This is a genomic window from Dyella sp. AtDHG13, from assembly GCF_003201105.1.
Classification (GTDB): Bacteria; Pseudomonadota; Gammaproteobacteria; order Xanthomonadales; family Rhodanobacteraceae; genus Dyella; species Dyella jiangningensis_B.
On the sequence record NZ_QICJ01000001.1, the window covers coordinates 1 to 115,343 of the forward strand.

The 115,343-nt window shown below is 65.8% G+C and carries 99 protein-coding genes and 1 tRNA gene (1 of these 100 running past the window's edge); 43 read left to right on the plus strand and 57 right to left on the minus strand.

Going from position 1 to position 115,343, the window contains the following annotated elements; all coding sequences use genetic code 11:
* The 8 genes from BDW41_RS00005 to BDW41_RS00040 all read left to right on the plus strand — a co-directional run.
* On the plus strand, window positions 1-278 hold a 278-nt coding region (locus BDW41_RS00005; RefSeq protein WP_146217271.1), incomplete at its 5' end, for an FCD domain-containing protein.
* Window positions 275-1,198: a 2-dehydro-3-deoxygalactonokinase gene (locus BDW41_RS00010; RefSeq protein WP_074547656.1), complete on the plus strand. Its 924-nt coding sequence runs from the start codon at window positions 275-277 to the stop codon at window positions 1,196-1,198. The genes BDW41_RS00005 and BDW41_RS00010, both read left to right, overlap by 4 nt.
* Window positions 1,199-1,202: 4 nt before the next feature.
* Window positions 1,203-1,841, plus strand: a complete 639-nt coding sequence (locus tag BDW41_RS00015; RefSeq protein WP_074547655.1) for a 2-dehydro-3-deoxy-6-phosphogalactonate aldolase — start codon at window positions 1,203-1,205, stop codon at window positions 1,839-1,841.
* Complete coding sequence (dgoD, locus tag BDW41_RS00020; RefSeq protein ID WP_074547654.1) at window positions 1,838-2,986, plus strand: galactonate dehydratase; 1,149 nt, start codon at window positions 1,838-1,840, stop codon at window positions 2,984-2,986. Before BDW41_RS00015 ends, dgoD begins: the two co-directional genes overlap by 4 nt.
* A gap of 2 nt (window positions 2,987-2,988) precedes the next feature.
* Window positions 2,989-3,750, plus strand: a complete 762-nt coding sequence (locus BDW41_RS00025; protein WP_074547653.1) for an SDR family oxidoreductase — start codon at window positions 2,989-2,991, stop codon at window positions 3,748-3,750.
* Window positions 3,747-4,652 carry an SMP-30/gluconolactonase/LRE family protein gene (locus BDW41_RS00030; protein ID WP_074547652.1) on the plus strand — a complete coding sequence of 302 codons (906 nt, stop codon included), beginning with the start codon at window positions 3,747-3,749 and terminating at the stop codon, window positions 4,650-4,652. The genes BDW41_RS00025 and BDW41_RS00030 overlap by 4 nt, the downstream gene beginning before the upstream one ends.
* 66 nt (window positions 4,653-4,718) lie before the next feature.
* Window positions 4,719-6,110: a sugar porter family MFS transporter gene (locus BDW41_RS00035; protein ID WP_074547651.1), complete on the plus strand. Its 1,392-nt coding sequence runs from the start codon at window positions 4,719-4,721 to the stop codon at window positions 6,108-6,110.
* A 76-nt stretch (window positions 6,111-6,186) separates the two neighbouring features.
* Window positions 6,187-7,740: an RICIN domain-containing protein gene (locus tag BDW41_RS00040; protein WP_074547650.1), complete on the plus strand. Its 1,554-nt coding sequence runs from the start codon at window positions 6,187-6,189 to the stop codon at window positions 7,738-7,740.
* Window positions 7,741-7,931: 191 nt separating this feature from the next.
* On the opposite strand, the gene BDW41_RS00045 is transcribed toward BDW41_RS00040, so the two are convergent.
* The 4 genes from BDW41_RS00045 to BDW41_RS00060 form a co-directional block, all read right to left on the minus strand.
* Window positions 7,932-8,825, minus strand: a complete 894-nt coding sequence (locus BDW41_RS00045; RefSeq protein WP_074547649.1) for a hypothetical protein — start codon at window positions 8,823-8,825, stop codon at window positions 7,932-7,934.
* Between the two features lie 311 nt (window positions 8,826-9,136).
* Window positions 9,137-10,426 (minus strand): c-type cytochrome, encoded by a 1,290-nt coding sequence (locus tag BDW41_RS00050; RefSeq protein ID WP_083337584.1) that lies wholly within the window; start codon window positions 10,424-10,426, stop codon window positions 9,137-9,139.
* Window positions 10,423-12,681: a xanthine dehydrogenase family protein molybdopterin-binding subunit gene (locus BDW41_RS00055; RefSeq protein ID WP_074547648.1), complete on the minus strand. Its 2,259-nt coding sequence runs from the start codon at window positions 12,679-12,681 to the stop codon at window positions 10,423-10,425. Before BDW41_RS00055 ends, BDW41_RS00050 begins: the two co-directional genes overlap by 4 nt.
* A 42-nt stretch (window positions 12,682-12,723) precedes the next feature.
* Window positions 12,724-13,203: a (2Fe-2S)-binding protein gene (locus BDW41_RS00060; RefSeq protein ID WP_074547647.1), complete on the minus strand. Its 480-nt coding sequence runs from the start codon at window positions 13,201-13,203 to the stop codon at window positions 12,724-12,726.
* Between the two features lie 211 nt (window positions 13,204-13,414).
* On the opposite strand from BDW41_RS00060, the gene BDW41_RS00065 reads away from it, so the two are divergent.
* Together BDW41_RS00065 and BDW41_RS00070 are read left to right on the plus strand one after the other, a co-directional pair.
* On the plus strand, window positions 13,415-14,506 hold the full coding sequence (locus BDW41_RS00065; protein WP_074547646.1) for an XdhC family protein: 1,092 nt from the start codon (window positions 13,415-13,417) through the stop codon (window positions 14,504-14,506).
* Window positions 14,503-15,135: a nucleotidyltransferase family protein gene (locus BDW41_RS00070; RefSeq protein WP_074547645.1), complete on the plus strand. Its 633-nt coding sequence runs from the start codon at window positions 14,503-14,505 to the stop codon at window positions 15,133-15,135. The genes BDW41_RS00065 and BDW41_RS00070 overlap by 4 nt, the downstream gene beginning before the upstream one ends.
* Window positions 15,136-15,196: 61 nt before the next feature.
* On the opposite strand, the gene BDW41_RS00075 is transcribed toward BDW41_RS00070, so the two are convergent.
* From BDW41_RS00075 to BDW41_RS00085, 3 genes are all read right to left on the minus strand, one after another.
* Window positions 15,197-15,388, minus strand: a complete 192-nt coding sequence (locus tag BDW41_RS00075; RefSeq protein ID WP_074547644.1) for a DUF1737 domain-containing protein — start codon at window positions 15,386-15,388, stop codon at window positions 15,197-15,199.
* Window positions 15,389-15,518: 130 nt separating this feature from the next.
* Window positions 15,519-15,815, minus strand: a complete 297-nt coding sequence (locus tag BDW41_RS00080) for a BON domain-containing protein (RefSeq protein ID WP_074547643.1) — start codon at window positions 15,813-15,815, stop codon at window positions 15,519-15,521.
* A 176-nt stretch (window positions 15,816-15,991) separates the two neighbouring features.
* Window positions 15,992-19,906: a transporter substrate-binding domain-containing protein gene (locus tag BDW41_RS00085; RefSeq protein ID WP_158536955.1), complete on the minus strand. Its 3,915-nt coding sequence runs from the start codon at window positions 19,904-19,906 to the stop codon at window positions 15,992-15,994.
* A 173-nt stretch (window positions 19,907-20,079) separates the two neighbouring features.
* On the opposite strand from BDW41_RS00085, the gene BDW41_RS00090 reads away from it, so the two are divergent.
* Entirely contained in the window at window positions 20,080-20,718 is a 639-nt protein-coding gene (locus tag BDW41_RS00090) for a response regulator transcription factor (RefSeq protein ID WP_074547641.1), read from the plus strand.
* Window positions 20,719-21,110: 392 nt separating this feature from the next.
* Here BDW41_RS00090 and BDW41_RS00095 read toward each other — a convergent pair whose 3' ends face one another.
* The 4 genes from BDW41_RS00095 to BDW41_RS00110 form a co-directional block, all read right to left on the minus strand.
* Window positions 21,111-23,870: a fimbria/pilus outer membrane usher protein gene (locus BDW41_RS00095; RefSeq protein ID WP_233496720.1), complete on the minus strand. Its 2,760-nt coding sequence runs from the start codon at window positions 23,868-23,870 to the stop codon at window positions 21,111-21,113.
* A gap of 251 nt (window positions 23,871-24,121) precedes the next feature.
* Window positions 24,122-24,898 (minus strand): fimbria/pilus periplasmic chaperone, encoded by a 777-nt coding sequence (locus tag BDW41_RS00100; protein WP_233496721.1) that lies wholly within the window; start codon window positions 24,896-24,898, stop codon window positions 24,122-24,124.
* 45 nt (window positions 24,899-24,943) lie between these two features.
* Window positions 24,944-25,537 (minus strand): fimbrial protein, encoded by a 594-nt coding sequence (locus BDW41_RS00105; RefSeq protein WP_074547638.1) that lies wholly within the window; start codon window positions 25,535-25,537, stop codon window positions 24,944-24,946.
* 748 nt (window positions 25,538-26,285) lie between these two features.
* Entirely contained in the window at window positions 26,286-29,597 is a 3,312-nt protein-coding gene (locus BDW41_RS00110) for a GH92 family glycosyl hydrolase (RefSeq protein ID WP_233496722.1), read from the minus strand.
* Window positions 29,598-30,024: 427 nt separating this feature from the next.
* Here BDW41_RS00110 and BDW41_RS00115 point away from each other — a divergent pair, with 427 nt between their 5' ends.
* From BDW41_RS00115 to BDW41_RS00130, 4 genes are all read left to right on the plus strand, one after another.
* Entirely contained in the window at window positions 30,025-30,390 is a 366-nt protein-coding gene (locus BDW41_RS00115) for a hypothetical protein (RefSeq protein ID WP_110301501.1), read from the plus strand.
* Entirely contained in the window at window positions 30,387-30,749 is a 363-nt protein-coding gene (locus tag BDW41_RS00120; protein WP_074547636.1) for a DUF2239 family protein, read from the plus strand. Before BDW41_RS00115 ends, BDW41_RS00120 begins: the two co-directional genes overlap by 4 nt.
* Window positions 30,746-31,099: a GIY-YIG nuclease family protein gene (locus BDW41_RS00125; RefSeq protein WP_074547635.1), complete on the plus strand. Its 354-nt coding sequence runs from the start codon at window positions 30,746-30,748 to the stop codon at window positions 31,097-31,099. Before BDW41_RS00120 ends, BDW41_RS00125 begins: the two co-directional genes overlap by 4 nt.
* A gap of 150 nt (window positions 31,100-31,249) precedes the next feature.
* Entirely contained in the window at window positions 31,250-32,275 is a 1,026-nt protein-coding gene (locus BDW41_RS00130) for an aldo/keto reductase (protein ID WP_074547634.1), read from the plus strand.
* Window positions 32,276-32,585: 310 nt separating this feature from the next.
* On the opposite strand, the gene pgm is transcribed toward BDW41_RS00130, so the two are convergent.
* From pgm to BDW41_RS00150, 4 genes are all read right to left on the minus strand, one after another.
* Entirely contained in the window at window positions 32,586-34,238 is a 1,653-nt protein-coding gene (gene pgm / locus BDW41_RS00135) for a phosphoglucomutase (alpha-D-glucose-1,6-bisphosphate-dependent) (protein WP_074547633.1), read from the minus strand.
* 187 nt (window positions 34,239-34,425) lie between these two features.
* Entirely contained in the window at window positions 34,426-34,689 is a 264-nt protein-coding gene (locus tag BDW41_RS00140) for a DksA/TraR family C4-type zinc finger protein (protein ID WP_074547632.1), read from the minus strand.
* A 107-nt stretch (window positions 34,690-34,796) separates the two neighbouring features.
* Window positions 34,797-35,219 carry a GNAT family N-acetyltransferase gene (locus BDW41_RS00145; protein WP_083337580.1) on the minus strand — a complete coding sequence of 141 codons (423 nt, stop codon included), beginning with the start codon at window positions 35,217-35,219 and terminating at the stop codon, window positions 34,797-34,799.
* Window positions 35,216-36,715 (minus strand): efflux transporter outer membrane subunit, encoded by a 1,500-nt coding sequence (locus BDW41_RS00150; protein ID WP_083337579.1) that lies wholly within the window; start codon window positions 36,713-36,715, stop codon window positions 35,216-35,218. Before BDW41_RS00150 ends, BDW41_RS00145 begins: the two co-directional genes overlap by 4 nt.
* Window positions 36,716-37,034: 319 nt before the next feature.
* Between BDW41_RS00150 and BDW41_RS00155 the strand changes: the two genes are divergently transcribed.
* Both BDW41_RS00155 and BDW41_RS00160 read left to right on the plus strand, forming a co-directional pair.
* Window positions 37,035-37,442, plus strand: coding sequence for an OsmC family protein (locus BDW41_RS00155; protein ID WP_074547684.1), 408 nt, complete (start codon window positions 37,035-37,037; stop codon window positions 37,440-37,442).
* A 319-nt stretch (window positions 37,443-37,761) separates the two neighbouring features.
* Window positions 37,762-39,408 (plus strand): MASE1 domain-containing protein, encoded by a 1,647-nt coding sequence (locus tag BDW41_RS00160; RefSeq protein ID WP_158536956.1) that lies wholly within the window; start codon window positions 37,762-37,764, stop codon window positions 39,406-39,408.
* A gap of 30 nt (window positions 39,409-39,438) precedes the next feature.
* Here the strand turns inward: BDW41_RS00160 and BDW41_RS00165 are convergent, their stop codons facing one another.
* Window positions 39,439-39,852, minus strand: coding sequence for a hypothetical protein (locus BDW41_RS00165; protein ID WP_074547683.1), 414 nt, complete (start codon window positions 39,850-39,852; stop codon window positions 39,439-39,441).
* A 434-nt stretch (window positions 39,853-40,286) separates the two neighbouring features.
* Here BDW41_RS00165 and BDW41_RS00170 point away from each other — a divergent pair, with 434 nt between their 5' ends.
* Window positions 40,287-41,276 (plus strand): MBL fold metallo-hydrolase, encoded by a 990-nt coding sequence (locus tag BDW41_RS00170; protein WP_083337576.1) that lies wholly within the window; start codon window positions 40,287-40,289, stop codon window positions 41,274-41,276.
* A 22-nt stretch (window positions 41,277-41,298) separates the two neighbouring features.
* Entirely contained in the window at window positions 41,299-42,300 is a 1,002-nt protein-coding gene (locus tag BDW41_RS00175; protein ID WP_074547629.1) for an NAD(P)H-quinone oxidoreductase, read from the plus strand.
* Window positions 42,301-42,315: 15 nt separating this feature from the next.
* Here the strand turns inward: BDW41_RS00175 and BDW41_RS00180 are convergent, their stop codons facing one another.
* Window positions 42,316-42,543, minus strand: a complete 228-nt coding sequence (locus tag BDW41_RS00180) for a hypothetical protein (protein WP_074547628.1) — start codon at window positions 42,541-42,543, stop codon at window positions 42,316-42,318.
* Window positions 42,544-42,662: 119 nt separating this feature from the next.
* On the opposite strand from BDW41_RS00180, the gene BDW41_RS00185 reads away from it, so the two are divergent.
* Window positions 42,663-42,890 carry a hypothetical protein gene (locus tag BDW41_RS00185; RefSeq protein WP_146217272.1) on the plus strand — a complete coding sequence of 76 codons (228 nt, stop codon included), beginning with the start codon at window positions 42,663-42,665 and terminating at the stop codon, window positions 42,888-42,890.
* Between the two features lie 6 nt (window positions 42,891-42,896).
* Here the strand turns inward: BDW41_RS00185 and BDW41_RS00190 are convergent, their stop codons facing one another.
* Entirely contained in the window at window positions 42,897-43,331 is a 435-nt protein-coding gene (locus BDW41_RS00190; protein ID WP_074547626.1) for a universal stress protein, read from the minus strand.
* A 234-nt stretch (window positions 43,332-43,565) separates the two neighbouring features.
* On the opposite strand from BDW41_RS00190, the gene BDW41_RS00195 reads away from it, so the two are divergent.
* Complete coding sequence (locus tag BDW41_RS00195; RefSeq protein WP_074547625.1) at window positions 43,566-44,003, plus strand: universal stress protein; 438 nt, start codon at window positions 43,566-43,568, stop codon at window positions 44,001-44,003.
* 51 nt (window positions 44,004-44,054) lie between these two features.
* Here BDW41_RS00195 and BDW41_RS00200 read toward each other — a convergent pair whose 3' ends face one another.
* The 3 genes from BDW41_RS00200 to BDW41_RS00210 form a co-directional block, all read right to left on the minus strand.
* Window positions 44,055-46,349, minus strand: coding sequence for a TonB-dependent receptor (locus BDW41_RS00200; RefSeq protein WP_083337575.1), 2,295 nt, complete (start codon window positions 46,347-46,349; stop codon window positions 44,055-44,057).
* Window positions 46,350-46,513: 164 nt separating this feature from the next.
* Window positions 46,514-46,930: a DUF2946 domain-containing protein gene (locus BDW41_RS00205; protein WP_233496723.1), complete on the minus strand. Its 417-nt coding sequence runs from the start codon at window positions 46,928-46,930 to the stop codon at window positions 46,514-46,516.
* Between the two features lie 128 nt (window positions 46,931-47,058).
* The gene (locus BDW41_RS00210; RefSeq protein WP_233496724.1) at window positions 47,059-47,529 is read right to left on the minus strand and encodes a DUF1801 domain-containing protein; all 471 of its coding nucleotides are present in this window, start codon (window positions 47,527-47,529) and stop codon (window positions 47,059-47,061) included.
* Between the two features lie 386 nt (window positions 47,530-47,915).
* Between BDW41_RS00210 and BDW41_RS00215 the strand changes: the two genes are divergently transcribed.
* Complete coding sequence (locus BDW41_RS00215) at window positions 47,916-48,335, plus strand: DUF3592 domain-containing protein (protein ID WP_074547621.1); 420 nt, start codon at window positions 47,916-47,918, stop codon at window positions 48,333-48,335.
* Between the two features lie 89 nt (window positions 48,336-48,424).
* Here the strand turns inward: BDW41_RS00215 and BDW41_RS00220 are convergent, their stop codons facing one another.
* Window positions 48,425-49,177, minus strand: coding sequence for a DNA/RNA non-specific endonuclease (locus BDW41_RS00220; protein ID WP_074547620.1), 753 nt, complete (start codon window positions 49,175-49,177; stop codon window positions 48,425-48,427).
* A 1,008-nt stretch (window positions 49,178-50,185) separates the two neighbouring features.
* Between BDW41_RS00220 and BDW41_RS00225 the strand changes: the two genes are divergently transcribed.
* Together BDW41_RS00225 and BDW41_RS00230 are read left to right on the plus strand one after the other, a co-directional pair.
* The gene (locus BDW41_RS00225; protein WP_146217273.1) at window positions 50,186-50,734 is read left to right on the plus strand and encodes a hypothetical protein; all 549 of its coding nucleotides are present in this window, start codon (window positions 50,186-50,188) and stop codon (window positions 50,732-50,734) included.
* Between the two features lie 10 nt (window positions 50,735-50,744).
* Window positions 50,745-51,767 (plus strand): XVIPCD domain-containing protein, encoded by a 1,023-nt coding sequence (locus BDW41_RS00230; RefSeq protein WP_074547618.1) that lies wholly within the window; start codon window positions 50,745-50,747, stop codon window positions 51,765-51,767.
* Window positions 51,768-51,835: 68 nt separating this feature from the next.
* Here the strand turns inward: BDW41_RS00230 and BDW41_RS00235 are convergent.
* The 4 genes from BDW41_RS00235 to BDW41_RS00250 form a co-directional block, all read right to left on the minus strand.
* Window positions 51,836-51,925: transfer RNA gene (locus BDW41_RS00235), tRNA-Ser, on the minus strand.
* Window positions 51,926-52,155: 230 nt separating this feature from the next.
* On the minus strand, window positions 52,156-52,518 hold the full coding sequence (locus BDW41_RS00240) for an LrgA (RefSeq protein ID WP_074547682.1): 363 nt from the start codon (window positions 52,516-52,518) through the stop codon (window positions 52,156-52,158).
* Window positions 52,519-52,528: 10 nt separating this feature from the next.
* Complete coding sequence (gene serS, locus BDW41_RS00245; protein WP_074547617.1) at window positions 52,529-53,809, minus strand: serine--tRNA ligase; 1,281 nt, start codon at window positions 53,807-53,809, stop codon at window positions 52,529-52,531.
* 134 nt (window positions 53,810-53,943) lie between these two features.
* Window positions 53,944-54,687 carry an SDR family oxidoreductase gene (locus BDW41_RS00250; protein ID WP_074547616.1) on the minus strand — a complete coding sequence of 248 codons (744 nt, stop codon included), beginning with the start codon at window positions 54,685-54,687 and terminating at the stop codon, window positions 53,944-53,946.
* Between the two features lie 104 nt (window positions 54,688-54,791).
* Between BDW41_RS00250 and BDW41_RS00255 the strand changes: the two genes are divergently transcribed.
* Complete coding sequence (locus tag BDW41_RS00255) at window positions 54,792-55,700, plus strand: AraC family transcriptional regulator (RefSeq protein WP_074547615.1); 909 nt, start codon at window positions 54,792-54,794, stop codon at window positions 55,698-55,700.
* Window positions 55,701-55,713: 13 nt separating this feature from the next.
* On the opposite strand, the gene BDW41_RS00260 is transcribed toward BDW41_RS00255, so the two are convergent.
* The 8 genes from BDW41_RS00260 to BDW41_RS00295 form a co-directional block, all read right to left on the minus strand.
* Entirely contained in the window at window positions 55,714-56,289 is a 576-nt protein-coding gene (locus BDW41_RS00260) for a hypothetical protein (RefSeq protein ID WP_074547614.1), read from the minus strand.
* Between the two features lie 63 nt (window positions 56,290-56,352).
* Window positions 56,353-57,702: a replication-associated recombination protein A gene (locus tag BDW41_RS00265; RefSeq protein WP_074547613.1), complete on the minus strand. Its 1,350-nt coding sequence runs from the start codon at window positions 57,700-57,702 to the stop codon at window positions 56,353-56,355.
* Between the two features lie 137 nt (window positions 57,703-57,839).
* Window positions 57,840-59,204: a DUF3999 family protein gene (locus BDW41_RS00270; protein WP_074547612.1), complete on the minus strand. Its 1,365-nt coding sequence runs from the start codon at window positions 59,202-59,204 to the stop codon at window positions 57,840-57,842.
* On the minus strand, window positions 59,194-61,929 hold the full coding sequence (locus tag BDW41_RS00275; protein WP_074547611.1) for a DUF2339 domain-containing protein: 2,736 nt from the start codon (window positions 61,927-61,929) through the stop codon (window positions 59,194-59,196). The genes BDW41_RS00270 and BDW41_RS00275 overlap by 11 nt, the downstream gene beginning before the upstream one ends.
* A gap of 107 nt (window positions 61,930-62,036) precedes the next feature.
* Window positions 62,037-65,153 (minus strand): CusA/CzcA family heavy metal efflux RND transporter, encoded by a 3,117-nt coding sequence (locus tag BDW41_RS00280; protein WP_074547610.1) that lies wholly within the window; start codon window positions 65,151-65,153, stop codon window positions 62,037-62,039.
* Complete coding sequence (locus tag BDW41_RS00285) at window positions 65,153-66,235, minus strand: efflux RND transporter periplasmic adaptor subunit (protein WP_074547609.1); 1,083 nt, start codon at window positions 66,233-66,235, stop codon at window positions 65,153-65,155. The genes BDW41_RS00280 and BDW41_RS00285 overlap by 1 nt, the downstream gene beginning before the upstream one ends.
* Window positions 66,232-67,500 (minus strand): TolC family protein, encoded by a 1,269-nt coding sequence (locus BDW41_RS00290; RefSeq protein ID WP_083337573.1) that lies wholly within the window; start codon window positions 67,498-67,500, stop codon window positions 66,232-66,234. The genes BDW41_RS00285 and BDW41_RS00290 overlap by 4 nt, the downstream gene beginning before the upstream one ends.
* Window positions 67,501-67,565: 65 nt before the next feature.
* Window positions 67,566-67,946, minus strand: a complete 381-nt coding sequence (locus tag BDW41_RS00295; protein ID WP_074547608.1) for a hypothetical protein — start codon at window positions 67,944-67,946, stop codon at window positions 67,566-67,568.
* Between the two features lie 246 nt (window positions 67,947-68,192).
* On the opposite strand from BDW41_RS00295, the gene BDW41_RS00300 reads away from it, so the two are divergent.
* The gene (locus BDW41_RS00300; RefSeq protein WP_233496725.1) at window positions 68,193-71,192 is read left to right on the plus strand and encodes a ligand-binding sensor domain-containing diguanylate cyclase; all 3,000 of its coding nucleotides are present in this window, start codon (window positions 68,193-68,195) and stop codon (window positions 71,190-71,192) included.
* A 185-nt stretch (window positions 71,193-71,377) separates the two neighbouring features.
* Here BDW41_RS00300 and BDW41_RS00305 read toward each other — a convergent pair whose 3' ends face one another.
* The 4 genes from BDW41_RS00305 to ald form a co-directional block, all read right to left on the minus strand.
* Window positions 71,378-72,040, minus strand: a complete 663-nt coding sequence (locus BDW41_RS00305; RefSeq protein WP_074547607.1) for a YoaK family protein — start codon at window positions 72,038-72,040, stop codon at window positions 71,378-71,380.
* Window positions 72,041-72,046: 6 nt separating this feature from the next.
* A complete protein-coding gene (gene lolA, locus BDW41_RS00310) occupies window positions 72,047-72,706 on the minus strand; it encodes an outer membrane lipoprotein chaperone LolA (protein WP_074547606.1) in 660 nt (219 codons plus the stop codon).
* A gap of 222 nt (window positions 72,707-72,928) precedes the next feature.
* Window positions 72,929-75,193 carry a DNA translocase FtsK gene (locus BDW41_RS00315; protein WP_233496746.1) on the minus strand — a complete coding sequence of 755 codons (2,265 nt, stop codon included), beginning with the start codon at window positions 75,191-75,193 and terminating at the stop codon, window positions 72,929-72,931.
* A 148-nt stretch (window positions 75,194-75,341) separates the two neighbouring features.
* On the minus strand, window positions 75,342-76,406 hold the full coding sequence (gene ald, locus BDW41_RS00320; RefSeq protein WP_074547604.1) for an alanine dehydrogenase: 1,065 nt from the start codon (window positions 76,404-76,406) through the stop codon (window positions 75,342-75,344).
* Window positions 76,407-76,852: 446 nt separating this feature from the next.
* On the opposite strand from ald, the gene trxB reads away from it, so the two are divergent.
* Both trxB and BDW41_RS00330 read left to right on the plus strand, forming a co-directional pair.
* Window positions 76,853-77,818 carry a thioredoxin-disulfide reductase gene (gene trxB / locus BDW41_RS00325; protein ID WP_074547679.1) on the plus strand — a complete coding sequence of 322 codons (966 nt, stop codon included), beginning with the start codon at window positions 76,853-76,855 and terminating at the stop codon, window positions 77,816-77,818.
* Window positions 77,819-78,040: 222 nt separating this feature from the next.
* Window positions 78,041-79,177 (plus strand): GNAT family N-acetyltransferase, encoded by a 1,137-nt coding sequence (locus BDW41_RS00330; protein ID WP_074547603.1) that lies wholly within the window; start codon window positions 78,041-78,043, stop codon window positions 79,175-79,177.
* A gap of 1 nt (window position 79,178) precedes the next feature.
* On the opposite strand, the gene BDW41_RS00335 is transcribed toward BDW41_RS00330, so the two are convergent.
* Window positions 79,179-80,576 carry a serine hydrolase domain-containing protein gene (locus BDW41_RS00335; RefSeq protein WP_083337572.1) on the minus strand — a complete coding sequence of 466 codons (1,398 nt, stop codon included), beginning with the start codon at window positions 80,574-80,576 and terminating at the stop codon, window positions 79,179-79,181.
* 90 nt (window positions 80,577-80,666) lie between these two features.
* Here BDW41_RS00335 and aat point away from each other — a divergent pair, with 90 nt between their 5' ends.
* Window positions 80,667-81,398 (plus strand): leucyl/phenylalanyl-tRNA--protein transferase, encoded by a 732-nt coding sequence (aat, locus tag BDW41_RS00340; RefSeq protein ID WP_074547601.1) that lies wholly within the window; start codon window positions 80,667-80,669, stop codon window positions 81,396-81,398.
* A 22-nt stretch (window positions 81,399-81,420) separates the two neighbouring features.
* Here aat and BDW41_RS00345 read toward each other — a convergent pair whose 3' ends face one another.
* The 6 genes from BDW41_RS00345 to ispG all read right to left on the minus strand — a co-directional run bounded on the left by BDW41_RS00345 (window position 81,421) and on the right by ispG (window position 85,748).
* The gene (locus BDW41_RS00345; protein ID WP_074547600.1) at window positions 81,421-82,524 is read right to left on the minus strand and encodes a glutathionylspermidine synthase family protein; all 1,104 of its coding nucleotides are present in this window, start codon (window positions 82,522-82,524) and stop codon (window positions 81,421-81,423) included.
* A 3-nt stretch (window positions 82,525-82,527) separates the two neighbouring features.
* Window positions 82,528-83,004, minus strand: coding sequence for a hypothetical protein (locus BDW41_RS00350; RefSeq protein ID WP_074547599.1), 477 nt, complete (start codon window positions 83,002-83,004; stop codon window positions 82,528-82,530).
* A gap of 6 nt (window positions 83,005-83,010) precedes the next feature.
* Window positions 83,011-83,412 (minus strand): DUF350 domain-containing protein, encoded by a 402-nt coding sequence (locus tag BDW41_RS00355; protein WP_074547598.1) that lies wholly within the window; start codon window positions 83,410-83,412, stop codon window positions 83,011-83,013.
* 96 nt (window positions 83,413-83,508) lie between these two features.
* Window positions 83,509-83,802: a DUF1905 domain-containing protein gene (locus BDW41_RS00360; protein ID WP_074547597.1), complete on the minus strand. Its 294-nt coding sequence runs from the start codon at window positions 83,800-83,802 to the stop codon at window positions 83,509-83,511.
* Window positions 83,759-84,484, minus strand: a complete 726-nt coding sequence (locus BDW41_RS00365; RefSeq protein ID WP_074547596.1) for a methyltransferase domain-containing protein — start codon at window positions 84,482-84,484, stop codon at window positions 83,759-83,761. The genes BDW41_RS00360 and BDW41_RS00365 overlap by 44 nt, the downstream gene beginning before the upstream one ends.
* A gap of 7 nt (window positions 84,485-84,491) precedes the next feature.
* A complete protein-coding gene (gene ispG / locus BDW41_RS00370; protein WP_074547595.1) occupies window positions 84,492-85,748 on the minus strand; it encodes a flavodoxin-dependent (E)-4-hydroxy-3-methylbut-2-enyl-diphosphate synthase in 1,257 nt (418 codons plus the stop codon).
* A gap of 179 nt (window positions 85,749-85,927) precedes the next feature.
* Between ispG and BDW41_RS00375 the strand changes: the two genes are divergently transcribed.
* Entirely contained in the window at window positions 85,928-86,665 is a 738-nt protein-coding gene (locus BDW41_RS00375) for a helix-turn-helix domain-containing protein (protein ID WP_074547594.1), read from the plus strand.
* A gap of 121 nt (window positions 86,666-86,786) precedes the next feature.
* Here BDW41_RS00375 and BDW41_RS00380 read toward each other — a convergent pair whose 3' ends face one another.
* Window positions 86,787-88,733 carry an acetyl-CoA hydrolase/transferase C-terminal domain-containing protein gene (locus tag BDW41_RS00380; RefSeq protein WP_074547593.1) on the minus strand — a complete coding sequence of 649 codons (1,947 nt, stop codon included), beginning with the start codon at window positions 88,731-88,733 and terminating at the stop codon, window positions 86,787-86,789.
* Window positions 88,734-88,828: 95 nt separating this feature from the next.
* Between BDW41_RS00380 and BDW41_RS00385 the strand changes: the two genes are divergently transcribed.
* The 7 genes from BDW41_RS00385 to BDW41_RS00410 all read left to right on the plus strand — a co-directional run bounded on the left by BDW41_RS00385 (window position 88,829) and on the right by BDW41_RS00410 (window position 97,614).
* Complete coding sequence (locus tag BDW41_RS00385) at window positions 88,829-90,283, plus strand: phospholipase D-like domain-containing protein (RefSeq protein WP_074547592.1); 1,455 nt, start codon at window positions 88,829-88,831, stop codon at window positions 90,281-90,283.
* Window positions 90,284-90,408: 125 nt separating this feature from the next.
* The gene (xseA, locus tag BDW41_RS00390) at window positions 90,409-91,782 is read left to right on the plus strand and encodes an exodeoxyribonuclease VII large subunit (protein WP_074547591.1); all 1,374 of its coding nucleotides are present in this window, start codon (window positions 90,409-90,411) and stop codon (window positions 91,780-91,782) included.
* Window positions 91,783-91,852: 70 nt separating this feature from the next.
* Window positions 91,853-93,496, plus strand: coding sequence for an acetolactate synthase large subunit (locus tag BDW41_RS00395; protein ID WP_074547590.1), 1,644 nt, complete (start codon window positions 91,853-91,855; stop codon window positions 93,494-93,496).
* A 21-nt stretch (window positions 93,497-93,517) separates the two neighbouring features.
* Window positions 93,518-94,948: an aldehyde dehydrogenase family protein gene (locus BDW41_RS00400; RefSeq protein ID WP_074547589.1), complete on the plus strand. Its 1,431-nt coding sequence runs from the start codon at window positions 93,518-93,520 to the stop codon at window positions 94,946-94,948.
* A 188-nt stretch (window positions 94,949-95,136) separates the two neighbouring features.
* Window positions 95,137-95,448 carry an inorganic phosphate transporter gene (locus BDW41_RS23470; protein WP_199535241.1) on the plus strand — a complete coding sequence of 104 codons (312 nt, stop codon included), beginning with the start codon at window positions 95,137-95,139 and terminating at the stop codon, window positions 95,446-95,448.
* Window positions 95,449-96,159 (plus strand): inorganic phosphate transporter, encoded by a 711-nt coding sequence (locus BDW41_RS00405; protein WP_074547587.1) that lies wholly within the window; start codon window positions 95,449-95,451, stop codon window positions 96,157-96,159. It abuts the gene before it with no gap.
* Between the two features lie 432 nt (window positions 96,160-96,591).
* The gene (locus BDW41_RS00410; RefSeq protein ID WP_158536957.1) at window positions 96,592-97,614 is read left to right on the plus strand and encodes a TraB/GumN family protein; all 1,023 of its coding nucleotides are present in this window, start codon (window positions 96,592-96,594) and stop codon (window positions 97,612-97,614) included.
* A 259-nt stretch (window positions 97,615-97,873) separates the two neighbouring features.
* Here BDW41_RS00410 and BDW41_RS00415 read toward each other — a convergent pair whose 3' ends face one another.
* The 5 genes from BDW41_RS00415 to BDW41_RS00435 form a co-directional block, all read right to left on the minus strand.
* Entirely contained in the window at window positions 97,874-99,433 is a 1,560-nt protein-coding gene (locus BDW41_RS00415; RefSeq protein WP_074547585.1) for a peptidase S10, read from the minus strand.
* Between the two features lie 130 nt (window positions 99,434-99,563).
* On the minus strand, window positions 99,564-100,271 hold the full coding sequence (locus BDW41_RS00420) for a DUF4386 domain-containing protein (protein WP_074547584.1): 708 nt from the start codon (window positions 100,269-100,271) through the stop codon (window positions 99,564-99,566).
* 60 nt (window positions 100,272-100,331) lie between these two features.
* Entirely contained in the window at window positions 100,332-101,075 is a 744-nt protein-coding gene (locus BDW41_RS00425; protein WP_199535242.1) for a CPBP family intramembrane glutamic endopeptidase, read from the minus strand.
* Window positions 101,076-101,262: 187 nt separating this feature from the next.
* Window positions 101,263-101,856 (minus strand): HAD family hydrolase, encoded by a 594-nt coding sequence (locus tag BDW41_RS00430; RefSeq protein WP_074547582.1) that lies wholly within the window; start codon window positions 101,854-101,856, stop codon window positions 101,263-101,265.
* Between the two features lie 62 nt (window positions 101,857-101,918).
* Window positions 101,919-102,857, minus strand: coding sequence for an AraC family transcriptional regulator (locus BDW41_RS00435; protein WP_074547581.1), 939 nt, complete (start codon window positions 102,855-102,857; stop codon window positions 101,919-101,921).
* Window positions 102,858-103,032: 175 nt separating this feature from the next.
* On the opposite strand from BDW41_RS00435, the gene BDW41_RS00440 reads away from it, so the two are divergent.
* Window positions 103,033-104,091, plus strand: coding sequence for an NAD(P)-dependent alcohol dehydrogenase (locus BDW41_RS00440; RefSeq protein ID WP_074547580.1), 1,059 nt, complete (start codon window positions 103,033-103,035; stop codon window positions 104,089-104,091).
* Between the two features lie 54 nt (window positions 104,092-104,145).
* Here BDW41_RS00440 and BDW41_RS00445 read toward each other — a convergent pair whose 3' ends face one another.
* Both BDW41_RS00445 and BDW41_RS00450 read right to left on the minus strand, forming a co-directional pair.
* On the minus strand, window positions 104,146-105,909 hold the full coding sequence (locus BDW41_RS00445; RefSeq protein WP_074547678.1) for a chloride channel protein: 1,764 nt from the start codon (window positions 105,907-105,909) through the stop codon (window positions 104,146-104,148).
* A gap of 174 nt (window positions 105,910-106,083) precedes the next feature.
* Window positions 106,084-106,839: a YdcF family protein gene (locus BDW41_RS00450; RefSeq protein ID WP_083337571.1), complete on the minus strand. Its 756-nt coding sequence runs from the start codon at window positions 106,837-106,839 to the stop codon at window positions 106,084-106,086.
* A gap of 145 nt (window positions 106,840-106,984) precedes the next feature.
* Here BDW41_RS00450 and BDW41_RS00455 point away from each other — a divergent pair, with 145 nt between their 5' ends.
* From BDW41_RS00455 to BDW41_RS00475, 5 genes are all read left to right on the plus strand, one after another.
* Window positions 106,985-108,418, plus strand: coding sequence for a phospholipase (locus tag BDW41_RS00455; RefSeq protein ID WP_074547579.1), 1,434 nt, complete (start codon window positions 106,985-106,987; stop codon window positions 108,416-108,418).
* A 177-nt stretch (window positions 108,419-108,595) separates the two neighbouring features.
* Complete coding sequence (locus BDW41_RS00460; RefSeq protein WP_074547578.1) at window positions 108,596-109,150, plus strand: RNA polymerase sigma factor; 555 nt, start codon at window positions 108,596-108,598, stop codon at window positions 109,148-109,150.
* Window positions 109,147-110,013 (plus strand): hypothetical protein, encoded by an 867-nt coding sequence (locus tag BDW41_RS00465; protein WP_074547577.1) that lies wholly within the window; start codon window positions 109,147-109,149, stop codon window positions 110,011-110,013. Before BDW41_RS00460 ends, BDW41_RS00465 begins: the two co-directional genes overlap by 4 nt.
* The gene (locus BDW41_RS00470) at window positions 110,006-110,602 is read left to right on the plus strand and encodes a YigZ family protein (RefSeq protein ID WP_074547576.1); all 597 of its coding nucleotides are present in this window, start codon (window positions 110,006-110,008) and stop codon (window positions 110,600-110,602) included. The genes BDW41_RS00465 and BDW41_RS00470 overlap by 8 nt, the downstream gene beginning before the upstream one ends.
* A gap of 105 nt (window positions 110,603-110,707) precedes the next feature.
* Window positions 110,708-112,477 (plus strand): ABC transporter transmembrane domain-containing protein, encoded by a 1,770-nt coding sequence (locus tag BDW41_RS00475; protein ID WP_074547575.1) that lies wholly within the window; start codon window positions 110,708-110,710, stop codon window positions 112,475-112,477.
* Window positions 112,478-112,504: 27 nt separating this feature from the next.
* On the opposite strand, the gene BDW41_RS00480 is transcribed toward BDW41_RS00475, so the two are convergent.
* The 4 genes from BDW41_RS00480 to BDW41_RS00495 form a co-directional block, all read right to left on the minus strand.
* Window positions 112,505-113,239 (minus strand): copper homeostasis protein CutC, encoded by a 735-nt coding sequence (locus BDW41_RS00480; protein WP_074547574.1) that lies wholly within the window; start codon window positions 113,237-113,239, stop codon window positions 112,505-112,507.
* Window positions 113,239-114,267: a N(4)-(beta-N-acetylglucosaminyl)-L-asparaginase gene (locus tag BDW41_RS00485; protein ID WP_074547573.1), complete on the minus strand. Its 1,029-nt coding sequence runs from the start codon at window positions 114,265-114,267 to the stop codon at window positions 113,239-113,241. The genes BDW41_RS00480 and BDW41_RS00485 overlap by 1 nt, the downstream gene beginning before the upstream one ends.
* A 90-nt stretch (window positions 114,268-114,357) precedes the next feature.
* On the minus strand, window positions 114,358-114,564 hold the full coding sequence (locus BDW41_RS00490) for a cold-shock protein (protein ID WP_019465945.1): 207 nt from the start codon (window positions 114,562-114,564) through the stop codon (window positions 114,358-114,360).
* A 161-nt stretch (window positions 114,565-114,725) separates the two neighbouring features.
* A protein-coding gene (locus BDW41_RS00495) for an S-methyl-5'-thioinosine phosphorylase (protein WP_074547572.1) crosses the window boundary here: on the minus strand, window positions 114,726-115,343 show its 3' portion. It continues 126 nt past the right edge of the window; 618 of the gene's 744 nt are visible here — the last part of the coding sequence; the start codon falls outside the window, past its right edge; the stop codon is at window positions 114,726-114,728.

Consider the following 115,343-nt stretch of genomic DNA (forward strand, 5'->3'; position numbering starts at 1 on the left):
TCGCCTTCCACGACGCCGTGCTGCAGGCCACCGGCAACGAACTGATGCAGTCGCTGTTCTCGGTGATCGAGACCGCGCTGGGCACGTTCTTCACCTTGTCCGCGCGCAGCGCCACCGATTTCCGCTATTCGCTGCCTTATCACCACAAGGTGTTCGAGGCGATCAAGCGCCAGCAGCCGGAGGTGGCGCGCAAGACCATGCTCGCGATGGTCGCCGACTCGCACGAGAACCTGCAGCGTACGCGTGCCCGCGGCGGCCGTCGGAAGGCCGGCACGTGAGCACCGGCCTTATCGGGCTCGACTGGGGCAGCACGCACCTGCGTGCGTACCGCTATGACGGCGAGGGCCGCGTGCTGGAAAAGCGCGCGCTGGGGCACGGCGTTCGCCAGTTGCCTGCGGGCGGCTTCGCCGAAGCCTTCGCGCAGGCGGTGGCCGATTGGCCCGCCGCGCCGGTGATCGCCTGCGGCATGGTCGGCAGCCGCAACGGCTGGCATGAAGTGCCATACCTGGACACCCCCAGCCATGTCGACCGACTCGCCAATGCGCTGACCGCGATGACGACGACGGACGGCCGCGCGGTGCACATCGTGCCCGGCCTGCGCGATCCGTCGCGTCCGGACGTGATGCGTGGCGAGGAAACCCAGGTGGCCGGCGTGGCGGCGTTGCTGCCGGAGGTCGCGCGCCGCGGTTGCCTGCTGCTGCCCGGCACGCACAGCAAATGGGTATCGCTGCGCGACGGCGCGGTGACCGGCTTCGCCACCGTGATGACGGGCGAGCTGTACGGCCTGCTGACACAGCATTCCGTGCTCGGCGCGCAACTGCCGCCGGCCATCGACGATGCGCAGGCTTTCCTGCGCGGCGTCGACACGGCACGCGACAGCGGCGCGGCCGGTGCGCTGTCGTGCGTGTTCCTGGCGCGCACGCTGATGCTGGACGGCGCGCTGCCGGCGTCATCCGTAGCGGACTTTCTCTCCGGCCTGCTGATCGGCGACGAGCTGCGCATCGCGCTCGCCAGCGGCTGGGCGAACGCACACGACAGCGTGCACATGGTGGGCGAAGGTCCGCTGTGCGATCGCTACCTGCGCGCGGCGGAACGCTTCGGCGTGGTGCTCCGCACGACGCCCGACACCACCACCTCGCACGGACTCTGGCGCATCGCCACGGCGGCCGGCCTGGTCTCCACGCAAGCAACGGCATGAACCCATGAAGGCATGGCTCGATCCCCTCCCCCTCGTCGCCATCCTGCGCGGCCTCACGCCCGATGAAGCCGTGGACATTAGCCGCGTGCTGGTCGATACCGGCTTCCGCATGCTGGAAGTACCGCTCAATTCGCCGCAGCCGTTCGAGAGCATCCGCCGCATGGTCGATGCGCTGGGCGACGGCATCCTGATCGGCGCGGGCACCGTGCTCGATCCCGCGCATGTGACGAACGTGGCGGATGCAGGCGGTCGCTTGGTCGTGATGCCGCATGCGGACGTCCACGTGATCCGCGCCGCCAAGCAGGCGGGACTCTATTGCGTGCCCGGCGTCGCCACGCCCACCGAAGCGTTCGCCGCGCTGGCTGCCGGCGCCGACGCGCTCAAGCTCTTTCCCGCCGAACAATCCAGCCCCGCCGTACTCAAGGCATGGCGCGCGGTGCTGCCGAAGGACACCGCCGTGCTGCCCGTGGGCGGTATCGCGCCGGACACCATGGCCCCGTGGCTCGCCGCGGGCGCCAACGGTTTCGGCATCGGCTCCGCCCTCTACGCTCCCGGCCGCACGGCCAGCGACGTCGCCGCGCGTGCCCGCGCGTTCGCCGACGCCTGGCGCAGCCACTCCGCATCCCAAGGAACGATTGCATGAAGATCACCCGCCTCACCACCTATCTCGTGCCGCCACGCTGGCTGTTCCTGCGCATCGACACCGATGCGGGCGTGGTCGGCTGGGGCGAGCCTATCGTGGAAGGCCGCGCGCACACCGTCGCCGCCGCCGTGGAGGAGCTGTCCGATTACCTGATCGGCAAGGATCCGCGCCATATCGAAGACCTGTGGAACGTGATGTATCGCGGCGGCTTCTATCGCGGCGGGCCCGTGCTGATGAGCGCCATCGCCGGCATCGACCAGGCGCTGTGGGACATCAAGGGCAAGGATCTGGGCCAGCCCGTGCACCAGTTGCTCGGCGGCCCGGTGCGCGAGCGCATCCGCGTGTATTCGTGGATCGGCGGCGACCGACCGGCCGACACCGCGCGCGCCGCGAAGGACGCGGTGGCGCGTGGCTTCACCGCGGTGAAGATGAACGCCACCGAGGAACTGCAATACGTCGACACGCACGACAAGGTCGAGCAGGTGATCGAGAACGTGCAGGCCATCCGCGACGCGGTGGGCCCGCACATCGGCATTGGTCTGGATTTCCACGGCCGCGTGCACAAGCCGATGGCCAAGGTGCTGATGCGCGAGCTGGCGCCGTTCAAGCTGATGTTCATCGAGGAGCCGGTGCTTTCCGATCACCTCGAAGCGCTGCCGGAATTGGCCGCCATCTCGCCCGCGCCCATCGCGCTGGGCGAGCGCCTGTACACTCGCTACGACTTCAAGCGCGTGCTGCAGATGGGCGGCGTGGACATCATCCAGCCCGATCCTTCGCACTCAGGCGGCATCACCGAAACGCGCAAGATCGCCGCGATGGCGGAAGCCTACGACGTGGCACTCGCCCTGCACTGCCCGCTCGGCCCCATCGCGCTGGCCGCCAACCTGCAGATCGACGCGGTGTGCCACAACGCCTTCATCCAGGAACAGAGCCTGGGCATCCATTACAACGCCGGCAACGACCTGCTCGATTACGTGAAGGATCGCAGCGTGTTCGCCTATAACGATGGCTTCGTCACCATCCCCAACGGCGCCGGTCTCGGCATCGCGGTGAACGAGGACTACGTGGCCGAGCGCGCCGCCATCGGCCACCGCTGGCGCAACCCGATCTGGCGCCATGCCGACGGCAGCGTGGCGGAGTGGTGAGCATGGCTTTCGCGACCTATCCCAGCCTCGTTGACCGCCATGTGTTCATTACCGGTGGCGCCACCGGCATCGGCGCTGCGTTCGTGGAGCATTTCGCGAAGCAAGGCGCGCGCGTGTCGTTCATCGACATCGATGAGGCCCATGGCGAGTCGTTGTCGGAAAACCTAGCCACCTGCACGCATCGCCCGCTGTTCATCCGCTGCGACGTCACCCAGTTGGCAGCGCTGCAGGCGGCCATCGCCACGGCGCGCGAGTTGAACGGCAACGTGTCCGTCCTGGTGAACAACGCCGCCAACGATGTGCGCCACGCGTTCGGCAGTACCACCGAGGCGGAGTTCGACCAGAACATCGCGATTAACCTGCGCCATCAGTACTTCGCCACGCAAGCCGTGCGCGAGGACATGCGCCAGCTCGGCGGCGGCTCTGTGATCTGCCTGGGCTCCACCGGCTGGATGAAAAAGAACGCCGGCTACCCGATGTACGCCATGGCCAAGGCTGCCGTGCACGGCTTGGTCAACGGCCTGGCGCGCGAACTCGGCCGCGACCGCATCCGCATCAACGCACTGGTGCCCGGCTGGGTGATCACGGAGAAACAGCAACGCCTGTGGCTGGACGATGCCGGCAAGGCCGAGATTGCGCGCGTGCAGTGCCTTCCCGGCTATCTGATGGCCGAGGATCTGGCGCGCGCCGCGCTGTTTCTCGCCGCCGACGACAGCCGCATGTGCACCGGGCAGGATTTCATCGTCGACGGAGGCTGGGTATGAACGCGCAGGCCGCTGTCGCCATGCAGGTGCACAACACCCTGGGCGAAGGCGTGACCTGGTGCGATCGCGCGCAGGTGCTGTACTGGACCGATATCCACGCCGCCACGCTGTGGCGTTATCGCCCGCACGACGGCGCGCTGCATCAATGGAGCCTGCCCGAGCGGCTCGCCTGCTTCGCGCTGTGCGAGGCGGACGGCTGGCTGCTGCTGGGACTGGCCTCGCGGCTGGCATTCTTCCATCCGGCCATGCAGGCGCTGATTCCGATCACCGACGTGGAAGCGGACCTGCCGACGCGGCTCAACGATGGCGCCTGCGACCGCCAGGGCCGCTTCGTGTTCGGCACGCTGCACGAACCGGCCAACGGCCCGAAGCAGGCCGTCGGCGGCTTCTGGCGGCTGCATCACGACCTGACGCTAGAACGCCTGCCGCTGCCTGGCGTGGCGATCAGCAACAGCGTGGCCTTCAGCCCGGACGGCGGCACGATGTACTTCTGCGATTCGCCCGCGCGACGCATCCAATGCTGCGATTACGGCGACCGTGTTTCCAACGTGCGCACGTTCGTGACGCTGGACGATGCGCGCGGCGAACCCGACGGTTCCGCCGTCGACCGCGACGGCGGCCTGTGGAATGCCCAGTGGGGACTGGGCCGCGTGGTGCGCTACACCGCCGAAGGCCACCTCGACCGCATCGTCGAGGTGCCGGCTTCGCAACCGACCCGTCCTGCATTTGGCGGATCGGACCTCGGCACGCTATACATCACCAGTGCGCGCGACGGCCTCGATGCCGCCGCGCTCGCGGCTCAGCCCTATGCCGGTGCGCTGTTCTTCGCCGAAACGGGCTTTCGCGGCTTGCCGGAACCACGTTTCGCCGGCCCGCCGCCGCACGTCATCGCCGCTGCGTAGGGACCGCGGCCCATCCATACCACGCCCATTGAGGCAAACCACAACGCCAGTGGGGGAGAGTCATCCATGAATGCCCAAGTCATCGCACCATCTTCGGTGCAATCGAAGGCCACCGTCGTTTTCGTCTGCGTGCTCGCCGCCCTGGCGGGTTTGATGTTCGGCCTCGACGTTGGCGTCATCTCCGGCGCCACGCAGTTCATCCAGGCCGAATACAAGGTCGGCGACCACGTCATCGAGTGGATCGTGAGCTCCATGATGTTCGGCGCGGCCATCGGCGCGGTCGGTGCCGGCTGGCTGTCGGCGCACCTGGGCCGCAAGCGCTCGCTGGTGCTCGGCGCCGTGCTCTTCGTGATCGGCTCGCTGCTGTCGGGCCTGGCATGGTCGCCGGAAACCTTGATTGCCGCGCGCGTGGTGCTCGGCGTCGCCATCGGCCTGGCCTCCTTCACGGCACCGCTGTATCTGGCCGAAGTGGCGCCGGAATACATTCGCGGCGCGATGATTTCCACCTATCAGCTGATGATCACCATCGGCATCTTCGTGGCGTTCCTCTCCGATACGGCCTTCAGCTACAGCGGCGCGTGGCGCTGGATGCTCGGCGTGATCGCCATTCCCGGCGTGCTGTTCCTGGTTGGCGTGCTGTTCCTGCCCGACAGCCCTCGCTGGCTGCTGATGCGCGGCCGCCGCCAGGAAGCGCTGGACGTGCTGCAGCGCCTGCGCGGCGACAGCGACGTGGTGGCGCGCGAAACCGCCGACATCGAGGAACAGCTCAAGACGCCCCAGCGCGGCTGGCACCTGTTCCAGGAAAACCGCAACTTCCGCCGCTCGGTGTGGCTGGGCGTGCTGCTGCAGGTGATGCAGCAGTTCACCGGCATGAACGTGGTGATGTACTACGCGCCGCGCATCTTCCAGGAAATGGGCTACGACACGGCCGCGCAGATGTGGTTCACCGCGCTGGTGGGCCTGACCAACGTGCTCGCCACCTTCATCGCCATCGCGCTGATCGACCGCTGGGGCCGCAAGCCCATCCTCTACACAGGCTTCACGGTGATGACCGTGGGCCTGGGCGTGGTGGGCGCGATGATGCACAACGGCATCCACGACCACGGCGCGCAGATCTTCACCGTGGCGATGCTGCTGATCTTCATCGTCGGCTTCGCCATGTCCGCCGGCCCGCTGATCTGGGCGCTGTGCTCGGAGATCCAGCCGCTCAAGGGCCGCGACTTCGGCATCGCCTGCTCCACCTTCACCAACTGGGCCTGCAACTGGGTGGTGGGCATCACCTTCCTCACCCTGCTCAACGGCATCGGCAACGCCAATACGTTCTGGCTCTACGCTGCGCTCAATGCGGTGTTCATCGTGCTCACCTACTGGCTGGTGCCGGAAACCAAGGGCGTCACGCTGGAGCAGATCGAACGCAACCTGATGAGCGGCAAGCGCCTTCGCGACATAGGCCGGTAAGCGCTAACCAGCCCACCAACCGCTGTACCCATTAACCCATGCTTGGCCGTCTCTGGACGGCCATGGAGGAGTGTTTATGTGGTGCTATCGATCCAACCCTGTTCTTGTACTGCTCGTCTTCCTGCTTGGCCTGCTGAACATCTCTGGCAGCGCTTACGCCGCCACCGGAACCGTACTGCAGGGAAGCACGCTCTACCCACGCGTGGTGAGGTTGCAACACGGGCCCGTCAACACCTATGGGCGGCTCATAGCCAGCACCAACGGCATCATCTTCCAGAGCAACGATAACGGCGCAACCTGGTCCAAACTGGGCGTTGTGCCGACGATCGGCGGTAGCACCGAGCGCTGCTGCGCCACGCTCTATGAACTGCCGCAACAGGTCGGCTCACTGCCGGCCGGTACGCTGATTTCCGCCGCCTCGTATTTCTCCGGCAGCACACCTGCGATCGAGGTCTACACCAGCTCCAACCAGGGCGCATCATGGACATACCACAGCACTCCGGTGATGCGCGGCGATAACAGCCACGGCTTGTGGGAGCCGGAGTTCGAAGTCGCCAACGATGGCGCGCTGGTCATGTTCTGGTCCGATGAGACCGACGCCTGCTGCAGCCAGAAGCTCGCGCAAATCCGCAGCTATAACGGCGCCAGCTGGCAGGACGAGACCAACACCGTACGCAGCACCATCCCGGGCGATCGCCCCGGCATGATCACGGTGAGCAAGCTGCCCAACGGCCACTTCTTCATGAGCTACGAGCTCTGCGGGCCAGCCGCTTGCACGGTATTCTCACGCACCTCCACGGATGGCTGGAACTTCGGGGACCCTGCCAACATGGGTGCGAAGGTGCAGACCACGGCAGGACAGTATCTGGAACATGCGCCATTGAATCGCTGGAGTCCATCGGTCCTTTCCAGCAACGGCGCCATCCTGCTGGTCGGACAAGTGATGTACGAATCCGACGGCAGCGTGTCCGCGTCGAACGGCAAGGTGCTGTTCGTCAACACCAATGCGGATGGCGCCGGCAACTGGTACACCATCAGTGCGCCGGTGCAGGTGCCCACCGCCTACGACAACTACTGCCCCAACTATTCGTCCGCGCTGCTGCCGGCGACGGATGGATCCAGCATCCTCGAGCTGGCCTCGGACTACCTCAACGGCGGCTGCATTGTGTACTTCGCGAGTGAGTCTTGGAACCGCCAGCCGGCCGACGGTTCCACCCATGTGTTCCAGAGCGTGCAAGCACCCGCCCTGTGCCTGGACAACACGGCCTGGTCCACCGCCAACAACACCAGCGCGGAACTTTGGGATTGCAATGCCGCACCGGTGCAGAACTGGACAGTGCACGCCAAGGGTGGCGGCTGGTTCAGCATCCAGAATCAGCAGACCGGGCTATGCGTGGACAACACGGGCGGCAGCACCACGCCCGGTAATCTCGTCACACTGTGGGGCTGCGCCAACAATGCCAACCAGAACTGGATGTTCATGGACCTGGGCAACGGCAGCTACAAGCTGATGAACCAGGCCTCCGGATCGCTGATGCTGGATGATCCTGCCGGCTCTACCACGCACGGTACGCAGTTGCAGATCTGGACCGATAACGGCCTGGCGCCGCAGCAGTGGATACTTAAGTAAAGGGCCCGGTACTTGCCAAGTTAAACGTCGGTCCGGTATCGAAGGATGCTGGGCCGACCTTATCGGATACCCAGGTCAAAGATCCGGACGCGAGGCTTAATGCCGGCTGGGAAATTGGCGATAGTTGGCCCGCCTCGGGAGGCAACCCAAACCCAACTTCGATAACTATCTGTTATTACGGTAGTTATTGCTCACCGGACCTCGTGGCCAGGTTGGCCGGCTGACGACAGCGGCGCAAGCCCGGTGACGGTTACCCAGCCGTGAACGCTGGCCCCGGCGCTTGAGCGATACGCCACCCTCGCCCACCGAAGATCTCCCGAGACGTCTTCCACCTCGACAGCGTCGCCGCGAACGAAGAAGCGCTTCGCCACGCCTACGCCCGGTTTGTCGTGCAGCGCCAGATGGTCCACGGCGACGCGTGCGTTGGCTCGGACAACCGACAAGCTGTCGCGATAAGCGAGCGCGCGGGCGGTGACGTGCCCCTTGTCGTCATAGGTGAGTAACCGGCCGATGGGTGCGCTGCCTTCCTTGATTCCGAACAATCGCTGGAGCGCCGGGTCTTCGGCCAGGCCGGTTTCTTCGGTCGACTGATAGAGATAGAGCTTGCCATCGGCGGTATAGCGATAGGCGTCCAAGATCCAGGTTGTGCCGCAGCATGCGCTGTACAGCGTGTGGCTCGTGGCGTCGACGGTCACTTCCGCGAGGCCGGCGCAGCTTCCGCCGGCCTTCACCTCAAGCGGCGCGAAATGCTGTGCCGTGGGATCGAACAGGAAGATCTGGTAACCCTCGGTGACGCCGTCGTGGGAGTCGACAACGGCGACATCCTTGTGGCCATCGAAGTTGAAATCGTCGGTGGCCAGACGGACATCGGCGCCGGTCGGCTCGATGTCGAACATCTGCGTCTTGCCGCTCAGCAGAAAATGGATCGCCAGATGCTTGGGCGACAACTCCACGCGGGCCTGCGTCCGTGGGTCGACCTGGACGATGGCTGTCTCCTGGGCGTGGACCTGAGTGGCCAATGCCACCAGCAGGAACGCGCCGGCCCAACGCGGCGATAGGTTCCTGCGGGTGTGAATCATCGGCATCAATTCATCCTCGGGAAGAACGTCCGGCCCTGGGTGCGGCGTAAGAGTGACGCCAGCGGGTGTCTTTCTGCCGTGATTGCGACCGCACTACTCCGTGCCGAGGGCAGAATGGAGCACCATCAGCTCACCGACTCTGCCAAACGGGGGAGGGAAAAGAAGCCGGTGAGCGTGATGGCGGCGCGCAGACTAGGTCGTTGCGGCAGCGCGCGCCATCAGACAGCACTGAAAAGTCTAGGCACGGACAGCAACTCGCGGCGTCGGCCTACTCGGCTGTAGGCTGAGTAGGCTTTATTTCCCGAACATGCCGCGTCTCATGGCTGTCGTCGGCTGGCGATGTCTGCCGCGCTGAGCTTCGCCGGCTGGCCGCCGAAGCGGTTCATTACATAGTTGGACAGTGCGGCGATCTCGGTGTCCGAATACGCGTGACCGAAGGACGGCATGAACACCCGCTGCCCGCCAACGTTCAAGGCAGAGCCACTGATGATGATCTGCGTGAGATTGGTGGCATGCGGGTCCCGTACCGAGCGCAGGCCCGTGAGTGTGGCGTAGTCGGTTTGTCTGCCCTGCCCGCTTTCCGTATGGCAGCCCGCGCAGGCGCCCGCGAACAGCTGCTCGCCCAGGCCCGGTGCCTGAGCCGATGCGGTGACTCCGGCAGTCGCCTGCACGGGCGTGCCGCTCTGTTGCGGTTTTACGTCACGCAGGTAGGTGACCAGCGCGGACAGGTCCGAGGGGGTCAGGTGCTGCAGGCTGTAGCCCACCACTTCGCCCATGGGCCCGGACGCCGTGCCGCGGCCAGCGGCGTGGCCCTTGGAGAAATAGTCGATAAGTTCCTGGTCGCTCCACGCGCCAATGCCATGATCCTTGTCGGACGTGATGTTGTAGGCCATCCAGCCCTGCAGTTCGGTGCCAGCCAGGGCTTCGCCCGTCTTCATGGCGAAGGCGACGTTGCGCGGAGTGTGGCATTCGCCGCAATGACCCAGCGCGGTTGCCAGGTAGGCGCCGCGATTCCACGCCGGCGATTTGCCTTGCTCTGGCTGGAAGCGCTCCTTCTTCAGGAACAGCGCGTTCCACAGGCTGAGCGCCCAGCGCTGGTTGAACGGGAACGACAGGTCATTGGGCTTCGCCGGTGCATGCGCCACCGGCAGGCTGAACAGATAGGCCTTGATCGCCAGGATGTCGTCGCGGCTGAGCGCAGTGTACGAGGTATAGGGAAACGCGGGATACAGCGGGTGGCCGTCCTTGTCGACGCCGGCATGCAGTGCGCGCACGAAGTCTTCGTCGCTCCAGTTGCCGATGCCGGTATCCTTGTCCGCCGTGATGTTGGACGAATAGATGGTGCCGAACGGCAGCTTGAACGCCACGCCACCCGCGAATGGCTGCCCTTCGGGCGCGGTATGGCAGGCCTCGCAATCCGCGGCACGCGCGAGATATTCGCCGTGCGCCACCTGCGCGGGCAGATCGGCCGGAACGCCGGTGCCGACTGGCTGCCCTGCCTGCTCGTTGCCGCCGTGCGTCACCGTGGCAAATGCGTAGATGGCGAAGACGATGCCTGCGAGGACGATCACGCCCACCAGCGTTGCGATCATGCGTCCGATCTTCATGCGAGCCTCCCCGTCGGCAAGGTCGACGATGCCGCCACCGCGGACTTCAGTGCCTCCTTGTCCTGCACGAGCATCGAGCGATCGATGGGCAGCGTGCGCAGCCTCACGCCCGTGGCCGCGAATATCGCATTCGTGAGGCTGGGCATGGCCATCACGGTGCCGGTTTCGCCGATGCCGCCGGGCGTCTCCTTGCTGGGCATCAGATGCACGTCGATCGGCGGCGTCTGGTTCAGGCGCATCACCCGGTAGTCATTGAAGTTGCGTTGTTCGACGGCGCCGTTCTTCAGCGTGATGCCGCTGTACATGGCCGCGCTCCAGCCGAATACCAGGCCGCCCTGGATCTGCGCCTCGACCGTGTTGGGGTTCACCACCGTGCCGCAATCGACCACCGCGACGGCACGGCGCAGCATCACTTCGCCCTGGGGCGATACTTCGACATCCGTCACCACGCACAGATAACTGCCGAAGGGCGCGGCCAGCGCGATACCGCGGCCATGACGCGCGGGCACCGCTTCCCTGCCCCAGCCGGACTTCTCCACGGCCAATTCCAGCACGGCCTTGGCACGCGGATTGTCGCCCAGGATCGCGCGCCGGTACTCCACCGGATCCTTGCCCGCGGCATGCGCGAGCTCGTCGATGAAGCTCTCCACCACGAACACGTTGTGCGTCGGCCCCACGCCGCGCCACCAGCCAATGGGCACGCCGTTGGGCATGTCGTGGCGCACCCATTCCACGCGCATGTTGGGTATTTCGTAAGGCAGTTCGGCGGCGCACTCCACCAGGTCCGGATCGAGTCCGTTCTTGCCCATGGCCGGCGGCGCGAACGTCGCCATCACGGAGGCACCGGTGGTGCGATCCGTCCACGCCACGGGCTTGCCCTGGTCGTCCAGCGTGGCGGAAATGCGGTCGAGATAGGCGGGGCGATAGCGGTCCTGCGCGATGTCCTCCTCGCGCGTCCAGATGATCTTGACCGGATACTCCACCTGCCTGGCGATGCCCACGGCCTGCCCAACGGAATCCTCGAACAGGCGCCTGCCGAAGCCGCCGCCCATGTACTGGTTATGCACCTGGATGCGCTCGGCCGGCAGGCCGGTCACCCGCATGGCGACATCCACGCAACGCGCCGGCACCTGCGTGCCGACCCAGATGTCGCAACCGTCCGGGCGCACATGCACCGTGGCGTTGATCGGTTCCATGGTGGCGTGCGCGAGCAAGGGCAGCTGATAGGTGGCGGAAACCACCTTGCCGGTGGCCTTGCCGACATCGCCGACGTTCTTCGCCTCGATGGGCGTGCCGTGCTCGGAGGCATCGGCCAGGTCCTTGAACAGCTGTTCCGTGGAGTAGTTGCCGCCAGCGCCCACGTTCCACCGGATGTCCAGCGCTTCCAGGCCCTTTTTCGCCGCCCAGAAGTGTTCACCGACCACAGCCACCGCGTTGTCCAGCTTCACCACCTTGAGCACGCCGGGTATGGCCCGGGCGCGCGAGTCATCCACGGCGCCAAGCGTTCCACCGAAGGTCGGGCAGGCGCGCACCGTCGCCACCTTCATGCCGGGAACACGGATGTCGATGCCGAACGGCAGCGTGCCATCCACCTTCCCTGGCGTGTCCACGCGCCGCATCGGCTTGCCGATCAACTGAAAATCCTTGGGGTCTTTCAGCGTGGGCTTGGCGGGCGGCGCGACACGGGCGGCCGCCTCGGCGAGTTCGCCGTAACGCAGCGTGCGTCCAGTGGCTGCATGGGTGACCACGCCGCGCGCCACGGTGCACTGCGCCGGGTCGACCTTCCAGCGCTGCGCCGCGGCCATTACCAGCATGGCGCGCGCGGCGGCGCCCGCATCGCGCAGGCTGGTCCAGCAAAAACGAATGGTGGTGGACCCGCCGGTGGCCTGATCGCCCAGCAGCGGATTGGAATAAAGCGCCCGGTTGGGTGGCGCGTGCTCGACGGTGATCTGGTCCAGGCCAACATCCAGCTCCTCGGCGAGCAGCGTTGCCTGGCCGGTATAGGCACCCTGCCCCATCTCAATGCACGGCATGACCAGTTGGATGCTGCCATCGCTGCCCACGCGTACGAATGCATTGGGCGCGAATTGCGGGTGATCCGCATCGAGCCGCGTGCCCTGGGCGAAACCCGACACCCGGCTGGCGCCGCCGAGCCACATGAAGGCCACCACCAGCCCGCCTCGCTTGATCAGCTCGCGGCGCGCGGGGTTCTGCAGCTCGATATCGTCCTTGGCTAGATCAACGCGTAGCATCATGGCAAACCCTCGGCAGTCGGCGATGGGCGGACAAAGGCAGGTTCAGGCGATGGTCTGGGGCAAGGTGGCCTGCCCCGTGGCGGCCTGCTTGATCGCCGCACGAATACGCACGTACGTGCCGCAGCGGCAGAGATTGCCGGACATGGCCGCGTCGATGTCCTCGTCGGTAGGCGTGGGCTTCTCGGCCAGCAGCGCCGCTGCGGACATGATCTGGCCCGTCTGGCAGTAACCGCACTGCGCCACCTCGATCCCCAGCCACGCTTGCTGCACGCGCTTGCCGAGGTCGGTGGCGTTGAGGCCTTCGATGGTGGTGATCTTCTTGCCGGCCGCCCCGGACACCGGAAGCACGCAGGAGCGCACGGCCTGGCCATCCAGATGCACGGTGCAGGCGCCGCATTGGGCTATGCCGCAGCCGAACTTGGTGCCGTTGAGGCCCAATACGTCACGCAGCACCCACAGCAAGGGCATGTCGTCGGGTACGTCGACCTGGGTGTCCTGGCCGTTGATGGATAGCACGATCATCGGTGTCTCCCTGGCAAGGCAAGTACGCGAGGGCCGAGAGCCGCTGGGGCGCCGAAGCGCCCGGCCACGTCGGGCCGCCGTCACGAATGGAAGCGATCTTCCTCCCGTCCAAAGAAAAGGCAAGTGAAGAGGCTTTCATGAGGCAAGCCACCCACTGGCGTGCGCCGCCGGCTTGACGGAACATCGACAGGCATCGTCGCTGAGTGTCGCCATGAATGTCGCCCAGGAATTCGACCCGCTTTACCGCGCCGCACAGGCGCTGGATCTGCACGGCGCCACAAGCGAGGCCGCACTGGTCACCATTACGCGCACCCACGGCTCGACCTTTCGCCGCGCCGGCGCCAGCATGCTGGTGCTCAGGGACGGACGCATAGTGTGCGAGTTGTCGGGCGGCTGTCCGCAGCGGGATATCGCGCTGCGCGCTCAACGGGCGATGGAGACTGGCGAGTGCGACGTGGTCGCGTATGGGCGCGACAGCAACTACGACGTGATGATCGAAACCGGTTGCGGTGGCGAACTCGAGGTACTGATCGAACCGTGGCGCGAGCCGGAGGACGTTCGCTTCCTTCACGCCATCGAGACACTGCGGGTGGCTCGCACGCCCGGCGTGATGGCCTCGGTATTCTCCACGGACGGCCATGCGCCAAGGGGGCGCCTGCTTCGCCTGGTAAAGAGCGATGACCATGCCTGGACAAACATCGACCATCCTCCGTTGCAGCGGCAGATTCTTGCTGCCCTGGAGCAGCAGTCCGGCGTGAATGGCGCGGCGGCCAGGCACGTGGATGACGCGGGTCGACATCACGAGATACTGCTGGAGACACTGCATCCACCGCACGCGCTGGTCGTTGTCGGCGATGGCATGGGCGCCACCCTGCTCTCCCGCCTTTCCACCCAACTGGGTTGGCGAACGACACTCGTGGGCACCCACCACCACGAGGTGCCCACGGAACCCGGCGTGCACCACGTGCTCGCGACGTCCCAGTCACTGGCGACCACGGTGACGCTGGACAGCCTGACCTCCGCAGTGGTCATGACGCATCGGCTGGAACGCGACCTTGCCTACGTCGCGGCGCTGATGGCCACGCCCGTGCGCTACATCGGCGTTATCGGTTCGCGGCGCCGCGCCGAAGAGATATGCGCCGCCTTTCCGAACGAGCCCAGGCTGCACGCGCCGGCCGGTCTCGACGTGGGTTCGGAAACACCCCAGGAGATCGCGCTGGCCATCGCCGCGGAAATCCTCGCCCTGCAGCATGGACGCAGCGGCGGCCCGCTCAATCGATCACGGGAGCCTATTCATCCATGACGCCATCGCATGCCTCCGTAGGCGCCGTCATCCTGGCGGCAGGGAGCTCCAGTCGCTACGGAGCGCTCAAGCAATTGATCGCCATTGACGGCGAACCCATGGCCCGCCGCATCGTCCGCGGCGCGTTGGCGGCTGGCCTGCATCCGGTCGTGGTCGTGGTCGGTGCGCAGAGTGATCGCGTGACCGACTGCCTCAACAACCTGGACGTGATCGCCGTCAGCAATCCGGCATGGGGTGACGGCATGGGCAGCTCGCTGGCTACCGGCGTGCAGGCACTGCTGGCGCAAGCGGCGCCGCTGCAATCGCTCATGGTACTGCTGGCCGATCAACCTGCCATCAAGGTGGACGACCTGGAACGCATGCTGGCAGCCCACGCACAACGACCCGACCGCATCCTTGCATGCCAGAAGAACGGTGATTTCGGGCCGCCCTGCCTTTTTCCCGTTGCCTACGCCGACGAACTGATGGCGGTGAGCGGTACACAAGGCGCGCGCGCCTTGATCGAGCGACACGCATCGTTGGTGGAGGGCTTCGACCTGCCTGCGGCCTTCCAGGACATCGATACGCCAGAGGACTACAACGCCTGGGAGGCAGCGCGGGACCGGCCGCTGGTTGACGGGCTAGATTAGGTCTATCCGTCACCGCGTATCGTGCATCTGCAACGAACTCGCCCACGGACGCCGGCGCGCTCTACCTTTCGACTTCAGGCCACAGGATGGCTTGCGCGACGACCACGTGCTCACCGTTGAAGGTCGCGGCTGGCGAGCCATAAAGCACATAACCCTGCGCAAGCGCTTCCGACACCCTGTGACAGAAGGTGGCATCGTCCTTGCCTGTGAGAAGGCGGTATCGCGGCAAGCCGTCGGGCGGTGTACTGGACATGAGCAGGATTCCTGGAAATGGCGCCAGGAGGCGCGATCGTCACAGCATGGCGGCAAACACCAGCCTCACGCAATCGTGCGCAGGGCGATCGGCTGCTCCGGACTTTGTCCCATCGGCAGGACGCCTGCCATTACTGCCTTACATCGAGCTCGTCGGTGACTTCCTTCACGCCGCTCACCTTTCGCACAAGGGCATCGATGCGGGATTTCTCGGCATCGTCCTTGACGGGTCCGCGGAGCACCACGGCACCATCCGAAACGATCACGAGCACCCGATGCCCGGCATCCGACAACGATGTGTCATCGGCGATGGCGCGGCGAACCGATGCCTGCAACTGCGCGTCCTGCGAGCTGTGAATCTGCGAAGCTGCCTGATGAGGCGGGGGTGTCGTGGTTTGAAGTGCGATGGCGTTGCCCGCCATCAGCATAGCCAATCCAGCGAGCATGGGTCGCCACATATCGTCACCTCGCCTCATGCGCATTCAATGCAGACGGCCCTATTAGTCCCTTCGGGCCGTGAACCGCATGTGCACTGTACTGCACGTCCTTCAGTGAAATGCGGGCCGGAGCCGCGCAAATACTGAACAATCCCGTGACGCTATTTTCAGGCGCGTAGGCGCAACTGCTCAACCAACGAGCGAATCTCCGCGAGCTCCCGAGCGATGGCATCGCGTCGCTGCGCGGAAGTTTCCCCATCACCGGCTTCCGCGGATTTGGGATCGATCAGCCGCAGCGAACCGACAAGACGATGGATGAGGTCGCGCTGCTGCTCCGTGTCGCCCTCTGCGATGGCGGCGTCGAGCTTGGCGATATCGGACCACCCGGCGTCCAGCAGGCCCTCGAGCAAGTGTTTTACCTGGGATGCCGAGCCGAATATGCCGACCAGATAGGCCAACCTGTCCTGGACGGGCGGGCCGTCGTTGGCCGCCACCTGGCCCGATATGCCGGCGATCTTCTGCCGTAGATCGTCCAGTTGCACGGGCTTGGCGAGAAAATCGTCCATGCCCGCATTGCGGCACTTCTCCACCTGCTCGGGCAGCGCGCTCGCAGACAGCGCGATGATCGGCAAATGCCTGTCGGTGCCCGCTTCGGACTGGCGGACGCGATGCGTCAGCGCGTAGCCATCGAGCACAGGCATATGGCAGTCGGTGATGAGCACATCGAAATGCTCCGTTATCAGCGCATCCCACGCCTGTTGACCGTCCTCGACAACGACATGCTCATATCCGAGCAACTGGAGCTGCCTGTCGATCACCGCACGGTTGATGGGGTGATCCTCGGCAACGAGCACGCGTACCGCGCCCGCTCCTTCAGTCGCGGCGATCGACGCAGGCCGCCGTGCATCGAGCAGACCCAACGCCATGCGACACGCATCCGTCGCCGAACGCCAGAGCAACGGGCTGCCGCATAGCATGATCCTGCCGGCATCGACGTAGAACCCGCGCGGATCGGTGTCTGGAAATACGTGGATAGTCGGCGCGCCGATGATCTTGATGCCCTCGCGGATGATCGACGCATCGGCGATATAGACGTCTACATCCTCCAGGGTAAATTCGGCCACATCCTCGGCGTCCACCTCCATGACGGCTAGGCCCATGGCGGAAAGCGCATTGGCCAGTTCGTGCTCGATGGTGGCGTCACGCGTGCAGACCAGCGCCCGCTTGCCATTCATGTCGGGCATCGTGGAAGCGCCGCGCAAGACAGGAAGCGTCACCTCGAAGACTGCGCAAGTACCACCACCCTCCTCGCTGCTCAGCTGAACATCGCCGCCCATCATGTGGGCCAGGCGGCGGCAGATGCTGAGGCCTAGCCCCGTGCCGCCAAAACGGCGTGTCGTGGAGGCTTCCGCCTGGGTAAAGGGCTGAAACAGCCGCGTCAGCTGATCCGGTGAAATGCCGATGCCCGTATCGGTGACAGTGAAGCGCAGCCGCTGTCCATCCTCCACTTCGCCCGCCATCTCCACGCGGAGTTTTACGTGTCCTTCCTGGGTGAACTTGAGTGCATTGCTTAGGAGATTGTTGATGATCTGCCGGATACGATTAGCGTCGCCGCGGTACTCGGACGCCAGGCGCCAATCCAGTACCAAATACAGCTGCAGGCTCTTTTGCTGCGCCCGCGCGGCAAAGGTGCCCACGGCGCTGTCCGCCAACAGGCGCACATCGAAGGGTTCCGGCTCAAGCTCCAGCTTCTCCGCCTCGATGCGCGAGAAGTCCAGGATATCGTCCAATATCTGCAGCAGGGCTCCCGAGGAATCCTGCACCATGCTGACCATGTGCGATTGCTCGGCATTCAATGGCGTTTTTGAGAGCAGCTCCACCAGGCCAAGCACGCCGGCCATGGGGGTGCGGATCTCGTGGCTCATCATGGCGAGAAAGGCGCTTTTGGCCGCCACGGCGGCTTCAGCCGTGGCCTTGGCCTCGATCAAGGCCTGTTCCTGCTCCTTCAGCGCGGTCACATCGGCGCAATAGACGCTCCAGAAATAGCCGCCATGACCGGCAGGCTTTGGCTCGCCGCCCAGTGCGCGTATCCAACGGGTTCGCCCGTTCACATGCAAGGGAAACTCGACCGCGTCCGCCTGGCTTGATTGATAGACCCGATCCACCAAGGCGCGTATCGCGTTGCGATCTGTCTCCCGCATGGCATCCAGCGGATTGGCTGCACCGGAAAGGATGTCTTCGCGGGACATGCCGAACAGCGATTGCGTCGGTCCACTGACGTACTCGTAAACGCGCTGGCCATGCGCGTCGATGTAGAGCCTTATGACCACGCCCGGCAGGTTCTCGTTGGTATCGACCAGGCGCTGCTCCGACGCGCGTGCCCGCGCTTCGGCATCACGCATGCGCTTGTATGCCAGGCCGATGGCGGTGACCACCGAAGCGCTGATCGCGAGGCCAAGCAGCACCCAGCCCCAAGGCACGCCATAGTTGTAATTGGCCCGCAGCCAGCGACTGCGCATGGCTTGGCGCTGGTTGTCCTTGAGGCCGCCGATGACCCGATCGATCAGCAAGGCAAGCCGCGCCTTGTCCCGGCTGACGCCAAAGGTGATGTCCTGATCGAGCCCCGCAGGCGCCACCACGCGGAGCGTGGCGGCATAGCGGTCGCGAATCAGGGCGTCGATGGCGGGCAGCGTTCCGATGTAGGCAGACACCTCGCCACGCTCCACCAGCTTGAGACCTGCCTCGTTGCTCGCCACCGGCACGAACTGGGTCTGCGGCATGAGCATCTTCAGGCTGTCGATGAGCCCGGCTTCCTCGCGAACGGCAGCCTTTTTCCCTCGCAAGTCTTCCGGCCCCGCGACGGCAGGCGAACCGATGCGGGCGACGATTACCTCCGGAAAGCGCTCATAGGGACGCGTGAAGGTCATCATCGCCGGGTCGTAGTCGGCCGGCATGGCGGCTGCCACCACGTCCACTTCCTTGGCGGCGACGCGGCGCTGCAGTTCATCCAGGTCACGCGTCGGTACGAACTCGAATCGCAGCCCAAGCTGGTTTTTCAGCAGCGCGAGATAGTCCGCGGCCAGCCCATCCAGCGCGCCGTCCTTATCCTTGAAGCTGTAGGGAAAACGATCCGACTCGTAGCCGACCCGGATAGATCCCAGGGTGGCGAGCCAGCGGCGGTCACCATCGGTCAGGTTGTGGCCATGCGGTATGACCGCCGAAAAATCCGCGTCCACTCCCCAACGCGAGCGGAGATTGGTCAGCTCGTCGCCGGTAATGGATGCTTCGGCTTTGCCCAGTATCGCGGCCAGCATCGGCTGCTCGCGGGAGACGGCCAGCGAGGCGCGCATGATGCCCATATCAGGAAGTGAAGTAAGGATGCTGAGATCATCCTGCTCCCGCTCGCTGAGCAGCCAGCGGGTCCGGGCCGATGTGCCGATAAAGGCATCCGCCTGTCCCCGCACCACCATATCCAGCGCCTGGCGGGCATCGTCAGCGAACACCATGGTGGCGCCGGGGAAGCGGTCCCTCACACGCTGGGTGAAGTATTTGCCGAAGCGCTCCGTGGCGATGCGAGCGTGCGCAAGGCTGCTTTCGTCCAGAATCTGAAGGTCGCCCTTGCGCGCCACCATGACGAAACTGCCTTCCGCATACGGCTTGAGGTAGATCAGTTGCGCGTTCCGCCCGACGGGCTGGCCCACCAATAGATCAAACGGCATGGGTTGATCGGCTTCATTGAAGGCGATGCCATCCCAATCGGTAAACGGCCTGAACTGGAGGCGCAGACCGACGCGGCTCGCCAGCCGCTTCGCGTAGTCGACGCCCATGCCATCGGGTGCGCCCGCCACCCAGGCCTCGAGCGGAAAATGGTTACCCGCATAGACACCCACCTGTATCACGGGGTGCGCGGCAATCCACGCCGATTCCTCGGGCGTCAGCTCGACGGCGGGCGAAGTGGACGCATGAACACCGGAAGCCAATGCCAGTACGACAAGGAACACCATGAGCCGAACAAGCGCCCGCGACATGGCGCGCCCGGTGCCCTTCCATCCATGCAAGGCAATCGATATGGAACGACTCATCGCCCGACGTCGATGCATAGGCTCCCCGGGTATCACGATTCTAAGAATCGAGAATAAGAGTCGCATGCAAAACCCATCCATGAGACTTATCCGAATTACCTCAAACGAAAGAAAGCGCGACGCTTTGGACGGCTATCCTTTACGTTCCTGGATCTTCCCGACTTCCCTTCGTTATGCCTCTCCAAATCTTCGTCGCTGACGACCACCCCATTGTGCGCGCAAGCGTGCGCATGGAAATCCTCCGCATGGCGGATGCACAGGTCGTTGGTGAAGCATCCAATGCCGACGAGCTTCTTGCCTTTCTTCGAAACGATACGTGCGATCTGCTGGTTACCGACTTCAACATGCCAGGCCACACCGAGGAAGACGGCCTGGCCATGCTCGACCTTATCCGGCAACTCAAGCCAAAGCTGCCCATTGTCGTACTGACGATGCTCACCAACCCTGCCCTGCTTCGGGCCATCCACGATCGTGGCGTGACCGCGCTCGTCATCAAGTCCGATGGCATGGGCGAACTATCGAACGCCCTGCGCTCAGTGGCTGCTGGTGACCGCTACGTTAGCGCAAATGCCAGGCAGCTGTTCCAGATGTCGCCTCGACGTGATGCCGCAGCACCGGGCGTGCCGCTGACCGCCCGTGAAGCCGAAGTGCTTCGCCTGTTTGCCTCTGGACGCACCGTGTCTGAAATTGCCGCCCAGCGTGGGCGCAGCGTGAAGACCATCAGTCACCAGAAGATCAGCGCCATGAACAAGCTCGGGCTACGCAACGACCCCGAACTGTATACGTACGCGCACGAACATGGCCTCTGCTGAGGCTGGGTGAATTGCTTAAGTAATTCGGACGAGGCATCTCCGTCCTCGCCAAGGCATCCACATCCCAGCCGGTGTGGATTTGCTATTTATGTGGCAGCTGGCGACGTTCTGCCCAACCCTCTCGCCTGTAATACCCTGATCGAAGTGCGGTAAGCACGCACCGTTTGTAGCGCTGTCGAATCCTCTGATTCGATTCGGCATGAGGAGCGGTGCCGCGCTCGCCAATTCGGGATACCTGGGCACCCGTCACAAAGGTCTCGCCCCCGGGCGCGGAAAGAACAAGGGAGCTGCGCGAGGCACCAAAGGCGGCCCCACGCTCTCGATGTTCTTCATGGAACTTAGGGCGCCCCTCATGCAGAGGATGCGGCGCCCTGCCCCTCTCGCTACGCAGCCTATCGGCAAACAGCCGTCGTGGCGTCCATGCTGTATGCGCTGCCCTTGATGCGCGGCGGCAGCTGATAGTTGACCTTGCATTGCTCCTGATCAGAGTCGCCCCAGCGCACGGTGAGTGCACCGCCCTCTTCCGCTCCGCGAACAAACATCTGTCCGCCCTGGCCAACGGTGCCCACGCTGTTTCCGCTGGCATCGATCACCTCGGCACCGAACGGCAGCACATCGCCATTGGGCTGCTTGGCACGGATGAGCGCTGCGCGTCCGCTGACGGTGGAGAACTTCAACGGCACGACGGCGCCGGCACGGGGCGCGGTCTGCACACGCGTGGTCTGCAGTTCCACGTCCATCGACGTGCTGGCGGGGTCCAGCGTGACGTCGTTCATGCGATAAGGCATCAAGCTGGTGGCCACCGCGTAGCCACGACCGTCGATCCGGGTCTGGCCACTGCTGGAGACGCGGGCACCCTTGGCGTCCGGCGCCTCGATGATCGCGATGGGGCTGTTGAGATCGATCTGCGGCGCTAGAGTGATGCCACCGCCGTGCACGACCACACCGCCAGACGCGCCCACCGAACCCTGCTGGTAGTGGCTGGAGTAAGAGTAGCCGGCATTGAGATTGCCATACGCCGCCTGCCAGCCCAGGTTGCCGCTGGCCGTGGTATTGCTGTTCCCCTGGTCGGTGTAATTGACGTTGGCGTTGTAGTTGTACTGGCTGCGTTCGCCGAACGTGCCGTTGATGCCCACCCGGTCGTTGTTGCCCATGGTGTCGTCGTGCGAAACCATGGCCGAAAGCATGGGCGAGTTGCGGGACGAAGGACCGCCCAGCGGGATAGACACGTTGAGCCCAAATTGGTTGTCGTAATGCCCACCATTGAACGCAGGGCTGGAGGTATAGGTGCGGCTGGCGGTAATGCCAAAATTCACGCGCCGATAGCTGTTGCTGTAGCCCAGCTGGTAGGTGGTGGCGTCGGGCATGCCGTTCCAGTAGGTATTGCGGCTGCCGTTGAAGTAAAGCTGGCCGTACTTGCCACCGAAGTCCTGGTTCAGCGTGACCTGGATGCGCTGCTTGGCACGAAGCACGACGGGCGCGGCCCAATTGGTGCTGTGCAGGGAGGTCAGCTGGTCCTGCGTCTGTACGGCGTCGCTCAGCGTCAGGAAGTTATCGTTGGAATAGCGGTACGAGGCCACCGCCAACGTGGTGCCCGAGGTCGGAATGGCCTTGGAGTATGACAGGCGAGAACTGTAACCCGACAGCGAGCCGCCAGCTCCCTTGAAGGTCGTGTGCGAGTTGGTCACGTCCAATGCGAACGCGCCAATGGGCGTATTGACGGCCGCGCCGCCCAGATAGGAGTGATACAGGTCCCGATAGGTGGACTGCACACCGCCGTACAAGGTCAGCCAGTTGTTGATGCCGCGCTGGTAGGTACCTTCCACGAAGTACGGCATGCCATTGCGCAGCGTGGTGTCGCGCACCTGGCCATCGGTGATGGCCCAGCGGCTGACACCGGGACGCAGCAGCATCGGTACGGCCGAATACGGCACCGTGAAGGTGTGCATGGTGCCGTCGGCTTCAAAGACGGTCACGGTCAGGTCGCCACCATAGCCGGTGGAATACAGGTCGTTGATGACGAACGGACCAGGCGCCACCGTGGTTTCAAGCAGCAGGTTGCCGTTCTGGCGTACTTCCACGCGGGCCTGCGTATTGGCAACGCCACGCACCACGGGTGCAAAGCCCTGCTGCGAGTCCGGCAACATGCGATCGTCGCTATAGATCGTGATGCCTCGGAACGGCGTGGTATCGAACACGATGCCCTGGGTGTAGCTGTCGCCCACCGTGAACTGCGCCTTCCACTGGGTAATGTCGTGGGTGGCCGTGGTATTGAAGTTGTGCCAGTTGGTGCGACCGGTCTTCTGGTCCCACTGCGCGGTTTCCACACTGCGCACACGCCAGCCGGCAATATTGAAACCCAGGTTGAGGCCAAGGTAGGCGTTGATGTCGTTGTAGCTGTAACCGCCGGCCTGCGCGGGCGTGTAGCTGCCGATCTGCACCGGCACGTAAGTGCCATTGTTGCTCAGCATGTAGTTGCCGGTGGCACTGGGCACATAGGCGCCACCTGGCCCCAGCGTATAGAGCGTGCTCCCCTGCACCTGCACCGGCGTCCCGTCCGTACCGATGGCGTTGCCGCCGCTCGCACGCGGCCCGCTGTAGCTCTGGTTGATGGAGTACGCGTTGAAGTTGTAGCCAAGCAGGAAAGCGGTTTCACCCTGGTCCCACAACGCCGGGCTGACATAGCCGCGCGCGTGCTTGAGCAGCGATGCCTGCGGGATGGAGACATTCAGGCGCAGCTCGCCCATATCCATCGTGGCGGTGGCATCAGGGCTGACATCGCCGATGGCGATGCAGGTGTTCTGCGCATTGATCCGTGCCGGATCGAGCTTGCCAACGTCCACGCCCATCTGGAGCAGTTCGGCGTAGGTGAAGCACGGCTGGGCGTTCTTCATGCCTTCGACGGCACGAAACTCCATGTTCTGCCGGCTTACCCGTCCTTCGTTGACGAAAATGTCAACGTTGTAGGTACCGGGCAATACGCTGACGCCATTCTCGAACCGGGAAATGTCGACGTTCTTCGCGGAGCCGGTGAATGCGTTGCTGAACTCCGCGTAGCCGGAACCTGCCGCCGGATCCAGTGCTCCGCCAGCGGCAGCGGAAGATGCGGCAGCCCAAAGCACCGTGGGGACAGCGCCAAGCGCGGCAACCACGGAACTGGCCAGCAACCGCGGCCGCATCCCGCCATGGGCCGGGATGCACGGAGGGAGGACGTATTCGACCCTTAAAGGGGCTGCGTATAAGCGAAGCGTACGGCTATTGGAGTTCATATCGCCTGGCTACTCGAAGAGGTTGCGCAACACATCTCCGAGAGAGGCACCAGGGTGCCTCTCGGGCGTAAGATGCGGGTGAGTTCGATACGTGGCTACCGCGATGAAGGCCTGCGGTTCGCGCCAAAGGTAGATCAGCGGCTGAAGCTGACTTCGTGCTCGTTGAAACCGCCGTAGTCGTTGATGACGGTGATCACCAACTTGTTGCTGGCATCAGGCTCGCCTGCCACCGGAAGGGTTGCTTTGCCCATGGCGGGACACATGCCACCCTTGGAAACGGCCTGCAATTGCGGCGAGCCCTTGAAGGTAAGGTCGCTGAAGGAAATGTTGAACGGCGTATTGTTGGTGCACTCCGCCTGATAGCCCTTGCCCTCCTGCGTAACGTGCCAGCTCAGCTGGTCGGCGGCCGCATCCGGAGAGCCCTTCAGCCCCTTCGGGCGATAGAACAGCTTCATGCGCGAACGCACGGCGAGCTGCATATAGTTCTCTGCCGCGTCACTGCCCGCCTTGGGCTTGGGTGGAATTTCCAGAATGTTTAGCCAGAAAACCGTTTCGCGATCCTGCGGAAGATCCGCGCCGGTAAACATGATGCGCAAGGTCTGACCCTTACCAGGGTCGACGCGCGCCATCGGCGGCGTAATCAGGAACGGCGCCTTGCTGGTATCCGGTCGCTCGGTGGCATCGCCGCTGTCGATCCACGCCTGAACGAGGCGAGTCTCCTTGCCATCGTTGACCATGCTGAGCGATACCTCGCGCTGGTCAGCGGGATACACCACGCGAGTGCCGTTGATGGTGATGCCTGCCTGCGCCGTACCCAAGGTGGCGAAGGCCAGGGCAAACGCGCAAAGAGTGCGACGCAAAACGATCATGGAGGTTCTCTTGCTAATTAAAGATGAGATGCGGTTGAACAACGGGGCCGAATACGCCGGCCCCGTTGTGGTCAACTGACTAATTGATCAGTTGTACTGCATCGAATAGGTCAATTGAGTGTTGACGGCACCCGCGGTCGCGGCACCGCCCTTGGCCAAATACTGGCCGAGGTAGTTCAGCGTCGCAGTGGTGCCAACGATGGTTGCGGCCGGCTGATTGTTGGCGGCAATCACGGTTGCGCCATTGGTAACAGCGCTGTTGATGCTCAGATCAATGCGCTGATTATTGGCCGGATTCACCATGCGGACTTCCACGTTCGAGGCGCCGCCAGCGGCCTGGTTCTTCAGAGCGCCGGTGGCAGTGTCAAGAGCAGGCGTCTGCGATGTTTCAATCCATAGTGCTGCGGTCTTGCCAGCCGGCGAGCCACCGGAGCAATTGAGGATCAGAGAGAACGCAGTATCGCCCGCAGTCTGACCGTCCTTTGCCAAAGAAGTGGTGCTAACGGTGGGCAGCTTCACGGTGATATTGCCCTGACCGGAAGCAGCGCCACCGCCCGTGACAGTACACGTGGTATCGGTAATCGTGCCGTTGAAGGTAATGGTGCCGTCAGAGGCCGAAGCCTGCATGGCGACAAGGCCAAACGTGGCAGCCAGAACAGCAGAGATAAGAGTCTTCTTCATGGATGTCTTCCTTCGTTAGAAAAGCCCGCTCTCCAAGGGTCGGCTGGAACGTCGGCTTGCTCGTTCCGTCATCCGGTGCTCCATGGTGGGTAAGGCATCATGTCGATCACGGGACCACCGTTCGACTTAGTAATGATCTGTTAAGTGCGGCAGTCATCGAAATCAGATCGAACTGATTAAGGGGTAGCCGTAAATCCCTGACCTTGTAAGGTAAAACTCAGCCATCCAACTTTGATCGCGAGTCCACTCACGAGCAGGATCGTTCCCAAGGCACTTCTCCACAGCATGGACGACTCGATCCATGCGCATCGGGCCACATGCAAATCAACGTCGCGCCCATTTGGCCTCGGACGACTTTCATTGGGTCAGGATGGCTGCACGCATCCAGTCGGCGCGATCGTTACTGCCAATATCGCCACGACGTCTGTCAATCAAGTTAGACGGTTCCCTTTAAAAAAAAGCCGGCCAAAGGCCGGCTTGTAGTGACGCTTAAGATTCAAATCCGTCTATAGAAATCTGATCGCGACGAAGACGCGCTGAACATTAACCCGCGCGCAAATAACCGATAACTGTCGAACGCCATCGCATCTGCGCGCGCAAAAGCATCAGGAATGCCGTAGATCGTTGCGCATCGCACGCCGGCACCTTGCATGCCGAAAGCCCATCGTTGCGTACTGTGCGCACGACGACACAGCGCATTTAACGCCTGTGTTGTCGTGCAGCAATGAGAACGAGTGTGAGGTCTTGCTTAGTGGTCTCTCACCACTCCCAACCATTCCACCTCCGACAACATCGCTCCACCCGAACCCTCGCCCTTCTCCACGCGCCAGCGATAGTGCGCATAGGCACCCGGGTGCGCCACGCCGAACGCGCGCGTCTGGCGACGCCAGGGGAAAGCTTCCGCGCGTCGCTCGTCCAGCGCTACCCAGTGAGTGCCGTCGCTGGAGCCTTCGAGCTTCCATGCCTTCGGGTCGTGGCCGGGTTTGGCGGATGAGGTGAGTGTGTACATGGTGACCTGCTGTGGTTGCTGCAGGTCGAGTTGCACGGTGGGCTCGGAACCGCGAAGTGTGGCTTCTGTGTCGGAGGTGTTGTCGCTCAATGCGCGTGCGGCCGTTGCGTCGCTGGCCACGGTTACGCGTGCGCCTTCGCTGTCAGCCAGATCGACCAGTGGCGCGGGTGCGGCATGGCCAGTGGTGATCGAAGGCAAACGCGCTTCGCCCTCGGCGCTGCCCCACTGCGAAGGCTGTGCGCCCATGCGGAAGTCGAGCACCGCGCCGTTGGCAAGGTCGGCATGTGCCAGCCAACTGCGGTCGTACGGTTTGCCGTTGAGGGTCATGCCCTGGATGTAACGGTTGCGGTCGCTCACGTCCGGCGCGCGGATGTCGATGATCTTGCCGTTGTCCAGGTGGATGATCATGTGCGGGAAGTACGGCGCGCCGATCGCATAGGTGGGCGTGCCCATGCGCAAGGGGTAGAAGCCGGCGGCGCTGAACACCCACCAGGCGGACATCTCGCCGTTGTCTTCGTCGCCCGGATAGCCTTGCCCGATTTCGCTGCCAACGTAGAGGCGCGACAGGGCATCACGCACTTTGTCCTGCGTTTTCCAGGGTTGGCCGACCAGGTCGTACATGTAGAGGATGTGGTGCGAGGGCTGGTTGCTGTGGCCGTACTGGCCCATGCGCACGTCGCGCGCCTCCAGCATCTCGTGGATGATGCCGCCGTAGGCGTCGGTGTGGAATTGATTGCCCGCGTCGAAGAACGCGTCGAGCTTCTTTGCCAGGCCGTCGACGCCGCCGTAGAGATTGGCCAGCCCCTGCCCGTCGTGCACGCCGTCGAAGGTCATGTTCCAGGCGTTGGTTTCGGTGTAGTCACCACCCCAGGCAAACGGATCGAACTGCGCTGCATCGATGCGCCATGAACCATCGGGCTTGCGGCCCATGAAGAAGCCCGCCGCCGCGTTGAACAGGTTCACGTAGTTGAGCGAGCGGCTGCGGAAATAGCGGGCGTCGTCCGCATAGTGCGCTGCATATGGATCGGCAGCGTCATGGTCGCTGGACAAGGTCTGCGCCAGTTCGGCAATGCCGAAGTCGTTGAGATAGCCGGCCATCGACCACGACAGGCCTTCGTCGGTGCTGTTGTCGACGTAGCCCTTGAACACCGAGCGCGCGATGCCCTTGCGGCCCGCACCGGGCACGTCGCTGACCACGGTCGCGTCTTTCAGCGCGGCCTGATAGAACGAGCGCACATCGAAGTTGCGGATGCCCTTGTTCCATGCATCGGCAAAGGCGACATCGGCACTGGTGCCCACCATGAGATCCGCATAGCCGGGCGACGACCAGCGGGCGATCCAGCCGCCATCGCGATACTGCTGCACGAAGCCGTCGATCATCTCGCCCGCCTGGTGTGGCGTCAGCAGCACATAGGCCGGCCACGCGGTGCGATAGGTATCCCACAGGCCGTTGTTGACGTAAGGCTTGCCGGGCAGCACGCGCGCACCGGTCTGCGTGGGCGTGCTGGCGCCGACGGCGGCGGAGAACGGGCTGGCGTAGCGGTAATCCGGGTGCTGCGCCGTGCCCACGTTCTCGAAGGCTTCGTTGGGATACAGGAACAGGCGATAGAGGTTGGAGTACAGCGTGACCTTGTCGCCGACACTGGCGCCTGGAATCTCGATGCGGCCGAGCATCTTGTCCCAGCTCTGCGCGGCGCGGGCCTGGACGCTGTCGAAGCTGTCGTCCGCGGCTATTTCCTGATCGAGATTGCGCTTGGCCTGCTCCAGGCTGATTAGCGATGTGGCGATGCGCATGGTCACGGTCTTGTCGGCATGCGTGTCGAAACCGAACCATGTGGCAACATGATCGCGCCCCTGCCCGCTCAGGCGCCCGCTTTCCGTCACCGGACGATCAAACGTGGCGTAGAAGAACAGCCGCGTCGCGCCCGTCGACAGGTGGCTTGCCACATCCGAGTAGCCGCTGATGCTGCCGTGCCCGGCATCGAGCTCGATACCGCCCTTGTCATTGCGATTGTCGAACACCAGCTGCGAGCGGTCGCCGGTAAAGGTGAAGCGCATCATCGCTGCATGATCGGTCGGCGTCATCGCGGCCGTGATGCCGTTGTCGAAGGTCACCTGATACAGGTCGGCGCGGGCGATTTCGTGATCATGCGTGAAGCTCAGCGAGCGGGCGTCACGATCGAGCGGCGGCGCACCGGCCGGCACGGCCGCGGGCATGACCTGAAATGTCTGCCGATCACCCATCCACGGGCTGGGCTCGTGGCTCAACGCAAACGCCTGGATGCGCGGATGGTTATCGGATCCGTTGCGATCCTGGTATTGGTAGATCCAGTCGGAGCCGGCCTGCGTGGTCGGCGTCCAGAAATTGAAGCCGTGCGGCAACGCTACAGCCGGGAAATTATTGCCGCGTGAGAAATGCGCGTTCGCGTTGGTTCCGCGGCGCGTGTCCACATAGGTATGGGGCTCGGCATTCGCGTTGGCGACGGGCGCATCGACCAGCCTCAGATCATCGACGTAGCCGTGAAAGGCTTCGGTTCCCTTGGGGGCGTTCTCCACCAGTTCGATGGCGGTCACTGTCTTGCCGGCGGCCACCGCACCGACATCGATGTCCAGCGCATTCCACTGGTTGTCGTGCAGCACGCGGGACTTGCCTTGCGCGGCGGCGTTGGCCGGCACGCGATGCTGATCCACGGCGTTGAGCGATGAGAGCCGCGTGCCATCGGCGAACACCAGATCGACAGCCACGTACTGCGCATAGCCGCGCGCCTGGCCTGCGGCGTCCGCGGGTAGCACCACGTAGGACAGATGCGTGGCGGCCGTCACCGGCTGCTTCAGCCGATACAGCGTGGCGCGGCGTTCGCGCGCGTCGGTGACGGCATCGGCTTCGTAGCGAAGGGTGCGAACACCGGTAAAGCCGGCGCCCGGCCGGGAGGTGAGGGATTCCTCCTTGCCGGGGCCGGGTACCACGCTCATGCGCCAGCCTGAAACGCTGGCCGATACCGGTTGGGCGTCACCCGCCTCGAACGAGGTGGCGAAGCCCGAAGCGACCATGGCGCCTTGCGAAACCGTCGCAAGGCCCAGGGATATGGAGACACCCAACACGCAACGAGCCAAGTCCTTACGCACTATCCGTATCTCCCCTTCCCCGTGTTCGCCCGCGATCCCATCATAGAAATTGGATCGATCCAAATTCAAGACCCGAAAAAGGGCCACGCGACGGTGACCCTGGCTTCGGACGCCGGTCGACTCTAGCGCGGCTGCCATCCAGAAGCTTGCTGCGGCGCAGAAGGCAGACAGATATTTTGCCCGGGTGTTATTGCCAGGCAAATTATACCCGGGTATATTTAGGCGCCTGCCGTCAACCCCGCCGCCAACAAGGATTCGCTCCATGGCATCCCTCCCACCTACCCGATACCTGCAACCCACCGAAACGGCGGGACGTGCCTTTGTCTCCCGCCAGCTGCGCGGAAGCCTCGTCATGCTCAATCTGCTGCGCTTTCGCGATATCGCCGACTACACCGCAACACCGGACCTGGCGCCGCCCGCGCCCATCACCGGGGAAGCCGCCTTTCGTCGCTACATCGCCCATACGCTGCCGTTCCTGCGCGAATCCGGCGGGGACATTCAATTCCTGGGCAGTGGCGGCCCCTTTCTTATCGGGCCCGCTGACGAGCGATGGGACATGGCCATGCTGATCCGGCAGCACAGCGTGGAGGCATTCCTGGGTTTTGCACAGCACGAGGCCTATCTGGCCGGGCTCGGCCATCGCACCGCGGCCATCGAGGATTCGCGCCTGCTGCCACTGCAGGACATGCCTTTGCCACTTGGGGAGAAAACGCCATGAACGCACCCAACCTGCCACGGCACGACGAAAGGAGCGTCCGCCTGTTGCCGCGTCATTGGGCATGGCTGGAAGCGCAACCGCGCGGCATCGACGCCAGCCTGCGCATGCTGGTGCAGAACGCCAGCCGCGATGCGGACGGCCGATACCGCGCCACGCGCATCAAGGAGGAGTGCTATTGGTACATGCGCGACATGGCTGGCGACCGACCGCATTTCGAGGACGCCGTGCGCGCCCTCTTTGCCGATGACGCAGCGAGCCTGCAACGCCACACTGTTTTGTGGCCGCAACCGATCCGTGAACATATCAACGGGCTTATGGACGCCATGCGCACCCACAGCACGTCCGAAGGCATCGCATGATGGACCGCAGCAGACGCAAGGCACTCATGCAGGCGTACAAGTTGGCGCTGCGGCCGATGGGCGTCTTCGCGATCAGGAACCTCGTCAGCGGGAGGATGCTCATCGACCAGAGCGCCAGCCTCACGGGCGCCATCAATCGCCACCGCACCGAGCTGACGCTGGGCACGCATCGCAACAAGGCGCTGATGGACGACTGGCGCGCGCTGGGTGAGGCGAATTTCGTATTCGAGGTGCTCGCCCAGGTCGATGAGCGCCCCGAGCCTGACTTCGACTACAAGGCGGAAGTGGCGCGCCTGCTTGCCCATTGGCGAGCCCGCGTTCCGGTGGGGTCCGAACAGTCCTACCTCTAGCGGCGGTCGGGAGGCTGGACCGCGCGAACACATAACGCTTGCGCCGCCCGCGCGAGGATGGCCCCGGCATGTTTGCCTAGTTCGCGATAGTTCCGTATCTTGGAACTATAGAACATCACCCTCCTCCCCACTCACGCACAGAGGTTTCCCATGGAATATCGGCATTTGGGTGCATCGGGCTTCAAGGTGCCCGTGCTCAGCTTCGGCACGGGCACGTTCGGCGGCAAGGGCGAGTTTTTCGGCGCCTGGGGCAATACGGACGTCGCGGAAGCCAAGCGGCTGGTGGATGTATGCCTGGACGCCGGGCTCACCATGTTCGACAGCGCGGACATCTATTCCAACGGCGTGGCCGAATCCGTGCTCGGCGAAGCCATCAAGGGCCGGCGCGATCGCGTACTCATTTCCACCAAGGCCACGTTCCGTTTCAGCGACGAGCCCAACGACGTGGGTTCCTCGCGCTTCCATTTGCTCAAGGCCTGCGACGCCGCGCTCAAGCGCCTGGGCACCGATTACATCGACCTCTTCCAGTTGCACGGTTTCGACGCCAAGACGCCGGTGGAAGAAACCTTGTCCACGCTCGATGACCTGGTGCGCGCCGGCAAGATCCGCTACGTGGGCGCGTCGAATTTCTCCGGCTGGCACCTGATGAAGTCGTTGGCCGTGGCCGACCGTTACGGCTATCCGCGTTACGTCGCCAACCAGGCGTACTACTCGCTGATCGGCCGCGATTACGAGTGGGAACAGATGCCGCTGGGCCTCGACCAGGGCGTGGGCGCCGTGGTGTGGAGCCCACTGGGCTGGGGCCGCCTGACCGGCAAGATTCGCCGCGGCGCTCCGCTGCCCGAGACGAGCCGACTGCACAAGACGGGCGACATGGGCCCGCAGGTGAGCGACGACTATCTCTATCGCGTGGTGGATGCGCTGGACGAAGTGGCCGCCGAAACCGGCAAGACCGTGCCGCAGATCGCGCTGAACTGGCTGCTGCAGCGTCCCACGGTATCGACCGTGGTGATCGGCGCGCGCAACGAGGAGCAGCTGAAGCAGAACCTCGGCGCCGTGGGCTGGAACCTCACCAAGGAACAGGTGGCGAAGCTGGATGCGGCGAGTGCGGTGACGCCGGCTTATCCGTACTGGCACCAGATGGGGTTCCAGGAGCGCAATCCGTCGCCGGTTTAAGGGCCGGCTGGGGATATTAACCACGGCGCTCGTTTCTCCCTCACCGTCATTCCGGCGAAGGCCGGAATCCAGTGACGAGAGTGGTCGGTCATCGCGCAACATCAAGGTCAAGCTCTTGGCTTTTCAGCGAAAACCGCGCCACGAGGCCACTGGATTCCGGCCTGCGCCGGAATGACGAGAGGGAAAATGTGCGCTCGCGCTAGATTTTGAACCGGCTATAAAAAGTCCGCAGCCGAGCTATCGCATCGAAAACAAAAGCGCGCGCCCTTCCGGACGCGCGCTTTTTTCGACACCCGCTTATCGCGCCCGCTTACCCCTGAGCAAGCGCCTGATCCACCATGGCCTGCGCTTCTTCCAGCAGGCGCTGCAGATGCGCTTCGTCCTTGAAGCTTTCCGCGTAGATCTTGTAGATGTCCTCGGTGCCGGACGGGCGCGCGGCGAACCAGCCGTTGGCCGAAGCCACCTTGATGCCGCCGATGGGCGCGCCGTTGCCCGGTGCGCGATCCAGCACCGCTTCGATCTTCTCGCCGGCCAGCTGCGTGCTCTTCACCTGGTCGGGCGACAGCTTGGAAAGCCGCGCCTTCTGCTCGGTGTTGGCCGGCGCATCGACACGCTCGGATACAGGGCGGCCCAGTTCGTCGGTCATCTTGTGATACAGCTCGCCCGGGTCCTTGCCGCTGCGCGCGGCGATTTCCGCCGACATCAGCGCGGCGGCGATGCCGTCTTTGTCGGTGCTCCACACGCTGCCATCGCGGCGCAGGAAGGACGCGCCGGCGCTTTCCTCGCCGCCGAAACCCAGCGAGCCATCGAACAGGCCATCGACGAACCATTTGAAGCCCACCGGCACTTCGTAAAGCCGGCGGCCCAGCCGCTTGGCCACGCGGTCGATCAGCGCGCTGCTCACCAGCGTCTTGCCCACGGCGGCGTCGCTGCGCCACTGCGGGCGATGGCGGAACAGGTAATCCACCAGCACGGAAAGATAGTGATTGGGCAGCAGCAAGCCGGTGCTGCGCGTGACGATGCCGTGGCGATCGTGGTCGGTGTCGCAGGCAAAAGCCACGTCGTAGCTGTCCTTCAGCCCGATCAGTCGCTGCATGGCATGCGACGAGGAAGGATCCATGCGGATCTTGCCGTCCCAGTCGACGCTCATGAAACGGAAGGTCGGGTCCACCGCTTCGCTGACCACGGTCAGGTCGATGCCGTAACGCTCGGCAATCGGCGCCCAGTAGTGCACGCCAGAACCGCCGAGCGGATCGACGCCCAGATGCACGCCGCTGCCGCGAATCGCATCGAAGTCGATCACGTTCGCCAGGTCGGACACATAGGCATCGAGATAATCGTGCTCGTGCGTGGTTGGTGCGCGCAGCGCCTCGGCCAGCGGCACGCGACGCACTTCGCGCAGGCCGCCCTCGATCAGTGCGTTCGCGCGCTTCTGCACCCAGCCGGTGATGTCGGTATCCGCGGGGCCGCCATTGGGCGGGTTGTACTTGAAGCCCCCGCCGTCGGGTGGATTGTGCGAGGGCGTAACCACGATGCCGTCGGCCAAGCCGCTGGTGCGGCCGCGGTTGTAGGTCAGGATGGCATGCGAAATCGCGGGCGTCGGCGTGTATTCGCCACCCTTGGAAACCATGGTTTGCACGCCATTGGCAGCGAGCACTTCCAGCGCGCTTTCCAGCGCCGGCTGAGACAGCGCATGCGTGTCGATGCCGATGAACAGCGGGCCGTCGATGCCCTTCCCCGCGCGGTATTCGCAAATGGCCTGGGTGATGGCCAGCACATGCCACTCGTTGAAACTGTGCTCGAACGAACTGCCACGGTGGCCCGACGTGCCGAAGGCCACGCGCTGGCTGGGCACGCCCACGTCCGGGCGCAGGTCCGCATAAGCGCCGCGCAGGCGGGCGACGTCCACCAGTTGGCCCTCGGGGGCGAGCTTGCCGGCCAGCGGGCTGAGCCGGCCGCTCATCGGCGCACCTCGCCGAAGGCGGCAAAAACAGGCTGGCTCAAGCGGTAAGGCGTGGTCATTCGAAAACACATCCCTGGGTCAACGGAAAGACTTGCATTGACCCTCGCCGCGGCGCCACGTGTCAATACGCCCACGCGCCGCAGGCGTGCATATCGGATGAAATCCCCGGCCGCAGGTCGGCCGCCGTTCAGCGCAACTGGCTGTCCTTGCTGCCGCGGCGGTTGTAGCCGCTGAAAGCGGCTTCCTTGTCCTGCGCCGCCTGGCAATTCACACATAGCCGCACGCCGGGCACCGCCTTGCGCCGCGCCTCGGGAATCGGGGCGTCGCACTCCTCGCAATGGGTGAGCCCGGGGCCCTTCTGCAAACGGGCGCGAGCACGCTTCACCGCGTCTTCCACGGTGGCGTCGATCTGATCTTGTACGGCGCCGTCGCCAGCCCAGCCTGTCGCCATGGTTGCCACCTCTTCCACGTGCCTGTGGGCATTGCTGCGCCACAGGCTAAAGGTAGGGCTTCAAAGGCTTTTTTCCAGCCCCGGGAGCCTTGGGACGTTGCGGCGGTTCAGAAGCGCTTGCGCAGAAAGTAGCGGGCGCCACCGATCGGATGATCGGGGATCTCACCAAACACGGTGTATCCCAGCTTTTCGTAGAACCCCCGGGCCTGGAAGGCGAAGGTGTCGAGCCATGCGCCCACGCAGCCGCGCTCCCGGGCAACCTGCTCGGCGCGTTGCATCAGCGCCGTGCCGACGTCCTGGCCACGCATGGATTCGGGAACCGCGAGCAGATCCACGTGCAGCCAGTCGAGTGCGGTTTCGCCCCACAACCCACCCACTGTCTGGCCATGCTCATCGCGCAGTGCGATCACCAAAGGTTGGATATCGAGCGTCGGCACCTTGCTCCGATTGTAGGCGAGCAAGGGCGCCGCGATGGCCGCGCGATCGGCGCCATCGGGCTCGTCGATGCTGTGCAGTTGCCAGGCGCTCAACGCACGGCCGCCGGCGCGCTCGATGCCTGCGGCGGCGCGTCCGCGGCGCCGTTGATTTCCGCCACATCGCTCGTGCCATCGAACCCGCCGCCCAAAGCTTCGATCAGGCGAATGGAGATGTCGGCCTGCTGGCTTTCCAGCAAGGCAAGGCGCTGCTGCGCCACCAGCAGTTGCTGGCGACTGGTGAGTGGCGTAAGCGGGCCGCGCAGGCCGCCCTGGTAAGCCTTCAGCGCATCGTCCCAGCTCTTCTGCGCATCATCCACCGAGCGCTTTTCCAGCGCGATCTGCTGACGCACCGAGGTCAGCGCGGATACCTGGTCGGAGACATCGTTCAACGCGCTGATCAGCAGGCCGTTGTAGCGCGCCACCATGGCGTCATAGCCGGCATCGGCGGCGGCCAGGTTCGCGCGGCGGCGGCCGCCATCGAAGATCGGCAGGCTCAGCGCCGGGCCGAAGGCGTATTGGCGCGCCTGCAGCGAAAGCACGTTGGTGCTGGCGCCCACGGCGACCAGTCCGGCCGCCGCGGAGATGCTGATGTTCGGCAGGAACTCCTTCTTGGCCGCCTTGATCTGCTTGCTGGAGGCCTCGATCTCCCAGCGCGCCGCCACCAGGTCGGCGCGGCGGCCGAGCAGATCCACCGGCAACTTCTCTGGCAGCACGGCGGGGCCGTGATCGATCAGGTGCGGACGCTCGATGGCCAGGCCACGGTCCGGCCCCTGCCCCAGCAGCACCGACAGGCTGCTGCGCGACGCATCGATGGCGCGATCGGCCGCCACCTTCTGCTGCTCGGCGCCAGCCACCTGCGAATCGGCCAGATGCTCCTGCTGCGGCGTGCCGAGCCCGCCCTTCACCAGCTTGCGGGTGACCTCCAGCGTGCGGCTGGCGCGCTCGAACTCGGCATCGGCCACGTCCTTTTCGGCGAACGCATGGCTCAGCTGCACGTAGGCGCGCGCCACGTTCACCGACAACTCGATGCGCGCGGCATAGGCGTCGATCTCCGCCGCGCGGCTGCGGCCCAGCGCGGCTTCCCAGGCGGCGCGCTTGCCGCCCCACAGGTCGAGGTCCCACGAGAAATCCGCGGTGAGCGACTTGCTCCAGGCGAACTTGCCCAGCACGTATTCGGGATAGATCGGGTTCTTCTTCGAGAGGTCCGCGCCGGTGATCGACGCGTCGAATCCGGCCTGCGGCTTGCGCGCGGCGTTGACGCTGTCGGCGATGGCCTGCGCCTGGCGGGCGCGCGCCTGTGCCTGGTCGAGGCTGGGGTTGTTCTTCAGCGCTTCTTCGATGAGCGCCGTGAGCTGCGGGTCGCCATAGCTCACCCACCAATCCTGCTTGGGCCATGCCGTGGGGCTGAGCTGCACGTCGGCTAGGCTGCGCTCGGACTTCAGGCTGCCGGGGTCGGTAAGGGTGCCAGTGGTATGCAGGCCCCGGCTGGTCGCGCAGCCCGCAAGGGCGACACTGAGCGCAATGGCGGCAGGAAGAACGATGGAACGCATGGCGGATATCCGGAAAAGAAAACGCGAAGGTGCGCTGCGTCGCTTCGCGGCATCGCAGCCGCGATGGCCAGGCAGGAATGCGTCGTGCGACGTGCGCGATTGCGCACCGATATGCCGATTATATCCCTGCGTCTCAAGGGTGCGTAGCGTGAAAAGAGCCGCCGCCGGGCGCGACCTTTGTCCAATTGCCAGCACCATATCCACGCGCCCTCGCACTTGGCGGTGCAATGTCCAGCGCATAACCTCGTCCGTTATTCACGCCGGCCGCCCGGCCGCGCGTCGCCACATGCCACGCAAGGAACCCACGCGCATGCCCAAGATTTCATCTGCCAGCATCGTCTCCACGGACAGCGATTATCTCCACCGCATCGAGGCTGGCCATTACGCGCTGGTCACCGACGAGCCCGTGAAGCTCGGCGGCAAGGGCGCGGGCCCCGCGCCGTTCGACTACTACCTGGCATCGCTCGCCGCCTGCACGGCCATCACCTTGCGCATGTATGCCGAACGCAAGGGCTGGGACCTCGGCGAATTCCGCGCGGAGCTTCAGCTGGATCGCGACGACGATGGCCGCCTGCACGTGCTGCGCACCTTGCACGCCACCGGCCCGCTCACGGATGAGCAATGGAACCGCCTGCTGGAAATCGTCGCCAACACGCCGGTGACCAAGGCAATGCGCGAAGGTGCCGAGATCACTAGCCGTCGCGGCGAAGCAACGTCGGGCGCGTAAGGCGTCGGCGCGGCACCTGCGGCGAGTGCGGACGCAAGTATTTGCTGCATCTCACAATGCGACGCCCTTCACCGGAACGTCACTCGCTTTTATGAGAGAGTCCCATCACTGGAAGCCAAGGCCGCGCCCGAATGCAGGCTTGACCAAGGGTGCAGCCCAACCGCTTTTCGGGGTGCGAGGAAGGTCCGGAAGTGCACAGGCAGGCAAGCCGATGCCCGCGCCGGAACGAGGGACGGCGATGCGCGAAGACACCGCATCGCTCGTACGACCTCAGGCCACATGAGCCCGAGGAGTTACGGTCATCATGGGGAAGAGCATCATGGGGGAAGTTTTAGCGCCACGCGCCTGGGGCCGCCATGTGGCTGTCTGCCTGGGCTACGCGCTCAGTTATGTACTGCTGCGGCATGTATCGGTCTCGCACTGGAACCTTCCCGCCGGCCTGCGCGTGACCTGCCTGTTGCTGCTGCCGTATCGCTACTGGCCCGCGCTGCTGATCGGCGAATGCATCCCGGTGGATTACCACGCCTGGCATTGCATGGACGATTTCGGCTGGCGCTGGTCGGCGCTCGCCGCCATCCCACCGCTGCTGCCCTTGATGGCCGTGGTGGCCTGGGCGCGACGCCATGCGCGGCTGCTGCAGGATCGATACCGGATCAACATGCCAATGCTGCTCGGCGTGATTCTCGCGGGCGCCGTGGTGACCGCCATCGACGACGTTTTCGTGGTCATGGCCGTGCAGATGCCGGTCGGACAGCCTGCTCCCATGCTCGATGCACAGGTGATCTTCGGCTACTTCATGGGCAACTACCTCGGTGCGTTGGCGATCGCGCCGACGGTGATCGCCATCCATCTCGCCCGGTCCGGCAAGCACGATGGCGAGCCGCTGTGGCGCAGCCGCCTCGCCAAGGACACGGTCATCGGCGTGCTCACGCCACTGCTGGTGCTGATGGGGCTGGTCTTCAGCAGCCAGGGCGACAGCATGCAGGTGTTCCGCATCGCCATGTTCCTGCCGGTGGTGTGGCTTACCTCGCGCCACGGCTGGCAAGGCGCGGCCCTGGGCGGCACGCTGGCCAGCATCGCGGTCACCATGACCTCATCCATCGTGCGCGATCCGGCGGTAATCCAGGCGCAGGCGCTCATCGCCTTCGCCATCACCACCCTGCTCATGCTCGGCTCGCGCATCGCGCATCAGTCGCAGGCAAGCCAGGCCAGGCACATGGACACGCTGCGTGGCTTCCAGCTCGCGCAGCAAGGGTTGTATCTGGAGGAACTTCGCCTGCGGCAGGCTGCCGACACGCTGGAGCACATTGGCCACACCATCCGCGAGAACCACAACCGCCTGCTGGATCGCCTTCGACATGTGCTGCCCTCCAACGAAGAGCGCACGTATTCACGACAGGTCGCCCTGGCGCAACATGAAATGCACCGCCTGGCCAATGCGTTGTATCCGCGCGGCTGGCGCGAGCGCGGCGTGCCCGCCACCTTGCGCGAAGGCCCCTTCGCGCAGGCGATCCACATGGCGGGCGCCACGTATGCATGCGAGCTTTCGGGCCGCGGGCTGAGCCAGCTCGCACCCGACGTGCACATGGCGCTGTATCGCCTCGCCTGCGAGGTGCTGGTGCACGTGCTGTCGCGCGGCCCCATGCAGGACATCCACCTGCAACTGCGCGGCGGCCATACACATGGGCGGCGCTGGGTGGTCATGCGGCTCACCGGGCGGCGCGCGCAGGTGCAGTCGTCGACGCCCGAGTCGGATCGTCTCCATGCCGTGGACGAAGCGCACTGGAAGCAGGCCATGACCCTGCTTGGCGCGAGCGGGCTGGGCATTTCGTCGATCCGCGACCGCACGCATATCTACGGCGGTGATGTGCATCTGCGCGAAACCGCTCAGCAGGTGAGTGTCACCCTGCTGCTGCACGACTCGCTGCGGGCTTCGTCGGTCAACCACCGGAGCGCTTCACGCTAGAAGCGCCCCGGCGGCCTTTTCAGTCCGGCATCAGTTGATGCGCGAGCTGCACTCGATCGGATCGTGGCAGTCGCCAGCCGCCACGTAGGTCGCCGCCGTGCCGTTGCACTGCGGCGCGACCAGCACCTTCACCGCGCTGTCCTGATAGACGATCTCGCCCTGCGTGCTGCCGGTAGCGGCCTGCGGCTCGTCCGGCGTCGCCACGCGGGCGGCGTCCGAACCGATCGGCAACGCGAGGAAATGGCCCGATGCCGAGGCCACCGCCGCGCGCACCTTGCCGTTGAGATCGTTGACCTGCACGTACTGCACGCCATTGCGCTGGAACACGTACACGTGCCAGTGCGGACTGGCGCTGACGTCGGTGGCGTTGGGCCACGATTGCCCCAGTCCCGTGGATGGCAAGGCGTTGCCCGCCATGGCGCTCATCGAGGTCACGGAAGCCATCAGCAGTCCTGCGGTCAGCCACTGACGAAAACGACGGCCCGAAGCGTGGTGCATGTGTTTTCCCTCCATAGTTGGTCCCCTGGTCCGAGGTGTCCGATGACACCGTGCGAAGTCGATCATCACTGGCCCGCGCCGTAGCGGCACGCGACCAGACCCAGCACTCTGCCCTACTCGCTTCATCGCAGTAAGTGCCGGCAACGCGTCATGCGACACGCTTTGCTCGTCGCGGTACGGCATCGTTCACGGCTTTCACGGATCCATCACGCGCACGCTCGGGTTCGCCCATCCGCAAACGCTTCGCACGGAAGACCTTCCTTGCTTTCTGAATGGACACCCTGCGGGTAGGTCAACCTGGCTAAACCCTTGCGCAGCCGTCCGCATCGGACCCGCTGCATGCGCGGCCGCCGGTCGCGCCCCGACCTGTCGAGGCAAGGATGAAAGTCGCAATGATCGTGCTGTGCTGCATGGCCAGCCTGCTTGGCATGCCCGCCGTCGGCCAACCCGCGCCCGGCGACATGAACGTGCATTGGGACGCCGGTGCCGCCAACTGCCAGGCGCACACGCCGCGGCCGCTGCAAGTGCATCGCTACGACGCGAACACCTACCTGCTTCGCGAAAGCCTTTGCCAGACCTACGAAGGCCCTTTCATCTATCTGCTCATCGGCACGTCGCGCGCCTTGCTGATCGACACGGGTGACGTGGCCGACGCCAACAAGATGCCACTGGCCTCGACGGTGCTCGGGCTGCTGCCCCAGGTGAACGGCAAACGCATGCCGCTGCTCATCGCGCACACGCACGGGCATCTGGACCATCGCAGCGGCGACGGCCAGTTCGCGGCCGCGCCCGACGTCGCCATCGTCGGCACCGATCTGCCGCACGTCATCGAGGGCTTCGGCTTTCACGACTGGCCCAACGACATCGCGCATATCGATCTTGGCGAACGCACCGTCGACGTGATCGCCACACCCGGCCACTATCCCTCGCACGTATCGTTCTACGATGCCAACACGGGGCTGGTGTTTTCCGGCGATTTCTTCCTGCCCGGCCGCCTGATCATCGACGACACCGAGGCTGACCGCGCCAGCGCCGCGCGCATCAACCAGTTCCTGCGCGACCGCCTCGTGACCTATGTGCTGGGCAGTCATGTCGAACTGGACCGCCACGGACAGACCGAGCCAATGGGATCGAACTGGCACCCCGACGAAGCGCCGCTGCCGCTGAGCAAGGAGGATCTCGCGCAACTCCCCCAGGTGCTCGCCTCGTTCAACGGCTTCTACAGCCAGTCCGACCGGTTCACGGTCTACAGCCAAACGCGCATGCTGCAGTTGGTCGGCGCGATCGCCGTTCTTCTCCTGATCGTCATCGTCCTCTCCTTACGCTGGTGGTTCAGACGCCGACGACACACCCACGACGGCCAGCCGTGAGTCCTTTTATACGGAGCGCTTCATGCATTCTTCGCTTCCCGCGACGATGACCGAAATCCACATCAGCACGCCCGGCGCACCGGATGTGTTGCAGCCGATCCAGGTGCCCCTGCCCGCACCGAAACCTGGCGAGGTGCTGATCCGTGTGCAGGCCGCCGGCGTGAATCGTCCCGACGTGCTGCAGCGCGAAGGCAACTACCCCATTCCGCCCGGCGCCAACCCCATCCCAGGCCTGGAAATCGCCGGCACCGTCGCCGCCCTGGGCGAAGGCGTCATCACGCACGCCGTCGGCGAAGCGGTCTGCGCGCTCACCAATGGCGGCGGCTACGCGGAATATTGCGTGGTGCCTTCGGGACAGGTGCTGCCGATTCCGCGCGGCGTTTCCATGCAGCAGGCCGCCGCCATACCGGAGACCTTCTTCACGGTATGGGCCAACCTGTTCCAGTTGGGGCACGCCCGTCGAGGCGACGTGGCGCTGATCCACGGCGGCACCAGCGGCATCGGCACGACGGCGCTCATGCTATGCCGCGAATTCGGCATACGCGCATTCGCCACGGCCGGCGGGCAGGACAAGTGCGAGGCCATCCGCGAACTGGGCGGCGAGCCGATCAACTACCGTCAGGAGTCCTTCGCGGAAGTGGTGATGGCGCACACGGAAGGCCACGGTGCGGACGTGATCCTCGACATCATGGGCGCCGCGTATTTCGCGGACAACCTCGCCACGCTGGCGCGGGACGGCCGCCTGCTGCTGATCGGCTTTCTCGGCGGCGGCACCGCCGAGCACGTCAACCTTCAGGCCATCATGGCCAAGCGCGCCATCGTCACGGGATCGGCCATGCGTCCGCGCTCGACGCAGGAGAAGTCCGCCATCGCCGCATCGCTGCGGGAACATGTGTGGCCCATGCTGGCGCAGGGACGCTGCCTGCCGATGGTCAGCGCCACCTACCCGCTGCTTCGCGCTGCGGATGCGCATCGCCACATGGAAAGCGGCCACCACATCGGCAAGATCGTGTTGACCGTGTAAAGCCCAGCCGCCCGCTCAATACGCGGCGACGGATTGGCGATCCGAAGGAAACGGGCTGCGGCCACGCGTGGTTTCCAGCCATTCGTCCATCTGGCGATGGGCTTCGCGGATCTGCATTTCCCCGGTCGGATGCCGGCGCAATTGCGCGCGCAGCAATTCCACTTCTTGCTGCAACAGGGCGTTCTGCTCGATCAGCTCGTCGCAGGCACGACTCAGCAGGTCGTTTTCGCGATCGCGTTCCATGAAGGCACCGCCTGATCCCGGGTGGGGAATAACGTTGCCTTGCCTGCCGTTAACGCGTCGTGACACTTTGGGTAAGACTTTCGCGCGGCCTTGATGTTTCGAGGGTGTAGGCTGCGGACATGGTTTCCTCCCATGCACAACTTGACCAGATGCTCGACGCGCTGGACGAGTCGGTGCCCCGGTTGGTGCAGAGCAAAACGGCCCCGGACGAGTTCTGGGCCAGCTTCATGAGCATGGCCAACGCCATCCAGAGCCGCGCCGAGCCCCGCGAACGCGACTGGGTTTGCGATCGCCTGGATGCCATCCAGGTCAAGCATCACCTGGTGCCGCCCGCGGACCAGATCTGACGCCGCTCAGTGGCACACCAGCACGGGGATGTCGCAGCTCAGCATCACCTTGTGCGGCACGCTGCCCAGCAGCATGCGCTCCACGCCCTCATGGCCGCGCGAGCGCATGACGATCAGGTCGCACTGATGCTTGGCGGCAGCGGCCACGATGGCCACGTAAGGGCGCAGATCGCAGGCGATCTCGGTTTCGCATCGCACCTGCACCGCCGCCGCACGCTTGGCCACTTCGTCCAGAAACTCCTGCGCACGCGCCTTGGCGGCCTCCGTATAGCAGGGCTTGTGCTGCAACAACTCCGACATGAAGGACACGGTGGAAAGCGGCGGCAACACGTGCACGCCAAACACCGTCGAGCCCAGCCGGGATGCCAGCTCGATGCCGACGTCGACGGCCTTCAGGGCGGATTCGGAACCATCGACCGGCAGAAGGATGTTCTTGAACATGACCTTGGCCTCCCGTGATTTCCCGCCCCAAGTTTAGTCCTGTTGCGTTGGCGCGACGTGCACGCCTGATCCTCCATGCGGCGGATTGACGCCACGCGCCCGCCTCGCGGATCGGTCGCCCTAAGCTGGCCCGGGCACACACCGTGACACAGGCTGCACGACGGCTGCGTCACGCTGCCGCCGTCGCCCCAGGCGCCTTCTTTCGCCGCGTCCGCGGCATTCAGCGAGGAAGCCATGTTCAAACACATCCTCATCCCCATCGACGGGTCCGACGTTTCCCTGCGCGCCGCGAAAACCGGCATCGAGCAGGCCGCACTGACCAAGGGCAAGGTCACGGCGATCCACGTGATCTCGCCGTTCCAGACCATCGCCTACATGGGCGCCATCCTGGCCGCCACCGAATTCGCCTACGACGAGGAAGCCAAGGCCAACGCGCAGCGCTACCTCGACCAGGTCAAGGCCCTGGCGGATGCGGCCGGTGTGCCATTCGAGGGTTACGCCGAGTTCGGCGACCAGCCCTACGAAACCATCGTGCAGGCCTGCAAGGACAGGCACGCCGACCTGATCGTGATGGGCTCCAACGGATGGCGCGGCATGACGCGCCTGCTGCTGGGCAGCGAAACGCACAAGGTGCTGCTGCGCGCCGACGTGCCCGTGCTTGTCTGCCACTGAGGCACCGTTGCGCCCGGCGCCGCGAGGTTTGTCGCGGTGCCGGGCGTTTCCTCACAGGCTCAGTTTCAGGTCCGCCACGTAGGTGCGCTGCGGAAACGGGTGGTACAGGTAGTACTTGTCGTTGGTCACGTTGTCGATGCCGAACGATGCCGCCAGATGATCGTTGATCTGGTAGTGCGCACGCACGTCGAACACGGTGAACTTGTCGAAGGCGCCGAACACGTGCGGCGTGTTGTCGGTGTTGTCCATCGTCGAATACTGCTTGCCGCTGTAACGGCCCGCCAGCGTGAACGCCCAGGCCGCATCGGGCCGATAGGTTGCCACCGCCGTGGCGCGCCAGCGTGGCACGTAGGGCACGTGCTTGCCATCGGATGTGGTGCCGGCCGCGCTGGCGAAGCTGTCGTTGGACAGGATGGTCGAGTCGACGAAGGTCACGCTGCCCGACAGCTCCAGCCCCTGGATCAGCACATTGTCCTTCTGCGCGACGAGCTCGATGCCGCGATTGCGCAGCTTGCCCACGTTCGTCACGTAGGTCACCGGCACGGCCACGTTGGGCAAGGTGGAGGTCTGCGAGATCAGCGCGTTCTTCGTGTTCTCCTGGAACAGCGACAGGCGCAGCATGCCCTGCTCGATCGCATGCTCCACGGCAAGCTCGCCGCTGCGCGCGGTTTCCGGCTTCAGGTTGGGGTTGGGCACGCTGTAGGTCGAGCCGGTCTGCACCAGCTGATACAGCTCGCCCACCGTCGGAAAGCGGATGGCCTTGGCCAGCGAGCCCGTGAGGCGCCAGTCCGGCGCGATGCTCCACTGCAAGGTGGCCTTGGGCGAGAAGCCGTCGGCTTTCTCCGCGGGCTGCTGCACGGCCGTCTTGCCGCTGAAGTTGTAACCATCGCTGGCCTTCCACCACTCGTAGCGGCCACCCAGGGTCAGCAGCCAGTTCGGCGCCAGCCGCCAGGCGTCCTGCAGCCACAGCGCCTGCGTCTGCGTCTTGCCGCGACCGGCCGCGTACAGCGTGGTCAGGCTGTACGGGTCGGTCCAGTCGCTGAGGTTGGTGGTGGGGTTGTTGAGCTTGTACTGGTCCGCATGCGCTCCGATGGACACCTCATGCGCCCCGTCGTAACCCTGCGGACGCCAGATGCCCGTGGCGTCGGCGGTGGACCACTGCGTGCCGCCGTAACTGGCGAGGCGGCCATTGGTGGTCAAGCCTGTTCCCGTGGTCACGCCAGCCGGCTGCCACTGCTTGTCCTGCAGATAGTCGTAATGAGTCACCACGAACGAGGCGTCGTAGTCGCCCTTGGTATCCGACTTCACCGACAGGCCCTGCATCAGGTGGTCCGCGCTGAGCTGATAGATGTTGCTGGCAAAACCCGCCACCTTGCCGTAGGTGGGTTGGCCCGCGGCATCGGTCAGGTAAGTGTCCACGCGGGACTGGCCGTGGTTGTGCCAGTAGCCCGCCAGGTAGGTCGCCTTCCACTGCGGGGTGATGTCATAGGTGAACTCGCCGTTGAGGTCGAGCATGCTCGTATGCAGCAGGCCGCCCGCGCCGTAGACGTTCGCCACCTGCCCCACCTTGTTCAATGCGGGAATGGTGCCGCTGGTGCCGGCGGGGATCGTGCTGCCCGTGATGATCGACAGCGGCTCGCTGAAGCTGTTCGTCGCATTGGCGCCGACGAACCACCCGAAATTGCCGCTGCGCCCGCCGGCCGTGAGGCTGGTCTGGCTGGTGCTGTAGTTGCCGTGCGTGCCGTACAGGTCGGACGACTGCACCGCCTCGGTTTGCTTGATGGTCACCTCGGTCTTGTCCGGCATGCGCGTCACGATGTGCATCACGCCCCCGATCGAGTTGCCGGCATAAGCAGCCGAGAACGGCCCGTACATCATGTCGACGTGATCGATGGCCTCCGGCGAAGTCATGCCCCAGCGCGGCGCGCCGATGGTGTTGTTGTTGGCGATCAATGCCGAGATCGGGATGTCGTCGATGTACACCAGCGTGCGCGCGCTGGAATTGAGCCCCCAGGTGCGCGTGGCCAGCACCGCCTGGGTGTCGCCGTAATTGCGTTTGCGAAGGAACAGGCTGGGCAGGTATTTCGCCGCGTCTTCCACGTCCACGGCATTGATGGTGGCCTCCACGCGCTCGGCGGGCACCGTGGCCAGGGTGGCGGGGAAACCTGGGGCCGCCAGTTTCTGCGTGACGGCGGATACCTTGACCGGCCCAAGGCTGGTGACCTTCTTGTCGGGTGTCGTCTGGTCCGGCGAATCGCTGGGCCCCGACTGGGCCATGGCGATGGAGGAAGCAAGCAGCGTGAGCGGCAATCCAAGGGCCGCTCCGCGCATCAGGGAAAAGCGCATGACATGAATTCCATGGTGTCCAGCGCCGCAATGCGGCGCATGACTGGGCACAGGCAGACACGGGAACCAACGCATGGGCGCGATACCGCGCCGCCATGCCTGTCCCCTGTGTCGCCATCGATATCGGGCCGCCGCGCACGATGGCGCAGCAGCCCGCTAGACCGTCATCCGAGCAGGATAAGCGGTGGCCCTCGTGGATTCGCGCTGAGCAGTGGCTGCGCATGCCGTGGCGCCGCCGTCCCGGTGTCGGGCGCGACGGCCGGCAGGGGCGCGGCGAGAAGAAGGGCGACGAACGCGCCCGAAAGCAGCGGCGTATGCGCCAACAACGCGCAGTAGCCGCACTGATCCATGTGCAGCGCCGGATCGCCGGGCATATCCGGCATGGCGGGCATTGGCATGCCGGCCATATCCGGCATATCGGCATGTTCGCCGCCATGCTCGTGGCCCGCGCACAAGGCGCCCGTATCGCTGGAAACCCACAGGGGAAGCGCGCGCGACACCGTGGGCGCAGCCACGAGCAGCCACATGGCGGCCAGGGCCAGCCATGCAACAAGGCGTCGTGATGTACGGCGTCGGATCAAACCTTTCCCCAACCCTTGAGTGGGCTCCAGACATCATCGCATGATCGGCGATATCTGACACGGGTTGACGGGTGCGGCGCGGCGTCGCTTGTGGGCCGCCGCGCGGCCGGCGTGGCCGCTTCGCCGCGTCAGGCGCCCTTTGCCTTGGCTGCCTTCACTCGGCTGCGCGCCGGCGCATTCTTCTTCAGGTGCGTCCGGTTATAGGCGATGGCGGTGCGCACCAGCGCCTTCAGCGCGCGCTTGTCGAGCTTGTCGCCTTCGTGCAGATCGATGGCACGCCACTTGCCGCCATCGAGACCGGCATTGAACAGCTTGCCGGCATCTTCCAGCTGCGCCCCATGCATAAAGGTGATCTTCACCTTGTCCTTGTGTGCATTGGCGACCGCGATCATGCCGTCGCAGGACCACACCGGGCTGCCCATCCATTTCCAGTCCTCGACGACACCTTCATCGGCGCCAAGGAACGTTTCGCGGACGCTGGCCAGCATCTTGCCGCGCCAGTCGTCGATGCTTGCGATCAGTTGATCGATGCGCTCTGAAGGATTCATCGGATCCTCACTCCCTGCGTTGTGATTCCGAGGTCCGCCCACGCCACCCACGCAGGCGATCGCCACGGCTGATCCGGATAGTACAAGCGATGAAGGCCCCGCATGCCTGCGGGGCCTTCACGCTCTCTCCCGTCACCCTCGGCTATCGCGGAAGCGCTGCGATAGCACCCTTGCCGCCTCTAGCGACGCCCGAAACATCGCACAGCGCGAGGTACAGGGGATGAACGGGGCCGGCCTGCCGCATGGGCTTCGTTCGCCTGTTCAGCGCGGCGTTCCATAACGTCAGTCCGCTGAAAGATGACAGGCCGGAACCAACGGTCGTCAGTCCGCCCTATCGCAACGCATCATGCGCCCGCCTAAACTGCAGATGGCGGCCTGCTTCAGCATGCGAAGCTGAACGAACAGGCCCGTCTGCCCATGACCCAAGGACGGACCACATGGCCACCACTGAGAAAAACCCTTGGCGCCCCTTGCGCCGCTGGGAAAAAGCCGCACTAGCCGCCGTCGGCGTGCTGATACTGATCTGGGCAACCTTTCAGACCTGGAAAAACTGGAGCTTCCTGGCGCACTGCGAGCGTGTCACCGGCGTGGTGGTCGAAAACACGGGGCATCCCGTCATTCGGTTTACCGCGGCGGGCGGCGCAACCGTTCAGTTCGTGCAGAACGGTTACGTCTCGCGCGATGCCGGCTCGGCGATACCCGTCGCTTACGACCCGCACGACCCGGCCGGAACCGCGCGCGCCGATACGTTTCTGGCGCTTTGGGCCTCTATACTTGGTCTTCTTCCCATGAGTCTTGGCTGCCTAGCCGCTGCGTTTCTTGGCGGCGAAATCAGGCTCACCGGCCGATACGGTTGAATGAACTCTCCGTCGTGACAACACGCAAAAGAAAAAGGCGCGGAGCATGCAGCTCCGCGCCTCTCTGAAAGCGAATGCCTTTCGATGACTCAGGGCAACGTCAAGTTGATCGGGTTCGACTTCATGGTGGCCGACAGCGCGGGAAACGGGTCGACGCCGGACATGGTCTTCACGTCGTCCACCGACACCACGGCGCAGGTGTAGTTGGTTTCATTGGTGCACAGGAACGCCGCCGCGCCCACGCCCGGCTCGTATACCGCCTTCCAGGTATAGGCGGGCACGGCCACCGCGTCCTTGCCGATGGTCGGGATGTTGTCCGGATCAAACGCCGGGCCCGTCACCACGTACACCTCGCCCAGCTGCGTCGCGAGATTGCGCACGTAGGTCTCGATCTTTTCCCATTCGCCCGCGTTCAGCACATGCAACTGCGGCACCACGTTGGCCATGGAGAAGGTTTCGCCCTCCGACGTCAGCGTCGAGGCATCGCCCGCCGGCGTCATGTGGCCGCGGTCGTAACCGCTATTGGTGTAATCGGACGACTGCGAACGATCCGCCGTGGGAATGCCCGTTTCCTGATGCCAGGAGCCGCTGCGGCTGATGGAATCGGCACCGGCGATCTGCGCCGCGGTCAGATGCTCCGCCGAATACAGCGGCCCCTTCGTCACGCCCGATGCAAACAGCACGTACTCGGTGTGGCACACCTCCGTCGTGCGGCTCAACAGCGACGCATCCAGCGTCGGCGCCGAGCCCGCGATAAAGAAGTTGGGACAGGCCGTGCCGGCGAACGCGCCGCCGGACACGAAGAAACAGACCGCAAGCAGCCAAGATCCGATGCGTGACATGGAGGTCCCCGTCAATAGGTAGTGCGCGGGAACCTACCGACGGCGAATGTCAGATCAATGACTTTACGGTTGTAGGAAAAACAGCAGGCGAAACCTGTGAATCGCGTCGCATCCGTTTCCCGAACTTGGCGTGCAGGAAAGGTGACGCCTCGTCAGCCAAGGCATTCACCATGCCCAGCCCATTCCCGGCGCATCAACACGGAGTGAGGACTACAGACGAGCACCACAGGCCTTGCTATGGCGGCAACGCTGCTCGCGGAGTCTTCGGACGGGGTTTGCGAGCAGCCACGACAGCAGGGTCGTGAATAGCGCGGGCCGCATGGGGTTGCATCCCACACGGCCCGCTGACCACCACCAACTGAAGTAGGAGTTGATCATGGCTACGCCGGATCATAAGGCACGCGCGCACCCGTCTTTTATCCAAGACGACCACCTCACGCCCTTTCCGGACACTTCGCATCGGGCGAACCTGACAGCGCAACCGCACATCGATGCACCACGCGCTCCCTTGACCGCTTAGGTGGCAGCACCCTCGCCTGTCGACAGCGAGGCATGACTCTGTCCATCGCGACATGGGCGACAAGCAGAGACGAACGACCCGTCACGGAACCAGACCTGCTCGCATGAGCAACGCGCCCCACCCGGCTCGCCCCACCGAAGCCCCGGCATAACCGGCTACCCGCCGACGTGAGGCCAGCGCAAGCCCATTGATCACCCCTGTGGCGCGGCGGTTTTTGAGTCCGCCGCGCCACACCTAGTAGCCCGGATGGAGCCATGCGTAATCCGGGAATGCGTCACGCGCAACCCGGCATATTCGCGATCCCACAACACCGATTCCTGAACCACTTCGATCGCGCTACAGCATGTAGGGGTTCACTGATTGAACCAGGCCAGCACAGCCGGTACTTTTCGAAACGCTGCGGTAGATATCTGGGCAAGGACAACAGCCCTGCTCATCCGCGTACATCATTGCTCGCACTGTCCATGGAAGCCGGAGGGAGTTGACGCATGAAGCGATGCATGTCGAGAGTCTTGGCTTTGGCTGTACTGGCATTTGTAGTGCCGCTCCTGCCCGCTTGTTCCAGCTCTTCCCGACTACCTGAAGTGCTTGCCTCAGCGCCGCTCGCCATGGATAAGGCTGGCGCTTCCGTAAGCGTCGACTTCAACGTCACCGAATCGGATATTGCCACCAAGCACCGACTGATGGTGGCCCTGGATTTTCCGCAGACGAAGAGCATGAAGCTCGAAGACTCCATTCAACATGGAAATGTGCCGGTTGAACTCGAAATCGTCTACCTCACTGATGGAAATTCCATACCAATCCCCACGCAGGACGACGGAGGCGTTGCCGCACATGCCTGGAAAAACGGTAGTGCCACAGCAAACCTGCACTTGTATGCAACCAATGGCGATACATCGTTCGTTCTGATCGCTGGCTTCTATCCCACCAAGCCTGGAAGTTACAGAGCCACCGTCAGAACTATCAAAGACCAGCCCCTCTTCGCAGGGATCAACGGCATCATCAAAGTTCAGCCGTTCTATAACACAGGCGAATGAGTGATAAATCATGACCGATTCGAATAAATATACCTTAACGGTCTATGTTGCCGCTCCTGGCACACCACTTCTCAAGGAGCAAGGTCACACCAATGCCACCTCAGGGCCTGGCCATATGTTTTACGTGGTCAGCGATGGCACAAACGCGCCCAGGAGTTATGGCTTTGCCCCGGTCGAGCACGGCAGCATTAACGGCAAGGGAGAAGTTGCAAGAGATGATCTGCAGAACTACAAAGACCCCTTGTACGCACGGACCATGGAGATATCCAAGGATCAATATGACAAGTTGACTGCCTTTGGCGATAACCCGAGGCAATACGGATTCGACACGCAATATAAAGACGTACGCAATAACTGTGTTGATTTCACCTGGGCAGCCCTCAACCACGCGGGCATCCAGCATCAGAGCCATATCGATCTTGGCACGGGGCCGCTCACTCCAGGCATGCGGGTCCCACTACCCGGTACAAGCGAAGGCAAGGGAGCCTTTCGCCCCACCCAAAACATCGACGACATAAAAAGCATCAAAGACCCGATCCCAGGCAGCCCGCTCAACAAAGAGCACACCAACCCGATGCCTTCGCGGGACTTCAAACAGTGGTTGCTCAGCGACATTCCACTGGACGACCCATCACACCCCGGCAATGCCATGTACAAGCAGGCCCATGAAGGCGTAGCCAAACTCAACGCTCAGCATCAGGTACCCGCTTCCGATCGTGACAAGGATTTTGCCGCCTCGATCGCCACCAACGCCAAAGCAGGCGGCCTCGATCGTATCGACCACGTTCTGCTCAGCCCAGATGGCGACAAAGTGTTTGCCGTGCAGGGAAGCATGACTAGCGTGCACGGCATGGATCGAAAAATAGCGAGCATGCAGACCATGGATGCGCTGAATACGCCGCTGTCGCAAAGCAGCGCTCATTGGCAGCAGGCGGCGGAACAGGGACAGCAGCTTCAGCAGCAGGCGCAGATCAGACTGGAGAATCAGGCGCAGCAGGCCAGTCAGCAGCAAGGTCCGGTGATGCGCGCTTGATGAGCGACCCGAGCCTCGGCTCTCCGTCGGAAACGAAAAACGCCCTCATGCGGGGGCGTTTGCGTATCTGGCGGAGAGAGTGGGATTCGAACCCACGGTAGGCTTACACCTACGGCAGTTTTCAAGACTGCTGCCTTAAACCACTCGGCCATCTCTCCGAATTGTCGCCGCGAGTCGGTGCGCTATGCGCACCACTACGGCAGTTTGACTCCGGCCCTCCGCCCCTTCGGGGCCATCGACGTTGTCGATGTTCGCTCCGGCATCCTGCCTTCGCGTCGAGACCGCTGCCTTACACCGCTCGGCCATCTCCACGAATTGCTCTCGGCTCTTACGTGACCCGAGCCACCTGGATTCCGGCCTGCACCGGAACGACGAGCAACAAATCCTATCAGGAATGGCTCTCCGTGCCCCGCCCTTTTTTCGACAAGGCGATCATCGCCCACAGCATGATGCCTACCGGAATGGCCGCGCCGACCAGGGGAAGCAGCAGCACCGGGGAGCGGATGACCATGGGCACCAGTTGGGTGGTGGCGGCGAAGGCGATGATGCCGAAGCGCAGGGCGCGGCTTTGCCGGGCGAACCAGAAGGCGCCGATGACCAGCACGGTGGCGATGACGCTGAGCACCAGGTCCACCATGGGCATGGGGAACATGGTCACCAGCCCTAAGCGGGTGAGCAGCTCGGTGGCGAGGATGGTCAGCAGCGTGTAGCTGGCTGTGAGTTCCACCTTGTCCCAGCGCGTGCTGCTCATCGCCATGGCTTCAGGCGAGCCGCTCCAGGCCGCGCAGGTAGGGGCGCAGCACGTCGGGCACGGTGATGGTGCCGTCCTCGTTCTGGTAGTTCTCCATCACGGCGACCAGGGTGCGGCCCACGGCCAGGCCGGAGCCGTTCAAGGTGTGCACCAGCTCCGGCTTGCCGGTGGCGGGGTTGCGCCAGCGGGCCTGCATGCGGCGGGCCTGGAAGTCGCCGCAGTTGGAGCACGAGGAGATCTCGCGGTAGGTGTTCTGGCTGGGCAGCCACACTTCCAGATCGTAGGTCTTGATGGCGGCGAAACCCATGTCGCCGGTGCACAGCAGCACCTTGCGGTACGGCAGCTGGAGCAGCTGCAGCACCTTTTCGGCGTGGCCCACCATTTCCTCGAGCTGGGCGTGCGACTGCTCGGGCGTGGCGATCTGCACCATTTCGACCTTTTCGAACTGGTGCTGGCGGATCATGCCGCGCGTGTCGCGACCGTAGCTGCCGGCTTCGGCGCGGAAGCACATGCTGTGCGCGGTGAGGCGCATGGGCAAGGTATCGGCCTCGACGATGCTGTCGGCCACCAGGTTGGTCAGCGCCACTTCGGCGGTGGGAATGAGGTAGCGCTTGGCTTCGTTGACCTCGGTGGAGAACAGGTCTTCCTCGAACTTGGGCAACTGGCCGGTGCCCTTCATGGTGTCCGCGTTGACGATCAGCGGCACGTTGCATTCCAGGTAGCCGTGCTCGCCCGTCTGCAGGTCGAGCATGAACTGGGCGAGCGCGCGATGCAGGTGCGCCAGTTGGCCGCGCAGCACGGTGAAGCGCGCGCCGGAGAGCTTGGCGCCGGCGTCGGCATCGAGCCAGCCGTGACGCGCGCCCAGGTCCACGTGGTCCTTCACCGGAAAATCGAACGCTCGCGGCTGTCCCCAGCGCAGTTGCTCGACGTTTTCGGTTTCGTCCTTGCCCAGCGGCACGGACTCATGCGGAATGTTGGGAATGCCCAGCGCGATGTCGGCCAGTTTGGCCTGCACGTCGGCCAGCGCCTGCTCGTTGGCCTTGAGCTTGTCGCCGATGCCGGCGACCTCGGCCATCAGCGAGGCGACGTCCTCGCCTTTGGCCTTGGCCTGTCCGATGGCCTTGGACCGCGTGTTGCGCAGGTTCTGCAGTTCCTGCGTCTCGGTGGACAGCTGCTTGCGCTGATTCTCCAGGGCCTCGACGGCGGCTACATCGAGGTCGAAGCCACGGGTCTCCTTGAGGCGGGCGGCCGTTTCGGCCAGGCGCGAGCGCAGCAGTGCGGGGTCCAGCATGTCGGGTCCAGATGAATGACTTGGAACGCCGGATTATCGCTGCGGGAATGCTTGAGGGGCAATGCGGCGCAAGCTCAGGCTCGCCGCACACCTGCCGCATGGAAGCACGGCAGGCATGCCACACGTGCCGCGCTTTAGGCGGCGGCCCACAGCACGGCATCCGCCCCGGCCGGCAGGCGCATGGGCGTGGCCGGGTCGCTGACGGCGCGCCACACGGCCTCAGCCACGTCCGTCGAATGGGTTACCGGGTCGGTCGACTGCGCCCAGCCGTTCATCACGCCCTGGGCCAGCTCGGCATAGGCCTCGGGAAAACCCGCCAGCATGCGGGTGCGTGCATTTTCGCCAAAGCGGGTGTCGGGCGCCCTGCCCGGCAGCACCAGCCGCACACGGATGTCGAAAGGCTCCAGTTCCAGGGCCAGCGATTCGGTGAACGCATTCACCGCGGCCTTGCTGGCGGTGTACACGGACAGCAGGTGCAAGGGCCGCAGCGTGACCGTGGAGGTGACATTAACGATGACGCCGCTGCGGCGCTCGCGGAACTGCGGCAACACCGCCTGCGTCATGGCGATGGTGCCGAAGGTGTTGGTCTCGAACACCTCGCGCACCATGTCCATGGAAGTGCCTTCCAGCGCATTGAGCAGACCGATGCCGGCATTGTTGACCAGCGCATCGATGGAACCGGCGGCATCGACAAGGCGGGCGATGCTCTGCGGATCGGTCACGTCCAGCGGCAGTACGCGGAGGCGATCGGACGAAGGCAGCACATCCGCGCGCGGCGTGCGCATGGTGGCGATGACGTTCCAGCCTCGGCCGAGGAAATCGCGGGCGACCTCCAGGCCAAAACCGGACGAGCAACCGGTGACAAGGATGGTTTTCATGAAGGCTCCGGGCGTGGGGTGAAGTGGGAATGGGCCCACGATAGACGCCTGCATCCGGACTAACTACCATCAAAAGTCCAAGATTCATTGGCCATCGTCCAGCCATGACCGATCCGCTCTCGGAAATCGTCACCCTGCTCCAGCCGCAGGCCGCGTTCTCCAAGATCTCCAGTGCCGCCGGGCCCTGGCAGGTGCGGCGCGCCGTGATGGACCGGCCGTTCTACTGCCTGATCCTGGAAGGCGCCAGCCGGCTGGCCATCGAGGGGCGCGAACCCTTGATCCTGCAGGCGGGCGATTTCCTGCTGGCCCCGGCCGCCGTCAGCTTTACGGTGTCCAGCCTGCAACCGCCGGCGCACGACATCGACTCCGTGCCCACGGTGTTGCCCGGCGGCGAATACCGGCTCGGTCGCCCGGAGGGCCCGCCAGACGTCCGCATGATGGCCGGCTTTTGCAACTTCGGCTCGCCGGACGCGGCCTTGCTGGTGTCGCTGCTGCCGCAACTGGTGCACGTTCGTGGCGAGCCAAGACTGTCCACGCTGGTGCAACTGGTAATCGAGGAATCGCGCGCGCAGCGCCCCGCGCGTGAGGTCATTCTTTCCCGGCTGCTGGAAGTGCTGCTGATCGAGGCTTTGCGCTGCACCACCGGCACGACGGCGTCGCCGGGTCTGTTGAACGGCCTGGCCGACGCGCGACTGGCCACGGCGATACGGTGCATGCACGAAAGCCCCACCCACGCATGGACGGTGGCGCAACTGGCGAAGAAGGCGGCGCTGTCGCGCTCGGCGTTTTTCGAACGCTTCAACCGAGCCGTGGGCATGCCGCCGATGGAATACCTGCTCGCGTGGCGCATGGCGCTGGCGAAACGGCTACTGCAAAGCGATGGCCTGGGTATCGCCGAGGTCGCTGAGCGCGTCGGCTACAGTTCGGCAAGCACCTTCAGCGTGGCGTTCACCCGGCACGTCGGCTTGCCGCCCGCGCGGTATACGCGCACGCAGGCGGCGGTGCGCGAGTAACCCGCGATATCGCTCAATGGGCGCGACGCCCGTTTCGCCCCAGCCACCACGCCATCACCGCCCCGGCGAGCAGCCAACCGATGACCTGTTCCACCAGCGCCGCCACGGTGAAGTTGGTGGGAAAGCGATACCAGTTCCAGTACGGCACCAGGGTGCTGAGCCAGGCGAACACGCTGGCGGCCAACGCAATGCTCAGGCGCGTCATGAAGCTGAAGGCGGCCAGCGACATGACAAAGGCCAGCATCAGGGCGGACAAGGTATCGGAGGCCCATTGCCGCGGCAGCTGGCCGCTCATGTCGGAGAGGTCATCGCCCTGCGGCAGGTAGACCATGAAGGCATAGGGCGAGGCCTTGGCCTTGGCCGAATAGGCGGACATGACGGCCTTGTCGCCCATCTTGGCCGGGTCCACCGAGGGCAGCAGATAGACGCCGGCCTGCTCGCCCAGGCCCGGGCGCAGCGCGGCGAGCACGGTGTCTTCGGCCACGGGCTGGTGCATGCCGACATTGCCCAGGCCCAGCGCCATATGCGCCACGGCACCCCAGATGAACATCACGATTCCGCCGAGCAAAGCAGCTGCGAGCACGCGCATGACGACGACTCCCCGCATGATTCGGTGCGGTGAATCTATGCCTGCCACCGGCAGGCGACAACTTTACTTTCGGCCAGTGCGGCCGCGTGCTTCGCGGCGGGCTTCGCGCAGGCTCTGCAGCTTCTCGCGCAGTTTCAGTTCCAGCCCGCGCTCGACGGGTTCATAGAACACCGTGCCTTCCAGCGCGTCGGGCAGCAGTTGCTGGTCGAGCGCCACGCCGCCTTCGCTGTCGTGGTCGTACTGATAGCCCTGTCCGTAGCCCAGGCCTTTCATGAGCTTGGTGGGCGCGTTGCGCAGGTGCATGGGCACTTCCAGCGTGCCGGTCTGCTGCACCACGGCGCGGGCCGCGTTGTAGGCCTTGTAGGCGGCATTGCTCTTGGGCGCGATGGCCAGCCAGATGGCGAGCTGCGCCAGGCCAAGCTCGCCTTCCGGGCTGCCGAGGCGTTCGTAGGTATCCCACGCATCCAGCGCCATGCGCCAGGCGCGCGGCTCTGCCAGGCCAACGTCTTCCACCGCCATGCGCGTCATGCGGCGGGCGAGGTAGAGCGGGTCCACACCGCCGTCCAGCATGCGGGTCAGCCAGTACACGGCGGCGTCCGGATCGGACGAACGCACGGATTTGTGCAGCGCCGAGATCTGGCCGTAGAACTGCTCGCCGCCCTTGTCGAAGCGGCGCGTGCGGTCGGCCAGCACCTGCGTGAGCGTGGCCTCGTCGATGCGATGGTCTTCGGCGAGCTCCGAGGCGATCTCCAGCAGGGTGAGCGCGCGGCGCACGTCGCCATCTGCCGCCTGCGCGATCAGCTTGAGCGATTCGTCCGATACCTCGAGCTGCATCTCGCCAAGGCCACGCTCGGTATCTCCCAGCGCGCGCTTGAGCGCGACCACGACGTCGTCCGCCGTCACCGCCTCCAGCACGTGCACGCGGCAGCGCGACAGCAGGGCCGAGTTGAGTTCGAACGAAGGGTTTTCGGTGGTGGCGCCGACGAAGATGATCACGCCGCGCTCGATATGCGGAAGGAAGGCGTCCTGCTGCGCCTTGTTGAAGCGATGCACCTCGTCCACGAACAGCACGGTGCGGCGGCCCTGCGCGAAATTGGCTTCCGCCTCGGCCAGCGCCTTGCGCACGTCGGGCAACCCGGAGAGCACGGCGGAAATGGCGCGGAAATCCGCATCCGCATAGCGCGCCACCAACAGCGCCAGCGTGGTCTTGCCGCAGCCGGGCGGCCCCCACAGGATCATGGAATGCACCCTGCCCGCCTCCAACGCGCGGCGCAGGGCCTTGCCCGGCGCCAGCACGCGCTGCTGGCCCACGATTTCATCCAGGGTGCGCGGCCGCATGCGTTCGGCCAGGGGCTTGAGATCGTCGGACTCTGGAAACAGGCCCGGCGCGTCGAACATATCGCTGCGTGACATGCCGGGGATGATAGGGCATTGGGGCCGACAGAGCTTTATGAGGTGTTCGGGCCGTCGATGGAGAGGGACACCAAGAACCGTCATGCCCGCGAAGGCGGGAATGACGAGCAAAAAAAGCGGGGCTTCGCGAGCCTTTCTCAGGACTTCGACTCGTCCCGCCTTCCCTGCTTCAACAAACTGAACGCCATGGCCGCCACACCCAGCGCACCCAGTGCCAGCACCACCCATAGCAGCGGCTTGGTCCAGTCATAAGGCACCTTGGGCGCCTCCAGTGCGGATGGGCCGGCCTCGTCCACGCGTGGACCGAGTTCGGCCAGCGTCGGCTGCCAGTCCTCGCCTTTGGTGCTGCGCAGGCGGCTCAGCGCTTCGTCCACCGGGTAGTCGCCGCGCCGCGCCGAGTAGCTGCCGGCCAACAGGCGGAACGGCGCGCTGCCTTCGGGAATGAACACGTACTGCGGCGGCAGCCAGCCCACGCTCAGGGCGGGCGCGCCGGCCAGCGGCGTGTCGCTGCGCACGTGGATGCGCCGGGTGTTGTACGGCTGGCTCATCGTGGCCGTGTCCTCGCCACCCTTGCCGCCCGCGCGCACCAGGTTGAGCGAAGTCACTTCCGACCAGGTCTCATCGCCGTTGTCCAGGATCACATGCACGGTCGCCGCGTTGTTGTCGGCAGGCAAGGTGAGCTTGAACGCGATCAACGGCAGCTCGGCGGACAGCTCGTATTCGTAGTCGCCCGACACCTGCCCATTCGGCCTGGGCTCCAGCCACTGCAACTGCGAGGCGCGGTCGGCCGCCGCATCGGTGTAGTTGCCGACCAGCTTGACGGTGGGCACGTGGCCCGTGCTCCAGTCCACCTGGCCGTCGGTCAGGCGCACGCGGAAATAACGCTCCGGCTCACTGCTGGCGGTGTCGATGCTCAACTGCTCGACCTGGTCCTGATCGCCATGCACGCGGGTCAGGCCCACGTCGCTGGACATCAAATTCCACTGCCGCAGGTCGTTGCTGCCTTCGACGGTAACGTGGATCTGGAAATCCTCCTGCAGCGTCGACGGATCCAGCGCAATGCTGTCGATCTCCACGGCGCGACCCGCATCGATCAGCCAGCTGTCGGTATGCTGCGCGGTGGCGCCCCGGTCGTCCTGGCTGATGACGATGCCGCCGTTGGCATTGCGCTCCACCTTCACGCTGTCGCTGTTGTTCGCGGCAGCCACAGGCACCGGCAGCAGGCGAGCCATGGTTTCGAAGTGATGCCTGGTCGGCGGCGACGGCGGCATCGGCGCGAACGGCACGGGCTTGCCCGCCGCGTTCACCACGATCACGTCACGCAGATGCGCCGACGGGTTGGCGGCGGCATAGACCTGCGGGCCCAGCACCACCCGGTACGCATCGTCGGCGCTTTTCGTATCGAGTGGAAACGCATAGGCGTAGTTCACGTTCGGCCCCGCCCGCGCGGCCACCACCGGCAGCATCAAGGCCAGCGCAATCCAACGAACATCAAGGCGCATGCCCGGTCTCCTCCATAGACGATGAACGACGCGGCGGAGCCGGCGCCAGGTATCCGATGACACTGCACAGCAGGCCGAACGCGATGAACGAGCCAATGCCGAACAGGTTGCCCAACTGGCGACGGTCGACCAGGATCAGCTTGGCCAGCACCACGCCCATGATGATGGCGCCGGCCAGCCAGAACAGGCGATGGCCGCGGCGCGAACCCCACACCCAGGCAAACAGGCCGAGCACGCTCCACACCACGGTGAGCGACATCTGCGCGAGGCTGGAATCGGCCAGATCAGTACCCCACGCCACGCCGCCGAGCTGATGCACGGCGCGCAGCGTGATGCTGGTGGCCAGCGCCAGCACGATGGAGCCGAGCACCGGGCCGCGCGCATGCCGCAACACGGGCGGCAGCGACGGATCGGTGATCCAAGCCGCGAACATCGCAGCAGTCGCCAACAGCAGCAGCTCCACCGGATTCAGCAGCGGCACGTAGCGCAGCGGCGCGGCATCGCCGTCCATGAACAGCGCGATCACGCCCGCCAAGCCAAGCGCGGCCAGCAGCGAATATTTCAGCGGCGGCAACCAGCGCGGCAGGCTTTCCACCATCGGTGGTGCGATCAGGCGCGGTCGCCAGTGCGCGAGCGCAAACGCCAGCAGCAGCGACAGCAGGCTCAACGCCGCCATCCAGCTGCCGGACAGCCAGCGCAGGCGATCCAGCGCCACCGCCACGCCAAACCCGGCGAGCAGCACCCAGCGCCACAGCCACGTCCATTGCGCCGCCGTGCCGGCCCATTCGGCGGAACGCAGGCACAGCAGCGTGCGCCAGCCCAGCACGGCGGCGGCGATCACTGCCAGAAGGTTCCATCCTCGCCAGGGTTGCTCGTGACTGGCGGCCATCAGGACGACAAGCACCAGCACGCAGGCCATCAGCGCCACCGGGCTCCATCGCAGCGCAAAGCCCAGTTCCTGCGTATCGCGATACCTGGATGCTTCCGCCGTGCCCCACGCGGTGACGGCGAACCATGCGAACCACGCGGCGGACATGTTCGCGTCCGGCACGAAGCTGGAGATTTCCTGCGCGCTGGCGGCGATCCACCACAACATGCCCCAGGCATACAGCACCACCGAAAGCACGCGGTGCAGCGCACGTCCGTTGCCCAGCCGCGCAAACAGGCCCGCGCTGGCAAAGCACGCGATCACCAGCATCAATGCGCTGATGCATTCACGGTTGAGCACCGGCCACGCGACGTGAACGCCGCCGTGCATGCCGCGATCGATCAACAACGCGCACGCGGCGAACACTTGCAGCGCGACGCCGCTCCACGTCGCGAACAGGCGCTGCTGACGCAGGCCCAGCCAGATCAGCCCCGCGCCTTCGAGCGCGAAGATGCTGCCGGTGACGTCGGCGCTCAAGGCCAGCGGCACGGTGAGCGTCGCGAGCGCCACCGCCAGGATGGCCCAGGTGTCGCGGATCAGCCGCATGCCCGGCTGGCGGCGCGACAGATACGCCACCGCCACATAGATCGCCGCGGCCACCAGCGTGGAGATGGCCAGCGCCTTGCCGTCCCACTGCAGCAGCGCGCCCTGCAGCAACAGGCTGACCAGCGGATTGCCGAACATCAGGCAGCCGTCGATCACCAGGCGCCGGTCGACTGGCGCGCGCACCACGTGCAGCCAGGGAATGAACAGGTAGAACAGGAAGTTGAGGATCAGGAACGGCTCGGTGCTGGCGAACAGCGAATGGTCATAGCGCAGCACGCCCCATGCACTGCCCACCGCGAAGGTCGCGATGAAACCCAGCAGGTTGAGCACGCGCCACGAGCGCTTCCAGGCGATGCCGAGAATGGCGAGGTTCAATACCGCGTAGTAACTGAACAGCGCCACGTGGCTGCCGTTGCCGGTGGAGACCAGGATGGGCGCGGCGAAGCCGGCGATCAGGCCCAGCACGGCCAGCGCCAGCGCGTCCTGCATCACCGCCAGCACGCCGATGCCGGCCACCAGCACCACGAGCACGGCGAACGCCGCGCCCGCGGGCAACAGATCGTAGAGACGGAAGGCGGCGAACACCGTCATCACCAGCACGCCGATGGAGCCGCCCTGCAGGGACAGGGCGAACACGCGCCGCGATTCGCGCTTGTGCCAGCCAAAGAACAAGCCGCCGATGGCGGCCAGCGCCACCATGGACACGCGCAAGGCCACGGGCACGTGCAACATGCCGGCATCGGATGCGTACTTGAGCAGCGCCGCCACGCCGGCGAACAGCACCAGCATGCCGATCTTCACCGGCACATTGCCCTCGGTGAACCAGCCCCACACGCGCTGAAGCAGGCGATCGAATGCCGAGGGCTGCGACGGCGCGGCGGGAGCGCGTGGCTCGGCGGGCCTGGGTGCGGGCGCCGCAACCGGCACGGGCGGCGGTGTCTCTTCCCGTGCCACGGGGGACGGCGACACCGCCGCCACCGGTGGCGCGACCGGCGCCGACGGTTCGCGAAGGGTTTCGCGCGCTTCCTGCGCGGTCATCCAGGGTCGTTCGGTAGCCGCCTGTTCCGGCGCGGGCGCTTGCGCCGGCTTGGTCGCCGTCAGCTGCTTGCGGATGCGATCCAGCTCATGGGACAGCTCCATCTGCCTGCCCCACAACAAACCCACCGCCGCGCCACCGACGATGCCGGCCAGGCTGGCTGAAGACACCAGCCCGCCCAGCACCGCACCGATCACCATCCATAGAAGAATCATGCCTGTCCGTCTCCACCCGCCTGGGGCCTCACACCGCCAGTGTGCCATGGCCGACTCCATGCCGACCTGCAAAGGGCGTGCGCTACGGGCGACGTACGTCACGACAATCAGATATTTCCTACATTTTGGCGTCGCTCCGCACGCTGCTCCATCCAGTCGTACAGCACCGGCAACAGCAGCAAGGTGAGCAGCGTGGAGGTGATCAGGCCGCCGACTACCACGGTGGCCAAGGGACGCTGGGTTTCCGCGCCCACGCCGCTGGAGAGCAGCATCGGCACCAACCCCAGGATGGCCACGCTCGCCGTCATCAGCACCGGGCGCAGGCGCAAGGTCGTGCCGCGCATCACCGCGTCGCGCACGCCCATGCCCTTGGCGCGCTGCTCGTTGAGGAAGCTCACCAGCACGATGCCATTGAGCATCGCCACGCCAAACACCGCGATAAAGCCGATGGCCGATGGCACGGACAGGTATTGCCCGGTAACCGCCAGCGCCACGATGCCGCCGATGGTGGCAAACGGCACGTTGGCGAGAATCAGCGCGGCGTACTTCATCGAGTTGAACGCCGTATAGAGCAGGATGAAGATGAAGAAGATCGTGGCCGGCACGATCAGCGACAGGCGCTTCAAGGCACGCTGCTGGTTCTCGAACGCCCCGCCCCACGCTGTGTAGTAGCCCGGCGGCAGCTTCACCTGCTGCGCGATGGCCGCATTCGCCTCACGCACGAAGCCGTCGATGTCGCGGCCGCGTACATCCATCTGGATCACCGCATAGCGCTGCAGCTGCTCGCGACGGATAAAGGAATAACCCTCCGCCTCCGTCACTTCGGCCACCTGCGCCAGCTGCACGATGGCGCCGCCCGGCGACTGGATGGGAATGCGCTCGATCGCCTGCATGGAGCGCTTGTCCGCATCGTCCAGCCGTACGGCGATATCGAAACGCTTGACGCCATCGATCAGGGTGCTGATCGGTTCGCCGCCGATGCCGTTGCGCACCACGGTAAGCACGTCGTCCGCGTTCAAACCGTAGCGCGCAAGCGCGTCGCGGTCGACGCGGATGCGTATCTGCGGCTTGCCCAGGTTGGCTTCCAGGGCCAGATCGGCCACGCCGGGCACGCCAGCCAATACGTCCTTGATGCGCGCGCTCAGCCGGTCCAGCTCGCCCAGGTCGTCGCCATAGAGCTTGAGCGCCAGGGTGGCGCGCACGCCGGATATCAGCTCTTCGATGCGCATCTGGATGGGCTGCGTGTAGCTCACCACGGCGGTCGGCAACGCATCGGACAGCTCGCGCTGCATGTCCGCCTCGATGCTTTCCAGCGTCTGTCCCTTGCGCCATTGCTCGCGCGGCTTGAGCGGTGTGTAGACCTCCATGTAGTTCACGTCCGCCGTTTCGCCCTTCTCGGCACGGCCGATCATCGCCAGCGTGGTATCCACCTCGGGGAACGATGCCTTGATGCGCGCGGCGACCTGCCGCGAGATCTCGATGGACTCGTCCAGCGAGGCCGACGGAATGGAGGTGATGCGCCACATGATGGCGCCCTCCTTCAGGTTGGGCATGAATTCCTTGCCCAGCAACGGGAACAGCACCAGGCTGCCGAGCAAGGCGCCGCCCGCCATGCCGAGCACCCAGCCGCGCCGCCGCAGCGACCACGTCAGCACCGCGCCGTAGCGCTGCTTCAGGAAGGCCACGAGGCGCGTGTCGCGCTCTTCCTTCGGCTTCAGCAGCAGCGCGGCGAGCACGGGGATCAGGGTCAGGGCAAGCAACAGGGAGCCGGCCATGGCGAAGCTGATGTTGAACGCCATCGGCTTGAACATCTTGCCTTCCAGCCCTTGCAGGCTGAACAGCGGCAGGAACACCACGATGATGATGACGATGGCGAACGTGATGGGGCTGGCCACTTCGCGCGCCGCCGCCAGCACCGCCGCCGTGCGATCCACCGGCAGGCCGTGCGCCTTGCGCTCGGCCATGATGCGGAACGCGTTCTCCACCATCACCACCGCGCCATCCACCATCATGCCGATGCCAATGGCAAGGCCCGCCAGCGACATCAGGTTGGCCGACAGCCCCGCCTGCTCCATGCAGATGAAAGCGATCAGCATGGCCAGCGGCAGCGCCACGACCACCACCAGCGCGCTGCGGAATTCGCCAAGGAACAGGAACAGCACCAGGGCCACGAGGATCGAGCCCTCCACCAGCGCCCGCACGGCGGTGCCCACGGCCTTGTTCACCAGCTCGGTGCGCTCGTAGACCGGCTTGACCACCACGCCTTCGGGCAGGGCCTGCTGCACGGTATCCAGCTTGGCTTTCACCGCATCGACCACGCTTTTCGCGTTCTCGCCGATGCGCGCCAGCGCCTGCCCCATCACCACTTCCTTGCCATCGCGGGTGACCGCGCCGGTACGCGGCGCGCCGGCCTCTTCCACGGTGGCCACGTCGCGCACGTAGACGGGCGTGCCGTCCTCGGTCTTCAGCACGATCTGGCCGATGTCGCGCGCGTCCCGTACCAGGCCGAGTCCGCGCACAAGGTATTGCTCGCGTCCCACGTCGACGAAGTTGCCACCGACCTGGGCGTTGTTGGCCTGCAAGGCCTCGATGACGTTGCGGAAGCCGAGGCCGTGCGCGATGAGCTTCATCGGATCGATACGCACCTGGTACTGCTTCTCCTGCCCGCCCCAGGAGGTAACGTCATCCACGCCGGGCGCGGTGCGCAGCATCAGGCGGATGGTCAAGTCCTGCAGGGTGCGCAGGCTGCGGTCGTCGGGCGCGCTTTTTAGCGCATCGTCCGCGCGCTCCACGGTGTACCAGAGCACCTGCCCCAGGCCCGAGGTGTTCGGCCCCATCTCCGGTTTGCCATAACCGGCAGGCAGGCGATCGCCCACCTGCTGCAGGCGTTCGTTCACCAGCTGGCGGGCGAAGTAGATGTCCATGTCGTCGCTGAAATACACGGAGACATAGGACAGCCCGAACAGGCTCACCGACCGCACTTCCTCCACTTTCGGCAAGCCGGCCAGGGCCGACTCCACGGGCGTGGTGAGCAACTGTTCCACGTCCTCCGCGGCCAGGCCCGCGGCTTCCGTATAGACATTGACCTGCACCGGCGTCACATCCGGAAACGCGTCGATGGGCAGCTTGCGCACGGCCTGATAGCCAAGCACGCCGACGACGAGGAACGCGATGATCACCAGCAGCTTGTAACGCAGCGAGAGTTCGACCAGACGGGCCAGCATCATTCTTCTCCCAGCTGCGAGCGCAGCAGTCGCGCCTTGAGCGCAAAGGCGCCCTTGCTGACGTAGGACACGCCAGGCTTCAGGCCTTCACGCAGCTCCACCCAGCCGTCGCGGGTTTCGCCCACCTGCACGGCCACGGGCTCGAAGGCGCCCTTGCCGCTGGCGACGAACACGGTGGACTGGTTCTGCAGCAGCACCACCGATTCCACTGGAACCGCGAGCACGGAGCGACCACCCACGGCAATGCGCGCATCGACCAGTTCGCCCGGGTGCAGCAGGTCGCGGCTGTTGTCCACCGCGATGCGCACGGGCACGGTGCGGGTCTTTTCGTCGGTCTGGTGCGAGCGCTGCACGACCTTGCCGGGCAGGCTCTGCCCGTGGATGAGAACGCGCGCCGCATCGCCTTGCGCCACGCGCTCGGCGTCGGCGGGCGACATGCGCGCCTCCACCCACACCGAATCCTCCTTGACCAGCGTGAACAGCATGCGTCCCGCATCGACGCGCTCGCCCACCAGGAACTGGTCGGTGGTGATGCGTCCATCGGTGGGGGCAAGCAACTCGTAGCTTCCATCCGCCCTGGCCGATCCGGCGTGCAGCACGCCCTGGATCTGCCCGTCGGACAAGCCATAGGCACGCAAGCGCGCACGCGCCTGGTCGCGCTGCACCTGCACTTCGGTGTAGCGGCGCCCGGACACCGCCCGCGGCCCCAGCGAGGACACGCGCCGCCACTCCTGCTCGGCGACGATCAGCGCACCCTGCGTTTCCGCCACCTGCACGCTGGACAGCACCACCAGCGGCTGGTCGGCCTTCACCACATCGCCCAGCCTGACCTTGCGCGACAACACCATCGATTCGATGCGCGGCGACACCAGCACGGTGGAGTACGCGTCGACCTTGACCTCGCCAGGCGACTTGATCTCGTCGGCCAGCTCACGCGGAGCGAGCTTCGCCAGCACGATGCCGGCATCCTGCATGGCCCGCGCATCGAGCACCAGGGGATTGGCCGCCTGCTCTGCCGAAGCGTTCGTGGCGGCGATCGCCAGCGCCAATGCGCAGGCTGCATAAAGGGATAAGCGATTCATCGGGAAGCATCCTGTGTGCGGCCGTCCAGCCAGTCCGTCAGGCGGCCGGCGGCGGCGAGGTAGTCGAACCAGGCCTGCCAGGCCTGGCTTTCAAGAGCGAGCGCGGATAGCGCGGTGTCCAGGCTCTGCTTGAGCTGGACGAGGTAGTCGGAAGTACTGATTTCCCCGGCCTGCCACAGCTTTTCCAGCAGGGCGGCGCGTTCGTCGAAGGCGGCTGCGCGCCCTTCGCTGAAGGCGAGGCCCGCCGTGCGCAGGGCGTCGTAGCGCGCCTGCGCCTCGCGCAGCGTTGCGCCGCTGGCCAGCTGCCGCGCACGCACGGCCGCCGCCGCGGCGCCGGCGTCGGCCAGCGCGGCATCGACTTCGGCGCGCCCGCTGTTGAGCACGGGCAAGGGAATGCTCACGCTCAGGCCGATCACCTGATCGGTCGCCACGCCGGTGCGCACGCGGCCGCCGGTAAGGCTCACCGTGGGATCGGGAATGCGCGCGCGCCGCGCCACGTCGATGCCAGCCTGCGCCGTCGCTTCGTCGGCACGCGCCTTGATCAACTCGGGGCGGTCGTCCATCGACAGAGGCACCACCGTGTTCGATCCCGGCGGCAACCCCGCCGGCAACGGCGGCGACGCCTTCACCGCGTCGCCCACGATGGCGTCGAGAGAGGCCCGCGCCGCCGCTTCGCTGCCGGCCAGCGACGCCTGCTGGATCTGGGCTTCGCCCAGGGCCAGTGCGGCCAGGTCGCGCTCCGGGCTGCTGATGTCGCCCACCTTCAGGCGCTCGGCCGCCAGCGCATCGAAGCGGCGCATCAGTTCGACGCGATGCTCGCCCAGCTCGCGCTGGCGCGACGCCAGCGCGGCACCGGACCAGGCCTTCAGCCAGCGCGACGCGACCTCCCTGCGCAGCAGTTCATAGGACGCCTCGCGACTGCGCCACGCCGCTTCGGCCTGCGAAGTGCGAGCGCGTCGCTTGCCCGAGAGATCGAGCGGCAGCGAAAGACCGGCCGTGCGCCGATCGACGTCGGCGTTCTCGGCATCGAGCGACAACGCGGGGTTGTAGACCGGCTGGGAGGCGGCGCGCACCCGCGCCTGGGCCGCCTCCACCTCGGCGCGCGCGGCCTGAACGTCGGGGCTGGCGCCCCATACGGCGCGCACGGCGCCCTGCAAGGGGGAAACGGCGAGTGGCGCCGGAGTCTCGGCCACCGGCGAAGCCGCGGCGGTCGCAATGAAAAACAGGCAGGCAGCTCCCGCAAGGGCTGCACGTAGGACAGACATGGAAGCATCTCCTGAAAACGGACACGGCGAATGCACCCGCAAGGGCGCACGTCAGGCGGTCGTTTTCAGGCGATGGGTGGGCGCAGCAGGGAGCGCGTGGCTTCGGGCAGGCGGCCCGCGTCGATGGATGGCACGGCAAAGACCGCCTCGGGCATGCCGACGGCCAGCGCGACGGAAACCGGCAGCGTGGCCGCATGCGCGCAGGCGCAATGGCATGACGCGCCCTCGCCCAGCAGGCAATCGCCGTCGCCCTGCGGGGCGGGAGTGGCATCCACCGTCATGGCGATGGAGGTATGCGCCTGCGCCTGGAACGTGTCGCGCTCCCCGCCATCGGCAAGGCACACCGAGCCGCTGACCAGCTTGATCAACAGCACGACCACCACCAACACCCACAGGCCGCGATGGCGGCGCAGGCGATGGAGCAGTGGCAAGGAACGGGGCGACATGGGCTGGATGCTAGAAAACAAGTCGCGTGTTAGACAATTTCATTCGCGGCGTGGCGCACCTGTGACACGCCCGGCACGCAGGCCGTGACGTCCTGACACAAGGTTTCCGCACTATGGCGATCGCCGCCATGGCTATCATGTCGAGGCGTAGTCGGGTGGAGTCCGCAAGTGGCGCAAAGGCCGGGGCGAGCAACCAAGCAGGGGGTCCGGGGAGGCGCGGCGGCATGGAATGCGGCCCGGCTGGTCGTGTTGTTCTGGCTGGCGATGGTGCCGGCGCTGTGCCTTGGCGCCGCGAGGGACCCCTGGGCCCCCTTCGATGCGCCCTGGTTCGACCGCATCGGCGTCAACGACGGCCTGCCGCATTCCATCACCACCACGCTCGCGCAGGACAGCCGCGGGCTGATATGGATCGGCACGCTGTCGGGCCTGGTGCGCTACGACGGCTACCGCATGCAGGTGTTCAGCGCCACCGGCGGCAAGAGCGACATTCCCGATGCCTACGTGCGTTGCCTGCTCACGCTGCCGGATGGCGGCCTGCTGGTAGGCACCAACTCCGGCGGCCTGAGTCGCTTCAATCCGCTGGACAACACGTTCCGCAGTTACCTGGTGGGCCGCGGCGGCACCAGCGACCGGAAGATCTACGCCATGACGCCGGACGGCAGCCGCGGCGTGTGGATCGCCACGGAACGCGGCATCGACTACCTGGACCTGGGTAGCAACCGCATCACGCCCGTGCCGCTGGCCGAAGGCATGTCGCCACGCAGTTTCGGCATCCTGCAGGATCGCGCCGGCAACCTGTGGGTGGGCAACGTCGCCGGCCTGTTCGTGCGCCGCAGCGGCGAAAGCCGCTTCACCCGCGTGGAACACCCGGCGAACGACGCCAACGTCGATGCCGTGCTCAGCGATGGCATCTGGGCCCTGCGGGAAGATCGCGAGGGACGCCTGTGGGCCGGCAGCACGCAATCCGGCGCGGCCTACCGCGACGCCTCCGGGCGCTGGCACGCGGTTCCGGGCTTCAGCGGCTATCCGCGCGACCACTCGCGCCGCGCCACGGTGCGCGCCTTCAGCGAGATGAGCGGCGACACCCTGTGGATCGCCACCGACGGCGATGGCGTGCTCGCCTATGACGTGAACGCCGGCAGCTTGCACGCCATCGTCCATGACACAGCCCAGCCCTCCTCGCTGCCCGGCGACTCGGTGCGCGACCTGCTGCAGGACAGCTCCGGCAACCTGTGGGTCGCCACCGACCTTGGCGTGGCGCGCTACAACCCCGATGCCCGCAAGGCCTTCGCCCTGCAGCCTTCGACCAGCGACAGCCGGTCGCTGGCCAACACCAATGTGCGCGGCATCTTCGTCGACAGCCGCCAGCGCATCTGGCTGGCCATGAGCGCGGGCCGCATCGACGTGATCGACCTGGCGGACGGCGCCATCCGCCACCTCGAACTCAACGGTGTGCAGGCGCGCCGCGACGTGCAGGCCTTTGCCGAAATGCCCGATGGCACCCTGTGGGTCGGCACGCAGGGCCTGGCGACGATCAACCCCGACACGCTGGCCATCCACGGTTCGGCCATTCCAGAAATGGACGACAAACCGGTGCTGCACCTGCTGGCCGACGATGGCCAGCTGCTGATCGGCACCTACGATGGCGTGTACCGGTACGACACGCGCACGCATGCCCTGGCGCATTTCACGCACGACGCCAATGACCCTGGCAGCCTGTCCAGCGATACGGTGAGGCGCATCGCCCGTATCGGCAACGACATCTGGTACGTGACCGGGCGCGGCATCAGCATCGCCGGCAGCGCACTGCAGAACCACGGCTTCGAAAACCTGTTCCATCGCCCCGGCGACAACACTAGCCTGCCCAACAACCTGGCCAGCTCCATCGCCATGGACCCGCAGGGCAACCTGCTGGTCGGCACCTATGGCGGCCTGGCGATATTGCAGCCGCGCAGCGCGGGCGAGCCTTACCGGTTCAACACCATCGGCATCGCCAATGGTTTGCCCAGCGATAACGTCAACGCCGTGCAGCCGGACGACCTCGGCAACCCGTGGGTGAGCCTGCCCAACGGCCTGGCGATGATCGACGCCAACACGCATGCCGTGCACACGCTGGGCCTGCGCGACGGCCTGCGCATTTCCAGCTACGTCTACGCGGCCGCTGCACGCGCGCCGGGTGGCGAACTGCTGTTCGGCGGACTCGGCGGCCTGACCGTCGTGCGTCCATCTTGGCAGCCGCGCGACGAAGCCGACGCGCCGCTGGCCATCACTTATGCGGCGGTCAATGGCGCGCCGCTGGCCTTCGGGAAACTCCCCCGCAGCGGTGAGTCTCTGGCGATCCGTTCGCGCAACCGCAGCCTGCGCGTGGATTTCGCCCTCCTCGACTACGAAGCGCCGGCGGAAACCAGCTACAGCTACCGCATGGAAGGTTTCGACGAGGAATGGATCGAAGTGCCGCGCGGCGGCTTGCCGACGGCGATCTACACCAACCTGCCCCACGGCGACTACAAGCTTCGCCTGCGTGCGCAGACGCACGGCATGCAGCCGCGCGTGATCGAGTCCGGCGTGGACGTCAGCGTCGAGCCGCGCTGGTACGAAACCATCCAGGCGCTGGTGGCCGCGGGCATCCTTGCGCTGGTCGCCATCGTCGGCGTCATCCAGCTGCGCACGCTGTATCTGCGCCGCCAGGCGCGGCAACTGCAGCAGCAGATCGACCTGCGCACGCAGGACCTGCTGGTCGCCAACAAGCGCCTGGACGAGCTGGCCAATACGGACGCCCTCACCGGCGCCTGCAACCGGCGGCGGCTGCTGGAACTGGCGGAAGAAGTGCGCGCGCTGAGCGCCGATGGCCAGGCCTGCATCGCCCTGCTCGATCTGGACCGCTTCAAGCGCATCAACGACACCTATGGCCACCTGGCTGGCGACGCAGTGATCCGCCATGCCTGCCGAATCATGCAGGAGCAGAGCCGCGACACGGACATCATCGGCCGCTATGGCGGCGAAGAACTACTCGCCTGCCTGCCGGCCAGCACGCTGGAACAAGGTATGGCGGTCGCCGAGCGCATCCGTGCCGCGCTGGCAGAACATCCACTGGAACACGACGGCCACGCCATCGTGGTCACCGTCAGCATTGGCGTGGCGGCCTACCGCGCGGGAGAAACCCTGTCGCAATGGCTGACCCGCGCCGACGGAGCGCTGTACGAAGCCAAGCACGGCGGCCGCAATCGCTGCGTGGCCGCGCACTGAGAGCCCGCTCGAAATCTCGCATGAGCGCACATTTCTCCTCACCGTCATCCCCGCGAAAGCGGGGATCCAGTGACTTTTACTCGCCGCGAGAAGGCTTAAAGACACTGCTCCCCGCTTTCGCGGGGATGACGGTGAGGGAGCAGGTACTGCTCAGAAGATTTCGAGCAGGCTCTGAGGTACCGCATTCAACCGAAGTGACGGTGCCGGTAAATGGCGTAACCCAGGCCCACGATGCCGGTCAGCGCCGCCGGCGCCAGCAGCACGCGCTCCTGCACCACGGCGAAACCCAGCGCACCCGCGGCGGCACCCACGATGAAACAGCTCGCCACCAGCAGGCACACCTGGATGCGCAACGTATCGACCTCGAGTCCACGCAGGCGCTGGCCGAGATAGATGCCCAGGTCGGTGAAGATGCCCGACAGATGCGTGGTACGCAGCGTGGCGCCGCTATACGTGCTGACCATGGCGTTCTGCAGCCCGCAGGCCATGGAGGCGAGATAGAGGCCCAGATCGCTCTCGCCATGGATCAAGGGCGTCGCCACGAACAACAGTAGCGATTCCAGCATCAGCACCACGCCGTAGCGCCGGCCCAGCTGCAGCGTGCGCTGCTGCACGATGAAGCCACTGAGCATGGCGCCGAACAGGAACGCACCGATCACGAAGCCCCAGTGCAGCACTTCGGCCGCATCCAGCCGGGCCAGCGCGATGCCCAGCTCCGTGCTGGTGCCGGTGAGATGCGTGATCGGCTGATGCCGGAAGCACAGGTATCCCACCGTATTGATGCTGCCCGCGATCAGCGCGAGCAGACCGCCACCCACCCAGGCCCAGCGCGGCAGCTGGCGCAGCATGGCCGCTCAGTTCTTGATCGGCTGCGTCTGGATCACCGGCGCGTCGCCGATCACGTCGGCCCCCGGCGGCGGCACGAAATTGAAGGTTTCCGGTGGAATCGCCACGTTGCGATGCCAGTCGGAGAAGCGGATGTCGGTGACGGCGCCGAGCTGGTCGCGGAACACCATGCGGGCCAGGCCGTTGGCGTCGAAGCCGAGGTCGGCGTAGTCGAACTGCGGATCCTTGGCCTTGGAGGTCAGGCGTAGCCAGCTCAGGCCATCGTGATCGCCCTGCTCCACCGCATTGAAGTCCTTGTCCATCTGCTTCACGTTGGTCAGCACGGTCAGCGGACTGTGCGATTCCTCGGAGCTCTGCACGCGCACCGTGACTTGTTCCAGGTCCGGGTCGTACAGCCACACGCGGCTGCCATCAGCCACGATGGTCTGCTTGGACGGCGCCAGCGTCTCCCAGCGGAACTGCCGTGGCGCTTCCAGCGCCAAGGTGCCGTTGCTCGGCTTGCCGGCGTTGCCGTTGGCGTCCTTCAGCGTTTGCGAGAACTTGCCGGTGAGCGAGTGCAGGCCGGTGGTGAACGCGTCGAGTTTGCTGCGCGCCGGGCCGGCGGCCATGGCGAGGCTGCTGAGGGAGAAGGCGAGCGTGGCGGTGGCGAGGAGGAGCAGGCGTTTCATGGGTGCCTTGTGAGTGAGGCGGTGGAGCGAATTGTGAGACCGAAAGGCTTAACGGAGAAACCCATCCGATGCCGCGAAACCTTCAAGACCGTCATTCCGGCGCAGGCCGGAATCCAGCAGCGGTAGCGTGAGATTTTCGCACCAGTCCGGAAGCTGGACCTCATCGCGACAACCCGCCGCATCGAAACTGGATTCCGGCCTTCGCCGGAATGACGAGCAAGATCAATTCTTCGGCGGTGGCGGCGCCAGCACCTCGCGGTTGCCGTTGTGCTGCGGCGCGCTGACCACGCCGTCCTGCTCCATCTGTTCGATCAGGCGCGCGGCGCGGTTGTAGCCGATGCGCAGGTGGCGCTGCACGCCGGAAATCGAGGCGCGACGCGTCTCGGTGACGATGCGCACGGCCTTGTCGTACAGCTGCGCGTCGGCGTCGCCGCCTTCCTCGCCGTCCTGCGGCAGGCCGGAGTCGTTGATGAACTTGCCGTCACTGGTCGCCTGGACTTCTTCCAGCACACCCTCGATGTACTGTGGCGAGCCCTGCGCCTTGAGCCAGTTCACCACGCCATGCACCTCGTGGTCGTCCACGAAGGCGCCGTGCACGCGTTCCGGCGTAGCCGTGCCTGGCGGCAGGTAGAGCATGTCGCCGTGGCCCAGCAGGGCTTCGGCGCCGGACTGGTCGAGGATGGTGCGCGAGTCGATCTTGCTCGACACCTGGAAGGCGATGCGGGTGGGGATATTGGCCTTGATCAGGCCGGTGATCACGTCCACCGACGGGCGCTGCGTCGCCAGCACCAGGTGCACGCCGGCGGCGCGGGCCTTCTGCGCGAGGCGGGCGATCAGTTCCTCGACCTTCTTGCCGACGATCATCATCATGTCGGCGAACTCGTCGATGATGATCACGATGTACGGCAGCGGCTCCAGCGGTTCGGCCGCCAGGTTCGGCATTTCGGGGTTCGGGCGGAACAGCGGATCCAGCAGCGGCTGGCCGGCGTTCTCAGCGTCCCTCACCTTCTTGTTGAAACCGGCGAGGTTGCGCACGCCCACGGCGGCCATCAGCTTGTAGCGGCGCTCCATTTCGGCGACGCACCAGCGCAGCGCGTTGGCGGCTTCCTTCATGTCGGTCACAACCGGCGCGAGCAGATGCGGGATGCCTTCGTAGACCGAAAGCTCCAGCATCTTCGGGTCGATCATGATCATGCGCACGTCCTTGGCGCTGGCCTTGTACAGCAGGCTCAGCACCATGGCATTCACGGCGACGGACTTGCCCGAACCGGTGGTGCCCGCCACCAGCAGGTGCGGCATCTTGGCGAGGTCGGCCACCACCGGGCGGCCGGCGATGTCCTTGCCCAGCGCCAGCGCCAGCGGCGACTTCATGGCGTCGTACTTGTCCGAACGCAGGATCTCGGAGAGATAGACGATCTGCTTCTTGGCGTTGGGGATTTCCAGGCCGATCACGTTCTTGCCCGGAATCACGTCCACCACGCGCACGCTGACCACGGACAGGCCACGCGCGATGTCCTTGTCCAGGCTGGACACCTGCGAACCGCGCACGCCGGCGGCGGGCTCCAGCTCGAAGCGCGTGATGACAGGGCCCGGATAGACGCCGACCACCTTGGCCTCGATGCGGAAATCCTTGAGCTTCAGCTCGACCTGGCGCGAGAGCACTTCCAGCGTTTCTTCCGAGTAGCCAGGCCCCTGCTCCGGCGCCTCGTCCAGCAGCGACAGCGGCGGCAGCTCGCCCGGCGCGGAGGCGCCGGTGAACAGCGGAATCTGCGTTTCCAGCTTGGCGCGCTCGCTCTTCACCACCGGCGCGGGCGCGGTTTCGATGCGCACGGGCTCGCGCTTGGCCTGTTTCACGGCTTCGGTCTTCTTGACCACCTCGCGCTCGGCGCGCGCCTGGCGTGCGGCCAGCACTTCCGGCGCCTCGCGCAGCTTGCCGCCGAACCAGCCGGCGATCTTGAGTACGCCTTGGCCGGTGAGATCGGCCACCTTGAACCACGACAGGCCCGTGGCCAGGGTCACCGCGATCAGGAACATCGCCAGCAGCAGCAGCGACGCCCCGCCGCCCAGCGCATGCGACAGGCCGCGCCCCACCCACATGCCGATGATGCCGCCCACGCCCTGCGGCAGCACGGGCTCATCGATATTGAGATACAGCAGTGCCGGCAAGGTGATGAAGAAGAACACCGAGCCGATCAGGCGCAGCGAGGGCTCCCACGGCTGCACGGTGCGCTCGCCGCGATGGCGCAGCACCTGCACGCCAAGGAACAGCAGCAGCAGCGGGAAGAAATAGGAAACCAGTCCGAAGATGTAGCGCAGGACGTTGGCGATGTTCGCGCCGACCTCGCCGCCGAAATTGCGCGCATGCTCGACGGTGCCGGCGTGGCCCCAGCTCGGATCCTGGTCGTTGTAGCTGAACAGGCAGACCAGCAGATACAGCGCCAGCGGCAGCAGCAGCAGCGCGCCGGCCTCGCGCAGACGGCGCTTCAGTTCCTCACTGAGGCCCTCTGGCTCTTTCTTGTCCTTCTTGACGTTCGCGGTACGCGGCACGTGGTCCTTATCCTGTCTTGAAACACAAGTCCGGCCGCCGTGGGGCGGCCGGACAGTACAACATCCGCCGAAGCGGCAGGGCTAGACCTTAGATCATGCCCTTGAGCGCCGGATGAACCAGCTCGCCGCCGTCCACGTTGATGCCCCCGCGCAGCGGTTCGAACTGGCGCCATTCGTTGCCGGCGGCCAGACGCTGCACGTACGGCAGGATAGCGGCAGAAATCGCCACCGACGAGGTCTGCGGCACGGCACCCGGCATATTCGTGACGCAGAAGTGGGTCACGCCGTGCACGTCGTAGGTCGGCTCCTTCCAGGTGGTCGGGCGCGAGGTCTCGAAGCAGCCGCCCTGGTCGATGGAGATGTCCACCAGCACGCTGCCCTTCTCCATGGTCTTGACCATCTCCTCGGTGACCACGCGCGGCGCCTTGGCGCTGGGGATCAGCACGGCGCCGACCACCAGGTCGGCAGTGGCCACTTCTTCGGCCACGCTGGACTCATAGGCGTACAGCGCGGTGACGTTCGGGCCCATGGCCATCATTTCGGCCAGGCGATCCTGGCGCTTGTCGAACACCACCACGTTGGCGCCAGCGGCGGCCGCGAGGGCGGCAGCGTTGCCGCCGGCGGCGCCGGCGCCCAGCACCACGACCTTGCCGCGCGGGGTGGAGGCCATGCCGCCCAGCAGCTTGCCCTTGCCGCCCTGCGGACGGTGCAGCAGCGTGGTGCCGATCTGGGTGGCGATGCGGCCGGCGATCACCGACATCGGCAGCAGCAGCGGCAGGCCACCGTTCTCTTCCACCGACTCGAACGCCACGCCGGTCAGGCCGATGTCGAGCAGGCTCTTGGTCAGCGCCGGCTCGGCGGCCAGGTGCAGGTAGCAGAACAACAGGTGGTGCTTCTTGAGCAGGGCCAGGTCGCCGGCGATCGGCTCCTTCACCTTCACGATCAGCTCGCCGGCCTCGTACAGGGCGGCGGCATCGGCCACGACCTTCACGCCGACCTTGGCGTAGGCCTCGTCGGAGAAGCCGCTCTTCTCGCCAGCGCCGGACTGGATGAACACCTCGTGGCCACGGCGCACCAGGTCGGCGGCGGCGGCGGGGATGAGGGCAACACGACCTTCAAGGGTCTTGGTTTCGGAAGGAATGCCGATACGCATGGGGAGTGGATCCTGATGGGGAGCTTGAGTGGCAACGACGCCGGGCCGCGGGCGACCCGGCAATACCTGTGCCGGCAGCCTTGAATCGTCCCCGCGTCTTCCCCATGCTTCCGGGTTCGGACGCCTCGCTCCGACCCTGCCGTGAAGCGGCAGGAAACCACGGCACGCGAGGGAGCGAATGACTCAACAAGTCGCCAGCAAACCCGAAGGATTATAACCATGATGGGCAGGTCGTTTTCACATTCCCGCCACGCCGCGCGAGCAGACCACCTTTGCGCAGTTGCAGCAAAGTCAAAGGGATACGGCCCATCCCGCTGAAAACCAGCTGACAGACCCCATATACGGGCGATCGCCGCGCCACCATGCGCCCAAGCATGGTCGACGCGGCGGAATCGGCATTCCACCTCCACGAACACCACCGCCGACAAGGCGGACAGAAGGAACGCATGAACGCATCCACCAAGCACAGCCGCCTGCTGATCCTGGGCAGCGGCCCCGCCGGCTATACCGCCGCCGTCTACGCGGCCCGCGCCAACCTCAAGCCGACGCTGGTCACCGGCCTGCAGCAGGGCGGCCAGCTGATGACCACCACCGAGGTGGACAACTGGCCGGGCGACGACAAGGGCGTGCAGGGTCCGGAGCTGATGCAGCGCATGGCGCAGCATGCGGAGCGTTTCGAGACCAACATGGTGTTCGACCACATCCATAGCGTGGACCTGAAGCAGCGCCCGTTCCGCCTCAAGGGTGACTCCGGCGAATACACCTGCGATGCGCTGATCATCGCCACCGGCGCCACTGCCAAGTACCTCGGCATTGCCAGCGAAGAACACTTCAAGGGCAAGGGCGTGTCGGCCTGCGCCACCTGCGACGGCTTCTTCTTCCGCGAGCAGGAAGTGGCCGTGATCGGCGGCGGCAACACCGCCGTAGAAGAGGCTCTGTACCTGTCCAACATCTGCAGCAAGGTCTATCTCGTGCACCGCCGCGACAAGCTGCGCGCCGAGAAGATCATGCAGGACAAGCTGTTCGACAAGGCCGCGGCCGGCAAGATCGAACTGGTGTGGAACCACACTGTGGACGAAGTGCTGGGCGACGAGACTGGCGTCACCGGCGTGCGCGTGAAGGACATCAACACCGGCGCGACGCGCGACATCGCGGTGACGGGCTTCTTCGTCGCCATCGGCCACACGCCCAACACCGGCATCTTCGATGGCCAACTGGAAATGCACGACGGCTACGTGAAGATCCGCAGCGGTCTGAACGGCATGGCCACGATGACCTCGGTGCCGGGCGTGTTCGCCGCCGGCGACGTGGCTGACCACGTGTACCGCCAGGCAGTGACCTCGGCCGGCTTCGGCTGCATGGCCGCGCTGGATGCGGAGCGCTGGCTGGATCAGCAGGGGCCGGCGAGCTGATGATCCTCGGGCGCGCCGTGAGTTTCATTCTGGCGCGCCCAAGGTTTTTGATCGTCATTCCGGCGCAGGCCGGAATCCAGTTTCCGTAGTGATCGGTTGTCGCCTCGAACCTGTTGGTTGGCGTCATCGCGACAATCGAGCCTCACCGTTACTGGATTCCGGCCTACGCCGGAATGACAGCGATGTAACGCTGAGGCAACTTGCACCAACACCTGGACTGACGTGATCGAAGCCCGCTTCCACGACAGCATCGAGCGCATCCCCGCCCCGGCATGGGATGCGCTACGCCCCGACGACAACCCTTTCGTCTCGCACGCCTTCCTGGCATTGCTGGAACGCACCGGCTGCATCCGTCCCGACTGGGGCTGGCAGGCACATCATCTGGGCTTGTATGAAGATGGCGCGCTCGTCGCCGCCGCACCGCTGTACCTGAAAGGCAATTCGCACGGCGAGTTCGTGTTCGACTGGAGCTGGGCCAGCGCATGGGAGCGCGCCGGCGGCGACTACTATCCCAAGCTGCTCAACGCCGTGCCCTACTCGCCCGTGCCCGGCCCGCGCCTGCTGGCGGGCAATGACGCGCACACCGCCGAACGGCAGCAGGCCTTGGCGAAAGCGATGCGCGACTTTGCCGGACGCATGAATCTTTCGTCCGTGCACGCCAACTTCCTGCGCGACGACGAATTGGCCGCCTTCGACGGCCCGTGGCTGGAACGATCGGACGTGCAGTTCCACTGGCACAACCGCGGCTACGCGGACTTTGCGCAGTTCCTCGCCGCACTGAATCACAAGAAGCGGAAGAACATCCGGCAGGAGCGCGCGCATGTCGCCCAGGCCGGGCTGGATATCGCCATGCGTGGCGGCGACACGCTCAGTTCCGAGGAGTGGCGGCAGATCCACGCGCTGTACGAAGCCACCTTCGACGTCAAGGGCAATCATGCGGCGCTGACGCAGCAGATGTTCTCCAGCATGGGCGAGGTCCTTGGCGATCGCGTGCAGGTCGCGCTCGCGCGTCACGACGGCCGCATCATCGCCATGGCGCTGTTCCTGCAAAGCTGCAACACGCTGTACGGCCGCTACTGGGGCGCGGAGGTGGACGTCCCCGGCCTGCACTTCGAGCTTTGCTACTACCAGGGCATCGAATACGCCATCCGCCATGGCCTGCAACGCTTCGAGCCTGGCGCACAGGGCGAGCACAAGCTCGCACGCGGCTTTCTCCCCGTGCGCACCCATTCACGGCACTACCTGGTCAATCGCAGCTTTCGCGACGCTGTGAGAGAGGCGCTGGTCCGCGAAGCCGAGGCGATGGACGAGTACGCGCAGGATCTGCTGCAACACAGCCCCTACGCGCACACCGCCTGAGTCAACCCAGCGAAATACTGACCACCTTGCCCTCGGCGTCCAGCTCCACGCCAAACTCCAGATAGCTTCCGGGACCGAACTGGATCACGTAATCGTTCCAGGTCTTGTCCTTGTCCGGGCGTCGCCCCTTGAAGATGAAGGACGACGGTTCGCCAAACGGCCCCAGCTGTTTGGCCAGGCGCCCCGACAAACCCGACGCCATCTTGGCTTTCAGCTTGTCGCCGAACATCGCGGGATCTTCATTGCCCTTCTGCATCTGCGCGAAGGCCTTGCGCGCCTTCGCGGTCATTGCCGCGTCTTCGCCCGCCGCCGGCTTGCGCGCCGCCGCCGCGATCTCCGGATACATCGCCTCGAACGTGGCCGTCACCAGCATCTGCCCCGGCTCCGGATCGTCGCCGACGTTGGTGAACGCAATGACCTGGATGCCCTGCCTGGGGAAATACTGGTTCGACGTGGTGAAGCCGAACGAGCCGCCGGTGTGGCCGATGCGCGGCTGGCCATCCAGGGTGTCGACGAACAGGCCCAGGCCGTAGTCGTTGCTGCCATCCGCCGGCGTCGTCATCAACGCATAGTCGGCGGGCCGGATGATCTTTCCGCTGCGCAGCGCGACGTTCCAGCGTTCCAGATCGTCCACCGTGGAAACCAGCACGCCCGCCGCACCGCCCACCGTGGCATGGATGGTCGGCGCCGCTTCCAGCTTGCCGTCCGCATGCCGATAACCCTTCGCCATGCCTGGCAGGCGCGATTCGTCATCGACCGTATAGGTGTGGGTCATACCTGCCGGCGCCAGCAGGTGCGTCTTCACGTAGTGAAGGTATGACTCGTGCGAGGTCGCCTCGATCACGCGGCCCAGCAAGACGTAGCCGCTGTTGGAATAGGACCAGCGGCTGCCCGGCGCGAAATCCAGCGGCTTGTCCTTGATGCGCGCCATGATCTGGTCGAAGGTGACCGGCTTCACCGCCCACTGCTCGACGTCCGGGCCGTCCAGATACTCCGGCATGCCGCTGGTATGGGACATCAGCTGCCGCAGCGTCACTTCCTTCGCGTGCGGCGCGTCGGGCAGATACGTCGCCAGCTTGGCGTTGACGTCGAGCTTTCCGGCTTCCTGCAACTGCAGGATGGCCGCCACCGTGAATTGCTTGGTGATCGAGCCGATCTCGTAATAGGTCGATGCCGTCGCCGGCGTCTTGCGCTCGCGATCGGCCAGACCGTAGGCGTGCACGTAGAGCGGCTGGCCATCGCGATAGATGGCGAGGGTCGCGCCCGGGGTATCCGTATGCCGCAACACGGCCAGGGCATCGCCGTCGATGCGTTTGACCAGCGCGGGGTCCATGCCCGGCGAAGCCGCCACGGCCGCCGGGGCCAGAAGGATCATCCACCACCACAAGCGACGACGCATGCCGGATCCCTGAGCGTTGTAGAGGAAGGGCATGCTAACCACATCCCCATGCCGGTAGCATGTACCGGACATCCTGGTTTTGATGGCCCCATGATCCGACTGCCCCTGCTCGACGCGACCAGGCCGGAGCACTTCCCTGATCCGCGCAAGGCGCTGAACGATCCGAACGGCCTGCTGGCCTTCGGCGGCGATCTGTCACCCCGCCGCCTGCTGGCGGCCTATGCGCAGGGCATCTTTCCCTGGTTCAACGAAGACGAGCCGCTGCTGTGGTGGTCGCCCGATCCGCGCTGCGTGTTCCACACCCGCGCGCTGGTGCCCAATCGCAGCCTGCGCCGGCGCCTGGCCCAGGTGGACTGGACCGTCACCATCGACCACGCCTTCCGCGAGGTGGTGGAGGCCTGCGCCGCGCCGCGCCCGGGCCAGAGCGGCACCTGGATCGTTCCCGCGATGATCTCGGCCTATGAGCAACTGCACCTCATGGGCCACGCGCACAGCGTGGAAGTGTGGGAACACGACCGTCTCGTCGGCGGCATCTACGGCATCGCGGTCGGCCGCCTGTTCTGCGGCGAGTCCATGTTCAGCCGTGAAAGCGGCGGCTCGCGCGTCGCCTTGATGGCGCTGGCCAAACTGCTGCGGCACTGGGACTTCCCCTGGATCGACGCCCAGGTCACCAACGCCCACCTATTGCAGCTGGGCGCGGTGGAATACCCGCGCACGGAATTCCTGCGCACCATTGCCCAGCTCACGCAGTTGCCCGGACAGCCCGGCAGCTGGAAGCCGTTCACGCCGCGCGCCCAGCTGACCGATCAACCCGCCGATTGAGGCGCTACGCGCAGGCTACCGCTCAGCGAAACAGGTGCGGTACGAAGCAGCTGGTGTTGCGCGTGATGCGGTCGGCGTCTTCGCGCATGCCGATGCCCACGGCACTGTTGCCGACCACCCACGAACCCACCAACGCGTGGCGGCCGTCGAACACCGGCAACGGCGCCAGCGCCTGATAGATGCACGGCTCGATGGCGGGGCTCTCCGGCTGTCCCGGTTCCAGCACCATGATGCCCGCACCCTCCCTGCCCCAATACGGCTTGCGCACCACGGCGCCCTCTAGATCGGCACGGCGACGGCTCGCCGGCAGCAGGTTCGGATGCCCCGGAAAGAACTCCCACAGCAGCGGCAGGATGGCCTTGTTCGACAACACCATCTTCCACGCCGGCTCGAACCAGCGCAGGCGGGTCTGCGGCAGATGCACCGAGAAAGGCTCGGCCAGCATCCATTCCCACGGATACAGCTTGAACAGCCTTTCGATGGGCGCGTCGTCGAGGTCGATGAAGTCCCTGCCCGACCAGCCGATCTGTTCCACGTCGAGCGAGGTCGTGCGATGGCCGGCCTGCATGCAGGTGTCGATCAGGTAGTCGCAGGTCAGCGCATCCTCGGTGCTTTCGTAGCAGGCGGCAAAATGCACGTGCGAGGCCGCAGGCAGCATGCGCCAGCGCTCGACCAGCGCCTCGTGGATGGAGTTGAACTGATCCGCCTCTGGCGCCACGTCCTGCAGCCAGTACCACTGCGCCACGGCGGCCTCGAACAAGGCCGTGGGCGTATCGGCGTTGTATTCCAGCAAACGGGGCGGCGATGTGCCGTCGTAGGAGAGATCCATGCGGCCGTAGAGTGCGGGCTCGCGATCCCACCAGCTGCGTTCGATCAGCGTGGCGGCGCGCTCGTCCAGTCCCAGCTCCGCATAGCGGCTGCTGCGCACGACGCGATCCACGGCATCCAGGCAAAGCGCGTGCAACTCGTTAGTAGCGCCTTCCAGCGCATCGATCTGCGCCTCGTCAAAGACATAGCAGACGTCTTCGCGCCAGTAAGGCTCGCCGTCGATGGTGTGGAAGGCGAAGCCTTGCGACTCCAGCCGCTGCTGCCATCCGGCGCGCGGCGTGCTCGCGATGCGGCGCATCCGTCAGCTGGCTCGCGCGGATACGCGCCCGGTGGAACCGAAGCCGCCGCGCGTTCCCAGTTCCACGCCACGCGGCCCTGCGGTGCCGTCGATGGCGCCCACGCGGCCACCGGAAGCCAGCGCGCGACCGGGGCCGGGATCGTCCTTGCCTCCACCGCCGCCGCTGCGATACCAGGGGCCGTAGTAATGCAGCCCGCCGTAGGAGCCGCCGTTCACGGAGGTATCGATCTGGCACTGGCCGCTGGAGTAATCGTGCACGCAGTCTTCGTAGCTGTCGTAGCGGTTGCGCTGCACGTCCTGCCCGCGCCCGAGCATGGACAGTCCGACCAGCGTGGCGCCGCCGAGGGCGAGCAAGGGCACGGCCAGCGAGCGCTTCTGGTTACGCGGCGGCAGCGGGTGAAACGATGCGTCGCGCCGCGGCGCGGGTTTTCCCGCAGGACGAAGTTCGTGCGACGGACTGTGTTTGCTGTGGTTGCCCATCGCCCGTCACCACGTCATCGCCGCGGCGTTCACCAGGCCCACGGCCACCGCGATCACCGCGGCGAAGATCGCCACCGCACGATTGTCCTCTTCGATCTGCGTGGCGAGATCGCGGATCAGCAGATGGATCGCCTGATGCGCCAGCCATTGCACGATGAGCGCCACCAGCCCCCACAGGGCCAGGTCCACCAGGCTCACGCTGTGCGACATGGCGCTGACCAGGGGCGCAATGAAACCGATCACGGCGCCGCCCAGGCTGATCGCCGCCGCCTGGTTGCCATGGCGGATAAGCGCGATCTCCCGCTGCGGCGTCAACCAGATGTGCACCGTGCAGAAGACGGCAAGAAAGAGGACACCCAAGCCGAAGTACGCCGCGAACGCCGGCAGCGTGGAAAGATCTGGCAACACCTTGACTCCCCTTGACCCCGCCCATCCGGAGCGACGCCGCAGTGTAGCGCAGCGGAAGGCGGCGCCCTGAGCCTGATCGTCAGCCGGTGGGTGACATCAGGAGTCTTCTGGCTCGATCAGCACGTCGACCGCCTGCCCCGCACTCACGCTCGCGGCCATCGCGGCCGATTCCTCCAGCTGCAACCAGAACGTGCCCGAACGCTCGATCACGGCGCCGCGGAAATCGCGCCCGTTGAGGCTGCCGCGAACCCGATGGCCATGGCCGCATTTCCACAAGGGCCGCGCCGGCGTGGACCACTGGCTGACCGGATCGAAAGGCAGCGGCAGCAGCCACGGCTGCTGGTCGCTATGTACGGTGGCGCGAAACGCTACGGCGCGATGCTTGTTCATCCCCGTTCCCCTGGCGTGCCCCGGCAATAAAGATAACGGAGGCCGGACGCCCGGTGTGAGGATGGAGTGGCTCGACGAGGTCCCGCAGGCCCAGGCCCGCCCGCTCGAAGGCCGACACCCAGCCGCCCAGCGTGCGGAAATACCAGGGCGCGGCTTCGCCGAACCCCTCGCCGCAGCCGATCCAGGAACCTTCGCGCCAGCCGTCCGCGTAGGGCTCCGCAGCCATCAGGGGATGCACCGTCTGGACGATCAGCCGGCCGCCCGGCGCAAGCAGCCCAGGCACGGCGGCAAGCAAGGCATCGACCGATGCGCCACCCAGCAGGGAGAAATTGCACACCACGATATCGGCCCGCTCACGCAACGCGCCGGCGGCGATGTCTTCATAGGAAAGCACGCGGAAGGCTCCGCCGCCCTTTGCGCGAGCCGACTCCACCAGCGCCGGCACCACGTCCACACCGATGACCTGCACGCCTTGCGCGGCAAGTGCGCGGGCCAGCCAGCCTTCGCCGCAGCCCACGTCGATGACCGTGCGCGGCGACCGCGCCAGCACGGCATCGACGATGGCCTGGTCGGTCACCAGCCTGCGGCTTTCGATGCGTTCCTCGCGCACGGCGCGTTCCCACGCCGGCGCATTGGCCTGCCAGGCGTCGAGAATCCGTGCCTCGTCCGCCTCGGCACGCACCCAGATATCAACCCGCGCGGCTGGCGTACTTGGACGCCACGTAGTTATCGAGGATGCCGATGAACTCGCTGGCGATGTTGTCGCCACGCAGTGTCATCGCCTTCTGTCCGTCGATAAACACCGGCGCCGACGGCGCCTCGCCATTGCCCGGCAGCGAGATGCCGATGTTGGCGTGCTTGGATTCACCTGGACCATTCACCACGCAGCCCATCACGGCGAGCGTGAGGTTCTCCACGCCGTCGTACTTCACGCGCCACAGCGGCATCTGCTCGCGCACGTGATCCTGCACGGTGCGCGCGAGCACCTGGAAGAATTCGCTGGTGGTGCGGCCGCAGCCCGGGCAAGCCGTGACCAGCGGGGTGAACGCGCGCAGGCCCATGGTCTGCAGCAGCTCCTGCGCCACGATCACTTCGCCGGTGCGCGAGGCGCCGGGTTCGGGCGTGAGCGAAATGCGGATGGTGTCGCCGATGCCTTCCTGCAGCAGCACGGCCAGTGCCGCCGCCGAGGCCGTGATGCCCTTGGAGCCCATGCCCGCCTCGGTCAGGCCCAGGTGCAAGGCGTAGTCGCAGCGCGCGGCGATGTCGCGGTACACCGCGATCAGCTCCTGCACGCCCGACACCTTGCACGAGAGAATGATGCGGTCGCGCGGCAGGCCGATCTCCTCGGCGCGCTTGGCCGAGTCCAGCGCGGAACGGATCAGCGCTTCGCGCGCCACGTGCGAGGCATCCCACGGCTCGGCGCGCTGGTGGTTCTCGTCCATCAGCGTGGCGACCATGCTCTGGTCGAGCGAACCCCAGTTGGCGCCGATGCGCACGGGCTTGCCGTAGCGCAACGCCATCTCGATGATGGCGGCGAACTGCGTGTCCTTCTTCTTGCCGAAGCCGACATTGCCCGGGTTGATGCGGTACTTGGCGAGCGCCTCGGCGCAGGCGGGCTCGGCTTCCAGCAGCTGATGGCCGTTGTAGTGGAAGTCGCCGATGAGCGGCACGTCCACGCCCATCATCGCCAGCTTGTCGCGAATGCGCGGCACCGCGGCGGCGGCGGCCGGCGTATTCACCGTGATGCGCACCAGCTCGGAGCCGGCACGCGCCAGCTCGGCGATCTGCTTGGCGGTGCTGGTCGGATCTTCCGTATCGGTGTTGGTCATCGACTGCACCACGATGGGTGCACCGCCACCCACCGTGATCTTGCCGATCTTGACGCCGACGCCGGGACGGCGGGGAGCGGGCTGGGCGGGACGCGGAGAAGGAGTCGTGTCGCTCATGTAGTGGGATCGCGATGTGGGACGGCAACAGGGCAAGGATACCCGAACCGCCGGACACTCCCTAGCAAGCGTCGCAGCGCCGTGCGCGATGCGGCAAAACCGCGCATTGGAGCCATTCTGAGCACTTGAGCGAGGATCATGAAGGCCTGCCCCAACGCACGGAAACAGGAGTGCATCCCATGCTTCAGATCTCCCGCCAGGATGGTGACCAGCGCATGTCGCCCTCGACCTCCTGCGCCGGCTGCGGCCACGCCGCCGTCTGCCAGGCCAGCGGCTACGACCGGCCGGAACTGTCAGGCCTGCGTCATATAGCTGAACGCATCGGGCCGATGCGTACCGGCGAATACCTGTATCGCCCGATGTCGCCGTTCCGTGCGCTCTACGCGGTGCAGACCGGCATGGCCAAGACCGTGGCGGTGGACGTGGCGGGACGCGAACAGGTGCTGGCCTTCCACCTGCCCGGCGAATTGATCGGCCTGGATGCAGTGGAGCGCGAAGTGCACGACAACGCCGTGGTCGCGCTGGGCAAGACGCAGTTCTGCCGCTTCCCCTATACCGCCGTGCGCCAGATCGCCGCGCAGCAGCCGGAGGTGCCGTGGCATCTGGTGCAGTCGGCGAGCCAGCGCATTTCGCGCCTGCAGCTGACCAGCGGCAACTACATGGCGGAAGAGCGCTTCGCCGCCTTCCTCGTGGACATGCGCGATCGCCGCGCCGTGCTCGGCCTGCCTTCGGATTACCTGCCGCTGCCGATGTCCCGCGCCGATATCGGCAACCACCTGCGCCTCACCACCGAAACCATCAGCCGCCTGCTCGGCCGCTTCCGCGAACGCGGCTGGGTGCGCGCGGATCGCCTGGGCCTTTACATCCTCGACCTGCCGGCGCTGCGTGAGCAGGGTTTGTCGTTGCTGATGCATTGAGTGTTCTTTTCGGAGCTTGTTCACGATCTCCATGAAGTTCATTTCCCTCACCGTCATTCCGGCGTAGGCCGGAATGACGGTGAGGGGGATTAAGCGCTCACGCGAGATTTAGAACAGACTCTCAGCCAGCCGCCCTGCGCAAAGCGGCTTTTAACAGCCGCTGTTGAATACGATCACCAACGGACGTCGGCCGGGTCAGCCCCATGCGCTCCAGCGCCTCGTCCTCACCGGGCACGGCCTCGCCGGGTGCCAGCGCGGCTTTCACCACCTCGATCTTGCCGCGCCACGTCGCGCTGCGTTTCTTGAGCCAATCGAGCGCGGGCAGCAGGCGCTGCTCCACCTCGGTGAAGTCGCTGCCGAACGGAAACGGCGACAGCAGGCCCTTCGCCTGCCAGGGCGCAAGCACCTCCCGAAGATGCTCGGGACGGTTGTTCCGCCAGCGCTCGGGAATCTGGAAATCGGCGGCCAGCTTGCCGTGCGCCTTGGCCTCCGCGCAGAGGGCATCGATAAAGCGCGCATCGGCAATGGAGAGCATGGCCTCCACGCACTCGCTGTCGGTCTTGCCGCGCAGGTCGGCCACGCCGTATTCCGTCACGAACAGGTCGCGCAGGTGGCGCGCGATGGTGGTGTGCCCGTAGTTCCAGCGGATATTGGTTTCGACGCCGCCAGGCCCCTGCCGCGTCGACCGCAGCATCAGGATGGAGCGGCCATCGGGCAGTTCGTGCGCCATGGCCACGAAGTTGTATTGCCCGCCCACGCCGCTGACCACCTCGCCGTTCTCCAGCCCGTCGGACACCGCCGAGCCCAGCAGGGTCGCCATCATGCAGGTATTGAAGAAACGCGCGCCGCGACGCTGCAGCGTGGCGAGCATCTGGTGGTCGCCATACAGCTGGTTGACGTTGGAGACGCGGCACATGTCCAGCGCATCCGGATCGCTCGCGTCGAGCTCGCCCAGCCATTGGTATAGCTCGCGCGAGCCCAGGAAGAACGCGCCACGCAGGTAATGGCCGCCGGGTGTCTCGGGCGACAGCCGTCCGCACGCGGCCGCGCGCTCCAGCGCCATGTTGTCCCAGGCGCGGCGCTTGAGGATGCCTGCGCGCTGCAGGTGCATGAAACCATCCATCACCATTTCGCTGGCGCCGTACAGGCCGGTGCGCAAAGGCGCAAGGCCGCCCATGCGCGAAGCCAGGGCGTGCGTGCCGCCGCGCGGATCCAGCGCCACCAGCGCGCGACGCCACTGCGTGTTGTCCTCCTGCCGCCAGCGCAGCGCATAGACCAGTGCGTCGGACAACGCGCCGATGCCGATCTGCAGGCAGCCGCCGTCGCGCACCAGTGCGCTGGCATGCATGCCCAGCGCGTATTCGGTCAGATCGATGGGCTGGCGCGGCACGGCGAACAAGGGCGGCGCCTGTTCCGTGTTGAGTTCGATGTCGAAGTAATCCCGCTCCACTTCGGCATGGCCGCTGATATAGGGCAGATCCGGATGCACCGCCGCCACCATCAGCGGCCGTGGCTTGCCCGCCTGCACCACGCGGTCGATGAAGTCGAACGTCAGGTCCGGATTGCACGACAGGCTGTAGCGTACGCCCTCGGGCGTTTCGCGGCGCGCCACCAGCTGCACGAGCAGGTTGATGTCCTGCACGGCCAGATCGCGGGCGACGTGCGTGTAGTTCTGGCTGATGTAGTTGCGCTGCGCACTGCCCGACCGCAGCAGCGCACCCGACTGCATGTAGAACTCGTGCACGGCCACGTTGGACGGCAACTGGTTGCGCGCCTGGTCGAGCGCATACTCGGGATCGACCGCGCCGACGCCGAAATGCCGCTCCACGAACGGCCCGACGAAACGCGCCTCCAGACCCGGCGCCGGATGCGGACGCGTCAGGGACAGCGCGGTATAGAGCGCGAGCGAACGGGAGGTGTCGGCCTTGGTCAGCCGGTACAGCGCGTTGAGCAGGTCATGCGGCTTGCCCAGCCCCAGGGGAGCGGCCACGCGCAGGTCCGGGCCGATTCTCTCGGCGATCTGCTGGGCGCATGCTTCGGTGTCGGTATGACATTGCTCAGGCGACATGGAGCGACGTGACGAGGTCGATGTTGCGTATTGGTGACACGGGCGAAGTGAATACCGCTTGAAGAAGTTACGACCCCATGCCCTACACTCGGAGCATGAGTCGCCATGTCGCATCCGCCCATGCCCGCCTGCTCGCCGAGCAGGCACTGAGCCGCGCCGCCGGCGCCCCCTTGTTGACCGGCAACCACGTCGAACTGCTGATCGACGCCGCCGCCCATTACGACGCCTGGCTGGCCGCCATCCACGACGCACGGGAGCGCGTGCTGCTGGAGAACTACATCATCCGCAACGATGCGGTAGGCGTGGCCTTTCGCGACGCGCTGGTCGAATGCGCCCAACGCGGCGTGTTCGTCGCCGTGGTGTACGACTGGCTCGGCTGCAAGGGGCAATCCCGGGACCGTTTCTGGGCACCGCTGCGCGCCGCCGGCGGACAGGTGCGCGCGTTCAACCCTGTGCAGTTCGGGCAGCCGTTCGGGTGGATCAGCCGCGACCATCGCAAGCTGCTGGTGGTGGATGGCGTGCAGGGCTTTCTTTCCGGCGTGTGCATCAGCGAGAAGTGGCTGGGCGATGCCGCCAAGGGCATCGCTCCCTGGCGCGACACCGGCGTCGCCCTGCGCGGCCCGGCCGTGGCCGAGCTGGAACATGCTTTTGCCGAAAGCTGGTCCAGCATCGGCACGCCGCTTTCGCCGTTCGCCACGGCGGATGCCGGCGACGACGCCGGCAACGTGGCCTTGCGCGTCATCGCGACGCAGCCGGCCACCGCAGGCATGTACCGCCTCGACCAGCTCATCGCCGCCATGGCACGCAAGACGCTGTGGCTCACCGATGCTTACTTCATCGGCGTGGCGCCCTACGTGCAGGCCCTGGCCGCCGCGGCACGCGACGGCGTGGACGTGCGCCTGCTCGTGCCCGGCAGCAGCGACATCCCGGTGGTCGCCGGCATGTCGCGCGCGGGCTATCGGCCGCTGCTCAAGGCCGGCATCCGCGTCTTCGAGTGGAACGGCTCGATGCTGCACGCCAAGACCGCCGTCGCGGACGGCCTCTGGGCGCGCGTGGGCTCGTCCAACCTCAACCTTTCCAGCTGGCTGGGCAATCGCGAAATCGACGTGGCGGTGGAAGACACCGGCTTCGCGCAGCAACTCGCCGAGCAATACGAGCGTGACCTGGAAAACGCCACCGAGATCGTGCTCGCCCCTGGTCGCTGGCGCCGGCATGCCGATCACGTGCAAAGCAGCGCGGGCCGGTCGGCGCGGCCACGGCCCATCGGCGGCAGTTCCGGGCGCGCCGCGGCCGGTGCGCTGCGCATTGCCAATACCGTGGGCGCAGCATTGACCGATCGCCGCGTGCTCGGCGACACCGCCACCGCGCCTCTGTTGATCGGCACCGCCGTGCTGAGCGTGCTGGCCGTGGTGGCGATTTTCTGGCCCGCGATCATCGGCTGGCCGCTGGCCGTGCTGGCCCTCTGGCTTGCCCTGAATTTCGCGGCCAGGGCCTGGCGGCTGCGCCGGCGCTTCAAGCGGCGGGCGGCCGAACTCGGCAACGGAGAATGACCGGCCAATACCCAATAGTTTCATAGGGATATGCGGCATGCCTTAGGTCACGGCTGCGCTTGATGACGCAAGCGGATGTAATCCCGGCGTTCCTCAGGCGAATCTCATGATAGGCTCGTCACTTCATGCGCTCGCCAGACGACTACAGTTCCGACCAGGCCGGCCCGCCGCCGCGCCAGATCCTGACGCCCAGTTCGCTCAACCGACTGGTGCGGGACCTGCTGGAAGACGCGCTGCCGCTGATCTGGATCGAGGGCGAGCTGTCGAACGTGGCCCGCCCCGCCTCGGGCCATCTGTACTTCACCTTGAAGGACGCCAACGCCCAGGTGCGTTGCGCCATGTTCCGCCCCAAGTCCACCTGGCTGAAATTCCGGCCCGGCGACGGCATGCACGTGCTGGTGCGGGCGCGCGTGGGGCTGTACGAGCCGCGCGGCGAATTCCAGCTGGTGGCCGAGCACATGGAGCCCGCCGGCGAAGGTGCCCTGCAGCGCGAGTTCGAGCAGCTCAAGGCGCGCCTGGATGCGGAAGGCCTGTTCCATCCCGACCGCAAGCGCGCCCTGCCCCGTTATGCGCGGCGCATCGGCGTCATCACCTCGGCCACCGGCGCGGCCATCCGCGACGTGCTCAGCGTGATGTCGCGGCGCTGGCCGCTGGCCGACGTCGAGGTGCTGCCGGTGCCCGTGCAGGGCCGCGAGGCGCCGCCCGCCATCGTGCAGATGCTGCGCCGCGCGTCCGCGAGCGGACGCTACGACGTATTGCTACTGACCCGCGGCGGTGGATCGCTGGAAGATCTCTGGGCCTTCAACGACGAACAGGTCGCCCGCGCCATCCACGCCAGCGCGGTGCCGGTGGTGTCGGCGGTGGGCCACGAAATCGACTTCAGCATCGCCGACTTTGTCGCCGACCTGCGCGCACCCACGCCATCGGCCGCGGCCGAACTGCTGGTGCCCGATGCCCACGCGCTGCAACGCCACCTGCGCCAGTTGCAGCAACGGCTGGTGACGCTGGAGCAGCGCCGCCTGCAATCGCGCAGCCAGCGCGTGGACCATCTGTTCGCGCGCCTGCAGGCGCAGCGTCCGCAGGCACGACTGGCGCGTGATCGCGAGCGCCTGACCCATCTGCATCGCCGCCTGCTCGGTGTGCAACGGGAACAGACGCAACGACGCCGCAACCAGGTGGAGCGCGCGCATGCGCGGCTGCTCGCGCAACATCCCAGGCTGCGCCTGATGCTGCTGCAACGCCGCTCGGCCGAACTGATGCAGCGTCTGCGCCACGCCATCGAACGCAAGCTGGAACGCGAGCGGCTCAACCTGCGCCAGACCGGCCGCGCCCTGCACGCCATCAGCCCACTGGCCACGCTGGAACGCGGTTACTCCATCCTGTTCGACAAGGATGGCAAGGTGCTGCGATCGGCCGCCGGCGTGGATGAAGGCACACCCGTGCGTGCGCGACTGGCAGATGGCGAATTGCCGCTGATGGTCACCAAGAAGAGCCACTGAACGCGCCTCGCCTCACGCGCCCTGAACGCTGCCTGCCGCATGCTCCGCGCTTCGATGCAAGGAGCGAGGCATGAAGGCAGCGCAACTGTTCGTCAAAGCACTGGAAGCCGAGGGCGTGCACAGCATCTTCGGCGTTCCCGGTGAAGAGAACCTGGATTTCGTCGAGGCCCTGCGCGAATCCTCCATCCGCCTTATCGTCACCCGCCATGAGCAGGCCGCCGGCTTCATGGCCGCCACCTGGGGACGGCTCACCGGCGAAGCCGGCGTCGCCCTTTCCACGCTTGGGCCCGGCGCCACCAACCTGGTCACGGCCGCCGCCTATGCACAGCTGGGCGCCATGCCCATGCTGATGATCACCGGCCAGAAACCCATCCGCGAGCACAAGCAGGGCCTGTTCCAGCTGGTCGACGTGGTCGACATGATGCAGCCGCTGACCAAGTACACGCGGCAGATCGTGTCCGCCGCGACCATCCCGGCACGCGTGCGCGAAGCCTTCCGCCGCGCCGAGGAAGAGCGCCCCGGCGCCGTGCACCTGGAACTGCCCGAGGACATCGCGCGCGATACGGTCGACGAGGCCATCCTGCTGCCCACCGAATACGCGCGACGCCCCGCGCCCGACGATGCGGCGCTGGTGCAGGCCGCCGAGGCGATCACCCGGGCGAAGCATCCCATTCTGATGATCGGCGCCGCCGCCAACCGCCAGCGCACCACCGTCGCGCTGCGCGACTTCATCGACAAGCTGGGCATTCCGTTCTTCACCACGCAGATGGGCAAGGGCGTGATCGACGAGGATCACCCGCTGTGGCTGGGCAATGCGGCGCTGTCGGACGGCGACTTCGTGCATCGCGCCATCGACGCCGCCGACGTGATCGTCAACGCCGGCCACGACGTGGTGGAGAAGCCGCCGTTCTTTATGCGCAAGGGCCGGCGCACGGTGATCCATATCAACTTTTCCAGCGCCGAAGTGGATGCGGTGTATTTCCCGCAGATCGAAGTGGTGGGCGACATCGCCCACACGGTCGAACGGTTGACCGACGCCCTGCAGCCGCAGGCGCATTGGAACTTCGATTACTTCGACCGGGTGCGCACGGCATTCCACAAACAGTTGCAGGATCATGCGCGCGACGACCGCTTCCCCATGCATCCGGTGCGCATCGTCGACGACACGCGCCGCTTCATGCCCGACGACGGCATGCTGTGCCTGGACAACGGCATGTACAAGATCTGGTACGCGCGCTATTACCGCGCGCGCCAGCCCAACACCATCCTGCTCGACAACGCGCTCGCCACCATGGGCGCCGGCCTGCCATCGGCGATGGCGGCGAAAATGGTGTACCCCGAGCGCAAGGTGCTCGCCATCTGCGGCGACGGCGGCTTCATGATGAACGCGCAGGAGCTGGAAACCGCCGTGCGCCTGAAGCTGGACCTGGTGATCCTGCTCGTGCGCGACGACGCCTACGGCATGATCCGCTGGAAACAGGCCGAGATGGGTTATCCCGACTACGGCATGCTGTTCGGCAACCCCGATTTCGTCGCCTTTGCGCAGGCGCACGGCGCGCATGGGCATCGCCCGGCGAGCGCCGACGAGTTCCTGCCGACGCTGGAGCGCGCGTTCAACGCCGGCGGCGTGCACCTGATCGATCTTGCCATCGACTACTCGGACAACCACCGCATACTCAACGAAGAGATCCCGCGGCTCAGCGCAGCGGTCTGAGCCCACCATTCGGAGCCATCCATGCTTGCCAAGAGTTACCCCTATTACCTTGCCAACCAGCCGCAGACGTCCAAGGAAACGATGGACGTGCTGGACAAGTACAGCGGCAAGGTGGCCACCAAGGTCGCCGTGCCCGACGCCAAGGCCGTCGAAAAAGCCATCGCCGCCGCCGTGAAGGCCACCGCCCCCATGCGCGAATTCAAGCCGTGGGCACGGCAGGAAGTGCTGCAGCATTGCGCGCAGCGTTTCAAGGAACGCCGCGAGGAACTGGCCTATGCGCTATGCGTGGAAGCCGGCAAGCCGATCAAGGATTCCGACGGCGAAGTCACGCGACTGATCGAGACTTTCTCCATCGCCGCCGAAGAAGCCGTGCGCATCAATGGCGAAACCATCAACCTGGACCTTGCCAAGCGTCTCGACGGCTACCACGGCCACACCAAGCGCGTGCCGCTGGGCCCGGTGTCGTTCATCACGCCCTTCAATTTCCCGCTGAACCTGGTTGCGCACAAAGTCGCGCCCGCCATCGCCGCCGGATGTCCCTTCGTGCTCAAGCCGGCGGAGCGCACGCCGATCGGCGCGCTCATCATCGGCGAGGTGCTGGCGGAAACCGACCTGCCGAAGGGCGCCTTCTCCATCCTCAACCTGGACGGCAAGCACGCCAGCCCGCTGGTGGAAGACCCGCGCTTCAAGCTGCTCTCCTTCACCGGCAGCCAGATCGGCTGGGACCTTAAGGCGAAGGCCGGCCACAAGAAAGTGACCTTGGAACTCGGCGGCAACGCCGCGTGCATCGTCGATGCCGACCAGGCGCCGAAACTCGACTACGTGATCGACCGCCTTGTGTTCGGCGCGTTCTACCAGTCCGGCCAGAGCTGCATCAGCGTGCAGCGCATCTATGTGCACGAGTCGCTTTACGACGAACTGAAAAAGCGGCTGGTCGCCGCCGTGAAGAAACTCAAGGCCGGCGACCCGAAGAAGAAAGACACCTTCCTCGGCCCGATGATCGACGAGGCCGCCGCCGAACGCCTGCACGGCTGGATCGAAGAGGCGCGCGAGGGCGGCGGCAAGGTGCTCTGCGGCGGCAAGCGCAACGGCACCATGCTCGAAGCCACCCTGATGGAAAACGTGCCCACCAGCGCCAAGGCCCACCGCATGGAAGCCTTCGGTCCGTTCGCCCTGCTCGCACCGTTCAAGACCTTCGACGAAGTGGTGGCGATGGTCAACGATTCGGACTACGGCCTGCAGGCCGGCATCTTCACCGACAGCCTCTCCAACGCCATGCGCGCCTGGAACGAACTGGACCAAGGCGGCGTCATCGTCAACGACGTACCCAGCTTCCGCGTCGACAACATGCCCTACGGCGGCGTGAAACTCTCCGGCATCGGCCGCGAAGGCGTGCGCTGGGCCATCGAGGACATGACGGAATTGCGCCTGATGGTGATGCGCGAGCGGTGAGAGCAAACCGCCTCCCCGTCGGCCTCACATGAGCACACATCTGCCTTCACCGTCATCCCCGCGAAAGCGGGACGAGCGCTCAGCGCGAAGAACGCCCGTAGGGCGGCCCATGGGCGAGCGCAGCGAGTAATCCAGCGACTTTGCTCCCGGCGAGAAGGTTAAGAACACCAGATGACAGCCCTTCCCAGTTGAAAGACTTCTCTCCTTCGCGGGGCGTGTTCCGCGGCCTGGTGTTCTCGCCCATCGCCGGCTTTCTGCTCGCCGGGCTGCTGATGCTGCTGCTCAAGCAACTGGTGAAGATTCCCGCGCTGTACCGCGCGCCCGAGGGCAAGACGCCACCGCCGTGGCCTATCCGCGCGCTGCTGGTGCTCACCTGCACCGGCGTGAGCTTCAGCCACGGCTCCAACGACGGCCAGAAAGGCATGGGCCTGATCATGCTGATCCTGATCGGCACCGTGCCGACGGCCTATGCACTCAACGGCGCGGTATCGGGTGGCTAGGTGAAGACCTTCCACCAGGTTTCGGTCGATACGCAGCGCGTGCTCGGCAGCCTGGCAGGCAGCGTGACCTTCGATGGCGATCCGCGCGCCGCCATCACCAGCGCCGTGCAGCAGCGCGCGGCGCAGACGACCACCGCGCCGGCGCTCGCCCAGCTGATCGGGCAGATCGATCACGAGGTCGGCAATCGTCCCTCGCTCAAATCCGTGCCGCCCGAGCAGATGGGCAACGTGCGCAATGACATCTACCTCGCCAATGCGGCCATTCCGCTGGTGCTGGCGCAGGCCGGGCTCAGCAAGGAGCAGACCGGCACGCTTACCGCGTGGCGCGGCCTGGGCACGCAGGCCATCCAGTTCATCCCGCCGTGGGTGAAGGTGGCCGTGGCGCTCGCGCTGGGCCTGGGCACCATGGTGGGCTGGAAGCGTATCGTGGTGACGGTGGGCGAGAAGATCGGCAAGGAGCACCTGACCTATGCGCAGGGCGCCTCGGCCGAACTGGTGGCGATGGGCCTGATCCAGGCGGCCGACATGTACCACCTGCCGGTCAGCACCACGCATGTGCTCACCTCGGGCGTCGCCGGCACCATGGCCGCCAACGGTTCCGGGCTGCAATGGTCCACCGTGCGCAACCTGCTGATGGCCTGGGTGCTCACCCTGCCCGCCTCGATCCTGCTGGCGGGCGGGCTGTACGTTGTCCTCCGCCAGATCTTCTGAGCGTTAGCGGATCGGGGGCGGAGGCGATCGGCCGTCCCTTAGAGCCTGTTCACGATCTCCGCGTGGCCCGCGCCGGAGGCTGTTTGCGCGCAGGACAAGGAAGAGCGAGGGAGTGTACGTCCGTACACGACCGAGCGATGACGCCGGCCTGTGGGCAAACAGACCCGGCCCGAAGGGTTGTTCTTGAGTGGCCGCCCAACGACACCGCGCGGCTTGACCTGCCCACCAGGCAGGCGCTGCGTCGCGCGCTGCCGCCGGGCGGCCACTCAAGAACAACGCGGGCTACGTGGAGATCGTGAACAGGCTCTTAGGGTTGCACGGCGGTCTTCACGCGCCGCATCTGGCGCCGCGGTCACGGCTATTGTTCAATCATCGAGCCCGTCACGACGGGCTGTGGCCGTCGCGTCCCTTCAAGGAGCTTGCCGGATGCACGTGAAAACCGCCCTTTGGCTGGGCGCCCTGACGCTTGCCACGTCCGCGTGGGCGCAGCATGCGCCAGCGCCTTCGGGCAGCAGCCCCGTCCCCGCGGCGCCCTCGACGGCCATCCAGCTGCAGGCGGTGACCGTGCGTGGCGAACAACCGGGCCCCGCGCTGTGGGAAGTGCGCCGCGGCAACCACATCCTGTGGATCGTCGGCACGCTGGCGCCGCTGCCCAAGCATGCCGAATGGCAATGGGCGAAACTGGAACAGGCGCTGTCGCGCGCCAGCGAGCTGCTGGAAGCGCCCTCGGCACGCCTGAAGATGCCGCCCAGCCTGTACGCGCGCCTGGCCCTGCAGCCGTCGGCCAAGTTGAACCCGGGTGGCGCCACGCTGCAACGGCTGTTGCCGCCGGATACCTACACGCGCTGGTTGGCGCTTCGCCACCAGTATCTTGGCGATGACGATGCGCTTCAGTACATGCGCCCGATCATCGTTGCCCAGCAGCTTTACGAAAAGGCGCTGGCGGCGAACGACCTCACCAACGACATCGACGTCGCCGACATGGTGGAGAAGCTCGCCCGCCACCACGGCGTACGCGTGATCGGCGTGCGCTACGAGCTGGTGGTCACGCATGCGCCGCCTGCCGTGCCCTCCGAGCAGGACCAGCAGAACGGCATCGCCTGCCTCGACGAAACCATGCACCTGGTCGAGCACGACATGCCCAAGCTCACCGAGCGCGCCAATGCCTGGGCCACGGGCGACATGAAGACACTGGAGAGCCTGATTCCGCAGAAGAGCTATGAGCCGTGCATCGTAGCGTCGATCAATGGCGACTTCGAGCACCAGCTCAACATTCCCGACCTGCCCCAGCGCATCGAATCGGCCTGGATGGAGGCTGCCGATGCCGCCATGGTCCGCAACCGGTACACGGTGGCCATCCTGTCGATGGACCAGTTGCTGTCTTCGGACGGCTATCTCGCCAAGCTGAAGCAGCGCGGCTTTATCGTCCGCTCGCCGGACGAAGCGCAGCCCTGATTGCCGGTTCACGATCTCCGTGACATTGATTGCCCTCACCGTCATTCCGGCGCAGGCCGGAATCCAGTGACCGCCACCTTGGGTTTTCGCGAGAGAGCTTCCGGAAAATCTTCGGCTGCCGCGGAAACTCAGCGCTTTCGCCACTGGATTCCGGCCTGCGCCGGAATGACAGTAAGGAAAATGTGCGCCCAAGGAATATCGTGCGCAGCCCCGGCAGAAAGCCGCACATCGCGTTGATGCACGGCTTTTGCCTCGTGGCTTACCTGGTGGCGCTGTACAACGCCGCCGCATCCGCCTTGAAGGATTCCGCGCTACCCGGACGGCTGTAGAACATGTGTCCGCCCGGATACACCGACAGCTTCACGCGCTGCGCCTGCCCGAAGGTCGGCATCTGGTCGATGATCAGCCGTGAGGTGAAGAACGGGCACGACAGGTCGTTGTAGCCGTGCACGATCAGCACCTTCATGTTCGGATCGTTGCCGATCGCCTTGCGCAGGTCGGCCACCGGCTTGTCGTCGGCATTGCCGCGATCCCAGGCCTTGTTGACTTCATACGACAGCGCCTCGTAGTGCGCGTCCGTCTTCCAGCCCACTTCGCGCGTCACGAAATCCACCATGGCGCTGGTGGTCGGCGCCAGCAGCGCCTCGAGGATGGGGTCGCCCGACTGGCGTTCCGCCGAGCCCGGGAACGGATCGAACGCGGTGACGTTGGAGTCGTACACGCTGCCGATCTTCTTGTCCGAGCGATGCACTTCGCGCAGGTAGGTGCCGATGTCGACGCGTCCGTCCAGCCGCGACACGACCTGCGGATCCAGGCCGGTATAGGCCGACACCTTCTGCACCATGCGGCCGATCGCGCCCGGGTCGGAGCGGCCGGCGAGGAAATCGGTGACGAACTGGGTGCGCACGTAGGTCTCGACATCGGCCATGGCGGTCGGCGTGAGCTTGCCCTGGCTTTCCAGGCGCGCGGCCGTCATGGACGGCAGATTGATCATCCACGGCAAGGGCGACAGCGCGTCGCCATCGCCGATGGCCGCCGGGTCGAGATACGGCGACACCATCACCAGGCCGTTGACGCCCACGCCCATGCGCGTCTGCAGCTCATAGGCGATGCGCGGCGCGCGGTAGCCGCCATAGCTTTCGCCCATCACGTACTTGGGCGCGCGCAGGCGGCCGTGCTTGACCAGCCAGTCGTACACCACGCGCGAGAGGTACTTGATGTCCGCCTCGGTGGCGTAGAAATCCTTCTTGGTGTGCTCCTCGTCCTCCAGCGAGCGGGAGAATCCCGTGCCCACCGGATCGATGAACACCAGGTCACTCATGTCGAGCCAGGTGTTGGGGTTGTCCTTTGTGACGGCCGCGTCGGAAGGCGCGTCGCCGTCCACGCCGAACTGGATGCGCTTGGGGCCGATGGCGCCCATGTTGAGATACACCGACGATGCACCCGGGCCGCCGTTGAAGGCGAACGTGACCGGACGGTGCGGGTCGCTGCCCGGCACCACGTACGAGGTGTAGACCACCTCAGCGATCTTCTTGCCCTTGGCGTCGCGCACCGGAATGGTGCCCACCGTCGCCTCGTAGGACACCGTGCGGCCGCCCACGCGCACGCTCTGCTTGATGGTCTTGTCGGCAGGCAGCGGCGGCAGCTCGCCGTCGGCCTTCTTGTCGGCGGCCTCGGCCGCCGGCTTGGCGTCCTTGCCTTCCGCGGCATGGGCCGACCACGGCGCCATCGCCACCCACAGCACGAACACCGCCGCGCACCACGCGGCTCCACGCCCCACACGGGCGAAACGACCCAGAACAGGCAGATCAGGTTTCATCGGCACTCTCACGCAAAGCCCCACGGAAATCGCCCGGCGGTACGCGCGGGCGAACGGCCATAGATGCGGCAAGCGCCACGGCGTCACCAGTGCCGTAAGGCAGGGTCAAGAGTTTGCGACGAGCGCCGCGCTACGCTTGCGGCGACGCAACAGGCGCATCGGCACGCGGGCGCGCGCCCACGATCACCAGCCAGAGCACGAAGACCACCTCGCCAAGTTGCAGCGGGAAGGCAATGCCCGACACCGTGTCCTCATAGGCAGGAAACAGCACGCCCGACACGCACAGCGCGAGATAGGCCAGCCCATTGAGCACCAGCCAGTAACCCAGAAAACGCGGCAGGAAGCGGGAGCGGATCACCAGCACGGCCAGCGGGAACAGCCACAGGCCCCAGAAGATCTCCGCGCAGGAAATCATCTGGCCATGCATGCGCAGGAACAGCGAGGCCAGCGCCTCGCGCTGATGCACGTCGAACGACGCCAGCCAGTCGCCGCCCTGCGCCAGAAGCAGGGCCGCCACGTCGTTCAATACATTGAACAGATACAGTGGCGTATCCATGAAGCCGAGCACGAACATCAGCCCAGCCAGTTTCCTGTCGACGCCCTTGAACAGGTGATACAGCGCGAAGGTCAGGAACAGGCTGATGGCGCCCGTCAGCACGTCACTGAAGATGCCCAGCCGGAACAACGATTCATGCGCCGCGATGTTGTGCGCCGTGGCCGCCGCATCACCATGGACGAACAGCGCACTCGGGATATACACAAGCCGGAATGGCGCCACCAGCGTCAACGCCAGATAGATCAGGCCCGCGATGCGAGCGTCACGCTTGAGCACTGCCATGAGCGTTCCCCCTTGATATCCGCGCGCCATATCGATGCGCCCCACGGACTTTTCGAGCGGCTATGTCACCGCCAAACCGGGCGCGGGACTGGTTCGGCCACGTCGCACCCACCACACCAGCCCAAGGGCAAGCACTGCACTCAACACGCGCAAGGCGTTGCCCAGCCATCCGGTCGCCGCGGTGGGTGCCACGTCGAATACGTCCCAGGCGGCGTTGAGCGAGCAGTGGAACACCAGTCCACTCCAGAGCCTGTATCCGTCCAGGGCATCGAGCAACGCAAATACGATGCCGCCGAAGCACGTGATCAGGAAAACCTGCATGGCCAGGTCATTGCCGCGCATGCCCACCCAGTGCACCCAGCCGAACACCAGGGCCTGGCACAGCACAGCAGGCGCCATGAGCCACCCCAGCGATCGGCGCGGAAAGATAAAGCCGAAGCCGCGGAACACCAACTCTTCCGCCAGCGGAAACAGCAAGGCCGTGAACAGCAAGTCTGTCCAGTCGATGCTCGCCTGCAGCTTGCTGGTCAGGGCGCAACCGATCCAGAACGGAACGGTCGCCACCAGCACCAGTACCGGCGCCTTCCAGCCGCTCCCGGCCACACCGAACGAACGCCACAGCGAAAGCTGCGGATGCCTGGGCCGCAACACCAGCCACGCGGCGACGACCAACACCACGGCCAGCAGATTGTCCGCACTCGACCCGCTGAAGACAGGCATAGGCAAGCCAGGAATCCTGACACCCGCCAGCTGGGCCAGATCGCGCACATTCAGCGCCGCGAACAGCACAGCCACGATGACCATGGCCTTCCCTATCACCACTATCGAATGCGGTTTCTGCATACGCCCTCCTGGCGATCGCGACGCGCGCGAACAGAGTCGATGACCGCATCACTGTGACCCGCGCGGCCTGCCCGCCGCAAGAATGACTGATGGGACAGATGCCTCGCCGGGTGGACCGGGCGCGGCGTCCAACGGCGTTCGCCCTTCGCTAGGTCAATTCGTTCCATTGAAAGTACCGACGATGCGCGATGCCGAGCAGATCGTGGTCTTCCTTGGTGTCGCCGTAGGCATACACCACGGGATAGCTGGCTAGGTCGTAGGCGGCGCGGACGCGACGCGATTTCTCGCCATTCACGCATTGCTCGCCGCGATATCGCCCGGTCAGGCGGCCATCGCTCGACTCCAGCTGCGAACACAACAGCTCCAACCCGTGCTCGCGGCACCAATGGGACAGGTAGACGTCCAGCGCCCCGGAAACCACGACGATCCGGTCGCCCTGCTCACGGTGCCACTGGATCCGCTCCAGCGCCTGCGCGCGCAGCACGCCGGGAATCACCTCGCGGGCGAACGCTTCGCCGAGCGCAAAGGCGTCGGCCTCTCGCACGCCGCGGAACGCCACGCGCACGGCGCATTGGCGCATGAGGCTGGGCGATACCAACCCCAGCCTGTAACCAAGCACCATCGGCGCGAGCAAGGCCGTGCCCAGCGCACGGCGACGCGGCGGCACCGCAAACTCGATGAAGGAGCGGAACGTTTCCCGCGTCGTGATCGTTCCGTCGAAATCGAACAAGGCGAGATTCATGACGCTCCATGGCGATGGCCGCGGCGCATCCTCGGCACGCGGCGCCGAACCGTCAAGTGCCTTCAGGCGGCGGTTTCCGCCTCGGACTGGCGCAAGCGCGCCACGTCGCGCAGCGGCGGCGCGCCGAAGCGGCGGCTGTATTCGCGGCTGAACTGCGAAGGGCTTTCGTAGCCCACGCGGTGCGCGGCCGTCGCCACGTCGCACTGGCCCGCCAGCAGCAGGCGGCGCGCCTCGTGCAGGCGCAGTTCCTTCTGGTACTGCAGCGGACTGATCCCGGTGATGGCGCGAAAATGATGATGCAGCGAGGACGCGCTCATGTTCACTCGCGCGGCCAGCTCGTCGATGCGCAGCGGTTCGTCGTAGTGGCGGCGCAGCCATTCGATGGCGCGCGAGGTCTGGTGGCTCTGGCTGCCGGAGGTGGCGATCTGCGCCAGTCGCGCGCCCTGCTCGCCCGTGAGCAGGCGGTACAGCAGTTCCCGTTCGATCAGCGGGCCGAGCACGGCAAGATCGTGCGGCGCGTCGAGCAGGCGCACCAGCCGCAACAGCGGATCGAGCAGGCCGCCATCCAGCGGGCTCATCGACAGCCCCGGCGCCGAGACCGCCGCGCCACGGTGTCGTTGCACGTCGGGCAGCAGCTCGCGGATGCGCTGCAGGTCGAGCCGGTAGGTCAGGCACAGGCACGGTTCCTCCGGCGAGGCCCGCACGACCTGCGCGGACACGGGCACGTCGACCGCCGTCACCATGTATGCGCCCGGCTCATGCAGGAACGTCTGCTGGCCCAGCAGGATCTGCTTCGCGCCTTGCAGGGCAAGACCGACACAGGGCTCGTAGATCGCGCAGACCGGCACGCCGGTCGAGTTGGCCCGATATAGGAGCAGGGCCGGCCAGGCCGTATCGCAGGTGCCTTCGGCCGGCACCAATCGTTCAATCCGCGCTGTCAATTCCTCGCCATCCAGCACCGAGCGCGCCGGAATATCGGGACGGGAAAGCTTTTCGTTCATGGACTTGCCACCCTTTTATACCGTGCAAGCTTGCCCGTTCCTCCGTCGCTTGGGGAGTGTTTCCGGCCGGATGTTGCAGGATCGGGCAATCATTTCGCAGGATCCGGCTACCCGGCGCCGCCGCCCGACACCCATACTGCGCCACCTCGCTGTTCCGTCCCCAAGGAGTCACACCATGACGTTCCCGACCCGCGGCTATGCCGCACAGTCCGCCACCACGCCCCTGGCTCCGTTCCAGTTCGAGCGCCGCGCGCCGCGCCCGGACGACGTGGTGATCGACATCCTGTATTGCGGCGTGTGCCACTCCGACATTCACCAGGCACGCAACGAGTGGCACAGCAGCATGTTCCCGATGGTGCCCGGCCATGAAATCGTCGGCCGCGTCAGCGCAGTGGGCAGCGCGGTGACCAGGTTCAAGGCCGGCGACACCGTGGGCGTCGGCTGCATGGTGGACTCGTGCCAGCACTGCGCGTCATGCCAGGCCGGCCTGGAGCAGTACTGCGAACAGGGCGCCACCTGGACGTACAACGACAAGGACCGCCAGGACGGTACGCTCACCTTCGGCGGCTACTCCGAGCGCGTCGTGGTGTCGGATAAGTTCGTGGTGTCCATCTCCGACAAGCTGGACCTGAAGGCCGCCGCGCCGCTGCTGTGCGCGGGCATCACCACCTGGTCGCCGCTGCGCCACTGGAAGGTGGGCAAGGGCAGCAAGATCGCCGTGATCGGCCTGGGCGGCCTGGGCCACATGGGCCTGAAGTTCGCCAAGGCCATGGGCGCGGACGTCACCCTGTTCACCCGCTCGCCGGGCAAGGAAGAGGAAGCGCGCCGCCTGGGCGCCGACCACGTGGTGCTGTCCACCGACGAGAAGCAGATGGCCGCCGTGGCGCGCCAGTTCGAGTTCATCCTGGACACCGTGCCGAACCCGCACGACCTCAACCCGTACCTCAACACGCTGTCGCTCAACGGCACGCTGTGCCTGGTCGGCCAGTTGCAGCCGCTCGATCCGCCGGTGAACGCCACATCGGTGGTGCTGGGCCGCCGTTCCATCGCCGGCTCGGCCATCGGCGGCATCGCCGAAACGCAGGAAATGCTGGATTTCTGCGCCGAGCACAACATCGTCAGCGACATCGAAGTGATCGACATGAAGGACATCAACGCCGCCTACGAGCGTGTGATCAAGAGCGACGTGCGCTATCGCTTCGTGATCGACATGGCCTCGCTGAAGGCAGCCTGATGAAGTGAAGTTCCGGGCGGGTCGCTCCGCCCGGGCAACATGCAAAGCCGGCCATTACGTGGCCGGCTTTGTTTTTACGCCCAGATGTCGGCTGGCTTCGTGCGCCTCGCGCAGGCGACGGGCGTGCGCCTTGAGCAGGTCGCCTCGCGTGACGATGCCCACCATCCGCCCATCGCGCGACACCACCACGAGGCGTCCGACATCCGCCTCGACCATGTGGTCGGCTGCCTCGCGCAAGGTGTGATCCTCGCGCACCACGATGGGCGAGCGCGTCAGCAGCGATTGCACGGATGTTTCGGCCGGTGTCGCCGTGCGCAGCAGGTCCCTGCGCGTCACCACGCCCAGCAGGCGCCCTTCGCCATCGACCACCGGGAAACCCTGATGCTTGGCCGGCGCCGCTTCCGTGGCGAGCCATGCGCGCACCTCGCCCACGCTTTCCGATGCGCGCAGGCTCACCACGTTCCGGCTGCAAGCTTCGCCCACGGAAATGCGTTCCAGGTAATCCGCCGCGTATTCGGCGGGCACGCGAACGCCGCGGCGGGCGATCTTCTCGGTCATGATGGTGTTGCGCATCAGCAGGCCGGAAACCAGATACGCCGCGGCGCATGCACCAAGCAAGGGCAGCAGGCCGTGCGGCTGCTGCGTGGTCTCGAACGCGAATACCACCGAGGTGAGGAAGGCGCGCGACGCACCGGCGAAGATCGCCGCCATGCACACCAGCGCGGCCACGCGCGCATCCACGTGCAGCCACGGCAACCAGTTCACGCACAGCAGGCCAAGCACGCCGCCCAGCGCGCTGCCGATGGTGAACAGCGGCGCCAGCGTGCCACCCGAAGTGCCGCTGCCCAGGGCCACCGACCACGACAACAGCTTCATCAGGCACAGGGACAGCATGCCGGCGAAGCCGATCTGGCCGGCGATCAGCGCACCGATATTGGTGTAGCCCACACCGAGCGTGGCCGGCATGAAGTAACCCACCACGCCCACCACCACGCCGCCGATGGCCGGCCACCACATCCAGTGGATGGGCAGCTTCTCGAAGCCGTCCTCGATGGCATAGGCAAGCTTGGTGATGCCCACGCTGGCCACGCCGGTGACCACACCCATCGCGATATACGCAACCACCGCGCTGAGCGTAGGCGTGTCGACTGGCGGCATCGGGAACATCGGCTCGTTGCCCTCGAGCACGTAGCGCACCGCGGTGCCGATGACGGCGGCCAGGGCCACGGGAATCAGCGAGCGGGCGCGGCGCTCGAACAGCAGCAGTTCGATGGACAGCAGCACCGCGGAAATGGGTGCGGAGAACACCGCCGCCATGCCCGCCGCGGCACCGGCGGCAAGCAGCGTCTTGCGCTCGTCGGCAGTGACATGCAGCAGCTGGCCGACCAGCGAGCCCAGCGCGCCGCCCGTGGCGATGATCGGACCTTCCGCGCCAAACGGGCCGCCCGTACCGATGGCGATGGCGGAAGACACTGGCTTCAGCCAGGTGATGCGCGGCGGGATCCGGCTTTCGTTGAGCAGCACCTGCTCCATCGCCTCGGGGATGCCATGGCCACGAATCGCGCGCGAACCCCAACGCGCCATCACGCCCACGATCAGGCCACCCACTACCGGCACCGCGATCACCCACAGCCCCAGGTGATTGCCCGCTGGACTGCTGAAGTCGCTGCTGATGCGCCCATAGAACGCGAGATTGGTCACCAGGCCGATCAAGCCCGTCAGCAGCCGGGCCACGCCAGCCACCGCCGAGCCCAGCACCATCGCCAGGAAACAGATCCACGACACGCGACGACCCAGCGGCCGGAAACGACGCGGCATATGCGCGTCGCTGAGCGCAGGGTCCAGCGAAGGGGCGAGCGAAAGCGCCGCACGCGAGTGCGGATCGGAAGCTGTGTCAGGGTGCATCGGGAGGGCCCGTAGGCGGGAAATCCGCGCAAGGTTACGCGGATACGGGCGCGATAGCTGGCTGGAAAATGAACGGAATTTTTCGCGTCACGCGGCCAGCGGCGGCGCCTTCGGCGCGTTCCAGCCCAGCAGGTTGTACACGTGGTAGCGCAGGATTCCCAGGTACTCGTGCAGCGATACGTCCATCAGGAAAAAATTCCACGAGTCCGGCGCCACTTCACGACGCGCATTGACCCAGTCGCCCGCCACCGGCTGCGGCACGATGCCGAAGTGGGCGAAGTACAGCAGCGAGCGGCGCAGGTGGATGCCTGAAGTGACCAGCACGATGTGCTGGGGCGCGTAGCCGGCAAGGATCGGACGGCTGAACTGCGCGTTCTGCCAGGTGCTCATGCTACGCGATTCCAACGCGATATCCGCCTCGGGAATGCCCAGCGCACGCAGCGCCCTGCCGTAGACCACGGCCTCCGGTTCGCCGTGGCCCTGCGAATCGCCGCCGCTGGCGACAACGTGGCACTCCTTGCCTGCCGCCTTGCACGCGCCGTACAGCTGCGCGGCGCGCAGCAGGCGACCGTCGACGAAGAACGAAGGCTGCAAGGGCCGGTCTTCCACCACGGCCGTGCCCGCGCCGAGCACCACGATGGCGTTGCGCGGCGCCCATGCGATGGACGGGTTCACCTCATAGCCGTGTTGCAGGCTATCCGACAGCCAGCGCGGCAGCGCACCGCAACCGATGCCGAAGAACACCAGCAGGGTCAATGCCAGCACCGCATGCCCCGTCCTTCGCCAGCGCCGGCGATACAGCAACACGCATAACAACAGCAGCACGACGAGGACGGTGAGCATGCGGATTCCCGGCTCCATGAAAGGCATGGCATCTTAGGACCTTACGACACGGCGAGGCGATAGCCCACATCCCTGCCCTCTGTCGGCTTATGGACACGCTCGGCGTCAGCCGGGTAGACAACGGAGCAAGGCGGGGAACCGGTTCATGACCACACTCGTTTTCGTGCACGGCTGGAGCGTGACCAACACATCCACGTATGGCGACCTGCCCCGGCAACTGCAGGCGCAAGCCGCGGCGGCGGGCGTCGCCCTCGACGTGACCGACCTGTGGCTGTCCAAATACGTGAGCTTCGATGATGCGGTGACCATGCCCGACGTGGTGCGCGCCTTCGACCACGCGCTGCGCGACCTGCATCTGCAGGACGCCAGCTTCGCCTGCATCACCCACTCCACCGGCGGCCCCGTGGTGCGCGAATGGCTGCGCGCCCAGCGCGAGCGGCCGCATGCCTTCAGCACCATCCGCCTCACCCACCTGATGATGCTGGCGCCGGCCAACTTTGGCTCCGCGCTGGCCCAGCTCGGCAAGGGCGTGCTGGGGCGCGTGCGCGCCTGGGCCGGCGGCGTGGAGCCCGGGCAGCGCATCCTCGACTGGCTGGAACTGGGCAGCGGCGAATCGCTGTCGCTCAACCTCGACCACATCCACGGCGACGATCCCGCGGGCCGCGACCAGTTCCTGTTCGTGCTGACCGGCGATCGCCCGGACCGCGCGCTCTACGACCACATCAACAGCTATACCGGCGAAGACGGCTCCGACGGCGTGGTGCGCATCGCGGCGGCCAACCTCAACGCGCGCCATGCGGTGCTCGCCCGCGCCAGTAACGGCGACCCCGGCACGCTGGCGCTCAACGTCACCACCGCGCCGCGCACGGCGTTCAAGCTGATACCGGGCGCCTCCCACTCGGGCACCGACCAGGGCGTGATGGCGTCGGCGCCATCAGCCACGGTGGATGCCCTGCTGCGCTGCATGCAGGTGCGCCACGCGGACGGCTACCGGCAACTGTGCGATGCCTTCGACAACGAAAACGCACAGCGCGATGCGCAGCGCGTCGAGCTGGAATCCGTGGGGCCGTTTCCGGCGCGCGTGCACATCCACGATCCACGCAGCATGCTGATCGTGCGCCTCACCGACGAAGGTGGCGAGCCGCTGATGGGCGCGCGCTGGCTGCTCAAGGCAGGCAGTCCGCCCAATCCCGACTGGATGCCGCAAGGCTTCATGCTCGACCGCCAGGCCAACAGCCGGCAGCGCCACGTGGTCACCTTTTTCTTCAATCACGCCGTGCTGGCCGGCGCACCGCGCGCGGCCGATCCGCGCAACAGCCGCCGCACGCTGCGTGCCGCCACGGCCAGCCATGGCCCCTACAGCGCCACCGTCGAACCGAGCGACCTGAGCGGCCTGGTGCACCATGCCATCGCCTCCACCGCGGCCAAGGACGATCTGTTCCAGATCCTCGGCCCGCACCAGAGCACCGTGCTGGACGTGGTGCTGCCGCGACTGGTGCGCGAAGGTGTGTTCCGCCTCACGCAATCGCTCGCGCCCGAAGACTTCAGCCACCCGAAGGTGGGCGGGATCATTCCCTGAGGCGAATGGCCCCGCCGTGTCGCCACCCGCCAACCCCATCGCGCGCCATGCCGCGTTTCATCGACATGCACCCTTCGATGAAACCGCCTCGCCATGCCCGTCGCCGCTCGACCATCTCACGCGCCTGCGCGCGCTGATGCTTACCGGCGCGGGCGGTTTGCCTTAACCTCGCTGCCCATGGACGCCCCCGTGGACGACGACGCGACACTGATGCTTGCCTATGCACGCGGCGAGCTGTCGGCGTTCGACACGCTGTATGCGCGTCATCGCGGGGCGCTGTACCGCTTCCTGCTGCGCACCGCGCGCGATCCGCAACTGGCCGAGGAACTTTTCCAGGACACCTGGAGCCGCGTCATCGCCTCGCGCACGCGCTACACGCCGCAGGCGAAATTCACCACCTGGCTACTGCAGATCGCGCATAACCTGTTGATCGACAATCATCGCCGCAAGCGCCCGGTCGCCACCGGCGAGGAGGCGGAGCGTGTTTTCGAGCAAGCCGCCGCCCACGAGCACAAACAGCCCGAACATGTGCTGTCCGAATTCGAGCGTCGTCGGCGGCTGCAGGTCGCCATCGAGCAATTGCCGGACGAGCAGCGCACCGCCGTGCTGCTGCGGCTGGAAAACGATCTGAGCGTGGAGGAGATCGCCGAAGTCACCGGCGTGGGACGCGAAACCGCCAAGTCGCGACTGCGCTATGCCATGAACCGTTTGCGCGAGCAGTTGGCCGAATGAGTACGCACGACCACGACAACGACGCGCTGCCGGGCGACGACGAGCTGAAGGCGCTCTACCGGAGCCTGCCACGCAAGGAGCCGTCGCCCGAGCTGGATCGCGCGGTGAAGCGCGCGGCCGCGGAGGCCGTGCGCGCCACGCCCCGGCGTGGACCCGTGCGCTGGCCCATCGCCGTGGCCAGCGTCGCCATGGTCGTGGTCGCCGCCGGGTTGGGCTGGCGCATGCTGCAGCAACCCTCGAGCGTGCCGCAGATCACCAGCGCGAGCCGCGTGCCGACAAGCGCGGCGCCTGCTTCCCCGTCCATGGCGCCACCGCCGCCGGCACCGGCAATCGCTGCCGCTCCCCAGCCACTGGCTCCGCCGCCTACCGAGACGGCCAGGAGCGCTCCGTCGCCGCAGCTGGAGCGCGAGAACATCCGCTCCGCCATGAAACCCAAGGTGGTGGCGCAAGCGGCCCCGCATGTCGCATCGCCGGCCGGCACGCAAGCCCCCGCGCCCGTGCCGGCCATGACGGAGGAAAGCATCGTCGCGGCACCTGCACCGCCGGCGCCAGTTGCCCCGATCCAGGCGGCGCCAGCGCCTGATGTGGCCGCCGACTCGGCATCGGCAGGCGGCACAACCGAACACCAGAGCTATCGTGCCGCCGCCATGAAGGCCATGGCGGCACCCGCGCCCATGGCTGCGTCGGACGCGACGGCGTCCCGTGCCTCGGATACGCCGTCGCAGGAGCTGGACAAGATCCGCCAGCTTTTCGCCTTGCAGCGTCGCGACGAGGGCTTGAAGCGGCTCGCGGCCTTCCGCAAGGCCCATCCGGACATCGCCCTGCCCGACGATCTGCGTGCCCAGCTGCCCGATCATGAGTGACATGCTGCACAGCCTCGCCATCGCCTGCCAGCATGCCGAGGAGATCAAGAAGAGCCGCTTCCTCGCCCAGGCCGCCCCGGTGCAGACACCCGAGCAGGCGCTGGCCTTCGTGCGGCAGGTGAGCGACCCGGCCGCCACGCACAATTGCTGGGCCTATCGCATCGGCCAGGACTACCGCTTCAACGACGATGGCGAACCCGGCGGCACGGCGGGGCGCCCCATCCTGCAAGCCATCGAAGGCCAGGGCATCGACCGTGCCGTGGTGGTGGTGACGCGCTGGTACGGCGGCATCAAGCTCGGCGCGGGCGGACTGGTGCGCGCCTACGGCGGCACTGCGGCGGAATGCCTGCGACGCGCCGAACGCGTACCCATCGTCGCCATGGCGCGGCTGGGCTTGCGTTGCGATTTCGCCGAACTCGCCCTGCTGAAGGCTCGGCTGCGCGAACTGGACGCCGAGATCGCGCGCGAAGACTTTGGCGCCGAGGGCGTGGAGCTCGAGATCCAGTTGCCGGCGCACCGCGTGGACGAAGCCCAGGCCCGCGTCACCGACATCAGCCGCGGCCGGCACATGGCCCGGCGGCTGGATTGAATCGCTCCCGATCCGCCCCACCTTGATCACGTTGCACGCTCCCCGCCGGCCGGCAAAACCCCGGAGAATGAGGCAGGGAACCCCTTCCATTGCACGCGAGAGCCCATGAGCGATACCGCCGCCCCGCCCCGTCCCGCTCGCCGCATCGGCGCGCTCGCGCGCCTCTGGCCTTTCGTCAAACCCCATCGTTCACTCGCGCTGGGCTGGCTGGTGTTCCTGGCCATCTCCTCCACGGCCACGCTCGTGTTGCCGATGGCGGTGCGGCACATGATCGACCAGGGCTTCGTCCATTCCAGCGCAGCGGCCATCAACACCACCTTCCTCGGCCTGTTCGGCGTGGCGCTGGTGATGGCCTTCGCCACGGCGGCGCGCTACTACTGCATCACCTTGCTGGGCGAGCGCGCCCTGGCGTCGCTGCGCTCGAAGCTCTACGCGCACGTGATCCGGCTCGACGTGGGCTTCTTCGAGCGCAGCCGCGTCGGTGAACTGATCTCGCGCCTGGGCACCGACACCGAGGTGATCCAGGCGCTGCTCGGCTCGGGCATCTCGGTCGCGCTGCGCAGCGCGGTGATGCTGCTGGGCGCCACCGCCATGATGATCTGGACCAGTCCGCGCCTGGCCGGGCTGACGGCGCTGGTGATTCCCGCGGTGATGCTACCGATCCTCCTGTTCGGCCGCCGCGTGCAGAAACTGTCGCGCGCCAGCCAGGACCGCCTCGCCGACACCGCCGCCATCGCCAACGAAACCCTCAACGCCGCGCAAGCCGTGAAGGCCTATGCGCGCGAGGACATCGAAAGCACGCGCTACGCCAGCGCCATCACCCGCGCGCTCGCCACCGCGCGCAAGCGCATTGGCATGCGCTCCATGCTCACCGCCACGGTGATCGTGCTGTTCTTTGGCGCCATCACCCTGGTGCTGTGGGCCGGCGCGCGCGACGTCATCGCCGGCACGCTGGGCGCGGGCGTGCTGGGCCAGTTCGTGCTGTACGCCATCTTCGCCGCCGGCTCGCTGGCCGGTCTTTCGGAAGTATGGGGCGACGTGCTGCGCGCGGCGGGCGCCATGGAACGCATCGGCGAACTGTTCGAGGAGCGCGCGGACATCACCAGCCCGGCCACACCGACGCCGCTGCCCAAACCCGTGCAGGGCGAGCTGCGCTTCGAGAAGCTGGGCTTCCACTATCCAACGCGCCCCGACAGCCCGGCGCTGTACGACTTCGACCTGACCATCCATCCCGGCGAAACGGTGGCGTTGGTCGGTCCTTCCGGCGCCGGCAAGAGCACCGTGTTCGCCCTGCTGCTGCGCTTCTACGATCCGCAGACCGGCCGCATCACGCTGGACGGCGTCGACCTGCGCGCGCTCACGCTGCCGGAACTGCGCGGCGCCATCGCGCTGGTACCGCAGGAAACGGTGATCTTCGGCGGCACCGCTGCCGACAACATCCGTTTCGGCCGCCAGGATGCAGACGACGACGAAGTGCGCGACGCCGCGCGCGCCGCGGAGGCGCACGACTTCATCAGCGCCATGAGCAAGGGTTACGACGAGGAACTGGGCGAGCGTGGCGTGCGCCTTTCCGGCGGACAACGGCAACGCATCGCCATCGCCCGCGCCATTCTTCGCGACGCACCCCTGCTGCTGCTGGACGAAGCCACCTCCGCGCTGGACGCGCAATCGGAAGCGGCCATCCAGCAAGCGCTGGAGCGTCTCGAGAAAGGCCGCACCACCCTGGTGATCGCCCACCGCCTCGCCACTGTGCAGCGCGCCGACCGCATCGTGGTGATGGACGGCGGCCGCATCGTCGCGCAGGGCACGCACCAAAGCCTGTTGGCCGAAGGCGGGCTCTATGCGGAACTGGCGAGGCTGCAGTTCACCGCCTGAGGCTTGATGCAGGGAGCACGCCGCCGATCAGGGCGGCGATGCCAAGGCCGTCGCCAGTGCACGCACTTCTTGTTCGTCGGTGCGGATTTCGCCACCGGCCATATCGGTGAGCAAAGGGTTGGTCCATTGCATGCCCGAGGCATGGACCGCCTTGGCGGAGGCGTGGAACTCCGTCGCTCCGGTCGTGCGGACAAGATCCGCAAGGTTCGAGGCTTGAATGCCTGCGCCCGGCATCACCGCGATGCGCCCTGCCGCCTGCACCACCAGGCGGCGGATCGACTCCGCTCCCGTGATGGCGGACGCCGCGCCGCCCGAGGTCAGCACGCGCTCCGCACCCAGCGAAATGACATCCTCCAGCGCCTGCGGCAGGTCGCGCGTCATGTCGAAGGCGCGATGGAACGTCATGCCCATGCCGCCCGCTGCGGCCAGCAAAGGCTGGCAACGCGCCACGTCGACGCGACCGTCGGCATCGAGCACGCCGAACACCACGCCATCGCAACCGATCGAGAGGCAGGTCTCGATGTCCTGCTGCATGGTGGCCAGCTCGTCGTCGCTGTAGAGAAAATCCCCGGCCCGCGGACGGATAAGCACGTAGACCGGAATGCTCAGCCGTTCGCGCACGCGTGCGATCTGCGCGGCAGACGGGGTGAGCCCGCCCAGTTCCAGCCCGGTGCACAGCTCCACGCGATCCGCTCCGCCCGCTTGCGCCGCCAGGGCGGAAGCCAGCGAGTTGGCGGCGATCTCGAGCAGCGGGCGCGCCATCAGTACACGCTCTTGGAGGGCAGCAGGCCGTCCTGCTTCTTCGCATCGCACACGGCGTACGAGAAGCCGGGCTGGATGGCGAAGGCGCCGACCTCGCCGTGGCGGTTCATCGCGAGGAAACCCACCTGCAGATCCTTCGATGCGGCGGGACGGCGCTTGACGATGCGCATCACTGCCTCGTGGCAGGCATCCTGCGGCGAGCGGCCCTGCCGCATCAGCTCCACCACCAGGAAACTGCCGACGTTGCGGATCACTTCCTCGCCCACGCCGGTGGACGTGGCGGCGCCAACGTCGCCATCCACGTACAGGCCAGCGCCAATGATCGGGCTATCGCCGACGCGGCCGCGCATCTTCCACGCCATGCCGCTGGTCGTGCAGGCGCCCGCCAGCCGGCCGTTGGCATCGATGGCGAGCATGCCGATGGTGTCGTGGTTGTCCTTGCCGCCCGGCAGGCCGGTCTTGCCGTAGTCCTTCACTTCGCTGTTGGCGGTGGGCTGGTAGTGCGCGGTCTTGAGCCACTCCTTCCATGCCGCTTCGGATTCGGGCGTGAGCAGGTCTTCTTTCTTGAAGCCCTGTTCCAGCGCAAATTGCAGCGCGCCATCGCCCACCAGCAACACGTGTGGCGTGCGCTCCATGACGCGTCGCGCCACCTGGATCGGATGGGCGATGTGCTCCAGTGCCGCCACGGCGCCGCAGCTGCCATCGGCGTCCATGATGCTGGCGTCCAGCGAAACATGCCCGTCGCGATCCGGATAACCCGCGCGGCCCACGCTGTGATTCTTGAGGTCGGCCTCCGGGATCATCACGCCCGCTTCCACCGCGTCCAGCGAACGGCCGCCCTTGGACAGCACGCCCCATGCCGCCTGGTTGGCGGCCACGCCGAAGTCCCAGGTCGACACCACGCGCGGCATCGTTCCGCCGCCACGCACGGCAGCCTTGGTGTCCGCCATCGCATTGGCCCCACCGGCCAACGCCACCGCCGAAGCACCCAGCAGGGACGCTTTCAGAAAATCTCTACGATCCGCCATCGTGCCCTCTCCCAAAGAAAGAAGCCCCGCGCCTTGCGACGCGGGGCTTCTTCTACATCGATGACCGGCGCAAGCGCCGGCTCGCCGAAATCAACCAGCGATCTCGACGCCCGAAGCCTGGGCACCCTTGGGACCCGTGGTGACTTCGAACTTCACGCGCTGACCTTCCTGCAGGCTGCGAAAGCCCTTGGCGTTGATCGCCGAAAAGTGGACGAACACGTCCTCCCCACCGTCCTCAGGCGCGATGAAGCCGAAACCCTTGGCGTCGTTGAACCACTTGACCGTACCGAAACGCATTGCGTGAACCTCTGAATCATGGACTGGATGCACCACGGTATAGCGCTGAATCACCTTGACCCCTTGGTCCGCCGCCCCTGGCACCGGAGAAGTATCAACATGTTTTATGCCAAAGCGCAATACGGCGGATGCCCTGGCACGTTAAAACCCCTACCGGCTGCTCAGCTTTTGAGCAAAACACCGAGGATGCGCGGCACTTCGGCGGTGGCCGCGGCCAGATGGGCGAAGATTTCCTCGATGCTGATTTCCGCCTCGTCTCCGCAGCCGGCGGCGAAGTTGGCCACCAGCGCAAGGCAGGCGTAATCCATCTCCAGCTCACGGGCGAGCACGGCCTCGGGCATGCCGGTCATGCCGACCAGGTCGCAGCCGTCGCGCTTCATGCGGGCGATTTCCGCACGTGTTTCCAGGCGCGGGCCCTGCGTGGCGCCGTAGCAACCGCCGTCAACGACGGCGATGCCGGCCTTGCCGGCGGCAGCGATCAGCTCGCGCCGCAGCGATTCGGTGTAGGGCTCGCTGAAATCGATATGGCGGACTTCGGCGCCCTCCACGTCGCAAAAACTCGTGTAGCGGCCATGGGTGTAGTCGATGACCTGATCCGGCACCACGATGACGCGTGGGCCCATGTCGCCGCGGATGCCGCCCACGGCGTTCACGCCGACCACCTTGCGCGCACCCAGTGAGTGCAGCGCCCACAGGTTGGCGCGATAGTTCACACGGTGCGGCGGGATGGTGTGGCTCTCGCCATGACGCGCGAGGAAGGCCACCTTGCGGCCGGCGAA

Coding starts and splice junctions, on each gene's coding strand:
- BDW41_RS00015 (WP_074547655.1), top strand. CDS start 1,203: ATGAAGGCATGGCTCGATCCCCTCCCCCTCGTCGCCATCCTGCGCGGC.
- dgoD (WP_074547654.1), top strand. CDS start 1,838: ATGAAGATCACCCGCCTCACCACCTATCTCGTGCCGCCACGCTGGCTG.
- BDW41_RS00025 (WP_074547653.1), top strand. CDS start 2,989: ATGGCTTTCGCGACCTATCCCAGCCTCGTTGACCGCCATGTGTTCATT.
- BDW41_RS00030 (WP_074547652.1), top strand. CDS start 3,747: ATGAACGCGCAGGCCGCTGTCGCCATGCAGGTGCACAACACCCTGGGC.
- BDW41_RS00035 (WP_074547651.1), top strand. CDS start 4,719: ATGAATGCCCAAGTCATCGCACCATCTTCGGTGCAATCGAAGGCCACC.
- BDW41_RS00040 (WP_074547650.1), top strand. CDS start 6,187: ATGTGGTGCTATCGATCCAACCCTGTTCTTGTACTGCTCGTCTTCCTG.
- BDW41_RS00045 (WP_074547649.1), bottom strand. CDS start 8,825: ATGCCGATGATTCACACCCGCAGGAACCTATCGCCGCGTTGGGCCGGC.
- BDW41_RS00050 (WP_083337584.1), bottom strand. CDS start 10,426: ATGAAGATCGGACGCATGATCGCAACGCTGGTGGGCGTGATCGTCCTC.
- BDW41_RS00055 (WP_074547648.1), bottom strand. CDS start 12,681: ATGATGCTACGCGTTGATCTAGCCAAGGACGATATCGAGCTGCAGAAC.
- BDW41_RS00060 (WP_074547647.1), bottom strand. CDS start 13,203: ATGATCGTGCTATCCATCAACGGCCAGGACACCCAGGTCGACGTACCC.
- BDW41_RS00065 (WP_074547646.1), top strand. CDS start 13,415: ATGAATGTCGCCCAGGAATTCGACCCGCTTTACCGCGCCGCACAGGCG.
- BDW41_RS00070 (WP_074547645.1), top strand. CDS start 14,503: ATGACGCCATCGCATGCCTCCGTAGGCGCCGTCATCCTGGCGGCAGGG.
- BDW41_RS00075 (WP_074547644.1), bottom strand. CDS start 15,388: ATGTCCAGTACACCGCCCGACGGCTTGCCGCGATACCGCCTTCTCACA.
- BDW41_RS00080 (WP_074547643.1), bottom strand. CDS start 15,815: ATGCTGATGGCGGGCAACGCCATCGCACTTCAAACCACGACACCCCCG.
- BDW41_RS00085 (WP_158536955.1), bottom strand. CDS start 19,906: ATGAGTCGTTCCATATCGATTGCCTTGCATGGATGGAAGGGCACCGGG.
- BDW41_RS00090 (WP_074547641.1), top strand. CDS start 20,080: ATGCCTCTCCAAATCTTCGTCGCTGACGACCACCCCATTGTGCGCGCA.
- BDW41_RS00105 (WP_074547638.1), bottom strand. CDS start 25,537: ATGAAGAAGACTCTTATCTCTGCTGTTCTGGCTGCCACGTTTGGCCTT.
- BDW41_RS00110 (WP_233496722.1), bottom strand. CDS start 29,597: ATGGTCGCTTCGGGCTTCGCCACCTCGTTCGAGGCGGGTGACGCCCAA.
- BDW41_RS00115 (WP_110301501.1), top strand. CDS start 30,025: ATGCTCAATCTGCTGCGCTTTCGCGATATCGCCGACTACACCGCAACA.
- BDW41_RS00120 (WP_074547636.1), top strand. CDS start 30,387: ATGAACGCACCCAACCTGCCACGGCACGACGAAAGGAGCGTCCGCCTG.
- BDW41_RS00125 (WP_074547635.1), top strand. CDS start 30,746: ATGATGGACCGCAGCAGACGCAAGGCACTCATGCAGGCGTACAAGTTG.
- BDW41_RS00130 (WP_074547634.1), top strand. CDS start 31,250: ATGGAATATCGGCATTTGGGTGCATCGGGCTTCAAGGTGCCCGTGCTC.
- pgm (WP_074547633.1), bottom strand. CDS start 34,238: ATGAGCGGCCGGCTCAGCCCGCTGGCCGGCAAGCTCGCCCCCGAGGGC.
- BDW41_RS00140 (WP_074547632.1), bottom strand. CDS start 34,689: ATGGCGACAGGCTGGGCTGGCGACGGCGCCGTACAAGATCAGATCGAC.
- BDW41_RS00150 (WP_083337579.1), bottom strand. CDS start 36,715: ATGCGTTCCATCGTTCTTCCTGCCGCCATTGCGCTCAGTGTCGCCCTT.
- BDW41_RS00160 (WP_158536956.1), top strand. CDS start 37,762: ATGGGGGAAGTTTTAGCGCCACGCGCCTGGGGCCGCCATGTGGCTGTC.
- BDW41_RS00165 (WP_074547683.1), bottom strand. CDS start 39,852: ATGGCTTCCGTGACCTCGATGAGCGCCATGGCGGGCAACGCCTTGCCA.
- BDW41_RS00170 (WP_083337576.1), top strand. CDS start 40,287: ATGAAAGTCGCAATGATCGTGCTGTGCTGCATGGCCAGCCTGCTTGGC.
- BDW41_RS00175 (WP_074547629.1), top strand. CDS start 41,299: ATGCATTCTTCGCTTCCCGCGACGATGACCGAAATCCACATCAGCACG.
- BDW41_RS00180 (WP_074547628.1), bottom strand. CDS start 42,543: ATGGAACGCGATCGCGAAAACGACCTGCTGAGTCGTGCCTGCGACGAG.
- BDW41_RS00185 (WP_146217272.1), top strand. CDS start 42,663: ATGGTTTCCTCCCATGCACAACTTGACCAGATGCTCGACGCGCTGGAC.
- BDW41_RS00190 (WP_074547626.1), bottom strand. CDS start 43,331: ATGTTCAAGAACATCCTTCTGCCGGTCGATGGTTCCGAATCCGCCCTG.
- BDW41_RS00195 (WP_074547625.1), top strand. CDS start 43,566: ATGTTCAAACACATCCTCATCCCCATCGACGGGTCCGACGTTTCCCTG.
- BDW41_RS00200 (WP_083337575.1), bottom strand. CDS start 46,349: ATGCGCTTTTCCCTGATGCGCGGAGCGGCCCTTGGATTGCCGCTCACG.
- BDW41_RS00215 (WP_074547621.1), top strand. CDS start 47,916: ATGGCCACCACTGAGAAAAACCCTTGGCGCCCCTTGCGCCGCTGGGAA.
- BDW41_RS00220 (WP_074547620.1), bottom strand. CDS start 49,177: ATGTCACGCATCGGATCTTGGCTGCTTGCGGTCTGTTTCTTCGTGTCC.
- BDW41_RS00225 (WP_146217273.1), top strand. CDS start 50,186: ATGAAGCGATGCATGTCGAGAGTCTTGGCTTTGGCTGTACTGGCATTT.
- BDW41_RS00230 (WP_074547618.1), top strand. CDS start 50,745: ATGACCGATTCGAATAAATATACCTTAACGGTCTATGTTGCCGCTCCT.
- BDW41_RS00240 (WP_074547682.1), bottom strand. CDS start 52,518: ATGAGCAGCACGCGCTGGGACAAGGTGGAACTCACAGCCAGCTACACG.
- serS (WP_074547617.1), bottom strand. CDS start 53,809: ATGCTGGACCCCGCACTGCTGCGCTCGCGCCTGGCCGAAACGGCCGCC.
- BDW41_RS00250 (WP_074547616.1), bottom strand. CDS start 54,687: ATGAAAACCATCCTTGTCACCGGTTGCTCGTCCGGTTTTGGCCTGGAG.
- BDW41_RS00255 (WP_074547615.1), top strand. CDS start 54,792: ATGACCGATCCGCTCTCGGAAATCGTCACCCTGCTCCAGCCGCAGGCC.
- BDW41_RS00260 (WP_074547614.1), bottom strand. CDS start 56,289: ATGCGCGTGCTCGCAGCTGCTTTGCTCGGCGGAATCGTGATGTTCATC.
- BDW41_RS00265 (WP_074547613.1), bottom strand. CDS start 57,702: ATGTCACGCAGCGATATGTTCGACGCGCCGGGCCTGTTTCCAGAGTCC.
- BDW41_RS00270 (WP_074547612.1), bottom strand. CDS start 59,204: ATGCGCCTTGATGTTCGTTGGATTGCGCTGGCCTTGATGCTGCCGGTG.
- BDW41_RS00275 (WP_074547611.1), bottom strand. CDS start 61,929: ATGATTCTTCTATGGATGGTGATCGGTGCGGTGCTGGGCGGGCTGGTG.
- BDW41_RS00280 (WP_074547610.1), bottom strand. CDS start 65,153: ATGCTGGCCCGTCTGGTCGAACTCTCGCTGCGTTACAAGCTGCTGGTG.
- BDW41_RS00285 (WP_074547609.1), bottom strand. CDS start 66,235: ATGAATCGCTTATCCCTTTATGCAGCCTGCGCATTGGCGCTGGCGATC.
- BDW41_RS00290 (WP_083337573.1), bottom strand. CDS start 67,500: ATGTCTGTCCTACGTGCAGCCCTTGCGGGAGCTGCCTGCCTGTTTTTC.
- BDW41_RS00295 (WP_074547608.1), bottom strand. CDS start 67,946: ATGTCGCCCCGTTCCTTGCCACTGCTCCATCGCCTGCGCCGCCATCGC.
- BDW41_RS00305 (WP_074547607.1), bottom strand. CDS start 72,040: ATGCTGCGCCAGCTGCCGCGCTGGGCCTGGGTGGGTGGCGGTCTGCTC.
- lolA (WP_074547606.1), bottom strand. CDS start 72,706: ATGAAACGCCTGCTCCTCCTCGCCACCGCCACGCTCGCCTTCTCCCTC.
- ald (WP_074547604.1), bottom strand. CDS start 76,406: ATGCGTATCGGCATTCCTTCCGAAACCAAGACCCTTGAAGGTCGTGTT.
- trxB (WP_074547679.1), top strand. CDS start 76,853: ATGAACGCATCCACCAAGCACAGCCGCCTGCTGATCCTGGGCAGCGGC.
- BDW41_RS00335 (WP_083337572.1), bottom strand. CDS start 80,576: ATGCGTCGTCGCTTGTGGTGGTGGATGATCCTTCTGGCCCCGGCGGCC.
- aat (WP_074547601.1), top strand. CDS start 80,667: ATGATCCGACTGCCCCTGCTCGACGCGACCAGGCCGGAGCACTTCCCT.
- BDW41_RS00345 (WP_074547600.1), bottom strand. CDS start 82,524: ATGCGCCGCATCGCGAGCACGCCGCGCGCCGGATGGCAGCAGCGGCTG.
- BDW41_RS00350 (WP_074547599.1), bottom strand. CDS start 83,004: ATGGGCAACCACAGCAAACACAGTCCGTCGCACGAACTTCGTCCTGCG.
- BDW41_RS00360 (WP_074547597.1), bottom strand. CDS start 83,802: ATGAACAAGCATCGCGCCGTAGCGTTTCGCGCCACCGTACATAGCGAC.
- ispG (WP_074547595.1), bottom strand. CDS start 85,748: ATGAGCGACACGACTCCTTCTCCGCGTCCCGCCCAGCCCGCTCCCCGC.
- BDW41_RS00375 (WP_074547594.1), top strand. CDS start 85,928: ATGCTTCAGATCTCCCGCCAGGATGGTGACCAGCGCATGTCGCCCTCG.
- BDW41_RS00380 (WP_074547593.1), bottom strand. CDS start 88,733: ATGTCGCCTGAGCAATGTCATACCGACACCGAAGCATGCGCCCAGCAG.
- BDW41_RS00385 (WP_074547592.1), top strand. CDS start 88,829: ATGAGTCGCCATGTCGCATCCGCCCATGCCCGCCTGCTCGCCGAGCAG.
- xseA (WP_074547591.1), top strand. CDS start 90,409: ATGCGCTCGCCAGACGACTACAGTTCCGACCAGGCCGGCCCGCCGCCG.
- BDW41_RS00395 (WP_074547590.1), top strand. CDS start 91,853: ATGAAGGCAGCGCAACTGTTCGTCAAAGCACTGGAAGCCGAGGGCGTG.
- BDW41_RS00400 (WP_074547589.1), top strand. CDS start 93,518: ATGCTTGCCAAGAGTTACCCCTATTACCTTGCCAACCAGCCGCAGACG.
- BDW41_RS00415 (WP_074547585.1), bottom strand. CDS start 99,433: ATGAAACCTGATCTGCCTGTTCTGGGTCGTTTCGCCCGTGTGGGGCGT.
- BDW41_RS00420 (WP_074547584.1), bottom strand. CDS start 100,271: ATGGCAGTGCTCAAGCGTGACGCTCGCATCGCGGGCCTGATCTATCTG.
- BDW41_RS00425 (WP_199535242.1), bottom strand. CDS start 101,075: ATGGTCATCGTGGCTGTGCTGTTCGCGGCGCTGAATGTGCGCGATCTG.
- BDW41_RS00430 (WP_074547582.1), bottom strand. CDS start 101,856: ATGAATCTCGCCTTGTTCGATTTCGACGGAACGATCACGACGCGGGAA.
- BDW41_RS00435 (WP_074547581.1), bottom strand. CDS start 102,857: ATGAACGAAAAGCTTTCCCGTCCCGATATTCCGGCGCGCTCGGTGCTG.
- BDW41_RS00440 (WP_074547580.1), top strand. CDS start 103,033: ATGACGTTCCCGACCCGCGGCTATGCCGCACAGTCCGCCACCACGCCC.
- BDW41_RS00445 (WP_074547678.1), bottom strand. CDS start 105,909: ATGCCGCGTCGTTTCCGGCCGCTGGGTCGTCGCGTGTCGTGGATCTGT.
- BDW41_RS00450 (WP_083337571.1), bottom strand. CDS start 106,839: ATGCTCACCGTCCTCGTCGTGCTGCTGTTGTTATGCGTGTTGCTGTAT.
- BDW41_RS00455 (WP_074547579.1), top strand. CDS start 106,985: ATGACCACACTCGTTTTCGTGCACGGCTGGAGCGTGACCAACACATCC.
- BDW41_RS00460 (WP_074547578.1), top strand. CDS start 108,596: ATGGACGCCCCCGTGGACGACGACGCGACACTGATGCTTGCCTATGCA.
- BDW41_RS00465 (WP_074547577.1), top strand. CDS start 109,147: ATGAGTACGCACGACCACGACAACGACGCGCTGCCGGGCGACGACGAG.
- BDW41_RS00470 (WP_074547576.1), top strand. CDS start 110,006: ATGAGTGACATGCTGCACAGCCTCGCCATCGCCTGCCAGCATGCCGAG.
- BDW41_RS00475 (WP_074547575.1), top strand. CDS start 110,708: ATGAGCGATACCGCCGCCCCGCCCCGTCCCGCTCGCCGCATCGGCGCG.
- BDW41_RS00480 (WP_074547574.1), bottom strand. CDS start 113,239: ATGGCGCGCCCGCTGCTCGAGATCGCCGCCAACTCGCTGGCTTCCGCC.
- BDW41_RS00485 (WP_074547573.1), bottom strand. CDS start 114,267: ATGGCGGATCGTAGAGATTTTCTGAAAGCGTCCCTGCTGGGTGCTTCG.
- BDW41_RS00490 (WP_019465945.1), bottom strand. CDS start 114,564: ATGCGTTTCGGTACGGTCAAGTGGTTCAACGACGCCAAGGGTTTCGGC.